The sequence below is a fragment of the Limosilactobacillus ingluviei str. Autruche 4 genome (assembly GCF_000312405.1).
In the GTDB taxonomy this organism is placed as follows: domain Bacteria; phylum Bacillota; class Bacilli; order Lactobacillales; family Lactobacillaceae; genus Limosilactobacillus; species Limosilactobacillus ingluviei.
In genome coordinates, this window is record NZ_HE997173.1 from 1061074 (window position 1) to 1175722 (window position 114649).

General features: G+C 52.0%; 113 protein-coding genes, 4 tRNA genes and 1 pseudogene. 30 read left to right on the plus strand and 88 right to left on the minus strand.

The window, feature by feature from the left end; genetic code table 11:
* Nucleotides 1–25: 25 nt before the first annotated feature.
* The 3 genes from aguA to argF are packed head-to-tail and all read right to left on the minus strand — an operon-like array spanning nt 26 to nt 3591.
* Nucleotides 26–1120 carry an agmatine deiminase gene (aguA, locus tag BN54_RS05200; protein WP_019206107.1) on the minus strand — a complete coding sequence of 365 codons (1095 nt, stop codon included), beginning with the start codon at nt 1118–1120 and terminating at the stop codon, nt 26–28.
* A 2-nt stretch (nt 1121–1122) separates the two neighbouring features.
* Nucleotides 1123–2523: an APC family permease gene (locus BN54_RS05205; protein ID WP_019206108.1), complete on the minus strand. Its 1401-nt coding sequence runs from the start codon at nt 2521–2523 to the stop codon at nt 1123–1125.
* A gap of 30 nt (nt 2524–2553) precedes the next feature.
* Nucleotides 2554–3591: an ornithine carbamoyltransferase gene (gene argF / locus BN54_RS05210; protein WP_019206109.1), complete on the minus strand. Its 1038-nt coding sequence runs from the start codon at nt 3589–3591 to the stop codon at nt 2554–2556.
* Between the two features lie 348 nt (nt 3592–3939).
* On the opposite strand from argF, the gene BN54_RS05215 reads away from it, so the two are divergent.
* Nucleotides 3940–4299: a hypothetical protein gene (locus BN54_RS05215; RefSeq protein ID WP_019206110.1), complete on the plus strand. Its 360-nt coding sequence runs from the start codon at nt 3940–3942 to the stop codon at nt 4297–4299.
* On the plus strand, nt 4296–4973 hold the full coding sequence (locus BN54_RS05220; protein ID WP_019206111.1) for a hypothetical protein: 678 nt from the start codon (nt 4296–4298) through the stop codon (nt 4971–4973). Before BN54_RS05215 ends, BN54_RS05220 begins: the two co-directional genes overlap by 4 nt.
* 52 nt (nt 4974–5025) lie before the next feature.
* On the opposite strand, the gene BN54_RS05225 is transcribed toward BN54_RS05220, so the two are convergent.
* From BN54_RS05225 to BN54_RS05270, 11 genes and pseudogenes are all read right to left on the minus strand, one after another.
* Nucleotides 5026–5439, minus strand: coding sequence for a hypothetical protein (locus BN54_RS05225; protein ID WP_019206112.1), 414 nt, complete (start codon nt 5437–5439; stop codon nt 5026–5028).
* 237 nt (nt 5440–5676) lie between these two features.
* The gene (locus BN54_RS05230; protein WP_019206113.1) at nt 5677–5952 is read right to left on the minus strand and encodes a FliH/SctL family protein; all 276 of its coding nucleotides are present in this window, start codon (nt 5950–5952) and stop codon (nt 5677–5679) included.
* The gene (locus tag BN54_RS10225) at nt 5952–6104 is read right to left on the minus strand and encodes a hypothetical protein (protein ID WP_019206114.1); all 153 of its coding nucleotides are present in this window, start codon (nt 6102–6104) and stop codon (nt 5952–5954) included. Before BN54_RS10225 ends, BN54_RS05230 begins: the two co-directional genes overlap by 1 nt.
* Nucleotides 6105–6238: 134 nt before the next feature.
* A complete protein-coding gene (locus BN54_RS05235; RefSeq protein ID WP_367587265.1) occupies nt 6239–7111 on the minus strand; it encodes an Rpn family recombination-promoting nuclease/putative transposase in 873 nt (290 codons plus the stop codon).
* Between the two features lie 249 nt (nt 7112–7360).
* A complete protein-coding gene (locus BN54_RS05240; RefSeq protein WP_019206117.1) occupies nt 7361–8515 on the minus strand; it encodes an ArgE/DapE family deacylase in 1155 nt (384 codons plus the stop codon).
* Nucleotides 8516–8599: 84 nt separating this feature from the next.
* Nucleotides 8600–9439, minus strand: coding sequence for a transporter substrate-binding domain-containing protein (locus BN54_RS05245; protein ID WP_019206118.1), 840 nt, complete (start codon nt 9437–9439; stop codon nt 8600–8602).
* Between the two features lie 17 nt (nt 9440–9456).
* Nucleotides 9457–10197 carry an amino acid ABC transporter ATP-binding protein gene (locus tag BN54_RS05250; RefSeq protein ID WP_019206119.1) on the minus strand — a complete coding sequence of 247 codons (741 nt, stop codon included), beginning with the start codon at nt 10195–10197 and terminating at the stop codon, nt 9457–9459.
* A 20-nt stretch (nt 10198–10217) separates the two neighbouring features.
* A complete protein-coding gene (locus BN54_RS05255; RefSeq protein WP_019206120.1) occupies nt 10218–10898 on the minus strand; it encodes an amino acid ABC transporter permease in 681 nt (226 codons plus the stop codon).
* Nucleotides 10879–11538: an amino acid ABC transporter permease gene (locus tag BN54_RS05260; RefSeq protein ID WP_019206121.1), complete on the minus strand. Its 660-nt coding sequence runs from the start codon at nt 11536–11538 to the stop codon at nt 10879–10881. Before BN54_RS05260 ends, BN54_RS05255 begins: the two co-directional genes overlap by 20 nt.
* Nucleotides 11539–11884: 346 nt before the next feature.
* On the minus strand, nt 11885–12424 hold the full coding sequence (locus tag BN54_RS05265; RefSeq protein ID WP_019206122.1) for a hypothetical protein: 540 nt from the start codon (nt 12422–12424) through the stop codon (nt 11885–11887).
* A gap of 10 nt (nt 12425–12434) precedes the next feature.
* A pseudogene (locus BN54_RS05270) lies at nt 12435–13055 on the minus strand (trans-sulfuration enzyme family protein); the annotation flags it as partial.
* 819 nt (nt 13056–13874) lie between these two features.
* On the opposite strand from BN54_RS05270, the gene BN54_RS05275 reads away from it, so the two are divergent.
* From BN54_RS05275 to BN54_RS05320, 10 genes are all read left to right on the plus strand, one after another.
* A complete protein-coding gene (locus BN54_RS05275; RefSeq protein WP_019206124.1) occupies nt 13875–15086 on the plus strand; it encodes an MFS transporter in 1212 nt (403 codons plus the stop codon).
* A complete protein-coding gene (locus BN54_RS05280) occupies nt 15086–15964 on the plus strand; it encodes a shikimate dehydrogenase (protein ID WP_019206125.1) in 879 nt (292 codons plus the stop codon). Before BN54_RS05275 ends, BN54_RS05280 begins: the two co-directional genes overlap by 1 nt.
* Nucleotides 15965–15968: 4 nt before the next feature.
* Nucleotides 15969–16715, plus strand: a complete 747-nt coding sequence (gene aroD, locus BN54_RS05285) for a type I 3-dehydroquinate dehydratase (RefSeq protein ID WP_019206126.1) — start codon at nt 15969–15971, stop codon at nt 16713–16715.
* Nucleotides 16716–16717: 2 nt separating this feature from the next.
* Entirely contained in the window at nt 16718–16993 is a 276-nt protein-coding gene (locus BN54_RS05290) for a chorismate mutase (RefSeq protein WP_040469745.1), read from the plus strand.
* A complete protein-coding gene (gene aroC / locus BN54_RS05295) occupies nt 16994–18163 on the plus strand; it encodes a chorismate synthase (protein ID WP_019206128.1) in 1170 nt (389 codons plus the stop codon).
* Complete coding sequence (locus BN54_RS05300; protein ID WP_019206129.1) at nt 18160–18675, plus strand: hypothetical protein; 516 nt, start codon at nt 18160–18162, stop codon at nt 18673–18675. The genes aroC and BN54_RS05300 overlap by 4 nt, the downstream gene beginning before the upstream one ends.
* Nucleotides 18676–18690: 15 nt before the next feature.
* On the plus strand, nt 18691–19989 hold the full coding sequence (gene aroA / locus BN54_RS05305) for a 3-phosphoshikimate 1-carboxyvinyltransferase (protein ID WP_019206130.1): 1299 nt from the start codon (nt 18691–18693) through the stop codon (nt 19987–19989).
* Nucleotides 19989–21071 carry a prephenate dehydrogenase gene (locus tag BN54_RS05310; RefSeq protein WP_019206131.1) on the plus strand — a complete coding sequence of 361 codons (1083 nt, stop codon included), beginning with the start codon at nt 19989–19991 and terminating at the stop codon, nt 21069–21071. The genes aroA and BN54_RS05310 overlap by 1 nt, the downstream gene beginning before the upstream one ends.
* A 4-nt stretch (nt 21072–21075) precedes the next feature.
* Nucleotides 21076–21588: a shikimate kinase gene (locus BN54_RS05315; protein WP_019206132.1), complete on the plus strand. Its 513-nt coding sequence runs from the start codon at nt 21076–21078 to the stop codon at nt 21586–21588.
* A 229-nt stretch (nt 21589–21817) separates the two neighbouring features.
* Nucleotides 21818–23188, plus strand: coding sequence for an NAD-dependent succinate-semialdehyde dehydrogenase (locus BN54_RS05320; RefSeq protein WP_019206133.1), 1371 nt, complete (start codon nt 21818–21820; stop codon nt 23186–23188).
* Nucleotides 23189–23297: 109 nt separating this feature from the next.
* Here the strand turns inward: BN54_RS05320 and BN54_RS05325 are convergent, their stop codons facing one another.
* From BN54_RS05325 to BN54_RS10475, 11 genes are all read right to left on the minus strand, one after another.
* Nucleotides 23298–25193: an alpha/beta hydrolase family protein gene (locus BN54_RS05325; protein WP_019206134.1), complete on the minus strand. Its 1896-nt coding sequence runs from the start codon at nt 25191–25193 to the stop codon at nt 23298–23300.
* Nucleotides 25174–26379 carry a metal-dependent hydrolase family protein gene (locus tag BN54_RS05330; RefSeq protein WP_019206135.1) on the minus strand — a complete coding sequence of 402 codons (1206 nt, stop codon included), beginning with the start codon at nt 26377–26379 and terminating at the stop codon, nt 25174–25176. The genes BN54_RS05325 and BN54_RS05330 overlap by 20 nt, the downstream gene beginning before the upstream one ends.
* Nucleotides 26380–26418: 39 nt before the next feature.
* Nucleotides 26419–27297, minus strand: a complete 879-nt coding sequence (locus tag BN54_RS05335) for an ABC transporter ATP-binding protein (RefSeq protein WP_019206136.1) — start codon at nt 27295–27297, stop codon at nt 26419–26421.
* On the minus strand, nt 27297–28343 hold the full coding sequence (locus BN54_RS05340; RefSeq protein ID WP_019206137.1) for an ABC transporter ATP-binding protein: 1047 nt from the start codon (nt 28341–28343) through the stop codon (nt 27297–27299). The genes BN54_RS05335 and BN54_RS05340 overlap by 1 nt, the downstream gene beginning before the upstream one ends.
* Nucleotides 28344–28347: 4 nt before the next feature.
* Nucleotides 28348–29283, minus strand: coding sequence for an ABC transporter permease (locus BN54_RS05345; protein ID WP_019206138.1), 936 nt, complete (start codon nt 29281–29283; stop codon nt 28348–28350).
* Nucleotides 29284–29285: 2 nt separating this feature from the next.
* The gene (locus tag BN54_RS05350; RefSeq protein ID WP_019206139.1) at nt 29286–30218 is read right to left on the minus strand and encodes an ABC transporter permease; all 933 of its coding nucleotides are present in this window, start codon (nt 30216–30218) and stop codon (nt 29286–29288) included.
* Between the two features lie 35 nt (nt 30219–30253).
* A complete protein-coding gene (locus BN54_RS05355) occupies nt 30254–31879 on the minus strand; it encodes a peptide ABC transporter substrate-binding protein (protein WP_019206140.1) in 1626 nt (541 codons plus the stop codon).
* A gap of 495 nt (nt 31880–32374) precedes the next feature.
* Nucleotides 32375–32458 (minus strand) — tRNA-Leu (locus tag BN54_RS05360).
* Nucleotides 32459–32478: 20 nt separating this feature from the next.
* Nucleotides 32479–32550, minus strand: a tRNA-Arg gene (locus BN54_RS10230).
* Between the two features lie 111 nt (nt 32551–32661).
* Nucleotides 32662–32745: transfer RNA gene (locus BN54_RS05365), tRNA-Leu, on the minus strand.
* Between the two features lie 192 nt (nt 32746–32937).
* On the minus strand, nt 32938–33069 hold the full coding sequence (locus BN54_RS10475; protein ID WP_006916985.1) for a hypothetical protein: 132 nt from the start codon (nt 33067–33069) through the stop codon (nt 32938–32940).
* A 267-nt stretch (nt 33070–33336) separates the two neighbouring features.
* On the opposite strand from BN54_RS10475, the gene BN54_RS10480 reads away from it, so the two are divergent.
* A complete protein-coding gene (locus tag BN54_RS10480; RefSeq protein ID WP_019206141.1) occupies nt 33337–33471 on the plus strand; it encodes a hypothetical protein in 135 nt (44 codons plus the stop codon).
* Between the two features lie 81 nt (nt 33472–33552).
* Here BN54_RS10480 and BN54_RS05370 read toward each other — a convergent pair whose 3' ends face one another.
* From BN54_RS05370 to BN54_RS05430, 13 genes are all read right to left on the minus strand, one after another.
* Nucleotides 33553–34308: an acyl-[acyl-carrier-protein] thioesterase gene (locus BN54_RS05370; RefSeq protein ID WP_019206142.1), complete on the minus strand. Its 756-nt coding sequence runs from the start codon at nt 34306–34308 to the stop codon at nt 33553–33555.
* 20 nt (nt 34309–34328) lie between these two features.
* Nucleotides 34329–35195, minus strand: a complete 867-nt coding sequence (rsmI, locus tag BN54_RS05375) for a 16S rRNA (cytidine(1402)-2'-O)-methyltransferase (protein ID WP_019206143.1) — start codon at nt 35193–35195, stop codon at nt 34329–34331.
* Nucleotides 35196–35285: 90 nt separating this feature from the next.
* Nucleotides 35286–35630 carry a DNA replication initiation control protein YabA gene (locus tag BN54_RS05380; protein WP_019206144.1) on the minus strand — a complete coding sequence of 115 codons (345 nt, stop codon included), beginning with the start codon at nt 35628–35630 and terminating at the stop codon, nt 35286–35288.
* Between the two features lies 1 nt (nt 35631).
* Nucleotides 35632–36639, minus strand: a complete 1008-nt coding sequence (gene holB / locus BN54_RS05385) for a DNA polymerase III subunit delta' (RefSeq protein ID WP_019206145.1) — start codon at nt 36637–36639, stop codon at nt 35632–35634.
* A 21-nt stretch (nt 36640–36660) separates the two neighbouring features.
* Nucleotides 36661–36981: a cyclic-di-AMP receptor gene (locus BN54_RS05390; RefSeq protein WP_019206146.1), complete on the minus strand. Its 321-nt coding sequence runs from the start codon at nt 36979–36981 to the stop codon at nt 36661–36663.
* 27 nt (nt 36982–37008) lie between these two features.
* The gene (gene tmk, locus BN54_RS05395) at nt 37009–37650 is read right to left on the minus strand and encodes a dTMP kinase (RefSeq protein ID WP_019206147.1); all 642 of its coding nucleotides are present in this window, start codon (nt 37648–37650) and stop codon (nt 37009–37011) included.
* Between the two features lie 9 nt (nt 37651–37659).
* The gene (locus BN54_RS05400; RefSeq protein ID WP_019206148.1) at nt 37660–37908 is read right to left on the minus strand and encodes a YaaL family protein; all 249 of its coding nucleotides are present in this window, start codon (nt 37906–37908) and stop codon (nt 37660–37662) included.
* Between the two features lie 5 nt (nt 37909–37913).
* Nucleotides 37914–38513, minus strand: a complete 600-nt coding sequence (recR, locus tag BN54_RS05405) for a recombination mediator RecR (protein WP_019206149.1) — start codon at nt 38511–38513, stop codon at nt 37914–37916.
* Nucleotides 38513–38821, minus strand: a complete 309-nt coding sequence (locus tag BN54_RS05410; protein WP_040469982.1) for a YbaB/EbfC family nucleoid-associated protein — start codon at nt 38819–38821, stop codon at nt 38513–38515. Before BN54_RS05410 ends, recR begins: the two co-directional genes overlap by 1 nt.
* Before the next feature lie 27 nt (nt 38822–38848).
* Nucleotides 38849–40561: a DNA polymerase III subunit gamma/tau gene (gene dnaX, locus BN54_RS05415; RefSeq protein ID WP_019206151.1), complete on the minus strand. Its 1713-nt coding sequence runs from the start codon at nt 40559–40561 to the stop codon at nt 38849–38851.
* Between the two features lie 205 nt (nt 40562–40766).
* Nucleotides 40767–41309: a ribosome hibernation-promoting factor, HPF/YfiA family gene (gene hpf / locus BN54_RS05420; RefSeq protein ID WP_019206152.1), complete on the minus strand. Its 543-nt coding sequence runs from the start codon at nt 41307–41309 to the stop codon at nt 40767–40769.
* A 213-nt stretch (nt 41310–41522) separates the two neighbouring features.
* Nucleotides 41523–42197: a ComF family protein gene (locus tag BN54_RS05425; protein WP_019206153.1), complete on the minus strand. Its 675-nt coding sequence runs from the start codon at nt 42195–42197 to the stop codon at nt 41523–41525.
* Nucleotides 42194–43510, minus strand: coding sequence for an ATP-dependent helicase ComFA (locus BN54_RS05430; protein ID WP_019206154.1), 1317 nt, complete (start codon nt 43508–43510; stop codon nt 42194–42196). The genes BN54_RS05425 and BN54_RS05430 overlap by 4 nt, the downstream gene beginning before the upstream one ends.
* 88 nt (nt 43511–43598) lie before the next feature.
* Between BN54_RS05430 and BN54_RS05435 the strand changes: the two genes are divergently transcribed.
* Complete coding sequence (locus tag BN54_RS05435; RefSeq protein WP_019206155.1) at nt 43599–44252, plus strand: YigZ family protein; 654 nt, start codon at nt 43599–43601, stop codon at nt 44250–44252.
* A gap of 74 nt (nt 44253–44326) precedes the next feature.
* On the opposite strand, the gene BN54_RS05440 is transcribed toward BN54_RS05435, so the two are convergent.
* From BN54_RS05440 to BN54_RS05460, 5 genes are all read right to left on the minus strand, one after another.
* Entirely contained in the window at nt 44327–44584 is a 258-nt protein-coding gene (locus BN54_RS05440) for a hypothetical protein (protein WP_019206156.1), read from the minus strand.
* Nucleotides 44585–44655: 71 nt separating this feature from the next.
* Complete coding sequence (locus BN54_RS05445; RefSeq protein ID WP_019206157.1) at nt 44656–46494, minus strand: APC family permease; 1839 nt, start codon at nt 46492–46494, stop codon at nt 44656–44658.
* Nucleotides 46495–46678: 184 nt separating this feature from the next.
* Nucleotides 46679–48313, minus strand: a complete 1635-nt coding sequence (gene groL / locus BN54_RS05450; RefSeq protein WP_019206158.1) for a chaperonin GroEL — start codon at nt 48311–48313, stop codon at nt 46679–46681.
* A gap of 59 nt (nt 48314–48372) precedes the next feature.
* Nucleotides 48373–48654 (minus strand): co-chaperone GroES, encoded by a 282-nt coding sequence (groES, locus tag BN54_RS05455; RefSeq protein ID WP_019206159.1) that lies wholly within the window; start codon nt 48652–48654, stop codon nt 48373–48375.
* A gap of 267 nt (nt 48655–48921) precedes the next feature.
* Entirely contained in the window at nt 48922–49560 is a 639-nt protein-coding gene (locus BN54_RS05460; protein WP_019206160.1) for a redox-sensing transcriptional repressor Rex, read from the minus strand.
* A 185-nt stretch (nt 49561–49745) separates the two neighbouring features.
* Between BN54_RS05460 and BN54_RS05465 the strand changes: the two genes are divergently transcribed.
* The 3 genes from BN54_RS05465 to BN54_RS05475 all read left to right on the plus strand — a co-directional run bounded on the left by BN54_RS05465 (nt 49746) and on the right by BN54_RS05475 (nt 54759).
* On the plus strand, nt 49746–51686 hold the full coding sequence (locus BN54_RS05465; RefSeq protein ID WP_019206161.1) for an ABC-F family ATP-binding cassette domain-containing protein: 1941 nt from the start codon (nt 49746–49748) through the stop codon (nt 51684–51686).
* Nucleotides 51687–51819: 133 nt separating this feature from the next.
* Nucleotides 51820–53589: a glycerophosphoryl diester phosphodiesterase membrane domain-containing protein gene (locus tag BN54_RS05470; RefSeq protein ID WP_019206162.1), complete on the plus strand. Its 1770-nt coding sequence runs from the start codon at nt 51820–51822 to the stop codon at nt 53587–53589.
* A 228-nt stretch (nt 53590–53817) separates the two neighbouring features.
* The gene (locus tag BN54_RS05475) at nt 53818–54759 is read left to right on the plus strand and encodes a sugar-binding transcriptional regulator (protein WP_040469984.1); all 942 of its coding nucleotides are present in this window, start codon (nt 53818–53820) and stop codon (nt 54757–54759) included.
* A gap of 51 nt (nt 54760–54810) precedes the next feature.
* Here the strand turns inward: BN54_RS05475 and BN54_RS05480 are convergent, their stop codons facing one another.
* The 5 genes from BN54_RS05480 to rpsL form a co-directional block, all read right to left on the minus strand.
* On the minus strand, nt 54811–55452 hold the full coding sequence (locus BN54_RS05480; protein WP_019206164.1) for a DUF421 domain-containing protein: 642 nt from the start codon (nt 55450–55452) through the stop codon (nt 54811–54813).
* Complete coding sequence (locus BN54_RS05485; RefSeq protein ID WP_019206165.1) at nt 55449–55907, minus strand: DUF3290 domain-containing protein; 459 nt, start codon at nt 55905–55907, stop codon at nt 55449–55451. The genes BN54_RS05480 and BN54_RS05485 overlap by 4 nt, the downstream gene beginning before the upstream one ends.
* A gap of 69 nt (nt 55908–55976) precedes the next feature.
* The gene (gene fusA, locus BN54_RS05490) at nt 55977–58061 is read right to left on the minus strand and encodes an elongation factor G (RefSeq protein ID WP_019206166.1); all 2085 of its coding nucleotides are present in this window, start codon (nt 58059–58061) and stop codon (nt 55977–55979) included.
* Between the two features lie 113 nt (nt 58062–58174).
* Nucleotides 58175–58645, minus strand: a complete 471-nt coding sequence (gene rpsG, locus BN54_RS05495) for a 30S ribosomal protein S7 (RefSeq protein ID WP_019206167.1) — start codon at nt 58643–58645, stop codon at nt 58175–58177.
* Nucleotides 58646–58674: 29 nt separating this feature from the next.
* The gene (gene rpsL, locus BN54_RS05500) at nt 58675–59088 is read right to left on the minus strand and encodes a 30S ribosomal protein S12 (protein ID WP_019206168.1); all 414 of its coding nucleotides are present in this window, start codon (nt 59086–59088) and stop codon (nt 58675–58677) included.
* 322 nt (nt 59089–59410) lie between these two features.
* On the opposite strand from rpsL, the gene BN54_RS05505 reads away from it, so the two are divergent.
* Nucleotides 59411–60091 (plus strand): prepilin peptidase, encoded by a 681-nt coding sequence (locus BN54_RS05505; protein WP_019206169.1) that lies wholly within the window; start codon nt 59411–59413, stop codon nt 60089–60091.
* A gap of 68 nt (nt 60092–60159) precedes the next feature.
* On the opposite strand, the gene BN54_RS05510 is transcribed toward BN54_RS05505, so the two are convergent.
* The 8 genes from BN54_RS05510 to adhP all read right to left on the minus strand — a co-directional run bounded on the left by BN54_RS05510 (nt 60160) and on the right by adhP (nt 75138).
* On the minus strand, nt 60160–61182 hold the full coding sequence (locus BN54_RS05510) for a C40 family peptidase (RefSeq protein ID WP_019206170.1): 1023 nt from the start codon (nt 61180–61182) through the stop codon (nt 60160–60162).
* Between the two features lie 233 nt (nt 61183–61415).
* A complete protein-coding gene (locus BN54_RS05515; protein WP_019206171.1) occupies nt 61416–62579 on the minus strand; it encodes a DUF998 domain-containing protein in 1164 nt (387 codons plus the stop codon).
* Between the two features lie 95 nt (nt 62580–62674).
* Entirely contained in the window at nt 62675–66334 is a 3660-nt protein-coding gene (gene rpoC / locus BN54_RS05520; RefSeq protein ID WP_019206172.1) for a DNA-directed RNA polymerase subunit beta', read from the minus strand.
* Between the two features lie 20 nt (nt 66335–66354).
* A complete protein-coding gene (gene rpoB / locus BN54_RS05525) occupies nt 66355–69936 on the minus strand; it encodes a DNA-directed RNA polymerase subunit beta (protein ID WP_040469748.1) in 3582 nt (1193 codons plus the stop codon).
* 278 nt (nt 69937–70214) lie between these two features.
* Entirely contained in the window at nt 70215–70808 is a 594-nt protein-coding gene (locus BN54_RS05530; RefSeq protein ID WP_040469750.1) for a TetR/AcrR family transcriptional regulator, read from the minus strand.
* A 210-nt stretch (nt 70809–71018) separates the two neighbouring features.
* Nucleotides 71019–73454 (minus strand): ATP-dependent Clp protease ATP-binding subunit, encoded by a 2436-nt coding sequence (locus BN54_RS05535; protein ID WP_019206175.1) that lies wholly within the window; start codon nt 73452–73454, stop codon nt 71019–71021.
* A 37-nt stretch (nt 73455–73491) separates the two neighbouring features.
* A complete protein-coding gene (locus BN54_RS05540) occupies nt 73492–73956 on the minus strand; it encodes a CtsR family transcriptional regulator (RefSeq protein WP_019206176.1) in 465 nt (154 codons plus the stop codon).
* Nucleotides 73957–74112: 156 nt separating this feature from the next.
* Complete coding sequence (gene adhP / locus BN54_RS05545; RefSeq protein ID WP_019206177.1) at nt 74113–75138, minus strand: alcohol dehydrogenase AdhP; 1026 nt, start codon at nt 75136–75138, stop codon at nt 74113–74115.
* A 322-nt stretch (nt 75139–75460) separates the two neighbouring features.
* Between adhP and BN54_RS05550 the strand changes: the two genes are divergently transcribed.
* Nucleotides 75461–76918, plus strand: coding sequence for an APC family permease (locus BN54_RS05550; RefSeq protein WP_019206178.1), 1458 nt, complete (start codon nt 75461–75463; stop codon nt 76916–76918).
* A gap of 106 nt (nt 76919–77024) precedes the next feature.
* Here BN54_RS05550 and BN54_RS05555 read toward each other — a convergent pair whose 3' ends face one another.
* The 8 genes from BN54_RS05555 to BN54_RS05590 all read right to left on the minus strand — a co-directional run bounded on the left by BN54_RS05555 (nt 77025) and on the right by BN54_RS05590 (nt 82723).
* The gene (locus tag BN54_RS05555; protein ID WP_019206179.1) at nt 77025–78545 is read right to left on the minus strand and encodes a gluconokinase; all 1521 of its coding nucleotides are present in this window, start codon (nt 78543–78545) and stop codon (nt 77025–77027) included.
* A 140-nt stretch (nt 78546–78685) separates the two neighbouring features.
* Entirely contained in the window at nt 78686–79390 is a 705-nt protein-coding gene (gene rplA / locus BN54_RS05560) for a 50S ribosomal protein L1 (protein WP_019206180.1), read from the minus strand.
* A gap of 90 nt (nt 79391–79480) precedes the next feature.
* Nucleotides 79481–79906, minus strand: coding sequence for a 50S ribosomal protein L11 (gene rplK / locus BN54_RS05565; protein WP_019206181.1), 426 nt, complete (start codon nt 79904–79906; stop codon nt 79481–79483).
* A gap of 123 nt (nt 79907–80029) precedes the next feature.
* Complete coding sequence (gene nusG / locus BN54_RS05570; protein ID WP_019206182.1) at nt 80030–80578, minus strand: transcription termination/antitermination protein NusG; 549 nt, start codon at nt 80576–80578, stop codon at nt 80030–80032.
* Between the two features lie 139 nt (nt 80579–80717).
* Nucleotides 80718–80891 carry a preprotein translocase subunit SecE gene (gene secE, locus BN54_RS05575; protein ID WP_019206183.1) on the minus strand — a complete coding sequence of 58 codons (174 nt, stop codon included), beginning with the start codon at nt 80889–80891 and terminating at the stop codon, nt 80718–80720.
* 22 nt (nt 80892–80913) lie between these two features.
* Nucleotides 80914–81066, minus strand: a complete 153-nt coding sequence (gene rpmG, locus BN54_RS05580) for a 50S ribosomal protein L33 (RefSeq protein ID WP_019206184.1) — start codon at nt 81064–81066, stop codon at nt 80914–80916.
* A gap of 62 nt (nt 81067–81128) precedes the next feature.
* Nucleotides 81129–81707 carry an RNA polymerase sigma factor gene (locus tag BN54_RS05585; RefSeq protein WP_161808271.1) on the minus strand — a complete coding sequence of 193 codons (579 nt, stop codon included), beginning with the start codon at nt 81705–81707 and terminating at the stop codon, nt 81129–81131.
* A gap of 383 nt (nt 81708–82090) precedes the next feature.
* Nucleotides 82091–82723, minus strand: a complete 633-nt coding sequence (locus tag BN54_RS05590) for an NAD(P)H-binding protein (protein ID WP_019206186.1) — start codon at nt 82721–82723, stop codon at nt 82091–82093.
* 166 nt (nt 82724–82889) lie between these two features.
* Between BN54_RS05590 and BN54_RS05595 the strand changes: the two genes are divergently transcribed.
* Both BN54_RS05595 and rihA read left to right on the plus strand, forming a co-directional pair.
* On the plus strand, nt 82890–83744 hold the full coding sequence (locus BN54_RS05595) for a hypothetical protein (RefSeq protein WP_019206187.1): 855 nt from the start codon (nt 82890–82892) through the stop codon (nt 83742–83744).
* A 76-nt stretch (nt 83745–83820) separates the two neighbouring features.
* Complete coding sequence (gene rihA / locus BN54_RS05600; protein ID WP_019206188.1) at nt 83821–84759, plus strand: pyrimidine-specific ribonucleoside hydrolase RihA; 939 nt, start codon at nt 83821–83823, stop codon at nt 84757–84759.
* Nucleotides 84760–84817: 58 nt separating this feature from the next.
* On the opposite strand, the gene BN54_RS05605 is transcribed toward rihA, so the two are convergent.
* The gene (locus tag BN54_RS05605) at nt 84818–85492 is read right to left on the minus strand and encodes an MmcQ/YjbR family DNA-binding protein (protein WP_019206189.1); all 675 of its coding nucleotides are present in this window, start codon (nt 85490–85492) and stop codon (nt 84818–84820) included.
* Nucleotides 85493–85607: 115 nt separating this feature from the next.
* A complete protein-coding gene (gene rlmD / locus BN54_RS05610; RefSeq protein ID WP_019206191.1) occupies nt 85608–87014 on the minus strand; it encodes a 23S rRNA (uracil(1939)-C(5))-methyltransferase RlmD in 1407 nt (468 codons plus the stop codon).
* A gap of 149 nt (nt 87015–87163) precedes the next feature.
* Between rlmD and BN54_RS05615 the strand changes: the two genes are divergently transcribed.
* On the plus strand, nt 87164–87511 hold the full coding sequence (locus BN54_RS05615) for a hypothetical protein (protein ID WP_019206192.1): 348 nt from the start codon (nt 87164–87166) through the stop codon (nt 87509–87511).
* Here BN54_RS05615 and BN54_RS05620 read toward each other — a convergent pair.
* From BN54_RS05620 to sufC, 10 genes are all read right to left on the minus strand, one after another.
* Nucleotides 87508–87825 carry a hypothetical protein gene (locus tag BN54_RS05620; protein WP_019206193.1) on the minus strand — a complete coding sequence of 106 codons (318 nt, stop codon included), beginning with the start codon at nt 87823–87825 and terminating at the stop codon, nt 87508–87510. The genes BN54_RS05615 and BN54_RS05620 overlap by 4 nt on opposite strands.
* Entirely contained in the window at nt 87818–89116 is a 1299-nt protein-coding gene (locus BN54_RS05625) for a Y-family DNA polymerase (protein ID WP_019206194.1), read from the minus strand. The genes BN54_RS05620 and BN54_RS05625 overlap by 8 nt, the downstream gene beginning before the upstream one ends.
* A 127-nt stretch (nt 89117–89243) precedes the next feature.
* Nucleotides 89244–89963, minus strand: coding sequence for a bifunctional demethylmenaquinone methyltransferase/2-methoxy-6-polyprenyl-1,4-benzoquinol methylase UbiE (gene ubiE / locus BN54_RS05630; RefSeq protein ID WP_019206195.1), 720 nt, complete (start codon nt 89961–89963; stop codon nt 89244–89246).
* The gene (locus tag BN54_RS05635; RefSeq protein WP_019206196.1) at nt 89926–90864 is read right to left on the minus strand and encodes a helix-turn-helix domain-containing protein; all 939 of its coding nucleotides are present in this window, start codon (nt 90862–90864) and stop codon (nt 89926–89928) included. The genes ubiE and BN54_RS05635 overlap by 38 nt, the downstream gene beginning before the upstream one ends.
* A gap of 11 nt (nt 90865–90875) precedes the next feature.
* Nucleotides 90876–91214, minus strand: a complete 339-nt coding sequence (locus BN54_RS05640; RefSeq protein WP_019206197.1) for a metal-sulfur cluster assembly factor — start codon at nt 91212–91214, stop codon at nt 90876–90878.
* A gap of 22 nt (nt 91215–91236) precedes the next feature.
* A complete protein-coding gene (sufB, locus tag BN54_RS05645; RefSeq protein WP_019206198.1) occupies nt 91237–92643 on the minus strand; it encodes a Fe-S cluster assembly protein SufB in 1407 nt (468 codons plus the stop codon).
* Between the two features lie 3 nt (nt 92644–92646).
* On the minus strand, nt 92647–93099 hold the full coding sequence (sufU, locus tag BN54_RS05650) for a Fe-S cluster assembly sulfur transfer protein SufU (protein WP_019206199.1): 453 nt from the start codon (nt 93097–93099) through the stop codon (nt 92647–92649).
* Entirely contained in the window at nt 93077–94321 is a 1245-nt protein-coding gene (locus tag BN54_RS05655; RefSeq protein ID WP_019206200.1) for a cysteine desulfurase, read from the minus strand. Before BN54_RS05655 ends, sufU begins: the two co-directional genes overlap by 23 nt.
* On the minus strand, nt 94308–95588 hold the full coding sequence (sufD, locus tag BN54_RS05660) for a Fe-S cluster assembly protein SufD (protein WP_019206201.1): 1281 nt from the start codon (nt 95586–95588) through the stop codon (nt 94308–94310). Before sufD ends, BN54_RS05655 begins: the two co-directional genes overlap by 14 nt.
* 11 nt (nt 95589–95599) lie before the next feature.
* Nucleotides 95600–96397, minus strand: a complete 798-nt coding sequence (gene sufC, locus BN54_RS05665; RefSeq protein WP_019206202.1) for a Fe-S cluster assembly ATPase SufC — start codon at nt 96395–96397, stop codon at nt 95600–95602.
* A 243-nt stretch (nt 96398–96640) separates the two neighbouring features.
* On the opposite strand from sufC, the gene BN54_RS05670 reads away from it, so the two are divergent.
* The 4 genes from BN54_RS05670 (at nt 96641) to BN54_RS05680 (ending at nt 100065) form a co-directional block, all read left to right on the plus strand.
* Nucleotides 96641–96859: a FeoA family protein gene (locus tag BN54_RS05670; protein WP_019206203.1), complete on the plus strand. Its 219-nt coding sequence runs from the start codon at nt 96641–96643 to the stop codon at nt 96857–96859.
* The gene (gene feoB, locus BN54_RS05675; protein ID WP_155818289.1) at nt 96856–98838 is read left to right on the plus strand and encodes a ferrous iron transport protein B; all 1983 of its coding nucleotides are present in this window, start codon (nt 96856–96858) and stop codon (nt 98836–98838) included. The genes BN54_RS05670 and feoB overlap by 4 nt, the downstream gene beginning before the upstream one ends.
* Before the next feature lie 19 nt (nt 98839–98857).
* Nucleotides 98858–99025 carry a FeoB-associated Cys-rich membrane protein gene (locus tag BN54_RS10045; RefSeq protein ID WP_019206205.1) on the plus strand — a complete coding sequence of 56 codons (168 nt, stop codon included), beginning with the start codon at nt 98858–98860 and terminating at the stop codon, nt 99023–99025.
* 68 nt (nt 99026–99093) lie between these two features.
* On the plus strand, nt 99094–100065 hold the full coding sequence (locus tag BN54_RS05680; protein ID WP_019206206.1) for a polyprenyl synthetase family protein: 972 nt from the start codon (nt 99094–99096) through the stop codon (nt 100063–100065).
* A gap of 242 nt (nt 100066–100307) precedes the next feature.
* On the opposite strand, the gene BN54_RS05685 is transcribed toward BN54_RS05680, so the two are convergent.
* The 3 genes from BN54_RS05685 to BN54_RS05695 form a co-directional block, all read right to left on the minus strand.
* A complete protein-coding gene (locus BN54_RS05685; RefSeq protein WP_019206207.1) occupies nt 100308–101270 on the minus strand; it encodes a ketopantoate reductase family protein in 963 nt (320 codons plus the stop codon).
* Between the two features lie 76 nt (nt 101271–101346).
* Complete coding sequence (locus BN54_RS05690; RefSeq protein WP_019206208.1) at nt 101347–102525, minus strand: pyridoxal phosphate-dependent aminotransferase; 1179 nt, start codon at nt 102523–102525, stop codon at nt 101347–101349.
* A gap of 26 nt (nt 102526–102551) precedes the next feature.
* The gene (locus BN54_RS05695; RefSeq protein ID WP_019206209.1) at nt 102552–103334 is read right to left on the minus strand and encodes a carbon-nitrogen family hydrolase; all 783 of its coding nucleotides are present in this window, start codon (nt 103332–103334) and stop codon (nt 102552–102554) included.
* A gap of 851 nt (nt 103335–104185) precedes the next feature.
* Here BN54_RS05695 and BN54_RS05700 point away from each other — a divergent pair.
* The 4 genes from BN54_RS05700 to BN54_RS05715 all read left to right on the plus strand — a co-directional run bounded on the left by BN54_RS05700 (nt 104186) and on the right by BN54_RS05715 (nt 107876).
* The gene (locus BN54_RS05700; protein WP_019206210.1) at nt 104186–105148 is read left to right on the plus strand and encodes a ketopantoate reductase family protein; all 963 of its coding nucleotides are present in this window, start codon (nt 104186–104188) and stop codon (nt 105146–105148) included.
* 395 nt (nt 105149–105543) lie between these two features.
* Nucleotides 105544–106371: a transporter substrate-binding domain-containing protein gene (locus BN54_RS05705; RefSeq protein WP_019206211.1), complete on the plus strand. Its 828-nt coding sequence runs from the start codon at nt 105544–105546 to the stop codon at nt 106369–106371.
* A gap of 65 nt (nt 106372–106436) precedes the next feature.
* Nucleotides 106437–107120 (plus strand): amino acid ABC transporter permease, encoded by a 684-nt coding sequence (locus BN54_RS05710; RefSeq protein WP_019206212.1) that lies wholly within the window; start codon nt 106437–106439, stop codon nt 107118–107120.
* Between the two features lie 18 nt (nt 107121–107138).
* The gene (locus BN54_RS05715) at nt 107139–107876 is read left to right on the plus strand and encodes an amino acid ABC transporter ATP-binding protein (RefSeq protein ID WP_019206213.1); all 738 of its coding nucleotides are present in this window, start codon (nt 107139–107141) and stop codon (nt 107874–107876) included.
* Nucleotides 107877–107914: 38 nt separating this feature from the next.
* Here the strand turns inward: BN54_RS05715 and menC are convergent, their stop codons facing one another.
* The 9 genes from menC to BN54_RS05760 all read right to left on the minus strand — a co-directional run bounded on the left by menC (nt 107915) and on the right by BN54_RS05760 (nt 114640).
* Nucleotides 107915–109033 (minus strand): o-succinylbenzoate synthase, encoded by a 1119-nt coding sequence (gene menC / locus BN54_RS05720; protein ID WP_019206214.1) that lies wholly within the window; start codon nt 109031–109033, stop codon nt 107915–107917.
* A gap of 59 nt (nt 109034–109092) precedes the next feature.
* A tRNA-Asn gene (locus BN54_RS05725) sits at nt 109093–109165 on the minus strand.
* Nucleotides 109166–109230: 65 nt separating this feature from the next.
* A complete protein-coding gene (locus tag BN54_RS05730) occupies nt 109231–109866 on the minus strand; it encodes a sugar O-acetyltransferase (RefSeq protein WP_019206215.1) in 636 nt (211 codons plus the stop codon).
* A gap of 207 nt (nt 109867–110073) precedes the next feature.
* Nucleotides 110074–111273, minus strand: a complete 1200-nt coding sequence (locus BN54_RS05735) for a tyrosine-type recombinase/integrase (protein WP_019206216.1) — start codon at nt 111271–111273, stop codon at nt 110074–110076.
* Nucleotides 111274–111342: 69 nt separating this feature from the next.
* On the minus strand, nt 111343–111543 hold the full coding sequence (locus tag BN54_RS05740) for a periplasmic substrate-binding domain-containing protein (protein ID WP_019206217.1): 201 nt from the start codon (nt 111541–111543) through the stop codon (nt 111343–111345).
* Between the two features lie 11 nt (nt 111544–111554).
* On the minus strand, nt 111555–112871 hold the full coding sequence (locus tag BN54_RS09835; RefSeq protein ID WP_235720481.1) for a replication initiation factor domain-containing protein: 1317 nt from the start codon (nt 112869–112871) through the stop codon (nt 111555–111557).
* Nucleotides 112865–113680 (minus strand): type IV secretory system conjugative DNA transfer family protein, encoded by an 816-nt coding sequence (locus BN54_RS05750; RefSeq protein ID WP_040469753.1) that lies wholly within the window; start codon nt 113678–113680, stop codon nt 112865–112867. The genes BN54_RS09835 and BN54_RS05750 overlap by 7 nt, the downstream gene beginning before the upstream one ends.
* Nucleotides 113661–114200 carry a hypothetical protein gene (locus BN54_RS05755; RefSeq protein WP_019206220.1) on the minus strand — a complete coding sequence of 180 codons (540 nt, stop codon included), beginning with the start codon at nt 114198–114200 and terminating at the stop codon, nt 113661–113663. Before BN54_RS05755 ends, BN54_RS05750 begins: the two co-directional genes overlap by 20 nt.
* Nucleotides 114197–114640: a hypothetical protein gene (locus BN54_RS05760; RefSeq protein ID WP_019206221.1), complete on the minus strand. Its 444-nt coding sequence runs from the start codon at nt 114638–114640 to the stop codon at nt 114197–114199. Before BN54_RS05760 ends, BN54_RS05755 begins: the two co-directional genes overlap by 4 nt.
* Nucleotides 114641–114649 lie beyond the last annotated feature (9 nt).

Consider the following 114649-nt stretch of genomic DNA (forward strand, 5'->3'; position numbering starts at 1 on the left):
CTTTTGCCATATGCACCCCTCTTTGTTATGCTTCTGGAACTTGTTGGGTAATGCAGTGAATGTTCCCACCACCCAATAAAATTTCACGGGCTGGAACCCCAACGATCTTCCGGTCCGGGTATAAGCTTTGCAGGGTTTCCCGGGCCTTTTCATCATTTGGATCATTAAAGAGTGGGAAAACAATCCCTCCATTTGCCGTGTAGTAGTTTACGTAACTTGCTGCCAACCGTTCACCTTCAGTCCGTGGTTGAACGCCTTCGATCGCATCAACCCCCTCGCTTTCCTCTTTCGTGATGGTAATTGGCTTTGGCAAGTACAGCTTCGTAATCTTCAATTTCCGACCTTTGGCATCTGTTGCTTGTTCCAGAATTTCAAGGTTTTCCCGCGAAATTTCATATTGTGGATCAGTTTGGTCATCCGTCCAAGCTAACACTACATGGCCCGGAGCAACAAAGTTCGCAATGTTGTCAACGTGACCGTTCGTTTCATCCAGGTAAATCCCCTTGTGCAGCCAGATGATCTTTTCTAAGTTTAAGTGTTCCTTCAGTACTTCTTCGATTTGCTCTTTGGAAAGTTGTGGGTTCCGCCCTTCAGATAACAAGCATTCTTCGGTCGTAATCAACGTCCCTTCACCGTCGACGTGAATGGAGCCCCCTTCTAAAACGAAATCATTCAAGCGGTAACGGTCAACATGTTCCATTTCGGCCATCTTTTGGGCAATCCGATCATCCTTATCCCATGGGAAGTACAAACCATCAAATAACCCGCCCCAGGCATTGAAAGTCCAGTCAACTGCCCGCAAGCCGCCTTGGTCGTTCTTAACAAAGGTTGCCCCACAGTCACGAATCCAGGAATCATTATTCGAAATTTCAACTACTTCCACTTGGTCAGGTAATAAGTTCCGCGCGTTTTCATATTGATCATCGTTTACTCCAACCGTTACATGTTCAAATTCTGAAATAGCGGTTGCCACATCAACAAATTGCTTTTGAGCTGGCTTCCCACCATTACGCCAGTTATCTGGGCGTTGTGGCCAAAGAATGTAGACCCCGCGGTGAGCTTCAAATTCACCTGGCATCCGGTAACCGTCTTGCTTAGGAGTACTTGTTAACGTCTTCATAATTAATGTACCTCACTATTCTTAATGTGTTCGATATGCGTCGTTGTCTGTTCATGCTTTTTCTCGGAGTAACGAACCAAAATTTCGCCAATGATTAACGTAAGAATTGTTCCCACCAGAACTGGCACTTTAGTTGAAATCTCGGCCGGATCACTGCTTAGTGGGAGAATTGTCAATAGCACAGTAATAATCAATAATACTTCTGGAACCCAAGTGATTAAATTAATCATAACGTTTCCGCCACCAACTTTAAATGGCCGTTCACGATCTGGATCACTCTTCCGCAACTTCCAGAAAGCCGGGAACATCATGACGTACGATAATAGTAATGCCACGACATTTAAGGAGAAGAAGGCCCAGAAAATATCCTGATTCGGGATAAATGGTGAAGCGACACAAAGAATGGTTGCGACAATCCCGTTTAAATAGCCGGTCCCAACTGGCATTCCTTTTGCATCTTCTTTTGCAAAGATGGCTGGTAAATCATGATTTTTAGCAGCGTAGTCAGCAACGTAATTAACCCCGAGGGCCCAAGAAACCATTTCCGAAGCCAAAATGTACAGGAAAAGCACACCAATCAACACAACAAACCAATTCATCTGCCCTACTAACAAGATGAAACTGTCGATTAAGCCACTACTTGGTGACAATTTTGAGGTTGGTACGGCAACGCCCATCCCAAAGGCCATTAACAGATAGAAGAAGGCAATTAAGGCCCCACCATAGATGATTGCTTTTGGAATCTGATGCTTTGGGTCATCCATATCGTCGGCCATCGTTGCTACAACTTCAAACCCAAGGAAGTTAAAAATAATAATCGAAAGGTTACTTAAGGAGGTTAAATTAGCTTTTGGCAATAGGTTTAGACCGGAATAATCATTGGCAACGCCCCGTGTCATCGCTACATAAATCCCTAAAACACCTAAACCAAGAACAATCACAATCTTCCCTAACGCTGCGATGTTCATAATCCACTTACTTTCCGAGACAGGTTTGTTGCCTAGCAACACCACAACCCAAACAAAAATTAATTGAATTAATACATCCCAGAAGGTTCCTAAGTGAAGTTTAAAAATTTGACTCATGGTTTGAGTAAATAGAATTGCCAGACTCGCCATCCAAAGTGGATAGTTAATCCAATAAAGCCAAGCTAATCGGCCACCCCAGCGTGAGCCAAAGGCCTGTTTTACCCAATCGTATAAGCCACCATCGCCAGTGTAGGCCGTCCCTAATTCAGAAGAAACAAGCCCATACGGGACGAAAAAGAAGATTAATAAGAAGATCCACCAAAAGAATTGTGATGGTCCAATTGCAGCAGCTGGGGCAGCCGACTCAGCCACCATAACCACTACTACTGACATCAAGACCGCATCAAAGAGGTGAAACTTTTTGGGCTTATCCATTTTAATCACCCTTTTCTATCGAAAGCCTAATTAATTTTCACGAGAGTCTGGTGCATTCCGTAACATTAAATCTAATTCTGCCTGATACATTGCGGCCACTTCCTTTGAAGCATAGTTCAAAGTTGGGTTCAGTAAGTAAACGAAGATTGCCCGCATGGCCGTCTTCCGGTTTTCCGCTTGGTCCCAAACAATCGAGTGGGGACCATCTAAAACTTCATCGGTAACTTCTTCGCCCCGGCTAGCTGGTAAGCAGTGCAACACTTGCACATCTTCATTGTTGGTCTTCTTCAGTAAGTCATCATTAACTTGATACTTTGGATAGAAGATCTTCATGTATTCATCTTTTTGCAATTCTTTATCGTAAAGACCGTACCAAACATCAGTGTAAATAAAGTCAGCACCATCAAGGATTGCTTCATCATCAGAAATTTCAATCGTAGCACCAGTTTGCTTAGCAATTTCTTGGGCCTTAGCCAAATCCTTAGCTGGCATTTGTTTACCTTCCGGGCCAAATTGAGCAAAGTGCATCCCCATTTGCGCCGTAAAGTACATCGTAGAAATAGCGACTTGCGTTGCATCCCCAACAAAGACTACTTTACATTCTTCAAGTGTTTTACCTGCTGGCAGGTGTTCTTCAATCGTTGTCAAGTCGCCTAAGGCTTGAGTTGGATGACTCTCATCACTCATAAAGTTAACTACAGGAACTTGAGAGTACTTAGCCAGATTTTCAACTTCTGAGTGCCGGTTTACACGGGCACCAACAATGTCAAGTAACCGTCCTAACACGTGTCCCGTATCAGTTAACGATTCATGGCCACCTTCGCCTAATTGAATTTGGCCCGGTGCTAGATACAATGCGTGACCACCTAATTCAGTCATCGCTGCTTCTGCGGCATTCCGAGTCCGAGTAGAAGTTTGCTCAAAGATCATCCCTAAGGACTTATTCTTTAACAGTGGCGGGTAGTAACCATTGTGAATGGCCTCTTTAATTTCTAATCCCAGATCTACCATAAATTGCATTTCTTCTTTAGTGAACGGAACCGTGTCGATGTAATCGCGTTTAGTCATGAGTCATTCCTCCTAAAAAGATTTTTAAATTTGTTTACGGTGTTATTATCTATCTCTGATTATAATTTTGGAACCCCTTTCGTTGTTGATGAATCAACATCAATACCATTAGAAATTCGTTTCATTTCCTGTAACATGTTTCAATCTTCCAATGTCGCTTGACTAGGCCTTTTTTCTCCCTTAAGCGCCCTCACATTAGCTAATTAATTCACAATCAATTCGAAACAAATTCCGCTATAAAAAAGCAGGGCTACCTCAAAAGTTAGTCCTGCTTAATAACTGTTTCTGTGTGATGCAATCCCCATGATAAAATTAACTCAATCAAGCTTAAATAGAGGAACTGTACCAATGACACTTCATTATCTGCCCCCAAGCAAAATTATCCGCGAACCCGCCTTAGAAGAAGAGCTCGGGATCGCCGATCTTGACATTGTAGCCTATACGACCGGGCATAAGCTGACCGTTGTAGGCCAAATTTCCGCGCCCAACCTCACTGCCCGCTTTAAGATGGCGCTGATCGCCTACGATCAAGCCGGCAACATCATCCTAACCGAAGAAAGCAATACCCCCTACGGTAGTGGTTTGGTAACCAGCGAAATTGTAACCCCCGCCTTTTTTAATCACTACCCCTTCGGCTTTTCACGTTCTGATCCCGATGCCGCTAAGATTGACCACGTAAAAATCTACCCAATTGGTGAAACACGATGACCAAACTTCCTGACCTAGCCACTTTAATCGCTACTCATCCCAACTTACTCAGCGATTGGCTTTCCTTAAGTGCCCAACTCCAATCCCTACATCCGACCAGCCTGGAATTTAACCTCACCCGGGTCTGCTGGGAATTTGGCTTGCTATTTGAGGTCCCCACTAACGATGATGCAACCCGTCGACAGCTGCGGGCTGAATTTGGCCTGACTGAAGCCGCCGCTAAGTGGTGTCTGAACCTGGCTCACGCCGTCAAAGACCAGCGTATGGCGACCACGGTACCAGCTCCCTTGTCCGATCTTGATGTGATCGCTCTCAGTCAATGTCCAATTGACCGCCGGCTACCCGCTAACCCCTTTGCCCGTGATCTAATCGCAGAAACTCAATGTGACGTCGAAGTGGTGGGTTGCACAGCCAGACGAAGTTACGATGAAGAGCCTGGTCAAGTTGCCACCCTCCAGATCCAAGGCGAATGCAAAGCAAAACAGCCCCAAACCGATATCTTGATCTTTATCATGGTGTACAACGAACGTCGGCAATTAATCGCCTTTGACAGCAGCACTAAAATCTACGCAAATCAGCGCAGCGCCACGCCAATCAACCGGTACTTGCATCTGCCCATCGATCAAAAGATTTCAAAGATTACCGTCCGTCCTGCCCGCGACCCGCGCTGGTAATCAACTTTGACCGCCAAAAACGGGCAATGATTGTCTCAATGATCTTTCCCTATCAAGCCAATTTTCCCGTCCCACACCGCAAGCGCGGCCCGATCCGATCTAAGCTCACTTCGATAAAGCGGAGCGCATTCCAAGCGATCAGCGGTGCCAAGAAAAAGGTCACCGGTGGTTGTGCGGAACGCGGCTTGGTCACCAAGTTTGTCAAATGATTTAGGGCGACTGGTAGCTGCCGGGCCGGCGCAACCAAGCGCAACTGCACCGGCGTACAGCGCCCCCAGTCGTCTTGGACCATTACGGCCAAGCTATAACACTGCGGCAGGATTGTATCACTCTGCCAGCTGACTTGCTTGATCGTCGCCACTGATGGTTCGCCCAATAGCTGCTGCATTAACGGCCGCAGGCTGGTCGGCTCAGCTAGCCACCGTGCCACTAGGACGCTAGCTTGCGTCATTGTTTTATTTGCCATTTAAATTCCTCCTCACGCGGGGTAAGCCCCTACTTTGTATATACGCGAAAAAGAGGGATTTTTAACTTTATTCACAAAGTTTTTTGGTTCTGGCCACTGAGCACTTGGTTAATCGGGTTTTACCCACCAAAATTTTCATCTTCACAAACTAAAAACGGTGGGCCCGCCTGTCTGCTTCAAGCAGTCCCACCGTTCGTTCCGTTGGCAAAATTCTTGAGTGCGCTTAGTCTCCCCTTCTTATTCCTCGCCGCGGTTGTCAGGTTGCGCTACCTGCTCATAATAACGTTGGGCGGCAGCTAATGAACTTTTTTGCATCAAGGCTAACGTTTCCACGATTTGTTTTGGGGTTTGACCTTGCATTTGTAGAGTATGGATTACGCTGAGCATCGTTTCATCGCGGCCTTCTGCGCGACCTTCTGCTCTTCCTTCTGCGTAGCCCTCTACACGGCCCATTGCATGACCTTCACTCAACCCAAGTCGCCATTCATCCTTCAGTCGCATTTGTAAATTCATTAGTGCTCGCCTCCGTTGGCAGCTCGCGCCATTTGCTCATAGTAATGTTGCGCTTCGGCTAATGAGATCTTCCGGGCTAAGGCCAGGGCTTCTACGATTTGTTTTTGCGGCATCCCTTGGGCCTGCAAAGCATGAATCAAGCCAAACGCCATTTCATCGCGGCCTTCTGTTTTTCCTTCTGCTCTTCCTTGACTAAGACCTTCTGCCTTTCCTTCCGCTCTCCCTTAATCAAGACCTTCGCTTAACCCCAGTTTCCATTCATCCTTCAGCCGCATTTTTAAATTCATCAGTGCTCGCCTCCGCTAGTAGCTTGCACCACCTGATCATAGTAATGTTGCGCTTCGGCTAATGAGATCTTCCGGGCTAAGGCCAGGGCTTCTACGATTTGTTTTTGCGGCATCCCTTGGGCCTGCAAAGCATGAATCAAGCCAAGCGTCATTTCATCGCGGCCTTCTGCCTTTCCTTCTGCGCGGCCCTCTGCACGACCTTCTACTTTTCCTTCCGCTCGCCCTTGGTCAAGACCTTCGCTTAGCCCCAGTCGCCATTCATCCTTCAGCCGCATTTTTAAATTCATCAGTGCTCGCCTCCGTTTCTTATCCCGATTATAGTCATCGATTTCCTTCACCAACCTGACCGCCAACGGGTTGGCGTTATCGTGCCGGCGGTTCATGACGTCCAAGACCGCTGCCAATGCCGGGGTGATTTGACCCTTGGTGCCCAAGGCATTGATCAGAATCACGTGCGAGTTGGTCGGCAGGCGCAACTGCCGGTCGTCATCCTCGTAGTAGTGGAACTGATATAATCGCCGATCCTGCCCGCAGGGGTCAAAGGCGCAAAAGAAGATGACGTAGCTTTCCCGCAGGTCATCGTAATCTTCACCCTTCTTCAGCGTCTCTTGGTCAATCTGCGCCTGGTAGTAGCGGACCCGTTTGCCCAGCCCCGGTTGGTTTGCGACTTGCATTTCCACGTCGTAGAACTGTTCCTGATCGTCCTCAATGATTGCGTCAAAGCGGACGCCGCGCTCATCATCAAAGGCCAGGTAGTTGACCGGGTGCTCGTTCTCCAGCCGCTTGACCGCCGTGATCTTGAGCTCTGGTAAAATTGCCCGCAAAATCGCGAGGCAATTTTCCTCGTGCTCCATTACCCAGCGGAAAATCAGGTCGTTAGTGAAGTCAAAATATTCTTACGCCATTTCATCGCTCCTATTCTTATTGTAGCATCCCCACTGCCTTTCAGCGAGCCGGGCGTGCCACTTTTACTCGGGAGCTTTCTCCCTAATTATATATACGCGAAACGGAGCGATTTTTAACTTTTTTCACAAACTTTTTTATTTCAACAGCCTTCAAGTTGATTGCACCACTGCTGGCGTCCTGCAGCCAGCAATGCTTTTCACAAGTTAGAAAACGCTTTAATTATCCGGTGCAAAGAAAGCAGCGGCCAGTCGCTGATAGAATTCAATCGCCTGGTAGTAGACGGCCAGGTCAACGAATTCGTTGCTGGCGTGGCTAGTGTCACCACCAGGACCGATCAAAGCGATCGTAAAGTCGCCCTTCGCATGCAGAAATTCGGAACCATCACTGGCCCCGGCTTGCCCCACCGGCGTGACCGAAGTACCAAAGACGTCCTGATGGACCTGATCAATCAATTTCAGCAGCGGGGCGTCTGCTACACCCGGCATCGGCTCTTCCGGAAAGCTGTAAGTCAGGCGCAAATCGTAGCCTGGCCGCTGGTTCAATTCCGCCACTAGGCCAGCCAAAATATCGTAGACCTGCTGGTTGGGATGGGCGGGAATCGTGCGAATATTGCCCTGCAAAGTCGCTTGGGCTGGGACACTGTTGATTTGCTCACCACCGTTGATCACACTGATCACGTGGGTCAAAGGCCCCAGCACCGGATCGACTTGATCGAGCTTAGCCAGGCGGGCTTTAGCCTGAGTGGCAAATTCCAGCACATGGTCGAGAGCGTTGATCCCCAGTTGCGGCTGGGAGGCATGCGCGCTCTGGCCCTTGGCAGTCAAGATGTAATCGATCACTCCTTTGGCGGTGTAGCCGACCTCGCGAAGGTCGGCGCTTGGCTCGGCAATCATCAACCCGGCCAGGTCATCAGCATACCCCGCTTTAGTCAACTGGGCAGCACCGTACTCGCCAGTCTCTTCACCGACCGTGGCTAACAACCGGATCCTCCCCGGCAGGGTCTGGTGCTCCAACATTTCCAGCAGGGCCACCACAATCGCTGCCAGGCCACTCTTCATGTCACACGCGCCCCGCCCGTATAGACGACCGGCCTTAACCGTGGCTTTAAAGGGATCAGTCGTCCACTGAGCCAGATCTCCGGGGGCAACCACGTCCATGTGGCCGGCCAAGCCGAGGGTCTTCGTCCCCTGACCAGCGGTAATCACTAAGTTGTCGCGTCCCGGCGCATAAGTCACCCGCTCGATTTGAATTTGATCTTGGTAGGGGGTAAAAAGTTTGGTCAAGTAATCGGCCACTGCCGCTTCTCGACCGTTGACCGAGGGGATGGCAATTAAGTGCTTAAGAATTTCGAGTTGCTGAACTTGTTTCATGTCATTTCCTCCGTACTTGGCATGCGTCATTTTCCTTAATCATACCACCAAAAAACGCGGCTCCCCCGGAACCGCGTTACCTGCTTACTTATCCAAAATAATGTCACTTGGCTTCACTTCACTGCCAAAGTATGGCTTTAATTCTTGGTTGTAGTCCTTGGCAAAGAAGCCTTCCTTATTCAGCTTGGTGATTTCTCGATTCGTCCACTTCAGCAGGGAAGTGTTCCCCTTCTTGATTCCCGGGGCAATGTAGGAGCTGGCCCCTAATTGCTTGATGCCGACCGTGTACTTTGGGTGTTGCTTGACCCAAGCGTACAGGTAGGAGTTATCATCCGCCAAAGCCGTCGCCCGCCCGTTCTTTAAGGCGTTGAACTGTTGGGTCTTGGAGTCAAACTTCAGCAATTGGACCTGCTTTTGCTTTTGGGTAAAGTATTGTTCGGCCGTGGTCCCCTTGGTGACAATCAGCTTTTGGCCCTTTAACTGGCTGACCTTGGTTACTGGCTTTGTCTTCTTAGACACCACCCCGACAGATACTTTCATGTATGGCTTGGCAAAGCTGACAACCTGCTTGCGTTCCGGCGTTACCGTAAAGTTAGCCAAGACCAAGTCGGCCTTATTGGCATTTAAGGTATCGACCCGGTTGTTGGCGTTGACTTGGATAAACTTGACCTTAACCCCTAAGTCCTTGGCTAAGCGCCGCGCCAAGTAAACGTCGTAGCCGACCCGCTTGCCATCTTGATTAACCCACCCGTAAGGCTTTAAATCACCAAAGACGGCGACCCGCAAGGTGCCACGCTTCTTAATCGCGGCCACTGAGCTGGGGTTTGTGGCCGCCTGCGCGGGCCGGGCCAAAGTGGCTAACGGGGCCAAGGCTAAGAGCAGCGCCCCGAGACTCAGGATAATTGCTTTGAAAATTTTCTTCATTTGGTTGACCTTCCTTCTTAAAAGTCCATGCTATCCAAAAATTCTTGCGCCCGCTGCGTTTGCGGCTGGGCAAAAAATTGCTGGCCCGGCGTGTCCTCGACGATTTTGCCATCGGCCAAGAAGAGGACGCGGTCGGCGATTTGGGCGGCAAAGTTCATTTCGTGAGTCACGATGATCATCGTCATCGCTGCTTCTTGTGACAACTGCTTGATAATTTCCAAGACCCCCCGCACCATTTCCGGGTCCAAGGAAGCCGTGACTTCATCAAACAACATTAATTCCGGGTGCAAGGCCAAGGCCCGCACAATCGCGATCCGCTGCTTTTGGCCCCCGGACAGCTCCCGCGGATAGGCCTTCGCGTACGCGCTCAACCCCACCCGTTCGAGCAGGGCAAGGGCTTCTGCTTGCACGGCCGCGGCTGGCCGCCCTTGAATCTTTACCGGAGCTAGCGTGATGTTTTCGAGCACCGTCAAATTCGGGAACAGGTCGTAACTTTGAAAGACCATCCCGATTTTTTGCCGCAATTTTTGCCAGTGGGCTTCATCGGCGACCACGGGCTGACCGTTAAACGTCAAGGTCCCGGCCTGAAAGGCTTCCAAGCCGTTTAAGGTCCGCAGCAGGGTACTCTTCCCCGACCCCGAGGGGCCCAGTAGGGTCAGCACTTCGCCTTGGTGCAGGGTAAAATTCACATCAAAGAGGACCTGGCGCGCCCCGTAGAATTTGTTTAAGTGGGTTACCTTTAAAATTTCCGTTTCCATTACTGCTTCCTTTCTGCCGATCAGACCTTTTGCTGGGCCGCTAAGTGCCGAGCCCAGCGAGAGAGGGGATAGTCGACCACAAAGTAAAAGATAAAAATCACTCCGTAGACCCAAAAGACCCCGGTCCGGTAAGTCGTATTATTGGCTTCAATGATCTGCTGACCGATATTGATCACGTCCATCACACTGATCAACATCAACAGCGAAGTCGTCTTGATCACCCGGGTGGCCAAATTAATCGTCGCGGGCAATTCCAACTTCAAGGCCTGGGGCAACAAGACGTAGCGGAAAAGTTGCCAGCGGTTCATTCCCAAGGCCAGCCCCGATTCGCGCTGGTGCACTGGGACCGACAGGAGCGCGCCGCGGACAATGTCGCTGAATTCCGCCGCCACCCAAAGGCCAAAGGCAATTACCGCCATCCAGCTGCCCGGCAGACTATCGACGTGAAAAAGCTCCGGCACCAGGTAGTAGGCCAAGAAGAGCAGGACTACCGTCGGCACGATCCGGAAAAATTCCAAATATAAGCGCAAACCAAGCCGCAGCACCGGATTTTTCAGTGTCCGTAACGCGCCGAGCAGCGCCCCCAGGCTCAGGCCAATCACCAGGGCCAAAGCGGCAATCCAAACCGTTGTCCATAAACCACCCAGCAGGCGCACCAAATTATGGCCTTCAAACAAGACGTTAATCCCCGAATGTGGCATACCGCACCCTCCTTTCCAACCAAGTCAAGAGCAAGGACAAGGGAATCAAAATAATGGCATAGGCGACCACCAAGACCAGCAAGTACTCATTCGACCGGTAGTACAGACCGATTAAATCCAAGGCCGTATTGGTCAATTCCGGAATCGCGATCACCGAAAAAATCGAAGTTTCCTTGATCAAAAAAATCACATTAGCTGCCAGGGCTGGCACACTGAGGGCCAAGCCCTGCGGTAAGACCACGTAGCGGGCCAATTGCCACTGGTTCATCCCCAGAGCCCGGCCTGATTCCACTTGCGTTTGGCTGACGCCGTTAAAGCCCCCGGTAAAGCCTTCGGCCATGTACGCCCCACCCAAAAAGACCAAGCCAATGATCCCACAGGTCGCGGCACTAAATTTCAGCCCCAGGACAGGAAAAGCGTAGTACAAGAAGAACAACTGAATCAACAACGGAGTGTTGCGGGCCACTTCGACATACGCCCCACTGAGCCGCCCCAAAACGGGAACTTGAAAGTACCGCAGCAAGCTGACCACCACGCCAACCACCAACGCACCCGCAATGCCGGTGGCGGATAGCCACAGCGTTAATTGAAAGCCCTTGGCAAACTCCGGCAAACTTTGCTGGATTACTGCCCAATCCACATTACCTCACCCTTTCTATTCGCTAATCCGCTTTCGGCCTAAAATTAGGTACAAAAAAAGCCTGTTGTCCCCGCTGATTCCCGTCCCACCTCACGATGAGAACCTTAAAGAAGCCGGGTTGCCTTCCCGCAACCCCGGTTGGAAATCAGAATTAACAACAGGCCGTCAGCAGCGCCCGGTCAGTCAGAAAAACAATCATCAACTTAATTAGCGTTAACATCATGTTTTCCTCCTTTCCGGTTGCTTACTGTCAAATTAGCATATTCTTAAATTTTCTAACGGATTTATCATAATCCGACTAATTGACCATTGTCAACCCTTTTTCCGCCTTTAATTAGCGCGGTAGTTAACCGGATATCGCACTGACCGGCATCCAGGCCACTTGGGGCAGGCGCTGGGCCCAAGTGGCCTGTTGGCTTGCCGTTAGGGGGCGGGTTAAGGCACTGCCCGCTTGGCGTTTTTGCCAGGGTCCCCCAAGGGGCAACGAAGCGGCGCTCACCGCCAAATAGGTGCGCGGTGCTTGGGCTAACGGGTACACCCGACCAGGCACCGCTGGGGTAAAGCTGATGCCACGCGCACTGGTCAGACGGTAAAGGTCACTTAAGATACTGTTGGCCGTGGCCAAGCCGCCGGCCCCAGGACCTTGATAAACCGTCTGCCCCAGCCGTTCACTGGTTAAGGCCACCGCATTGTCGACCCCATCGAGGCCATAAAAAACCGATTGGGGCCCGATTGCAACGGGAGCGACTTCCGCCAAGAGCCGCTGGTCCCGGCGTTGGGCCCGCGCCAAGAGGCGAATTTTCAGTCCCCACTGCCGGGCTGCGTTCAGTAATTGCGGGGATAAAGCGGTAATCCCCGTGACTGCTAAAGCGGCGGGATTAACCACCTGGTGAAACGCCAGCCGAAACCTCGGAATGGCCCGCCAGGTACTTAGTCGCGGAGTGAATCACAATGTCGGCCCCCCAGCGCAGGGGTTGGGCCAAATACGGGCTTAAAAAGGTGTTATCCACGATCGTTAACAAGCCATGCTGGTGGGCCAAGCGCGCCAGCGGAGCGACCGGGGTAACCTGTAGCAAGGGGTTGGTGACCGGTTCAAAGTAGATGGCCTTGGTATTAGGCTGGATCGCCGCGGCCACCGCCGCTAAATCCCGGGTATCGACGGCGGTAATCGTTAAATCCCACCGGGCAAAAAATTCCTTGAGCAAGCGAAAGGTCCCCCCGTAGATTTGCTTGCCAACCACCAAATGATCGCCAGCCTGGAAAATCGCCAGTGCCGCATGAATCGCCGCCATTCCCGAGGCAAAGGCAAAGGCCGCTTGGCCCCCTTCCAAGGCTGCCAATTGGGCTTCCACGGCATGGCGCGTCGGGTTGCCCGAGCGGCCGTAATCATATTGCGGGGCCGTGCCAATCGCGGGGTAGGCGTAGGTTGTAGCCGGATAAATTGGCAACACCGCCGCCCCATACGGATCAAGCTTGGTCCCAGGACCATGAACTAATTGGGTTTGAAATTTTGCCATTGTAATTACCTCCTGCTTGCTTGAACCAACAAAAAAACCTCCGCCCCCGGATTTCAGACTTGAAATCCAGGGACGAAGGTTCGTGGTACCACCCTGCACTTCGCCAACCTCACAGTTGGCGACTCATTAAGTACCCACCCACTGGGGGCGGAGACTTTGCAAGGTATCGGTTGCACCCGGGGTGAGTAGCTGCATTAAACAACCCTCACTCTGCCTCAAAGCTCATCTTCAACCCTTGGCAGTTCGCTCTTTCCCATCCCCCGAGCTCGCTTGGTAACCGCCGCCGGCCTACTCTTCTTTTTATCGGCATCTCATCAATTTCTAATTGTCAAACAGCTTACCACCACTTCGGAAAATGTCAACCGTCTTTTTCATTTTTATCAACTAATCGGTATTTTTCTACATAATATGGACACCAGCCAGTTTTTTCGGGCCGGGATCCCTCCACTTTTGCCCGGGGTAAAAAATTAAAATTAGGGTTTGACAAACCAAAATGAGAATGTTTTAATATAGTCAATCAAATCGGAAAGGAGTTTGTGATCATGCTTCACCAACCACAATTAATGGCGTTTTATTTTGGCTTTGCTTATTTTAAGTAGCGTCCGTACTGCTTGGTACGGACGGGGACGTTCGTGCCTAAGCAAAGTCAGCTTTTGTGGATGCTGTCAGCTAGGTACTTCCATCTAGTTAGGCAGCGCGGTGAGCAGCATAGGCTCCCCAATTTTTTCTGCTAACCAGCTAGATGTGGTTCCCTTCACCCATTTAGTTGGTTTTTTTATTTATCTTGATGCATACTGAAAATAATTTAAGGAGGGCAATATGGAAATTCCGTCAACTACGTCCCGAGTCAACCTGCAAAAATGGCGGCTCGCTTTAACCTTATACCTCAACTACTTAGTCCACGGCTTTGGGATCATCATCCTGGCCCAAAATATGACCGCCCTCAGCAGGGCCTGGCACGTCCCGCTGGCGACCGTCTCCTTTGTCATCTCCGGGATCGGGATCGGCCGCTTAGTCGCCTACCTGATCACTGGGAGCTTGGCCGACCTCTTGAGCCGCAAGCTCTTCGTCTTATTGGGGATGGGCTGTTACCTGATTTTTGCCCTGGGGATGGTGGCCAACCCATCGATCCCGGTGGCCTACGGGCTCGCCATCCTGGCGGGGATCGCCAATTCGGCCCTGGATGCCGGGACCTACACCACCTTAGTCGAAATTAACGGTGGTAAGGGGGACGGCACGATTTTGATTAAGGCCTTCGTCTCGCTGGGGGAATTTATCCTGCCACTCTTGGTTGCCACCTTGGCCAGCCACGGCTGGTGGTTCGGCTGGTCCTTTCTCGTCATGGCGGCCTTGATCTTGTTAAACCTGCTCAACGTCTTGACCGTCCGCTTCCCGAACCGGGCGGAATTAAAACAAATGGCCGCCCACGCCCAAGTCGCTCACCCCACCAATACCCACCACCGGTTGGGATCAACCTTGCTGTTGCTTGGCTACGGCTACACTTCAATGGCCTTGATGATCTGGTTCACCCAGTGGGTGACCCTCTTTGCCCAACAAAGCCTAGGAATGGGCGAAACCGCGGCCCACTTCTTATTATCGCTCTACAGTATCGGCTCAATCAGCGGGGTCGTCGTCTTATTTATTCTTTTGAACCGGGCCGTCAGTGAACTTAAATTGCTCGTCAGCTTAAACCTGCTCGCCACCGTAGCTCTGGCCGCCTTACTGTGGGCGGGGCAAACCCCGTGGGTCGCCAACCTTACCAGCTTACTGTTTGGCTTTGCGGCCGCCGGGGGGATCATGCAGACTGGTCTGACCGTCTTCATGAAGCTCTACCCGGCCCGCCACGGGATGGTCACGGGGGCCTTTTACTTCTTTGGCAGCCTGGCTTCCTTTACCGTCCCGCTGATCACCGGGGTCTTATCAAAGACCAGCATTACCGCGGCCTTTGGCGGTGACCTCGTCGTCGGTTTAATCGGCAGCTGCTTAATGATTGGCTTAGCACTTACTCATCACCAACAGGAGGAAAAATAATGGAACGCATCGATGGACACACTATTTTAATCGGTTTATTAGCCACCCCGATTCGCCACTCCATGTCACCGACCATGCACAACAACGCCTTTGCCATGCTCGGTCTCAACTACGCCTACCTGGCCTTTGAAGTTGGCCAACAGGAACTCCCCAGCGCCGTCCAAGCAATTCGCACCCTGGAAATGCGCGGGGCCAACATTTCGATGCCCAACAAGCAGGCCATTCTCCCCCTCTTGGATGACTTAGCGCCCGCCGCCAAGCTGGCCGGCGCGGTCAACACCGTGGTCAACGACCATGGCAAATTGACCGGCTACACCACCGATGGAATTGGCTTCATGCAGGCCCTGGCCGCTGAAAACATCGACCTGCGCGGCGAAAAAATGGTCCTGGCCGGGGCCGGGGGAGCCGGAACCCCGATCGCGATTCAAGCCGCCCTCGACGGGGTCAAAGAAATCGTCATCGTCAACCGGGCAACGGATCCCCAAGGTAGTCAAGCCCAAAAGAACGTGAAAATCATCAATGAACAAACCAACGCCCACGCCCGCTTCGTCCCCCTGGCTGATCAAGCCCAATTTAAAGCGGAATTGGCGGATGCAACCATTTACTGTGATGCGACCGGGGTGGGGATGAAACCGCTGGCCGACCAAAGTTTGATCACTGACCCCAGCTGGCTGCGCGAGGATTTGATCGTTTACGACACGGTCTACGCGCCCCGGACCACCAAGTTAATGACCATTGCCCAAGCGGCCGGCGTCCGCCACGTCTTTAACGGCTTAGGGATGATGCTGTACCAAGGCGCCGAAGCCTTTCAACTCTGGACGGGTCAAGCGATGCCGGTCCAAGCAATTGCCGACTTGCTCTTTAATGGAAAGGACTGAACCCATGCCAGTAACGACTTCTGATGGGCGGTTGACTTTCGGGGCGGGACAACCCAAAATCGCCGTCCCCATTGTCGCCGCCACCCCCGCGGCCGCTTGGCAGGCCTTTACCCAATTACCGCTGGACCAAATCGACCTGGTGGAGTGGCGCCTGGATTGCCTCAGCGACCCGCTGGATACCGCAGCCATCGTGCCAATCGCCCAGCAAATGCGCGCCCAAATCCCCCTCTTAGCCACCATCCGCACCCAAGCTGAAGGGGGACAGTGGGCCCCAACTCCGGCGCAATACCGCACCGTCTACCAAAGTTTGCTGGCTGCCCCAGCTATTGACCTGCTGGACCTTGAAGCCACGCTCCCTGCTCAGCTGGTCCAGCCCTTGCGTCAGCAGGCCCAGCAACAAGGCGTCAAAGTCATCGCCAGCTACCATAATTTTACGGCGACCCCCACTACCTCAGAACTGGCCGCCATTAATATCCGCCTGGCCGCGACCGGCGCCGATCTGATCAAGTGGGCCGTCATGCCCCAAGCAGCCACTGACGTCTTAACCGTCCTGGGAGCCATCAATGCCTACCACGGTCCCCAACCGCTGATCGCGATGGCAATGGGCGCTTGGGGGAAGGTGACCCGGCTGACCGGGGGGATCTTCCCATCCGCCATCACCTTTGCGACGGCCGGGGCCGCGTCGGCGCCGGGGCAACTGACGGTCGGCGCGGTTCGCGCCACCCTCGCACTTTTGGAAAGGAAGGGATGACCATGCCAGACTTAACGACCTTGCGCTCCGACATTGATCAACTCAACCGGGAATTAGAGCGTTTGCTCATCAAACGGTTCGCCCTGGTCAAACAAGTCGCCGCCCACAAGGCACGCACCCAGCAGCCCGTTTGCGACCCCCAGCGGGAGGCCGCCATCCTGGCCCAGCTCGGCCAGAGCACCCCGGAATTGCAACCGGCCCTGCAGGCCATTTTTCAAACCATCATGGCCCAATCGCGCACCCTGGAACAAACCTTGCTCACAAAGGAGGAACTCTAAATGACTTTCACATATCTGACCGCCGGTGAATCCCACGGTCCCCAACTGACCGGTATTATCGAAGGGATCCCGGCCGGCCTCAAACTCGACGTGGCTCAAATCAACGCCGCCTTAGCCGACCGCCAACGGGGCTACGGCCGGGGCAACCGGCAAAAGATCGAACACGACCAGGTCCAAATCCTAGGTGGCGTCCGCCACGGGGTAACGTTAGGTTCGCCGATCACCTTGGTCATTCAAAATCGCGACCATGCCCACTGGAGTGCCATTATGGACCCCACCGCCCCGGCCACCCCGGAAAATACGACCCGCCAGGTAACCCGGCCGCGGCCTGGTCACGCCGATCTGGTCGGTGGCCTTAAATACCGCCACGCCGATATGCGCAACGTCTTAGAGCGTTCCTCAGCCCGGGAAACGGCGATGCGAGTAGCGATCGGCAATATTTGTGAACAGCTTTTGGCCGCCCTGGACATCCACTTAGTCGGCTACGTGCGCCAAATTGGGCCCGTCTTAGCCGAGGATCCAACGGTCACCACGGTTAAAGCCATCAAGGCCCAAACTGCGGCCAACGACTTACGGATCACCGACGCCAGCCAAGTTGCCGCTATCCACACCCTGATCGATGACACCCGCCGGGCTGGCGATACCCTGGGGGGCTTGATCCGGGTGGTCGTTGAAAACATGCCAGCCGGAATTGGTTCTTACATTTCCTGGGATACCAAGCTGGATGGCAAGCTGGCCGCCGCGGTGATGGGGATCAACGCCATGAAGGGGGTCTCGATTGGCGATGGCTTTGAAGCCGCCACCCGCCCCGGCAGTCAGGTGATGGACCCGATCGCCTACGACCCAGCCCAGGGCTACTACCGGACTTCTAACCACCTGGGCGGCTTTGAAGGGGGGATGACCAACGGGATGCCATTAATCATCAACGCGGCCATGAAGCCGATTCCCACCCTCTACAAGGCGCTGCCGACCGTTGACACCACGACCAAGGAAGCCAAAAAGGCCAACGTCGAACGCTCCGACACCACCGCGATCGTGCCCGCCGCCTTAGTCGTGGAAAACGTGGTCGCCATCGAGTTGGTCAAAGCGCTGACGGACACCTTTTCCGCCGACAACCTGGCCCGCTTGCAAGACCAGGTGGCCGCTTGGCGCCAGGAGTTGCGCGGATGAAATTACACACCTTAGGGCCAACAGGAACGGACAGCGCCGCGGCGGCCGCCCAGTATTGTCAAGCCCACCCCGCGTTACAGGTTGTTTATCACCCCAGCTTTGAGGAATTGTATGCAAACCTGACCAAATATCGCGGTGATCAGCTGTTGGTGCCGGCCGCCTACCAAAGCCCGGCTGGGCTGAGCTGGGGCCAGCTTCACTACCGCTACTTAACGGCTTTGACCTTAATCGACGGCTTTCTTTATGAGCTGGCCCCCTTGGTCTTAGCGGAACTGCCCACCCGGGCCAACCAGCGCGCTTACGTCCACCCCGCCAACGCGGATTTGCTGCACCAATTAATTCCTACCGCCGAAATTTGCTTGTGCCCCAGCAAAATCACCGCCGCCGACCGGTTTCTGGCCGACGGGCGCTACGTCATCACCAGCCAAGCTGCCCTGCCCACCCACTTGCCCCTGCGGATTCACCAGCAGTGGACGGTCCCGATGCTGTGGAGCGTCTATTTAATCAACTAACGAAAGGAAGATTCAATGCAAACCCTTACCCCTGCGCCTACCGGCCTGCACGGCACCCTCGCCGTCCCCGGTGACAAAAGCATTTCCCACCGTGCCTTGATGTTGGGTGCGATCAGCGAAGGCGATACCACGATCCACCACTTTTTAACCGGCGAAGACTGCCTCAGTACCCTGGGAGCCCTGCAAGCCCTCGGGGTGAAAATTGAGCGGCAGGGCGAAACCGTCGTCGTTCACGGTCAAGGGTGGGCTGGTTTAACGGCCAGCGCTCACCCACTGGAGATGGGCAATTCCGGCACCACTACCCGCCTGTTAATGGGCCTGCTGGCCGGGCGGCCCTTTCAAACCACGCTTTTAGGCGATCAGTCCTTGCACCGGCGCCCCATGCGGCGGGTCGCCGAGCCGCTGCGCCACTTTGGCGGGGAAGTTCGCTTGAGTCCCCAGGGGACCCTGCCGGCCACCATTTTCGGTCAGCCCCTGCACGCCGCAACCTACCAAATGACGGTCGCCTCGGCCCAAGTCAAAAGTGCTTTGATTTTAGCAGCCCTGCAAGCTCCCGGCCCTTCAACGATCATTGAACAATTGCCGACCCGCAACCACACCGAATTGATGCTGCAACAATTTGGCGCGAACTTAACCACGGCCGCCGACCAACGGACCATCACCGTCCACCCAGCGCCCCACTTGCACGGGCAAACCGTCCAGGTCCCCGGGGACCTGTCTTCGGCCGCCTTCTTCCTGGTGGCGGCCGCGATTGTCCCGGGATCAAATGTGACCCTCACCCAGGTCAATTTAAATCCGACCCGGACCGGCATTTTACGGGTCTTACAGGCCATGGGGGCCTCCGTCACGATTACCCCGCGGGCCAGTCAGGGCGAACCGCTGGGTGATATTACCGTTTCGCACGGTCCCTTGCGCCCGATCAAAATCGGGGCGGCGGAGATCCCGGCCCTAATCGACGAACTGCCCTTAGTCGCCTTGCTGGCTGCCTGTGCCGAGGGAACCAGTGAAATTCGCGGGGCCGCCGAACTGCGGGTCAAAGAAACCGACCGAATCGCGACCGTCGCCAGCGAGTTGCGCAAACTGGGGGTTACCATTGAAGAACTGCCCGATGGGATGATCATCACCGGGCGGCCGAACTGGGCGCTCCAAACTTCAAGCCTCACCAGCCACGGTGATCACCGCATTGGCATGATGCTGGCCGTGGCCGCGCTCAAGGCCCACCAACCCTTGACTTTGGCTGAACCGGAGGCCATTGCCATCTCCTACCCGACCTTCTTTCGGGATCTGGCCCACTTGAAGGGGGATGAACGCTAATGACGACCGTCTTTTTCAAGGGGCTGGGGCTGATCGGCAGTTCCCTGGCCCAAGCCATCAAGTTGGCTCATCCCGAAGTGACCATCCTGGCCAGTGACCCCGCCCCGGCAACCATCCCCTACGCCCGTCAGCAAGGGTGGCTGGACGCGGGCGTCAGCGAATTTGAGCGGGTGGCAGAAGCCGACTTCATCTTTTTAGCCAGCCCGGTCGATCAAATCGGAGCGGACCTTAAAACCCTCGCGACCTGCTCCCTCAAGCCCGGTGTCATCGTTACTGACGTCGGTTCGACTAAGCAGGCGATTTTAACCGCCGCGGCCGCCCTGGCAGAGCAGGGAATCACCTTTATCGGGGGGCACCCGATGGCGGGGTCGCACAAAAGCGGGGTTACCGCCGGCCGGCCCGACCTCTTTGAGAACGCCTTTTACTTCCAGGTCCCGCTGAACGCCACCGCCGCCCAGCAAGCGCGCTTACAAGCCCTCCTGAGTGGCGCCAAAGTGAAGTGGCTGACCGTGACGGCGGCCACCCACGATGCGATTGTCGCCCAGATCTCCCACCTGCCCCACATTATTGCCGCTGCTCTAGTCAACCAAACCAAGGAACGGTTTGCCGACCAGCCCCTGGGGATGCGTTTGGCCGCCGGGGGCTTTAAATCCGTTACCCGGATTGCCGCGGCCGACCCGACGATGTGGACGGCAATCCTCTTAGCCAACGCGCCCGTGATTCGCCGCCAACTGGCCGATTATATCGCTCACTTGCAAACCCTGGATCAGGCGATCGCCACCCAGGAAGCCGCGGCGATTCACCGCTTCTTTGCCCAGGCCAAGCACAGTCGCGACCAGCTCAACGCCCCGGTCAAAGCCCCGTTTTACGACCTGTTCTTAAACCTGCCCGATCAAGTCGGGGCCCTGGCTGCGGTAACGGGGAAACTGGCAACGGCGGGAATCTCAATTACCAACATCCAACTCTTGGAAGTCCGAGAAGACATTAATGGTATTCTGCAACTGACCTTCAGCACCGCAGCGGCGCACCAAGCGGCCCAAGCGCTGCTGGCGGCTGAGTACAAACTCATTGAACGGGGGTAACCTAATGGAACTGATTTTAATTGGCTTTATGGGCAGCGGCAAGACCACCGTCAGCCAGCTACTCGGGCAAAAGTACCACTTGCCCGTCCTGGACTTGGACGCCGAAATCGTCGCCCAAACCGGCCAGTCGATTCCCGAAATTTTTGCGGCCGGCGGGGAAGCCCACTTCCGGGCGATTGAGCACCAGGTCCTGGCCCAAGTGATTGACCAACCCGGCATTCTAGCCACGGGCGGCGGGACGCCCTTGCGCGAGGACAACCGCGCCTTGCTGAAGGCCAGTCACGTTCCGGTCGTCCACTTGCGCGCGACGGCAGCCGAAACCAAGCGCCGGATTGGTCACGACCAAAACCGGCCCCTGGCCGCTCAGCTCGACCAAGCGGGGCTGGCCAAACTGAAAGCCGCCCGTCACGCCGCCTACCAGGCGTGCGCTGATTTCACGATTGAAACCAACCAGCTGACGCCCTTAGAAGTAGCCCAAGCGATTGAAGCCCGCCTGTCCCTTACTGTCCAGCCTTGAGGTCTGCAGTGACCCCAAGGCTTTTTTTCTTGGTCGGGGTTGGGAGGGCTTGTGAAAAAATTTGTGAAAGAAATTTTTTCACCCCCACCACGACCGGTTCATCGCGGCTAGACCAATCTTTGAGGTTTGTGCAAAGGATCTTTTTTGGCAAAAGACTTGTGAAATTTCAGAAAACGATTACAATAGTAACCAATAAAGATTGACTCAACTTGAATGGAGGAATTCACAAATGGCTTACAAGACGGTTAACCCATATACCAATGAAGTTGAACACGAATACGCCAACTCCACTGCCGCCGAAATCGAAGCGGCCCTGGCAGCTGGTCACGAACTCTACCAACAATGGCGGACCGGGGCCGGCCTGGCTGAACGCAAGGCCGTGATTACCCGCTTAGGCGAATTGCTGCGCGAACGCCGCACCGAAATGGCCGAATTAATGACCCGCGACATGGGGAAGCTGATCGGCGAAGCGGAAGGCGAAGTGGACCTGTGTGCTTCTTTCTGTGACTACTATGTCGAAAAGGCCGACGAATTCTTGGCCCCGAAGCCAATTTACACCACGACTGGCAACGCCCACATTTTAAAGCAAGCCCTCGGGGTTCTGTTGGCCGTAGAACCATGGAACTTCCCGTTCTACCAAATTGCCCGGGTCTTCATTCCAAACTTCCTGGTCGGGAACCCAATGGTCTTAAAGGACGCTTCCAACTGTCCGACTTCGGCCCAAGCTTTCTGTGACTTAGTCTTGGAAGCGGGGGCGCCAAAGGGGAGCTTGACCAACCTCTTCGTTTCCTACGACCAAGTTTCTGAAATCATTGCCGACCCGCGGATCGCTGGGGTCTGCCTGACTGGTTCCGAACGGGGCGGGGAAGCCGTTGCGGCTGAAGCCGGTAAGCACTTAAAGAAGAGTACGATGGAGCTCGGTGGGAACGACGCCTTCATCGTCTTAGAAGATGCTGACCTTGACAAATTAGCTGCGACGGTCGGCTTTGCCCGGCTTTACAACGCCGGCCAAGTCTGCACGTCTTCCAAGCGGTTCATTGTGCCAGAAGGCCTGAAGGACCAATTTGTCGAAATGCTCAAGGCCGCCTTCTCCCAGGTTAAGATGGGCGACCCGCTGGATCGTTCCACGACCTTGGCTCCATTATCTTCCAAGCGGGCCAAGGAAAAGCTGCAAAAGCAAGTGGATAAGGCCATCGCCGGGGGGGCAACCGTAGCCTACGGGAACGAACCGGTTGACTTGCCAGGGCAATTCTTCATGCCAACGATTTTGACCGACTTGGACCAAGACAGCCCAATCTTCAACGAAGAACTCTTCGGGCCGGTGGCGGAAGTCTACACGTACAAGACGGAAGCTGAAGCCATCGCAATGGCCAACAACTCCAGCTACGGCTTGGGAAACACGGTCTTTGGCTCCAATATCCAACACGCCCGCGAAGTGGCTGCCCAAATTGAAACCGGGATGAGCTGGATCAACTCCGCTTGGGCTTCCTTAGCTGAAATCCCATTTGGGGGGGTTAAGCGTTCCGGTTACGGGCGGGAATTAAGCGAATTCGGCTTCACTGAATTCGTTAACCACCACCTGGTATACGAACCAGAATAAACCTCTCCCCATCACTCATACCCACTCTTACTCTTTCTAACGCCTGGTGCCACCGCACCGGGCGTTTTTTATGCATTAAAAAAGGAACCGCCTAAACGGTTCCTGGAATTCATTGTAAGTGTTGCTCAAACCACGCCAAACTTTCTTGCAGCCGGTGCAGCCGTTGATTCGGGGCCCCGGTGCGCGAAAGGTCATGGTTGCTACCATGAAAGACGACTAATTTGGTATCAACCCCCCGCAGTTTCAAAGCTTGAAACATTTGCAGTCCCTCAGGCAATGGACAGCGAAAGTCGTGGTCCGAATGCAAGAACAAGGTCGGGGTCGTGATTCGATCGGCATTCCGTAAGGGGGAAAACTGCCAGTATTTTTCAAAATCTGCCGGCAGTTGGGCGACTCCCAACTGATCGGTTACGAAGGCTGGCCCAATGTCAGAAATCAGCATTGACGTCCAAGTGGCAATCCCGCGCATGCTAACCGCTGCCTTAAAGCGGGTCGTTTGTCCCAAGGCCCAATTAGTCATGAAGCCACCATAACTCCCCCCGGTCAAGCCCAACCGCGCCGGATCGGCGGCCGGATAAGCGGCCAAGGCGGCATCCACAAAGGTCATCAGGTCCGCATAATCAACCTGCCCATACTTGCCCCGTAAATCCGCGTATTCGTCCCCTTGGCCTTCTGAACCATGGAGGTTCGTAAAGAAGACAAAGTTGCCTTGCGCCGCCAAAACTTGCATTTCATGGAAAAAGACGGTTCCATGGGCTGCTCGGGGGCCCCCATGCACGACTACAACCGCCGGATAGGTTTGCGTCGGTTGATAATTTACCGGCAGCAAGACCCAGCCATGACTTGCCCGCCCAGTACTGTCCTGGTAATCCAACCGGTTAGCAACTTGCGTTTGGCGTTGATCCGTTACCGCTTGGTTAAAATCGGCCAAGCACGTGGCCTGGTCCGCCACAACTTGGTACAACTTGGGCAACTGATTGGGAGCCGCCCCCAAAAACAGGAGCTGCCCCTGGCGGAAGGCAAAACTCAGGATCGTTCCGGCCCACTTAAAGACCGGCTTAACTTGGTGGCCATCAAAAACCATCAATTCATTATGGTCCACCACGGTGGTCACAAAATAGAGTCCTGCCGCCGTGGCTAAAGTGGCATTGCCCGGGACGACCGCACAATCGGTTACCACCATATTACCAACGTTGTGATCCCACGGCGCCACCAAAGTTAACTGATGGGTCGTGGCGTTTAAGCGGTAAAAGGCCGGATTTTGGTTGATCCCGTACTGATGACCATCACTGGCCACGACGTACAGGGCACCCGCCAACTCAGCGACCGCATCCACGCGCCACTGTCCCGGCGCCAATAATTCCCTCAGGTCATCCGTCGCGACCTCCAGTTGGTACAGGCCTGCTTGCCCCGGACGCACCCCCGCCGTGGGGGTCCCCGCTAAGTACAATTTTCCCGTTGGCCCGGGCCAAACCTGCGTCACATTAAATTCAGCAGGTAAAGGCGTCGTCACCTGACCAGTCGCCAAATCGACCAGCCACAGCTGTTGCCACTGCTCATTCACCCATCCTGCTTCATTGGACCAAAAGGGTACTTCGATCACCGAATGCCACGCCGCTTGCTGCTCAGCTGCTGGCCGGGGGCCCTTTAAGACTGCGTGCTTGGCCCTGACCGCAACCACCTGCAACTTAGCTGCGGGCAAGGTCGCGACCACTTGGGCTTCGCCACCCGTTAGGTTTAACTTGAACAGCTGTGTCGTTTGCGCTGCGCCGGGACGAGTAAAGCAAACACTCTCTTCATCAACGGCTTGAAACTGTCGCTCCACCCCTTGGCTCGTCAAGGGCGTGGGCGCTTGGGTGCCGACTTGTTGCCAGAGCGTCCAACGGTACTTAGTCGCATCATCGGGCGCCACTTGCGCTTGAACAAACACGGCGCGCTCCCCCACGCTTGCCAGTTGACCTGGCCAGGTTAACTGAGTTAAATCATCAATTTGCCACGGTTGCATTGCCATCGCCTCCCGTCAGGCGGTCAACCAGCTTCTTGCCCCGCCGGTAAACTGCTGTTTGACGTTCATAAGCAAAAAAATCCTGCAGGGGATCCTCCGCCAAGACCACAAAGTCGGCATCCAATCCCACCTTGACCTGACCAGTTACGTCCGTTAAGTGTAAGAGCTTGGCCGCTTGGCTGGTCGCCGAATTCAAGACTTGCGCAGGCGTCATCCCCGCTTGTCGGTACATTTCCAATTCCACTAAGACCCAGTGATCAAACGTATTAAACGGCGTTCCGGCATCGGTCCCCATCACCACCGGTACCCCCGCGGCAACGGCTTGCTTCGTGCTGGCCAAGTGTGCCTTCGCGACTAACTTAGCCTTTTCGACCATAAAGGCGGGCAAAGTTGCCGGATTCTCATAAATTGCCCGGGGTGCCACCAGCGTCGGCACCACCGTCGTGTGATGCTGCTTCATTAACGCCACGGCTTCTTCGTCCAAGTAAATGGCATGCTCAACGGAATCGACCCCGGCGCGGACCGCATTTTTAATGCCGGCCGTCCCTTGGGCGTGGGCAGCGGCCGTGTAGCCCTTATGGTGGGCTTCGACAACTGCTGCCCGCATCTCGGCTTCACTTAACTGTTCGTCAAATGGGGTTTCCCCCGGGGTGGATACCCCACCGGTGGCCATTAGCTTGACATTTTTGGCCCCTTTCCGTAATACTTCACGGGCACCGCGCCGGGCCGCGGCTTCCCCGTCGACCTCCAAAGTGCCGCTGTTCTTCGGTTCTTGCCCCTTACCAGAGCCGTGACCACCAGTCATTGATAGGGCCTGCCCGGAGCCCACTAACCCCGGTAAATCATCCCGATCTAATTTCATTAAGTCCAAGTCGACATCGTGGGTTGAGCCAACGTCGCGCACGTAGGTCACCCCGACACTCAAAGCAGCCTTTAAATTATCCAGCGCCAAGACCGTTTCCGTTACGGCCGTCCGGGGCCGGTGTTGCCAATAGGTCGGGTCTGCCGACATCGTGACGTGCGTATGGGCGTTCATCAACCCCGGGGTTACGAATTTACCGGCTAAATCCACTACTTGGTCCGGGGTCGCCGTTGGTTCCACAAACCGGCCATCCTGAACGGCAAAATTGCGCTTAACAAATTTCGTGCCATCAAAGACTTGTCCATTTTGATATTCAACTAACATATGTAAACCATCCTTTCCATTTGTTAATATGTTGCAAATTCAAACCAATGCTGCATAATGTCCGGCGCTCACCTCCTTTAAGGGTCCCGTTGGCTCGGTCGCTTGGTAATCAACGCGTTTTTGCCGGCGCGCAGCTTGGGGATCGGGAACCATTACCGCCGAAAGCAAACTTTGGGTGTACGGGTGCACGGGGTGATTGACGACCTCATCAGCGGTTCCCACTTCGACCAACCGGCCGTGATACATGACCCCAATCCGGTCCGAAATATACTTAACCATCGCCAAATCATGGGCAATAAATAAGTAGGTTAACGCATGTTGGGCCCGTAATTTTTCCATTAATTCCACAATTTGCGCTTGCACGGAGACGTCTAGGGCCGACAACGGTTCATCGGCCACCACGAATTCTGGCTGCACCGCCAAGGCCCGGGCCACCCCAATCCGCTGGCGCTGACCACCAGAAAATTCATAGGGATAGCGGGCCATGACATCTGGCGTCAAGCCGACCTGCCGCAATAAATCAGCCACGCGCGCCGTGAGCTCCCTTGGGTTGGTCACCAGGCCGTGAACTTTTAAGCCTTCCGCCACGATTTCTTTCACGGTCAGCCGGGGGTCCAGTGAGGCGTAGGGATCTTGAAAGATCATTTGCGTGCGCCGGTGAAATTCTTTTTGCGCTTGGCGCGCCGTTAAAGCCATCACATCCTGGCCAGCAAAATGAATCTGCCCCGCCGTTGGGTGGTAGAGGTTTAACAAGCACCGCCCCACCGTGGTTTTTCCCGACCCGGATTCGCCAACTAACCCAAAAACTTCCCCACGATGGATCGTAAACGAAACATCATCAACAGCGCGAACCTCATTGGGACGTCCGGCATGAAAATACTTTTTTAGGTGGGTGACTTCGACTAATTTTTCCGTCATTAGGCTTCCTCCTCTGCTTGATGAGCAAAGTAACGCCGCCGTTCTTCCAGTTTGGCCGTCAAATGCAACTTAGGCGCCGCCTGATGTAAGAGCCAGGTCGCGGCATAATGCGTCGGACTAACCTGAAAGAATGGTGGGCGTTGTTCAAAATCAATGGCTAACGCCTGCGGATTGCGGGGAGCAAATGGATCCCCTGGCAACGGCGTTCGCAAATCAGGTGGGGTCCCTGGAATCGGGGTTAATTCGCCTGTCGCCATCGCCAAGGTTGGGGTCGCTTGCAACAGGCCAATCGTATACGGGTGCTGGGGTTCATAGAAAATCTCCGTTGCCAACCCAAACTCTAAGATCCGGCCAGCGTACATTACCGCCACCCGATCGGCAATCCCTGCCACTACCCCCAAATCGTGCGTAATGAAAATAACGGCCGTGCCCAATTCATCCTTCAACTGCTTAATCAACGTCAAAATTTGAGCTTGAATCGTCACGTCAAGCGCGGTCGTCGGCTCATCGGCAATCAGGATTTGCGGGTGGCAGACCAAGGCAATTGCAATCACGATCCGTTGGCGCATCCCCCCAGAAAATTGGTAGGGATAGTCATTAAAGCGGGCTGCCGGATTGACAATGCCAACCTTTGCCATAATCGCCAGCGCTTTTTGCTTGGCTTCAGCACGCGTAACGTGTTGGTGCAACAATAAGGGCTCCATAATTTGCGCCCCCACGCGCATGGTTGGATCCAAGGCCGTCATTGGGTCTTGAAAGATCTCTGCCAACTCATTACCGCGCAAATGGTTTAAGGCTTGATCATCCAGCTTTAGCAAGTCTTGACCTTGGTACCAGATCTCCCCACTAACAACGTGGGCGTTACGGGGCAACAGGTGCATGATCGCCTTGGTGGTAACTGATTTACCGGAACCAGATTCACCGACTAGCGCCAGAATTTCACCAGGGTGCAACTTTAAGGTCACATCTTGAATGGCGTGAACCGTGCCGGTTAGCGTCGTAAAATCAACCGACAAGTGCTTAATCGTTAAAATATCGTTGGCCATTTTCTCACTCCCTTACGTTTGGATCCAAGGCATCACGCAGACCGTCGCCCAAGAGATTAAAGGCAATCATCATCACGGACAAGACCAAAACCGGCTCCCATAGTTGATACTGGTAAAATTGAAAGCCCTTTTCGCCGGCGTTTAACAGCGTTCCCAGCGAAGCGTTCGGCGCCTTGACCCCAATCCCAATAAAGGACAGTAAGGCTTCCAAAAAGATCGCCGCCGGAATCGTAAACATCGTCCGGGTAATAATCACCCCCAGCGTGTTCGGTAACAAATGCGTCCAGGTAATCCGCCAGGGACTTTCCCCCATTGCTTGCGCCGCCAAGACAAAATCGGCCTGTTTGATTTGCAGCGTCGCCGCCCGCACCAAGCGGGCCATTAAGACCCACGAAGATAAAGCAATGGCAAAGACAATGGAGGTCAAGCCGGGCTTAAACACCAACAATAACAATAAGACCAGCACCAATTCAGGGATGGAAGCAATGATTTCAATAAAGCGCTGCATTAAGTTATCAACCCGGCCCCCACACCAACCGGAAATCACCCCATAGGGGACCCCAATCAAGATGTCCACCAACGTCGCAAACAAAGCGATCAACAGTGAAATCCGCGTCCCGTACAAAAGCCGTGACAACATATCCCGGCCCAGTGAATCAGTTCCTAACGGGTAAGCGGCCTCAGTCAGGGGTTTTAAATTCGTGGCATTGATATTTTGGGCATTGGGATCATGGGGCAACCAAACAAACGACCCGAAAGCACAGATGGCAATGACGCTCAGCACCATCAAAGACACCATCGCCGCGCGGTTGGCTCGCAACTTGCGCCACGCGCGTTGCCAAAACGACAGCGACTGGGGTTGCGACAGCACCGGTCGTTGAAATGCTTGGGCCTGTTCAAAGGCCCCCGTGTTGAATTGATGTGTCATCGGTTCTTCCATTCCTAAGCTTCCCCCTTCTCCGCTGCTAAAATCCGGGGATCAACCAGCCCGTACACTAGGTCGGTCACCAGCAAAATCCCACAAAGCAACAAACAATAAAACATCGTCAATCCCATAATGACTGGATAGTCATTCGCCAAGACGGAGTTAATAAAGAGTTCCCCAATCCCAGGGACGGAAAAAATATTTTCCACCACCATCGAACCGGTAATCAAGCTGACTGCCAAGGGGCCAATCAAGGTCAAGGCCGGAATAATACTGTTTTTTAAGGCATGCCGCCAAACTACTTGCCGCATGGACAGCCCCTTGGCCTGGGCCAGTAAAATATAATCGGACGCCAAGACTTCCACCATTTCCGTCCGTACAAAGCGTGACACTTGCGCCATGGGGACCGCTGCCAGTGCCAAGGTTGGCAAAACTGTTGACATCAGTCCCTGCCAATTGGCGACTGGGAATAACTGCAGTTTAAAGCCCAGGTAGTATTGCAACAGGATGGCCAAGATAAAACTGGGAAAAGAAATCCCGATCACCGCCAAGGTCGCCGTCAATGAATCTTGCCACCGGCCCTTGTGCAAAGCGCCCAAACTGCCTAAGATAATCCCCGCTGCGGTCCCAACCACTAGCGCTTGCAAGCTGATGATAACGGACGGTCCCACCCGGCGCATAATCAAACTGGCCACCGACGTTCCGGTATACTGATAGGACATCCCAAAGTTGCCGTGGACCGCGCCAGCTAAGTACGTCAGGTATTGGCGCCAGACCGGCTGATTCAACCCATATTGCTTTTCCACTGCCACTTGCTGGGCATGGTTTAATTTCATCACATTCCCCAGCGGGGAGCCGGGAATCAGCTTCATTAAGAAAAATGTCAGGGTGACAACAATCAATAGCGTCAAGAGCATCATTGCCAAGCGTTTCAAAAGATACCTTGCCATCAAACCGCTCCTTTACTTTTTTCGTTCATTTCAGGCTACTTTTTCCATTGCGCATATTGGTATTGCGCCACCGTGTTAAATGGCCCGTAGTTTAAGCCGGTTACCTTGCTGGAGACCAAGTGGGCTTGGGCCGCCGTGTACAGTGGTACCCCATCCGCATTCGCGTGGACTTGCTTATTAGCTGCTTGCAAAAGCTTGTAACGTTCTGCCGCTGACTTGGTCCCGTCATCGGCTTCGTTCAGCAATTGATCCAACTTTTCGTCCGTGTTGTTGGTAAAGTTGACCTTGTTGCCGGTCTTCAGCAGGCTCAAGAAGTCCGAAGCATCTGGGTAATCAGAATTCCAGTCGGTCAGATTCAGCTCAAACTTCCCAGCAAAGTCGCGGGCAACGTGTTGCGCGTGCGGTAAGGTCGTAACCGTAACTTTCAGACCCTTGAATTCCTTTTGCAGAGTCGATTGCAAGTATTCGGCAACTTGCTTTTGATCGTCCGTGTTGTCGGCCAGCAGATCCAACGTCAGCTCTTTTTTACCGAGCTCTTGTTGGGCCTTTTGCCAGTATTGCTTAGCTAACTTGACGTTTTGCTTTTGTAAATTACCGGCTTCTTTGGCAAAGTCTTTCCCATTCGTTGGGTTCTTCATGTCTCCTTGGGGTACCCAGCCCGTGGCCCCCACCGAACCATCTTGTAAGACCTTCTTGGCTAATTGATTATTGTCAAAGGCGTAGTTGACCGCTTGCCGGAAGTTTTCATTCTTCGTCAAATCATTTTTCCCGTTAAAGTACAGGTAGTACTGGGTCGCCATCAACGCCGTATGCAATTCCTTATTGCCCTTGTTGCCCTTCACATAGTCTGCCGTCACGGAAGTTTCTTGCACCTTGCCGGACTTAAAGAGGTTTTGGGCGGTATTGTTATCCTTGGTAACTTGAACGTTGACCTTTTTCATATGTACTTGCTTAGCTTGGTCATAATTATCGTTCTTGGTGTAAGACCAAGTATCATCAGAGCCCCCATTCCAAGCGGTTACCTTATATGCGCCGTTGTAGACCGCTTTGTCCGATGAACTCCCGTATGTTTGACCGTACTTGGCTAAGTATTTGTGGTTAGCCGGTTTCAGGTTGGCCGCAAAATTATTCTTCATTTCTGCGACGGGCACCTTTTTACTGAAGTTGAATTGAACCTGCCGGGAACTCAAGGCTTTTACCCCCAGTTCGCTGACCGGCTTTTCACCGTTGGCAACCGCCTGATAATTTACCAAATCAGCAATCTTATCCGCTGATTGCGATTTGGTTTTCGGATCAGCCCAGTGTTGCATCGTCGCTACATAGTCTTGGGCCGTGACGGGATCACCGTTTGACCACTTCAATCCCTTTTTCAAAGTAAAGGTCCAAGTCTTGCCGTCATTGGTCACCGTTGGCGCTTTGGCCGCCTCACCGAGGACCACCTTGTTATTCCGATCAAACTTATACAGCCCTTCAAAGGCTTGCGTTTGCATGGACGAACTAGGGGTTTCAATCGTTTTGGCCGGATCCAAGGTCACCGCATTGGCTTTTAAGGTCACGTTTAAATCACCACTGGCCTTTTGATTATTGCCACACGCCGCTAAACTCATTGCTGCTAAAGCGACCCCGGCCAACGTTGCTGCTTTTTTCTTCATGTTCTTCATTTTTGTCAGTCCTTCCGTTTTAATCGTTGTTGCCAAGTATGCTCAAGTTGTTTAATGTCATCTACCATCCAACCAACTCCTTTAGCTAAAACTGGTTAAACAAAAAATCGTCCTAAGTAACTTGCTAGCTACTTAGGACGATCTAAAACCGCGGTACCACCTAAATTTGGCCTGCCATTGCTGACAGTCCCTTTTCCCCAGTCGGATTCAACCAGGGGCACGTTAGCGGGTGCAACCGTGATGCCTTCAAACGGCATCCCGCTCCGGGGTGATCTTCACAAGGTTTGCCCGCCCCGCTTTCACCACCCCGGGGTCGCTTGCTCGGTCAAACGTTGCTACTGTTCCTTTCAACGCGGTTTACTTGTTCAACTGATGATGTTTAAGATTATAGTGAGAATATTTTAATTTTTCAACCCCTTTTTTAACTTTTCTTTTACTTTAATTTGGCAAAGTAACAAAAAAGCCCGCTACCATTACGATAGCGAGCATCTCAAATGCCCCAAACAGGATTCGAACCTGTACATGGTTACCCATACAACGACCTGAACGTTGCGCGTCTGCCAGTTCCGCCACTGGGGCATAGAAGATTAAATTTTAAATGCGCTCCCCGGGAGTCGAACCCGGATTTCGAGAACCGGAATCTCACGTGCGATCCATTACACTAAGAGCGCGTCAACAAGATATATAATATCAAATTTTCCTCCACTTGCCAAGGGGGATTTTAACTTTTTTTCATCCCGTACCAACAAAAAAACGGCTCTGCAACCGAACCGTTTCACCAATGCCCCAAACAGGATTCGAACCTGTACATGGTTACCCATACAACGACCTGAACGTTGCGCGTCTGCCAGTTCCGCCACTGGGGCATAGAATTATTAAATTCTAAATGCGCTCCCCGGGAGTCGAACCCGGATTTTGAGAACCGGAATCTCACGTGCGATCCATTACACTAAGAGCGCGTCATCAACAGGTATTATAATACCTGATTGATAACTAAATTGCAAGCTGTTTCCCAATCTTTTTTGAAAAACCTTGCTAACAACTTGTTATCGATAAAATTACTTTTCGTCAGCTGGCTTTTCCTTGGCCCACTTACGAATTTCTTCGATCTTCTTTTCCTTTAATGCCCGCTTGTACTTAGGAGCAACTGGGCGACGGCCTTGTACACCATGTGGATGTGCTTTACGCATGCTATCTGCCTCCTTTTTCTATCGTTAATAATCAACATTCCGATTGTAACCAACTTTGGGCAAAAAATCAACCTCTGGCGCCCCATTTTTCCCAACTTCTTCCCCACCAGCTAGACCACGATTGTTAAACCTTTAGCAAATTTGTAATGTTAATCTCCCTTGAAAACTAGACCAATTAGCGATATGATATCATCATACTAATTCAGAAGGAAAAAGGCGCGGCCAACCAATCCGCTCTGCCGCGCATCAAATGAGGAGGAACAAACCATGAAACAATTTGAAATGAAGATCCAAAAGGAATTATCCTTAATGCAAGCCCACGCTGACAACAAGGATCGCCACCAATTAGATGCTGAATGTGCGGACACTGAATTGTCCTTGATCAGCGAAGAACTCAACTAGACCAATTTAGCTTATTTTTACGCAAAGCGCCCCTGCTTGCCACCTAGACCAATTTTGGTCCTGGCAAGCAGGGGCGTTTCATTAAGCCGGCACCCATTCAAATTCCGCTTCGGCCGCTAAGCCGGCAGAATTACAAATTTGGTGGTGGGTCACCACCCGATCGGACGCCGGGGTGGTCACAAAGCGACTGGTGACTTGTTCGCCAGCCCGCACCTCATGATCGTACTTCATCTTTACGTGAACCAAGCGGTGGTGCAGCAAAAATTCACGGCCCAAGGGATCCAAGAGCCAGTCAAAGTACACGGCGTTGTTGACGTGATTATTTAAATCAATATCAAAAAAGCGGACCCGATAAGTTTGTCCCTGCCAAGCCGGATCAGGCTGTTCAAGCGTCAGGGGGCGCGGCACCTTTGGCAGGCGCCGACTTTCCGTTAATTGATACGGAGCAATCAAGGCCGACGGAATCGTCACCATTTTGCGTTTGGTCAGATCCATAAAGGCGAAAAGGCCTTGCAGCCGCACCAATTCTTCCCCGGTCGCCGCGCGCACCCAAAAATCGCGGACCACAAAGAACCGATTGTAGGCCGCAATTTTGGTCCCAATCGTGATCGTGTCCCCTTCGCGGGGCAGCTCCGTCAACTCACCTGCGTAATTGATAATTACCCAGCCACCCCCGTAGGCTTTAACTGCCGCCGGTCCGACCTTTAACGTGTCACTGTGCTGCTCCGATGCTAAAATCAGCAGACGAAACAACATTGCCACCGTCAAGTGCCCACTGGCGTCACATTCGTAATATGGAATGGCGTGTTGCATTTCAAATTGATTTAAAATAGTCATCGTTTCTCGTGGTCCCTTCATTAGTCCAAACCATGGTAGGCCTTATATAAGGCTTGGCGATTCAGTCCCCGTTGCTTGGCCACTTGCTTGATCGCCGCATTAGGTGACAAGCCCGTCGCAATCGCGGCGTCAATTGCTTCGGTTGGACTGCTGGTATCAGCGGCTGCAATTGGCGTTGGGTGGTCATTGCCCGCCACCAGGACGACAAATTCGCCCCGCACCGGTTCGCTTTCCGCCCACGCTAAGGCTTCTCCCAAATCCCCCCGCAAGTACTCTTCGTAGCGCTTGGTTAATTCACGGGCCAACACCACGCGCCGTTGGGGCCCAAAGACTTCAGCCATCGTCTGTAAAGTCTTTTTCAAGCGGTGGGGCGCTTCATAAAAAATCAAGGTCTCCGGCCGGCCTTTTAGCGCCGTCAAAGCCGTTACCTGTTGCTGGTGTTTGCGCTCCAAAAAGCCATAGAAGGTAAAGGGCTGCGGGACCAACCCCGAAGCGATTAAGGCCGTCAAGGCGGCGTTGGGCCCCGGCAAAGCTACGACCGGAATCCCAGCATTCGTGGCCGCGGCGACCAACTCCTTGCCGGGATCAGAGATCGACGGCATCCCCGCATCACTGCACTGGGCAATTTGCTTGCCCGCTTGCAAATCGGCCAACAATTGGGGCACCCGTTGCTCGTGGTTGTGCTCATGCAAACTGACCAACTTTTGCTTAATTGCAAAGTGGTTTAACAACTGTTGGGTGTGCCGGGTATCTTCAGCGGCAATCAAATCCACGGTTTTGAGCACTTCCAGCGCCCTCATTGTCATATCACCCAGGTTGCCAATTGGCGTTGGCACCAGGTATAACGTCCCCATCTCAGTCGGGGCAAAACTGCTTACTTGCTGCATAGTTTCCTCTCTTTTCTGCGTGTCGTAGTTAGTTTAAGGGTACCAAAAAACAGCGGGTGCAAACAAGGCTCCCCGCTGTTTTTTAGTGCTTTAGGCTTGCTGGTGGCGACCATAGATCGCATCCAGACAAAAGGTGCACGATTCGTGATCTTCCAAGCGTTTCCCGTACATATCGTTGCAAACGTGGAAGCCTTCTTGGTACAGCTTTTGCAACATTTTGCGCGAATCCGATAAGCCCTCTTCTTGCTTTTTTCGGTGCTGCTTATTGATCACCTCATGCAAATGATCGTTTTCAATCGCTAACTTGGCGTTTTCCGCCAGGACCAGACTTAATTTTTCGGACAGGACTTCCATGCTGTCGACCAGGTCCTTGGTTTGGCGCGTTACCGCCGCAAATTGCTCATAAATATCACTCATGTCAAAATGGTCTGCCACCTTACCTGCCCCCTTCTGGCTTGATAACTGCAAGTTGGCGCAGGGTTAATTGCTCTGCGACCGTTTGAAAGTTTAAATTCTGATCCAATAGTTTCCGGCACTCCAGGGTTAACTCACTGGCTGCTAAGACCCGCGCAGCCGGGAGGGTTTGGCTTTGGGTTGTCAGTTCCGCAGCCCACTGCTGAAAGTGCAGCCCGGCTTGAACCCCATTTTTAACCAGCAAGGCATCCCGCCACAGCAAGGTCATTAAATCCAAGAGGACTTGCGCTTGTTGCCGTTCGTTTGCCAAGGGCACCAAATCGGTCGCCACCTGGACAAAGGCCAGCGCTTGCCCCTGACTGACCGCCTTAAACCACTGCCAAACCGCCGCCACCGCCTTTTGGAACCAGTCATCAGCCAACCAGGCCTGGGCCAGCTGCGCATCCGTCGTCAGCCCCAGCATCACCGGTTGGAGATAAGGCGGCACCCCCGCGGCTTGTAAATTGGCTTGCACCGCCTCGGTACTCAGGGGCAATAATTCCAGCACCTGGGTCCGGGATTGAATCGTGGGCAAGACGGCATTTTTGTTGGTAGTTAACAGTAAAATATAGCTCCCTGGGCCTGGTTCCTCAATGAATTTCAGCAGTGAATTGGCCGCACTGACCGTCAGCTTTTCGGCCGCTTCAATGATAAACATTTTGGTTTGGCCTTCCATCCCAGTCTTAGTGAATTCGGCCTTAAGGTGCCGAACCTGATCGACTTTGATCTGCCGCCCCTCGGCCTGAGCAATCACGACATCAGGGTGATTGCCCGACAAAATCCGCTGGCATTCCGGGCACGTCCCGTCGGGTTGGCCAGCCACCACGTGTTCACAAAATAAGCGCATCGTCAACCACTGGGCCAGGGCCAGTTTGCCGGACCCACTGGGGCCGACCAACAAATAAGCGTGGGCCAATTCACCTTGCGCAATTACCCGTTGCATCCGGGCCAACAATTGCGGCTGTAAAAGTTCTGCTTGAAAAGCCACCATTTCCTCCCGTCTGCTTGCTCACTAGAAATGAATGAATTGATCGACCGGCAGCACAAAGACCGTGGCACCACCGACTTGAACGTTCATTGGCACCGCATTGGCGGCATTGTCAATGTACGCCGATGGGGCCACGAATTGTTCGCGGGTCTTGGCGTTTTCCTTGATAATCGCCAGGGTTTGGTCCACGCGGTCGTCATCAACCACGATCATAAAGGTGGTATTGCCTTCCCGCAAGAAGCCCCCCGTGGATTGCAGCTTGGTCGCCCCGATTTTGGCCTTCGCCAGGGCCGCTTGCACCTTGCTGGCATCCTTTGGTTGTACAATTGCCATCAACATTTTCATGGTAATTCCTCCATTCTGCTTTCCGTGTTACAGTCCCAAGCGCGCCTTGATCACGGCCAAGACCGCGGCAACCACTGCCGCTTGGGGTTGGTTGGCATCAACTTTGACAATCCGCGCCGGATGTTGGGCAGCCAATTGATCAAAGGCCGCATGGACGGTTTCGTGAAAGCTCAGAGCTTCTTCATCCAAGCGGTTGACTTGATCGGCCCGGTGTTGGGCAATCCGGGCCAAGCCCACGCGCACCGGCAGATCTAAATAAATCGTCAGCTGGGGCATGCAGTTTTCCACGGCATACTGGTTTAATTCCCAAATTTGGGCCATCCCCAGGCCCCGGCCGGCCCCCTGGTAAGCAACGGAACTATCCACGTAGCGATCTGATAAAACAATCTGTCCCGCTGCCAAGGCCGGCTTGAGATCTTCCACAACGTGTTGCCGACGGGCGGCCGCAAAGAGCAGGGCCTCGGTCCGGGCATCCATTTGCCGGTTGGCATCATCAAACAAGACGGCCCGGATTTGTTCGGCAATGTGGTTGCCACCGGGTTCTCTGGTTTGCATGATCCGCTGGTCGCCCCAACGTTCGGCCAACGTCGCAGCCACCGCCGTCATAACGCTGGTCTTCCCGGCCCCATCCGGTCCTTCAAATGAGATAAAAAAGCCTTGTGCTGTCATGTGCACCCCCTAATTTTGGATAACCCCGTCGTTTAGCGTCCCGTGCACGTGCCGTTGCCGCGCCAAGTTATACAAGTACAGGTACTTTTGTTCTTGTAATTTGGTCCGTTCCACCAATTCGGTGTCAACCTGACTTTCGTACACCGCCTGGGCCGTTTCCTTCGCGTGATCCCAACTGGCCTTAGTCGCATAGATCAACGCTAATAAATCTGCATTCGCTGCCTGCTTCACATCAGGCGTGCGCTTAAAAAGGCTCATCCTGTCTACATCTCCGTTCGTCCTTGCACCGCCTTAAAGAGGGTTACTTCATCGGTATAATCAATATCGGCCCCCGCTGAGAGTCCGTGGGCCAAGCGGGTTACTTTGATCTGAGCGGGTTTGATTAATTTCGCCAGGTATTGGGCCGTCGTTTCCCCGTCCAAGGACGCATTGGTCGCAATAATCACTTCGTTGATCTCGGGATGGCTCTTCAAGCGCTCAATCAAGCTGGGAATATTAATATCCATCGGTCCCGTCCCGGCACTGGGGGAAATCGTCCCGTGCAAAACATGGTACAGGCCGTGATATTCATTCATGCGTTCCATAGCCATGATATCCCGCGAGCGTTCCACCACCAGCAGCGTCTTTTGGTCACGCGAAGCATCCTTACACAAGGGGCAGGGGTCATCTTCCGTAATGTTACCGCAAATCGTGCAATAGTGCAGATCCCGTTTCACCGCAGCCAGGGCACTGGCAAAGTCCTTGACGTCTTCATCCGCCATTCCCAAGGTGTAAAAAGCCAGCCGGGTCGCCGTCTTTTCGCCAATCCCGGGTAGCTTCATATACGAAGCAATCAGCTTGGCAATTGGTTCCGGGTACTGCATTAGAGCCCCAGCCCCTTCGTGTACTTGCCCAACTTGGCTTGGGTAGCTTGATCCACTTGGGCCAAGCCATCATTAACGGCGGCAATTACTAAGTCACTCAGCATTTCTGGATCATCTGGATCCACCGCTGCCGGCTTGATTTGCAGGTCGACTAACTTCTTGTCACCGGTAAAGGTCGCCTTCACCATGTCATCTGGGGCTACCCCAGTAAAAGATTGGGCAGCCAAAGCGGCTTGTTCTTCCATCATCTGCTTTTGCATCTTTTGGGCTTGCTTCATCATTTGTTGCATGTTCATTCCGCGCATCATAATCTTCATCCATCCTTTATCGTTAATTTAGTTGTCTTCAATTTTAATGCCGTCCGCGCCAAATAATTGTTGGGCCTGGGCAATCAAGGGGTCAGCCGGCGGCGTCGGTGCCTTGGGCGCCGCCGCTTTCCCGGCCTGATCGTAATACCCCCGCGAGGTCAAAAATTCCTGGCGAATCGTCGGCCACTTGCCACTCGGAACAAAGGCCACCTGCCGGGCCGTCCCACTGACTTGTTGCAAGGCTTGGCCCAAAGTCGTAGCTAAATCACCACCAGCCGCCTTGGCCAACAAAAAGTCGTTATCGTAAGCAACCACCACCCCAGCGGGACTGGCCGCCACCGGCTTGGCTAAGTTTAACAGGGAATGTTGGGCCGGTGAAAGCAAGCTCAGCGCATCGCCCCACAGCTCCCGCAAGTTGGCCAGATCCGCCTTAGTGGCGTGATCAAGCACTTGGTAAACCTGCTCAACATTCAAGCGAAACTCCCCGGACCGGCCCCCCGGTTTCTTGGCCGCGGAGCGCACCGTTGGTTGACTCGCCGGAGTAGCGGGTTGAGCCGGCCGGTTCAGTAAGCTCTGAACCTGCTTTTGCAGCTCGGCGATTTGCGCTTGCAGCTGCGCAATTTCCGCCGGTGCCGCCCCCGCTGCCGAACTGGCAGGCCGTTGCTGACTGAGCCGAACCGTGAGCACTTCCAGGTAAACGTCCGGGTGGGTGGTAAACCGCATTTCCTCTTGAATCTCGTTGAGCGTATCGATCATTGTGTATAAGACCGGCGCAGCGGCCGCCTGGCTCAACTCCTCAAAGTCAGCCGCCGCTAAGCCCGTCGCAGCCAGGGTTAATAAGTCCGGCGATTCTTGGTAGAGCAAGATGTCGCGAATAAAGGAGATCAAGTCTTCAATAAACCGCTGACCGTCCTTGCCTTGCCCCAAGACTTCCGTCATCGTCGCCAACGCTTGGGCACTGTCGCCTCGGGCCACTTGCAAGAAGTACTGCTTGAGCAATTGCTTGGTCACACTACCGGTCACCAACAGGGCATCTTTGAGGGCCAATTGGTTGTCACTAAAGGACAGGGCCTGATCAAGAATGCTCAGGGCATCCCGCATGCCCCCTTCCGCCGCATTAGCAATCACCCACAGCGCCTGTTCATCATAGGCCAAATCCTTTTGGTCCAAGATAAACTTCATCCGCTCAAACGCATCCTGGGCACTGATGCGGTGAAAATCAAACCGCTGCACCCGGGACAGGATCGTCAACGGAATCTTGTGGGGTTCGGTCGTCGCCAGAATAAAGATCACGTTGGCCGGCGGTTCTTCCAATGTCTTCAACAAGGCATTGAAGGCCCCCGTCGACAACATATGCACTTCGTCAATAATGTAGACCTTGTAATCCGCCTGGGTGGGCGCGTACTTAGCCTTATCACGAATGTCGCGGATTTCTTCGACCCCGTTGTTGGAAGCCGCGTCAATTTCGATTACGTCGCCAAGCTGGCCGGCTGTAATGGCCTGACAAGTCGGGCATTCGTTGCATGGCTCACCATCCGTTTGGTGGTGGCAATTAATCGCCTTGGCAAAAATCTTGGCGGCCGAGGTTTTCCCGGTCCCCCGGGGCCCCGCAAAGAGGTAGGCGTGGCTGATCTGGTTGGTAATAATGGCATTTTTTAAGGTGGTGACCACTAATCCTTGCCCCACCACATCACTAAAGCGTTGGGGCCGCCATACCCGGTATAAAGCCTGATAGCTCATCGCAAATTCCTCCCATAATCAATCCTAGCCAGTCTTTGAACGCCCCTTGACGTTCAAAGTTACTCTACCCATTATACTAGCTTTTTGGCTCGTGCGGGAAAATTTACGATCACCGTAAGAAAAGAAAAAAGGAATGGTGATCGCCACCATTCCCCTGATTTGCATTTCAAGCGCTAACGAAATGCTTCATCACACAATTGGTATTTTAGTTCACTTCAATCAAACCGTACCGGCCATCCTTCCGACGGTAAACAATACTGGTTCCGTTGGTTTCGGAGTCTTCAAAGACAAAGAAATCGTGGCCAAGCATATCCATCTGAAGAACGGCTTCTTCTGAATCCATTGGCTTCAAAGAAATTTGCTTCGTCCGCACAATCTTTAATGGATCCGTAGCCGGTTCATCATCTTGGGTGTTGACGAATTCAAGTCCCTTAAAGCCCTTTTCCCGGGCCTTACGATTTACCTTCGTCTTGTACTTCCGGATTTGCCGCTCAAGCTTGTCGGTTACCAAGTCAATGCTGGCATACATATCGTTGGAAGTTTCTTCTGCCCGTAAGGTTAAGTATGGCAGTGGAATCGTCACTTCAACCTTAAACGTCTTGTCGGTGTACACCTTCAAGTTAACGTGAGCAGTGGCTTCAACGTTGTCCTCAAAGTACTTTTCGAGCTTGCTGATCCGCTTCGTTACATAATCACGGATTGCATCAGTCAAGTCAACGTTTTCTCCGCGAATATTGAATTGTAGCATTGTACCTCTCTCCTTTCAGTACAAGCGATAAGGCTTGCGAAATATCAAGAAAGCCCTTTCCTTGATATCTTACTTATATTATAGAGGAATAATAAAAAATATACAATCATTTCCGGAAATCGTTTTCTTTTTCTTGGAAATTCTCACAAAATTACCGGATTTGCGATCATTTTTGGCAATTTTGGTTGACTTTTACTCAATTTAATGCACTGTTTAACTGGCCAACACCAAGCCCCGAATTTCCGTGCACCCTACTTGCCACAACAAACTGGCCGCATGGTAAAACGTCCGGCCGGTGGTGTAGACATCATCTACCAAGACCACTGACTGGCCCGCTAAACTTTGGGCCGCCTTCGTCAAGGCAAACGGTTGGGGCGTTGCCAGCCGCGCCGCCCGGTCTTTTTCCGCTTGGCGCCCCTTGCGCTGGCCTTTGACTTTAAGGGCCGCTACCCGGTTTAAAGCCAATAAGCCATTCACCTGGTTAAACCCGCGGGTGGCCATGGTCTCCGTACTGACGGGTACGGTCACAACCAAGGACCCGAGTTGGCCAGCCCGGGCTGTCAATTCCGCTTGAAAAACGCGCCGCAACTGGTAATCGCCCTGAAATTTATAACGGTGCATGAAGTCTTTCATCGCCTGATTATATTGATAGCAAGGCGTCACCGGTACCAAGCGGCCAAATTGATCTTGCCACGCTCGACATTCTGCACACAGCTGGCCCTGCGGACTGGTCCGCCCACACCCCGGACAATGCGGCGCCGGCCAGGGGGCGAAGCTGGCTTGACAGGCCGCGCAAATTACCGGCGGCCGAACATCCCCCCACCGTAGCAACTCGAGCAAAGTGGGCCGCCAGGCCAAATTGCCCCCACACAAACAACATCCCGTCATTGCAACCGCCGTCCTTTCTGGTTGACCAGCCGAATTTGTTTCATCGCTAACACCACATTCCGGGCATACGCGCTCAAAAAGAAGGTCACCTCCCCATCCGGGCGGCTACTGGCCCGCCCCACCCGGCCCGCAATTTGGACCAGGGCCGCCGCCGAAAAGACCGGGTCGTCCGCCCCGAGCACCAGCAAATCAATGGCCGGGAAAGTGACCCCGCGTTCCAAAATGGTGGTGGTCACCAAAAACGCCAGCTGGTGGTGCCGCATTTGCAACACCTTGGCTTCCCGTTCGGGATCGGCGGCATGCACGGTCGTAAAGGCCACCGCCGGAAAGTGGTGCCGTAAAACAGCGGCCACTCCCGGTAAATCGGCAACGTGGGGAACGAAAAACAAAAATTCTCGTTTCGCTGCCAAGCGTTGACTAATCCAATTCAAGACCGCCGCTGGTAAACGCCCCCGTTGGACCTGCTTGCGCCAGTTCCAGACCAAAACCGGGTGAATCGGCGGCAGTAAATGGCCGTGGTAGCGCAAGGGCAGGTAGCTGATTGATAATTTCCCCTGGCGAACCTGACGCAACAGGCGCGCGTCCGGCGTGGCCGTCATTAACAATAACCCCCCGGTCGGTTTCAGCGCTTGTTGGGTTGCATAATGCAAGCCCGGCTCCATGGCGTACGGGAACGCATCCACTTCATCCACAATCAGCAGGTCAAAGGCGTGATAAAACCGCAGCAACTGGTGAGTAGTACAAATGGTCAGTTGGCGATAAGCATATGGCTCGCACGCCCCACCATACAATAAGGCCGGGGTCAGGGCAAAGTCCCGCTTAAAGCGCGGGTATAATTCCCGACAAACATCAATCCGGGGCGAAGCAATCCCCACGCGTTCCCGGCGCTTTAAAGCCTGTTCAATTGCCGGGTAGGTCATTTCCGTTTTGCCGGCCCCGGTCACCGCCCATAGTAAGTGGTGGGCGTGCTTGCCCATTTGTTGTTTGACCACGGCGGCCGCTTGCGCCTGCAAGGGCGACAATTTTCCTTGCCACCGCAGCACCGTCGCCGGCGGCGAAAATTGATTTGGCTCCTTAACATGGTAAAATTTATTTAACGTCGCGACCCGGCCTAAATTCAGGCAGGCCGGACAATAATACTGGGCGTTGGGCAAGGCGACCGCGGCCCGATCAAAGCGTTGGTTGCACCGCAAACAGCGCACCTGCTGGCCTTCAATTGCCATGGTGGGTAAGACTTCCACCCCCGCTGGCGCGGGCAGGGCCGTTGCCGCTGGGACCAATTCCCGGCGCCCATATAACAATTCAATTTCCATTTTTTCACCCCCTACTTTATATATACGTCAAAAAAGCGAATTTTTACTTTTTTAAGGGGGCAAATTTTAATTCCGGAGGAAAAGCACGATGAGCCAAGCCCAACCCTACATCACCATTGCAGCTGATACGACCTATGAGGTCACCATTAAGAAATCGCGCTTCATTTGTTCGTTGGCGCGGGTAACCAATGAAGCCGCCGCCCAGGCCTTCATCAGTCAAATCACCAAAGAGCACCGCAAGGCAACCCATAATTGCTTTGCCTACCTGCTGGGCGAGCACGATCAAATCCAACGCGAAAGCGACAACGGTGAGCCCAGTGGGACCGCGGGCGTCCCGATTCTCGAAGCCTTGAAATTAGAGCACCTCCACGACGTTTGTGCCGTCGTCACCCGTTACTTTGGCGGGATCAAGCTCGGGGCCGGGGGATTGATTCGGGCTTACAGCAACACGACGACCGGCGCGATTCACCAAGCCGGCCTAATTAAACGGATCAAGCAGACAACTTTGGATATTACCGTCCCCTACCCCCTGTACGACCAAGTTAACTACTACCTTAATCAAGCCGCCCTGACCCAAACGGCACCGGATTATGCCACCGCCGTCACGGTCCACGTCTTTGTCGATGAAGATCAGGTTGAGGCCCAAATTGCTGCCTTAACCACCCGCTTTAACAACCAGTTGACCATCCAAAAAGGCACCCCGCGCTTCCACGAGGTGCCCCTGACCAATGATGAAAATTAGATGCTTTCCCCGCTGCGGCCCAGTTGCCGCAGTTTTTTTACGCACTGAAGTTGACCCGGCGAAGGAGGAGCGGGCTAAACCAACGTCTCTAGCCCCCGTAAAACCACCAAGACCAAGCAGAGGCCCAGCAGCCACCAGGTCACCTTGCGTACCCGGGGATTGTGGGCCTGCCACTGCGACCAGTTTAAGCTCAAGTAGGCGCCCACAATCAGTCCACTGCCAAAAATCCCCAACCAGCCAGAATGAAACCAGTTGTCCTGCACGGAAAATGACGCCATTAATAAAATTCCGCCGAGCCCTGCCACGGTCGCCCCGAGTTGTCGTTTCTGCATTTGCTGATCCTTTCTTATTTGCCAAGCAAAAGGGCTGGTAAGAAAAGCGTCTTTTCTCCCAGCCCCAGCCGTTATTCGTGTAAGTGATAATTGTAAGTGGAAACAATGATGTTCTGCCGGCTGTTTAACAAGGTCCGCAACCGCAGGGCGGTTTGGTTATGCAAAGCCAGCTGCCACGGGTGCTTCGGCACAAATTGCGGTACCAGCACCGTCGTCGAATAGTTCTTGGCCTCCGCGCGTTTGGCAATCACATCGACAAACCGCAGGGTCGGCGTTGCAATCGACCGGTAAGACGAGTGAATGTCAACGAACCGGACATCCGGGTATTCGGCCTTAAATTCATTAGCCGTTTTGTGTTCTTTGCCCGGATTTTCATCAAAGGAAACGTGCATCGCAATCACGTAGTCCCCAATCGAGCGCGCGTAATTGATCGCCCCACGGGTCACCTGCGTAACGTTACCAACTAAGACAATCACCGTCGCCCCATCGTAATCATGCAACTGCACCTTGGTCTTTTCGGCCACCCGCAGCTGCTTGCCTACCTTTTGGTAGTGGCTGTGAATGTTGTGGAACAACAAGAGCAGCATTGGCATGATGATCAAGTACGGCCAGACGTTGCTAAAGTGTTGCCAGAACAAGAAGACCACCAGGGCCAAGGAAATCAAGGCCCCAACCAGGTTAATGGCGGCCTTGCCCAGCCAAATACCATCGCGTTCCCGGAACCAGTGGATAATCATCCCAGATTGGGAAAGGGTGAAGGGCACAAACACCCCCACGGCGTACAGCGGAATCAATAAGTTGGTCTGCCCATGGAAAATCACGATCAAAATCATCGCCCCCACGGCCAGACTGATAATCCCGTTGGAATACCCCAACCGGTCCCCCCGGTCCATAAAGGCGTGCGGCAAGAACTTATCCTTAGCCATATTGTAAGCCAGGATCGGAAAGGCCGAGAAGCCGGTGTTGGCCGCCACAGCCAAAATCATCGCCGTCGCCAATTGCAACAGGTAAAAACCGACCCCGTGGCCGCCAAAAACGGTCGCCGCAATTTGGGACAGAACCGTCGCCCGGGGGTTAGGAATGATCCCAAAGTAAAAGCTCAGGAAGGTAATGCCCGCGAAGAAGGCCGCCAAAATCAGACTCATAATCGTCAGGGTGCTGGCCGCATTCTTCTCCTTGGGAGCGTTAAAGTTTGGCACCGCATTACTGATCGCTTCCACCCCGGTCAAGGAAGCTGACCCGGCGGAAAACGCCCGGATCAACAAGACCAAGGACATCCCCGCTACGGGGTGCCCATAGTCAGCTGGGGCGTGGTAAGCAACGTGCCCAGTTACGATGTTGATCAACCCCCAAATGATCATGACGGAAATCATCACCACGAAGAAGTAGACTGGGATCGTCAAGAAATTGGCACTCTCGCTCATCCCCCGCAGGTTTAAGAGCATGATCGCCAAGACAATGAGCAACGAAATCGGTACCGAGTACTTATACAGGGCCGGAATGGCTGAAGTAATCGCTTCAGTCCCCGAGGTCGTTGACACCGCCACCGTCAGCATGTAATCGACCAACAGCGACCCCCCGGCAATCAAGCCCCCGTTGTCGCCCCAGTTCTTCGTTGCCACCACGTAGGCCCCACCCCCACTGGGGTAGGCGTGAATGATCTGGCGGTAGGACAAGGTAATTGCCAACAGCAAAATCAAGACCACGGCCGCAATTGGTAACGAATACCACAAAGCCGCCGCGGACAAGGTTACCAAGACGGTCGTAATTTGTTCCGTCCCGTAGGCAACCGACGATAAAGCGTCCGATGACAAGAGGGCCAAGGCCTTGAACTTCGTCAAGTGGGCCTGCCCTTCATCAAGGGTTTTCAGTGGTTTCCCAATCAAAACCCGTTTCAGATATCGCCACATTTTTCTCTCCTATATAAAAAACAATTGTAAGATTTCACCCCACGCAATCCAAATGGCGGATTTACGTGGGGCCATTTGTAGATTGTAACGCAAGCGCTAGTGAAATGACAAGCATTCCTCTAAATTTCTTTGGCATGCAAAAAAGCCGCGGTCGCCCGCGACTTTTGGTTAAATTGGCAAGGGATTACATCATCCCACCCATGCCGGCACCAGCGGCTGGGTTCATTGGAGCAGCGTCCTTTGGTTCTGGCTTGTCGGCGACCACAGCTTCAGTGGTCAACAACAAGGCTGACACAGAGGCCGCATTTTGCAATGCTGAACGGGTAACCTTGGTTGGGTCCACAATCCCGGCTGCAACCATGTCTTCAAACTTGTCTTCCGCCGCGTTGTAACCAATCCCTGGTTGTTCGTTCTTCAGTTGGTTGATAATCACTGAGCCTTCAACCCCAGCGTTTTCGGCAATTTGACGAACTGGTGCTTCTAAGGCTGCCTTTACGATCTTAACCCCAGTTTGCTCGTCACCCGTCGTTTCGGCTTCAACCTTTTCCAAGGCTGGGATAACGTTTACCAAGGCCGTCCCACCACCAGGAACGAACCCTTCTTGCACAGCGGCCCGCGTAGCGTTCAGGGCATCTTCGATCCGGTACTTGCGTTCCTTCAATTCCGTTTCCGTAGCGGCACCGACCTTAACAACGGCAACCCCACCGGCTAACTTCGCTAACCGTTCTTGGAGCTTTTCTTTGTCAAAGTCAGAGGAAGTTTCGGCAATGGCCTTCTTGATTTGTTCAACCCGGTCAGCAATTGCGGCCTTGTCCCCGGCCCCGTCAACGATCGTCGTGTTGTCCTTAGTAACCGTTACCTTGTTGGCTGAACCAAGTTGGTCAATCGTCGCGTCCTTTAATTGCATCCCTAAGTCATCAGAGATCACCGTCCCACCGGTCAAGACTGCGATGTCTTCCAGTTGGGCCTTGCGCCGGTCACCAAAGCCTGGCGCCTTTACCGCTACCACGTTAAAGGTTCCCCGAATCTTGTTGAGAACCAAGGTTGGCAAGGCTTCACCCGTAATGTCATCGGCGATGATCAACAGGGCCCGACCTTCTTGCACAACGGATTGGAGCAGTGGCAAGATGTCTTGGATGTTGGCAATCTTCTTGTCCGTGATCAGGACGTATGGGTTGTCCAGGTTAGCTTCCATCTTGTCGTTGTCAGTAACCATGTATTGGGACATGTACCCGCGGTCAAAGCTCATCCCTTCAACCACGTCCACGCTGGTGTCCACCCCACGGGAGTCTTCAATCGTGATAACCCCGTCGTTACCAACCTTTTCCATTGCGTCCGCAATCAATTGGCCTACTTCTGGGTTTGCAGCAGAGATCGAAGCGATTTGTGCAATGTCATCCTTGGTCTTGACATCGTGACTCATCGTCTTCAATTCAGCCACGGCTGCGGCCGTAGCCTTTTCGATCCCGCGCCGGATGCCAACTGGGTTCGCCCCGGCCGTCACGTTCTTCATCCCTTCGTTGACGATCGCTTGGGTCAGGACCGTCGCCGTGGTCGTCCCGTCCCCGGCAATGTCGTTAGTCTTGGAAGCAACTTCAGAAACCAGCTTGGCCCCCATGTTTTCAAAGTGATCTTCCAATTCGATGTTCTTGGCAATCGTCACCCCGTCGTTAGTAATCGTTGGGGAGCCGTAGCTTTGTTCTAAGACCACGTTGCGGCCCTTTGGTCCAATCGTCGTCTTAACCGTGTCAGCTAACTTGTCAACCCCGCGCAACATTGCCCGACGTGCATCTTCAGCAAACTTCAATTCCTTTGCCATTCTTATTTCACCTCAAATTAATTTCAAACTTAATCAATTGGCCAACTTAATCGTGGCGGTTAATCAATCACGGCCACCAGGTCTTTTTCGTGAACGACCAGGTACTTTCCCCCGTCGTATTCAACTTCCCGGCCGGCGTACTTATCAAAGAGGACCTTATCGCCTTCCTTAACGCTTACGGCAACGTGTTGACCATTGTCCAAGGTCCGCCCTTCACCGACAGCAACAACCTTCCCCGTCGTAGGCTTGTCCTTGGCGTTGGAAGCTAACACAATGCCCCCAACCGTCTTTTCTTCTTCTTCAGCTTTCAGAACTACGCGATCTCCTAATGGCTTTAACACGTTAATCCCTCCATATAATAATTCTAGTTTCCGTAATTTTAGCACTCCTGGTTGAGGAGTGTTAGCACTCAACCTCGTTCAGTGCTAATTACATTTTCTACTATAACACGGTTCAGTCAGATTGCAACCAAAAAGTTTGACCTTTTTTGACGTATTGGCCGAGCGATTGGTAGAGCGCCGTTGGCATCGGTATCAAAAAAGCTGCCCCAGCTCAGCTGGAACAGCGCTAACGAACCCAAGCCACACCCGCTTGGGAAAAGCGGCGAACTAATCTTGCCCCTTGTTGCTTTCAATAAAGTAAATCAAGGTTTGCAATTCATTCGTCAAATCAATATTTTGGACTTGGACATCCTTGGGAACTGACAACCGGACTGGAGTAAAGTTTAAGATCCCGTGAACCCCCGCTTCAACGAGTTCATCCGTCACGGCCTGGGATTTTTCCCCGGGCACGGTTAAAATGACCGCGTCAATTTGTTGTTCTTTAATCTGCTTCTTTAATTCAGACGCCGGATAAACCGGAATCCCACTCTTGATCGTATTCGCCAATTCCGGCTTCGGATCAAAGGCCGCGCTGATCCGTAAGTTGGTGCTTTGGTGGAAATTGTAATTCATCAAGGCACTCCCCAGGCTCCCGACCCCGACTAAGGCGACACTGGTCAGCTTGTCTTGGTTCAAGATCCCCCGGAAAAACTTTAACAGGCTCTCGACATCATAGCCGTAGCCCCGCTTCCCTAATTCACCAAAGTAAGAGAAGTCCCGGCGAATCGTGGCAGAGTCAACTTGGACTGCCTCTGATAATTCAGTCGATGACACCCGCTTCTTATTGGCATTCAAGAGCACGTTCAAGTAACGGTAATAGACCGGCAGTCGCTTGGCTGTCGCCCGCGGAATTTTCCGAGATGGCATGTTCACATTCCCTCCTCAACTAAAAATTTATGGTTCTTGTGAATTTAGCATACAACTTATTCTAGCAATTCCCGGCTCCTTTGTGAACCTAATTGCAAGAAAAGTTATGGTTGGTTGGCAAAAAAGCATGGTAAAATTTGGATTGACTGAAGATAAGAACGGATAGAAAGATAGGTTTTGACAAAATGCTTGTATTGCAAACCCACGACGTCTTGCGCCGGTTTGGGGCGGACGTTTTATTTCACAATATCAACTTACAAATCAATGATCAGGCCCGGGTCGCCTTGGTCGGCCGCAACGGGGCAGGGAAGACGACCTTGCTCAAGATCCTGGCCCAAATTACCGAACCCGATGAAGGGACCCTGGCCGTCGGCAAAAACGTCACGATCGGTTACTTAGCCCAGGATCAAGGCCTCGACAGTCAAAATACGATTTGGGCCGAATTAGACGGCGTCTTTGCGCCGCTTCACGCGATGGAAAAGCGGCTGCACGCTTTAGAAGAACAGCTGGCCAGCGTGGATGCCACCAGTCCGGCCTACCAAGAAATTCTCAGCGAATATGATCGCTTGCAAACCAGCTTTAAAAAGCAGGACGGCTTTGCCATTGATTCCAAAATTCGCGGGGTCTTAACCGGCTTTGGCTTTAGCGAAGCCATGTATGAGATGCCGGTCAATTCGCTCTCCGGAGGGCAAAAGACCAAGTTGGCCCTGGCCAAAATCCTGCTCCAAGCCCCCAACTTGTTGATCCTCGACGAACCAACCAACCACCTTGACATGGGGGTTTTGAGCTGGTTGGAAGACTACTTAAAGGGGTATGCCGGGGCCTTATTAATCGTGTCGCACGACCGCTACTTCTTAGACAAGGTCGTTAATGAAGTCTATGACCTGGATAACAAAACGTTGACCCACTACACCGGGAACTACACTGCTTTTATGCACCATAAGGCCGACAAGCTCAAAGCTGAACTAAAGCACTACGAACAACAGCAAAAAAAGATTGCCGCCTTAGAAGACTTTGTCAACCGCAACATTGTCCGCGCTTCGACAACCAAGCGCGCCCAAGCCCGGCGCAAGCAGCTGGAAAAAATGGACCGCTTAACCCGCCCGGTCAGCGATGACCGCTCCATTCACTTCTCCTTTACCTACGGTGAACCAAGCGGCAACGACGTGTTAACGGTGCAAGATTTAAAAATCGGCTACCACGACCAGCCCTTAGCCGGCCCCTTCTCCTTTACTGAAACCAAGGGCCAGCGAATCGGCATCATCGGCCCCAACGGGATCGGCAAATCCACGCTGCTCAAGACCCTCTTGCATAAACTACCGGCCATCAGCGGGGAGATTAAGTTTGGGGTCGGCCTGCAAATCGGCTACTACGACCAGGAGCAACAACAACTGCACCCGGAAAAGACCGTCCTCGATGAAGTGTGGGATGACCATCCAGAAGTCCCCGAAACCGAAATTCGCTCCTTGCTGGGGAGTTTCTTATTCGTGGGCGATGACGTTTTTAAGCTGGTCAAGGACTTATCGGGGGGACAAAAGGCCCGCTTGGAATTAACCAAGCTCTCCTTTGAACCGATCAACTACTTGATTCTCGATGAACCGACCAACCACTTGGACATCGACAGTCGGGAAGTCTTGGAAACGGCGATTAATGAGTTCCCGGGGACCGTGCTGTTTATCTCCCATGACCGGTACTTTATCAACCAAGTGGCCACCGACGTCTTGGCGGTAACCAAGGATCAGATGACGGCGTACGAAGGCAACTACGACGACTACCTTGCGGCCTTAGCCAAGCAAGCGGCCAGCCAGCCGGCCACCGCAAACCCGACGACCACCAGCGCGCCATCGGCAAAGCAACAATCCTACCAACAAAGCAAGGAAACCCAACGGGCCCGCCGCAAGCTCCAACGCCAAGCCGATCAATTGGAACAAACGATGACGGACTTGAGCGAACAACAAGCTGCGATTGAAGCAGAGATGAGCAAGCCCGACATTGCCACCGACATTGCCAAGCTCAGTGACCTACAAAAAGAGTTGGATCAAGTCAGTGCCAAGCTGGCCAAGACTGAAGAAGCTTGGGCCGATGCGGCCGAAGCCTTGGAAGTCTTTGATCAAGAACAAGCATAATCAGCCGCATTAAAATTGAACGCTCGCCTAAGTTTACACAAACCGCTGCCCTTGGGAGCGGTTTTCTTTTGGGCAGCAGGCAGATGTGGCATAATTATCACATGAAAAATATGTACAGAAAAAGGAGGAAATTATGCCAGTATTTTGGGACGCCTTTAAGCGCCACCGGCAAATTTTCCGGGCCCACTGGCTGACCTTTGTCGCTATAAGTTACGGCTTAGATTTGCTGATTCAATTTCTCGTGATTCCCAGTTTTAAATTCGCCACCACCTGGATTTTACAAGCGGGCGAAATCCCCTTTGTCTCCTACCAAAACGTGGTCACGATCCTCACCCACCATCCCCTGGTGGTCATCGCCTTATTTCTTGAACTTTTGGCGTTGCTATGGGTCATTTATGCGCAGTTTACCCTCCTGTTGATTGCGGTCCGCCAGCTGGCCCGCGACCGCTTTGACTGGCGCAATTGGCTGGGCGAGAGTTGGGCTTCCCTGGCCCACATGCGCTTGGGTTCGTTAGCCTTGTTACAGGGCTATTTGAGCTTGATCCTGCCGGTCAGTAATTTGATTTTCAAAACCCCGCTCTTAACCAAGGTCAAAGTCCCCGCCTTCATCTTGGACTACCTGACCCGCAACGGCTGGCTGATCAGCGGGACCGTGCTTGGTTACGTCGTGATCCTCGCCTTCGGGGTCCGCTTGTTGTATACCCTGCCAACCATGGTTTACCATCACGTCCCTACCAAAGCAGCCTTCATCAGCAGTTGGCAACGCACCGCGCATAGCCAGTGGTGGCCCCTGGTCAAACAACTCCTCACTTTGGCGGTGCTGACGACGTTAGTCATTTTGCTTTTTTACCTGACCAGTTTGGTGGCTCAAGCGGGCTTTGATCTGCTGCCCGCCCCGTGGCCGCACCACTTAGCAACCGCAAATTTAACTCTGGTCCAACTCGGTAGCGAGTTCTTGATCGTTTGGCAGACCATCCTCAGCCTCTTGGTCTTAATTGCGGATGAACTGCCCTCGTCCCCCCTGGCCTTTGGTCACCGCCGCGCGACTTGGCGCCAGTGGGGGCTGCCGGTAGCCTTAATCGCCCTGTTTACCTTAGCTGCGGCGGCCAACGCCAGCACCTACTTCAGCGAGCACAGTCTGACCCGCCCCCTTACGATTGCCCACCGTGGCGTCGTCAATGGCAACGGGGTGCAAAATACAATTCCGGCCCTGAAAAAGACCGCCCATTTCCACCCGGATTTCGTGGAAATGGACATCCATGAGACCAAGGACCACCAATTTGTGGCCATGCACGATGAAAATTTGCGGGCCTTGACGGGGGTCAATCAGGCTCCCTATCAATTAACCCTGCGCCAGCTGACGGCCCTAACGGCGAAAGAAAATGGTCACCAAGCGCCCGTTGCGTCATTTGATCAGTACCTAAAAGCCGCTCAGCAACTCCACCAACCACTGCTGGTCGAAATCAAGACCACGCCCCACGACTCGGCCGACATGATCCAACGCTTTAACCAGCGCTACGGGGCAACCCTGTTAGCCCAGCACGATCGGGTCCATTCGCTAGATTACACGGCCGTCCGGCAACTCCAACGTGCCAATCCCGCGTTAACGGTCTATTACATTCAACCTTACAACTTTACCTTCCCTAACAGCGCGGCGGATGGGTACTCGATGGAATATTCGACCTTAAATCAGGATTTCATCACCCAAGCCCACCGCCAACACAAGCCGGTCTTGGCTTGGGACGCTAATGAGCCCGCGGTGATCAAACAATTGATCTTTGACCACGCCGATGGGTTGATTACGGACAATTTAACCACGGTGCAAGCTCAAATCAAAGCTTTGACTGGGCACCAATCCTACCTAAACCAGCTGGCCAACTTCTTGGACCTGTTGCCGAATTAATCATCCCAAAGCCCGGGGCTTAGCTTAGTGCCCCGGGCTTTTTAGCTCCACCAAAAATTCCGGCAGCGTTGTCAGTTTTAAAAATTCATTAAAAAGATAATCAGCTCGTTTTGGCTTGTCGTTCGTCAAAAAACTGGTTACAATTATAAATAGATAGTGGGATATGAAAACCGTTTGACCGAAAAATGGGTAAATACGCCAATTAACTTATAAAAGGTGGGATGAATGATGGACGCACAACACGTACATTTGTTGGGTCAACTTGCCCAAGATTACTACTTCAGCAAGATGCCTATTAACAAAATGGTGGAAAAATATTCGCTAAGCCGTTACTTAATTTTGAAATACCTGGATGAGGCATTGGCCAGCGGGATCGTCGAAATCACCGTGCATTCGAATTACGAACGCAGCGTGGAGTTGGAGCAACAATTAAAGCAGCACTTTAAGATCCAGCAACTCTACGTCATCAAGGACCCCGAAAACATCGGAACCCGCGATGACCGCGTGGCCGCCTTTGCGGCGATCCAAGCCCAAGCTTTGATTAAGCAATGTCAAATCGTGGGCCTATCGTGGGGTGAGACCATTTATGATGTCATCAGTCACTTCGCAAAATCGGAACGGGACGATCTGACCTTTGTTCAGTTCATCGGTGAAAACATGCGCTACCACTCTTCAACGGGTTCGATGCGGATGACGCAACGGGCCGCCACGAAATATGACGCGCACTACTACACGATTCCCGGGCCGTTATACATCATTAACGATGATGTCCGCCAAGGCTTTATTGAAGAACCTTCCATCAAGCAAACCTTGGAAGTCGCTAAGCAAGCCCAACTGTTGATCTGCGGGTTAGGGACCGAAGAATCGATCGACTCGATGCCCCTGTGGCGGGCCCACAAGGCTTCAATCTTCCCGAACGTCGATCCGGCGCAAGTGGCCGGAATGATTTACGGGCGGCCGTATGATATCAACGGTCACTTCCTTAACAAAGCTGATGACAAAACCGTCGGCATGGCCATCAGTGATATTCAAAAAATTCCGCGGCGCTTTGGGGTCGTCCAAGGTAAGGCCAAATTTAAAGCCGCCTTGGGGGCGCTCCGGGGCGAACTCTTTACCGACTTAGTAATGAGTGAAGCCATTGCCCTGCGGGTCTTAAACGAATTAAACTAAAACAACCTAAAAGCGGAGTTGACGAACGCACTCGTTAACTCCGCTTTTCCTTTACGCTGATTGTGGGTAGGGCACCACCCGTAATTCCCCATTTACATATTCCCCGACAAAAACCTGTTCCACCCGTTGGAGCCCCGCTGCTTGCAGCTGGGTCTGCACCCACGTCGGGGACTTTCCAATTAAACTTAAGACTTCCGCATTTAACTGGCCATCGCTAATCAAGAGCAGTTTAAGGTTGGCGGCGTCTTTTTCGATGACCGTCAGCTGGCCGTTGGTTTCCATCACGGCACTCTTGACCTGACTAAGCGTGGTAATGCCACTGTTGCGCAGCTGCTCCATCAATTGGTTGGCCGACAAGCCGACTTGCAAACACGCCGTCGGCCGCAACTGGCCGTCAGCAATCAACATGACCGGCCGGCCATCAATTAGGAGACGTAACCACCGGCTGTGTTCCCGGCCAAATTTCACGATTGCAACAATTAAGGACCACAACAAGAGGATGATCAGAAATTGCCAAATGGTAATCGCGGGGTTATAAATCACCCCACCAATAATTCCCCCCAGGACATAATTTTGGATTTGATTCAAAGGGGTGTTGCGTGCAAATTCAACTTTGCCTAATAAGTTAATCTGCAAGATCATCATGATCATCCCCACCACAAATTTGAGGGCGATCAAACCATAACTGCTCATTTTTTCACCTCCGCATCTTTAACAAGCACCTGATGATTGATCACGTGGGCGCGGGTCAGAGTATAACTGTTGTTATCCGCATTCAGGTGCACCTGATAGTCCCGTTTTTGGAACCGAATAATCATCCCGTCAGCCAAAGTCGTTGAATTAACCAAGACTTGGTCGGGCTTAAGGTGATGATCAACGGCCACGGCCTGGATAAAGGGCAGCAATTGACTGCTCTGAGCGGCGGTCGTACGACTGGTGAGGTAATGCTCCCACTGAATGCCCAACAAAATCGCCATTAGCAACACCATAATAATGCTCAAATCACGGGATCGGGTCCGGTACCGTTGCCGGAAATAACGCCACGTCCCAACTAAGGTTCCTAACAATAAAAGGACCAACCCGAGGGCCACGACCCACTGGGTAACATGCTGTTGGGCTTGCAAATAATCATAAGTGTAAAAAGTCATCGTTTTTGCCTCGCTATGTACAAAAAAGGCCGGGACGTCTCCCGACCTTTTTTAAGTTCAGGGCAAGAATTACTTGCCACCGTTCTTTTCGATAATTTCTTCTTGGATGGACTTTGGCACAGCAGAGTAGTGGTCAAAGGTCATCGTGAAGGTCCCACGACCTTGGGTAGCAGACCGCAGGGTCGTAGCGTAACCAAACATTTCAGACAGCGGAACAAAGGCGTGCACGAGTTGTGCGTTCCCCCGTTCTTCCATCCCGTCGATCGAACCACGCCGGGCAGTAACGTGACCCATGACATCCCCCAGGTTGTCTTCTGGAGCAACGATGTCAACCCGCATGATTGGTTCGAGGATGACAGCTTCACCCTTCGGTGCGGCGTTCTTCAGTGCCAAGGAAGCGGCCACCTTGAAGGCTGCTTCAGAGGAGTCGACTTCGTGGTAGGAACCATCGTAAAGCTTAGCCTTCAAGTCAACCAGTGGGTAACCAGCTAAGACCCCATTTTCCATGGCTTCCTTCAGCCCTTGTTCAACAGCTGGGATGTATTCACGTGGCACAACCCCACCGACAATGGCGTCTTCGAATTGGAAACCTTCCCCTTCTTCCAGTGGCGTAAATTCAATCCAGACATCCCCGTATTGACCCTTACCACCAGATTGACGAACAAACTTCCCTTGGGCGGAAACTTGCTTCGTGAAGGCTTCACGGTAGGAAACTTGTGGCTTACCAACCGTAACTTCGGCGTGGAATTCCCGGCGCAACCGTTCCACGATGATGTCCAAGTGCAATTCACCCATCCCGGCGATCAACGTTTCACCAGTTTCAGGGTTCGTTTCTGCCTTGAAAGTTGGGTCTTCTTCAGCCAACTTTTGCAGCCCCTTGTCCATCTTGTCTTGGTCGTTCTTGGACTTTGGTTCAACCGAAACTTGGATAACTGGTTCTGGGAAGTCCATGGATTCCAGTTGCAATGGGTGATCTGGGTCCGTCAGGGAGTCCCCAGTCGTCGTGTTCTTCAGACCAATTGCCGCCGCAATGTCCCCAGAGAACACTTCTGGAATTTCTTGTTGTTGGTTCGAGTGCATTTGCAGCAGACGACCAATCCGTTCCCGCTTCCCCTTCGTAGCGTTCAGCACGTAGGAACCGGATTGCAAAGACCCAGTGTAAACCCGCAGGAAAGTCAACCGCCCAACGAATGGGTCAGTAGCGATCTTGAAGGCCAAGGCCGCGAATGGCTTGTCATCGCCGGCCGTCAATTGTACTTCGTTGCCGTCTTCGTCAGTGGCCACAAATGGCTTAACGTCAACTGGAGATGGCAGGTAGTCAACAACGGCATCCAACATCATTTGGATCCCCTTATCCTTGTAGGCAGAACCAGCTAAAACAGGGAAGAGGTCGATGTTCAGCGTGGCTTGCCGAATGGCTGCCTTAAGTTCAGGAACGGAAATTTCTTCCCCTTCCAGGTACTTTTCCATGATGTCGTCGTTGACGTCAGCCAACGTTTCGATCATGGCATCGTGACGAGCTTGGGCTTCATCCTTGAGGTCATCCGGAATTTCAACCGTATCCCAGTTTTCCCCCAGCTTGTCTTCGTCGTAGATGTAAGCCTTCATTTCAACCAAGTCAACCAGCCCGATAAAGTCATCTTCGGCCCCGATTGGCAGTTGCAATGGCAATGGCGTAACGTTCAGACGGTCCTTGATCGTTTGAACAGAGTAGTCAAAGTTGGCCCCCAACTTGTCCATCTTGTTGGCAAAGACGATCCGTGGCACGTTGAAGTCGTCGGCTTGCCGCCAAACCGTTTCGGTTTGTGGTTCAACCCCGGCTTGGGCGTCCAGCACCGTTACGGCACCGTCCAGCACCCGCAAAGCCCGTTCAACTTCGACCGTGAAGTCCACGTGCCCTGGGGTGTCGATGATGTTGATCCGGTTTTCCTTCCAAACGGCCGTCGTAGCGGCGGAAGTGATCGTAATCCCACGTTCCTTTTCTTCTTCCATCCAGTCCATTTGGGAAGCCCCATCGTGGGTTTCACCGATCTTGTGAATCTTCCCAGTGTAGTAGAGGATCCGTTCCGTTGCCGTGGTCTTCCCAGCATCGATGTGGGCCATGATCCCAATGTTCCGGGTCTTGGCAAGTGGGTATTCACGCTTGTTAGCCATCTTGAAATTTATCTCCCTTCGAATTTGGTCTTAATTTGAGAAAAAAGGGGTGACGAAAAGTATTCAGCGTCGCCCCTTTGCATGAATCCAGTCAGGCGACTGTCTTCAAAAAATTACCAGCGGTAGTGTGCAAATGCACGGTTGGCTTCTGCCATCCGCAGGGTGTCTTCCTTTTTCTTGATGGAAGCCCCCGTGTTGTTAGAAGCATCGATGATTTCGTTTGCGAGGCGTTGCACCATCGTGTGTTCCCCACGCAGACGAGCGTATTGAGTCAACCAACGAAGTGCCAGCGTCCGTTGCCGGTCGGGGCGAACTTCAATCGGCACTTGGTAGTTAGAACCACCGATCCGACGAGCCTTAACTTCCAAGGCTGGTTGAACGTTGTCCATTGCTTGTTCGAAAACTTCAACTGGATCGTTCCCAGTTTGTTCCTTGATCATTTCAAAGGCTTGGTACAAGATCTTAGAAGCAGTCCCCCGCTTCCCATCCAGCATCAAGTGGTTGATCATGCTAGTAACCAGCTTTGAGTTGTAAATTGGATCTGGTAAAACTTCTGGCTTGGCAATGTGTCCTTTACGCGGCATTGCTTAATCCCTCCTTATTTTTTATGATCTTACTTCTTAGGCTTCTTGGCACCGTACTTGGAACGGCTTTGCATCCGGCCTTCAACCCCGGCAGTATCAAGCGTCCCACGGATGATGTGGTAACGAACCCCAGGCAAGTCCTTAACACGGCCCCCACGGATCAAAACAACCGAGTGTTCTTGCAGGTTGTGGCCAATCCCTGGAATGTAAGCCGTAACTTCGATCAGGTTGGACAGACGCACACGGGCGTACTTCCGCAATGCAGAGTTAGGCTTCTTTGGCGTCATCGTCCCGACACGGGTAGCAACCCCACGCTTTTGCGGTGATGGATCCTTGATTTCTTCCTTCTTGAAGCTGTTGTATACGTAACCAAGGGCTGGTGACTTTGACTTACCCTTGTGGCTCTTACGGCCCTTGCGAACCAATTGGTTAATAGTAGGCATTATTTTTCCCCTTCCTAAATTTTAAGTCCACATACCCAGGCGGTTCTTTTTTGCGAATAAAAAAAGCGCTTGAGTACTATTTCTTTCTGTGCTATCGCTGGGACATTCGTCTGCCCACCGACAGACCTTCCGTTGCTAAAAAAGCACCTTTGTTAAATTAACACGAACGCCAAGGAAAGTCAACGGCTTGGCCAGAATTTTTGACCACTGAGCGTGGTTTTTGCTCACCGCGAAAAAAAGCTGATTTGCCACGCAACAATTTGGCTAAAAAAACGTATATATAAAGTAGGACCTGATTGCAAATTGTAAGGAGGAACTTTAAATGTTATTACTCAGTTGCTACTTTGGCTTTGGAGCGTGTTGGGCGTCCTTTGTCACTACCATGACCAGCCGCCACCTTTTGGCCCCCCAGCGCTCCTATCCACCTTATTCCATCTGTGAACACTGCCACCACCGCTTGCATGCTTGGCAATTGTGCCCAATCAGTGGTTGGCTGAGCCAGGGCGGGCGTTGTTACTGGTGTCACTGCCGGTTAAGTGCCCTGGCCCCGGTAACCGAAGCTTTAACTGGGGGCAGCTGGGCCGTCTTGGCTCCTAGCAATTTCACCAATTGGCTGGCCCTGTTGCTGGTCAGCAGCGGCTGTTTAATGATGGTCACCACTGATTGGCAGGCCCAATGGATCACCCCACCGTGTCTCGTGAGCTTCGCTGGCTTGTTGGTCTTGACCCCCGTTTTGCATCACTGGCTGCTCGACAGTTTCCTGGCCTTGCTATGGCTCAGTTTAACCTTCGCTCCAGGTTTTGGCCGCGGTGATGGGGAGTGGCTGGCTATTTTGACCCTCGTAATTGGCGCGCGCCCAACTTGTGCGGTGATCCTTTTAGGCTGCTTATTGGCCCTGAGCGACCGCCGGCTGTGGTACCACCAGCCCGTCCCATTGATTCCTTACCTGACCGGGGGCTTATGGTTAACCTTGCTGACCTATCCCGCCGGTTGGCCCTGGTAATTAAAAAAACGGTCAGCTAAAAAGTGCTGACCGCATCGAAAGGATGAATGGTTAAATTTCCGAAGTCATTATTGACCCACCACCACGTAGTAGCTTGGCGTGTAGTAGTTGATGGACGACGTTGACACCGTTTGGCCGACATCCGGGGCCGCAATGTAATTACCATTCCCCGTCGCAATCGCGTCGTGGTATGGGGCACTGTCTGAACCCCAGAAGTAAATTGCCCCCGCCGGCGCGTTAGCAATATCGTATTGGTGGGTCCCCAGGGCCTGTTGTTGGTAAGTCGTCCGGTAGTCACTGGACAGCCCGTATGCCCATTGAACCAACCCGGAACAGTCAAACCCACTGGTGGTGTTGCCACCCCAGACGTATGGCGTGCCCTCAACGGATTGGGCCCGGGCCACTGCTTCGCTTGGCGTATAAGTCGTCACCCCATTTGTGGCCGTCCCTGCCGCAGCTGAGGTGGTTGGGGCCGTTGACGCAACTGGTGTTCCTGCCGTAGCTGTATTCGTGCTGTTATTGGCCGTAGGAGTGCTGGTCACCGGGGTCGTGGAAGCGACATTAACGGCCGTCGTTGCGATATTGGCCGTCGAAGTGGCTGGCGCCGCCGCTGATGAACTGACGCTGGTGCTCCCGTTATTTTCAACCCGGGGAGTTGTTGCCAACTGATTGGCACTTGTGGTTGCTAATTGGGCCGCTGAACTGCTTGTTGCGGCACTAGGGGTCGCACTAAGCGGCAGCGTCACCGTAATGGCCGTGGCACTGGCGCTAGTGGCTTGACTGGCCGGAGCAGCGGCCGCTGTTTGCTGAGCAGTCGCACTTGATGCTTTTTGGCTGGACTTGGCCCCCGACGTTGGGATCACCAATTGATCGCCAACGTAAATTAAATCCGGATTGGCCAGTTGGTTCGCTTGCACAATTGAAGCCATTGAGACTTGGTATTCTTGGGAGAGGCCCCAAACGGTATCGCCGCTTTGCACTGTCACCGTGGTGTCAGCATTGGCTTTCGCGGAAGTCATCAGAACTGTCCCTGCCAAGGCGGCCGTCGTGGCTAAGACTAGTTGTTTCGTTTTAATATTAATCAGCTCCATTTTTGATTTGTGAGTCTTTAGACAAGACCCACCGTTTAATATACCGATTGGAATTTACTCCCCAGTTACCGCTAATTGACAGATCATTACACTTTGTCCGTTAAATTTACAAATGCCCTGGGCTCGTAACGGCCCTGCAACAGGTCAAAGATTGCTTAAAAATCATTAAATTAATCTTCGTTTTACCATCAAAAAAGGCTGAGTGATCTTCACCCCGCCTTCATAAAATTTGATTATTCATTTTTAACCGGTTGGAGTTTAACCGGCAGCACCTGTTGGCCAGCTGGCAGTAAATGCTCAATATATTGGAAGAGCAACAGCAGCCAGGCAAAGGCTAAGGCAAACGCCAAGAGTTCAAAGGCTGTCAGGGATAAATAGCCCACGACCTTAAACATGAAGTAGTCCAGCACCATGATTGCCCCGATCAAATACGACACCTTTAAAAACTGCTTAGTGACCCTGGGCAAACACCACCGGACCACGATAATCAACAGCCACAGCAAGTAAACCAACCACATCGCAATCCGGTCATGCAACAGATGGTACTTCGGGTCGTTCGGAAAGAGGCCAATTCCCGCAATGTTAGCCGCCAGCGCTAACAATAACAGCCGTAACCAAAGCGTTTTTTTAGTGTGATATTGCGGGGCCAAATTAACAAAGAGGTAATCGACCAGCGTCGCCATCAATAAGCCTGAAAAAATCAGGGTGAAATTGAATTGCCAAGCCGTCCCACTATTGGCGGTCCCCAAAAAGCTAAAATTATGCTGCCACCAATTCTTAGTCGGGTTCGCCAACATTGACACTCCCACCCCGCCAACAATCATTACGGTCATCAGGTTGATTACCACCCCTGGTGACAACGTGTAGGCTAAGTTAATCAACAGGTAGTTCACGATGCTGACGCCCACCATCACCAAGACCGTTGCCATATAAAGGTCTAAGCGCAAACCCGGGAAAAGCCGATCAATCAACCAGCCAGTGCCCTCGGCCGTAATTGCAATAATCATGGCACAGGCAATCAACAGGGGGAACAGACTCCGCCAAGTAAAGGTTGCTGCCGGGCCGTGTTGGCTCAATTTCTGCCGAACAAACGCCACCATAAACGCCAGTACCCCGCTAATCATACCGAGGGTCGCAATTGCGCTGCTGATCGAATAATCACCCGACCACGGCAACGTGTGCACCTGGGGCAACCACCACTTGATCCCAGCTAAAAAGACGCCTGCTAGCACCACCGCCGGTAAGCCATAACTGGCAAATTTTAATTGGGGAATCAAGGCCGTCCCATCATCGGGCCGAATTACCAGCCACTGGTTTTCGATGTGCATCGAAACGGTCCCTGCCTTCGCCAAGCGTTCTGCGACTTCCTCTGGTACCTCCACCAAATACTTCTTCATTGCTAATTCCCCCACCTCAATCTCAATTATGTACGGCGAAAAGGGGCCGGAATTTCCGACCCCTTTTCATCGCGCGTTGCTAACCAGCTAGCCGATTAGTTTTCGTCGCGCTTCATTTGTGCTTCCATTTCGCGAATCGAAGCGTTAGGCATGGCATATGCCGCTTGATCGGGTTTGGTTACCGTAACTTCCTTGGGCTTGATGTTGCGGTAAGTACCCATCCCAGTCCCGGCTGGGATGATCTTCCCGATAATTACGTTTTCCTTCAAACCGACCAGTGGGTCTTCCTTGCCGCGAATTGCCGCATCGGTCAGGACCCGGGTGGTTTCTTGGAAGGAAGCCGCCGACAAGAAACTGTTGGTTTCCAGGGCCGCCTTGGTAATCCCGAGGATTACCGGACGCGCCGTTGCTGGGACCTTACCTTCAACCAAGGTTTGGTAGTTGGCATCCCGGAATTGGTTGATGTCCATCAATTCACCCGGTAAGACGTCCGTATCACCTGGATCCATGACCCGGACCTTGCGCATCATTTGCCGGATCATGATTTCAACGTGCTTGTCCAGCAAGTCGATCCCTTGCATCCGGTAAACCTTTTGCACTTCAGCCAACAGGTACGTTTCCGTGGATAAGACGTCGCGAACCCGAATCAATTCTTTTGGATCAATCGACCCTTCGTTCAGCGCAGAGCCCCGGTGAATGAAGTCACCTTCTGCCACCTTCAAACGCGAAGTAATTGGTAAGGTGTACGTCCGCGTGTCGTTTTCACCCTTAACGGTGATGTCCTTGGTTTGTTCGGCTGGGTTTTCTTCGATTGATTCGATTTCACCCGTCACTTCAGAAATCGTGGCTTTCCCCTTCGGATTCCGCGATTCCACGATTTCTTGCACCCGTGGCAACCCTTGGGTGATGTCGTCGTTGCCGGCCACCCCACCGGTGTGGAAGTTCCGCAGGGTCAGTTGCGTCCCGGGTTCCCCGATTGATTGCGCGGCAATCGTCCCGATGGCTTCCCCGGCTTCAACTTGGTCTCCGGTCGCGGCGTTACGCCCGTAGCACCGTTCACAAACCCCGTGTTCAGTGTTGCAAGTAAAGGCCGAGCGAATCGTCACTTTCTTGACACCGGCATCAACGATCTTTTGGGCCATTTCTTCGTCCAAGAGAACGTTCTTGGCCACAATCCGTTCACCGGTTTCTGGGTCAAAGACAGACTTCATCGTGTAGCGCCCTAAGATCCGGTCGTAGAGTGGTTCGATCATTTCGTTCCCGTTGGTAATCGCCGTTACTTCCAGCCCGCGGTCCGTACCACAGTCTTCTTCGCGAACGATCACGTCTTGGGCCACGTCAACCAGCCGCCGGGTCAGGTAACCAGAGTTGGCCGTCTTCAGGGCCGTGTCGGTCATCCCTTTCCGGGCCCCGTGAGAGGAAATAAACATTTCCAAGACAGACAGCCCTTCCCGGAAGTTGGACAGGATTGGCAGTTCCATGATCTTCCCGGATGGAGAAGCCATCAAACCACGCATCCCGGCCAGTTGGGTAAAGTTAGAGATGTTTCCCCGCGCCCCGGAGTCAGACATCATGTTGATTGGGTTGTGGATATCCATGTGCTCAATCAGCTTTTCTTGGACTTCATCCTTGGCGTCATTCCAAATGGCAATGACCCGTTCGTAGCGTTCGTTGTCGGTAATCAAACCACGCCGGAATTGCTTGGTAACGAGGGCCACTTGCTTGTGGGCTTCTTCGATGATCCCTGGCTTTTCCTTCAAGTCGGTGATGTCGGCCACCCCAACCGTCAAACCAGAAATCGTGGATTCAAAGTACCCGAGGTCCTTCATCTTGTCCAAGAGTTCCGAGGTAATCGTCACCTTGTAGCGCTTGTAGACTTCAGCGATGATGTCAGACAAGAAGCCCTTCTTGAACGGTGGAACCAGTGGCGCATTGGCCAAGTATTCGTGAATGTCTTGCCCCTTGGCCAAGAAGTACTTGTCCGGCACCCCGTTTTGCAGGTTGTCGTCAGTTGGTTCGTTAATGTAGGTGTAATCCTTTGGCATGATGTTGTTAAACAGGATCTTCCCGACACTCGTTACCATAATCTTGTCGCGTTGGTCGTCCGTAAACGGCTTGTTCTTGTAAGAAGCCGTCTTGATCCCAACCCGGGTTTGCAGGGCTACGTAACCATCCTTGTAGGCCATTTCGGCTTCGGCCGCGTTGGCAAAGATCATCCCTTCCCCTTCGCGGGCCTTGTCTTCCGTGGTCATGTAGTAGTTCCCGATAACCATATCTTGGGATGGGGCCACGATTGGTTCCCCGTCCCGCGGGCTCAAAATGTGGTGAGCTGCCAGCATCAGCAAGCGGGCTTCGGCTTGTGCTTCATCGGACAGTGGGACGTGGATGGCCATTTGGTCCCCGTCGAAGTCGGCGTTGTAGGCTGCACAAACCAGTGGGTGTAACCGCATCGACTTCCCGGATACCAGGATTGGTTCAAAGGCCTGAATCCCTAACCGGTGCAAGGTAGGGGCCCGGTTCAACAGGACCGGGTGTTCCTTGATGACATCTTCTAAGACGTCAAAGACCTTGTCATCTTGCTTGTCAATCAAACGCTTAGCCGCCTTAACGTTCGTGACGAGCTTCCGCTTGGTTAATTCGTGCATGATAAATGGCTTGAACAATTCCAAAGCCATTTGAATTGGCAACCCCATTTGGCTCATCTTCAAGGATGGACCAACGTCGATAACGGAACGACCGGAGTAGTCAACCCGCTTCCCCAGCAAGTTTTGCCGGAACCGCCCTTGCTTCCCTTTCAGCAAGTGAGATAAGGACTTAAGTGGCCGATTCCCTGGCCCAGCCACTGGACGACCCCGCCGACCGTTATCAATCAAGGCGTCCACAGCTTCTTGCAGCATCCGCTTTTCGTTTTGCACGATGATCCCTGGCGCGTTCAATTCCAACAGGCGCTTCAACCGGTTGTTCCGGTTGATAACCCGCCGGTAGAGATCGTTTAAGTCTGAGGTGGCAAACCGTCCCCCTTCAAGTTGCACCATTGGCCGCAGATCCGGTGGCATCACCGGTACGACGTCCATAACCATCCATTCTGGCTTATTGCCAGACTTCAAGAAGGCTTCCAAGATGTCCAAGCGCCGAACGGCCCGCGTCCGCTTTTGGCCCGTGGCTTCCTTTAAAGTGGCCTTTAATTCGGCCGCTTCCTTTTCCATGTCCACGTCTTGGAGCAACTTTTGGATCGCTTCGGCCCCCATTTGAGCCACAAACCGGTCCCCATATTCCGCCTTCTTTTCCCGGTATTCCGGTTCGGATAAGAGTTGCTTCTTTTCCAGTGGCGTATCACCGGCGTCGAGCACCACGTAAGAAGCAAAGTAAATTACTTCTTCCAAGGCCCGGGGGCTCATGTCAAGGATCAACCCCATCCGGGATGGGATCCCCTTGAAGTACCAGATGTGCGAAACAGGAGCTGCTAATTCAATGTGACCCATCCGTTCGCGGCGGACCTTGGCTGTGGTAACTTCAACCCCACAGCGATCACAGACCAAGCCCTTGAACCGAACCCGCTTGTACTTCCCACAAGCACATTCGTAGTCCTTGGTTGGCCCGAAGATCCGCTCGTCAAACAGCCCTTCCTTTTCCGGCTTTAGCGTCCGGTAGTTGATCGTTTCTGGCTTCTTTACTTCCCCGTAGGACCAAGAGCGAATCTTGTTTGGTGAAGCCAACGCGATCTGCATACTTTCAAATTTATTGACGTCAATCAAAGGGCAATCCTCCTTCTTTACTAATCAGTGGTTGCTTCGCTTGGCGTTGCCGGAGCCTTTGCTTGCGCTTCGTCATTTTCCTGACGGTTGGCTTGGGCCCGCTTGCGCACGTCGATTACTTCTTCATCTTCGTTCTTTAATTGCACTTCTTCGTGGTTGCCGTCTAACACTTTCATGTCCAACCCCAGGGATTGTAATTCCTTGACCAGCACCCGGAAGGATTCTGGCACCCCTGGCTTTGGAATCCGGTCCCCGTTGATGATGGCATCGTAGGTGTTGACCCGGCCGACCACGTCATCAGACTTGTAAGTCAAGATTTCTTGCAGGGTGTAAGCGGCCCCGTAAGCTTCGAGGGCCCAAACTTCCATTTCCCCGAACCGCTGACCACCGAATTGGGCTTTCCCACCCAATGGTTGTTGCGTAACCAAGGAGTATGGCCCAATCGAACGGGCGTGGATCTTGTCATCGGCCATGTGAGCTAACTTCAAGTAGTTCATGACCCCAACGGCAATTCGGTTTTCAAATGGTTCCCCGGTCCGACCGTCGTACAAGATCGTCTTCCCGTCGGATGGTAAACCAGCTTCTTTGACGGCTTCCCAAACATCCTTGTCAGTTGCCCCATCAAAGACTGGCGTAGCAATGTGAATCCCTAATTGCCGGGCAGCCATCCCCAAGTGCAATTCGATAACTTGACCGATGTTCATCCGGGATGGCACCCCCATTGGGCTCAGCATGATATCAATAGGTGTCCCATCAGGCATAAATGGCATGTCTTCTTCTGGGATGACGATCGAAACCGTCCCCTTGTTCCCGTGCCGACCGGCCATCTTGTCCCCTACTTGCAGCTTCCGCTTTTGGGCGATGTAGACCCGAACCATCTTGTTGACTCCAGGGGCCAATTCGTCCCCGTTTTCCCGGGTAAAGACCTTCACGTCTTGGATGATCCCGCCACCACCGTGCGGTACCCGCAAGGAAGTATCCCGGACTTCACGCGACTTTTCACCAAAGATGGCGTGCAAGAGCCGTTCTTCCGCGGATAATTCGGTAACCCCCTTTGGCGTTACCTTCCCAACCAAAATGTCACCGTCGTGAACTTCGGACCCAACCCGGATGATCCCAGTTTCGTCCAAGTTCTTTAAGGCATCCGCCCCGACGTTTGGTAATTCACGGGTCATTTCTTCTGGCCCAAGCTTGGTTTCCCGCGCTTCGGATTCGTAAGATTCAATGTGAATGGACGTGTAAACGTCGTCTTTAACCAGCCGTTCGGAAATGGCGATGGCATCTTCGAAGTTGTACCCTTGCCAAGTCATAAAGGCAATCAGTGGGTTTTGCCCTAAGGCCAATTCCCCTTGATCCATGGCTGGACCATCGGCAATGACTTCGTCCGCATCGACGTGGTCACCGACCTTGACGATTGGCCGTTGGTTGTAGTTCTTCCCCCCGTTGGAACGGCGGAACTTCATCAGCTTGTAAGAATCCAGGGTCCCGTCTTCTTGGCGGATCCGGATTTGGCGGGCATCAACGTATTCCACCGTCCCGGCGTTCTTGGCAATCAAAGCTACCCCGGAGTCATGGGCCGCCTTGTATTCAATCCCCGTCCCGATCAAAGCGGCGTGCGGATCAATCAGCGGTACGGCTTGCCGTTGCATGTTGGCCCCCATCAGCGCCCGGTTGGAGTCGTCGTTTTCCAAGAATGGGATACATGCTGAGGCTACGGAAACAACTTGCTTTGGCGAAACGTCCATGTAGTCGACGTTTTCAGCGGAAGTCGTAATGTAATCTTCCTTATCACGACACATGATTTCTTCTTCAGCAAAGGAACCGTCTTCGTTCAACTTGGTGTTGGCTTGGGCGATGATGTAGTTATCTTCTTCGTCGGCCGTCAAGTAGTCGATCTTGTCGGTAACCTTGTGCGTTTCCCAGGAAACCCGCCGGTATGGCGTTTCAATGAACCCATATTGGTTCACCCGGGCGTAAGTTGACAGGTTGTTGATCAACCCGATGTTCGGCCCTTCGGGCGTTTCGATTGGACACATCCGCCCGTAGTGGGTATAGTGCACGTCCCGGACTTCATAACCGGCCCGGTCCCGCGTCAAACCACCTGGCCCAAGGGCAGACAGTCGCCGCTTGTGGTTTAATTCCCCTAAGGGGTTGGTTTGGTCCATGAACTGGGACAGTTGCGAAGACCCAAAGAATTCTTTGATGGCCGCAACTACTGGCCGAATGTTAATCAATTGTTGTGGCGTTACGGTGTTGATGTCTTGAATTGACATCCGTTCCCGAACCACCCGTTCCATCCGGGCTAACCCAATCCGGAATTGGTTTTGCAACAATTCACCAACCGACCGAATCCGCCGGTTCCCTAAGTGGTCGATATCATCAGTCGTGCCGATGCCTTCTTGCAAGTTGAAGAAGTAGTTAACTGAGGCAATAATATCGGCTGGTTGGATGTGCTTGAGTTCCAACGGAATGTGGCCGTTGGCAACCACTGGCACGACCCGGTCGGGATCCTTCTTGGAGTAAACCAAGATCTTTTGCAGCTTAACAGGTTCCGTTACCACGGCTTCATCCGATGGCGTGTAGGTAATCATCTTGAAGTCGTCTTGTTCCAACGCTGGTTCCAGCTTCTTCAAGACTTCCTTGGTTACCACGTCACCCTTGTTCGCCAGGATTTCACCCGTTTCAGGATCGGCCAAAGTTTCTGCCAACGTCAGCCCGAGCAACCGGTACTTCATAGCCAACTTCTTGTTGGTCTTGTAACGCCCAACCGGCGCCATGTCGTAACGCTTTGGATCAAAGAAGCGGGCGTTCAGCAAACTCCGGGCGGAGTCAGCCGTCTTTGGTTCACCCGGCCGCAAGCGTTCATAAATGTCCTTCAGGGCTTCTTCAACCCGGGAGTCTTCCGGATTCTTATGCACGTCCTTGTCAATCGTAGCTGATAAGGAGTCACTGTTGCCGCCTAACATATCAATGATTTCATCATCAGAGCCAAACCCAAGGGCACGGACCAATTCGGTCATTGGCAACTTCCGCGTCCGGTCAATCCGGACGTAAGAAATCCCCTTGGCATCAGTTTCGTATTCCAACCAGGCCCCCCGGTTCGGAATAAAGTTGGCCCCGTAGTTTGGCCGGCCGTTCTTATCCGTTTCGGAGTTGTAGTAAACCCCTGGGGAACGGACTAATTGGGAAACGATAACCCGTTCGGCCCCGTTAATAATGAAGGTCCCTTGCGAAGTCATCAGTGGGAAATCACCAAAGAAGACGTCTTGAGACTTGATTTCACCAGTTTCGTGGTTGGTTAAGCGCAACGTTACGTGTAATGGTGCCGAGTAATTGGCATCATGTTCCCGTGCTTCATCGACCGTGTACTTTGGTTCCAAGAGTTGGTAATCAACGAATTCGAGGGACAGCTTCCCTTGGAAGTCATCGATCGGCATGATGTCATCAAACATTTCACGCAGACCCTTGTCCATGAACCAGTTGTAAGAATCAGTTTGAATTTCAATCAAGTTCGGGAGGTCAAGGACTTCCTTGATCCGGGAATAACTACGACGAGTACGGTGCTTACCGTATTTTACTAAGTGTCCGGCCAAACTATTCACCTCTCTAAGTTTGTTGGGTGGGTTCAATGTTACATTTTGGTTACAATTTTACTCAAACCATGATTTTGGGCAAAAAAAATCCAAAAGCAACCAGCGATTGCCTTTGGGCTTTTATAAAGTGGCTGACGGACAAGAGATCGTCAACCCCATTGAACTCACAATTACATACGATAAATAAGATACACTATTTCCAGCGGCCTGTCAATTAAAAAAATCCGGGTACGAAAAAACCGGCCAGCCAAGCTCTCCCCTTCTTGGTCAACCGGTTTAATCACTGCTTAACCTTGGCGCAACAGTCCTGTCATGACTGAATCAATGATTAAGCGTTGCCGTTGCTCCGCGTTTAACGACCGTCCCCCAATTTGTTGGAAGGTCCCAAACAACGGGGCGATGCTGGCAATCAACAATTCCGCTGCTTCTTTAGGCATCAAATCTGGCCGCAAGTCCACATCCGCCATCTTGAAGAATTCCGACAGTGGTTCCAAGTAGTCCATGGTAAAGATCATGTTCAGCTTGTGTTGGGAACTTGACGTCAACTGCCGTAACGCCGCTTGGTACTGAGCATAGATACTCAGCGGGTGATACTTAAGGTAGACTTTGCAGATTTGAAAAAGCCGTTCTTCCGGATCCAGATCGGTTTTCCGCAAAACCTTGTTAGTCTCCTGGCGAACTTTACCACACAGCTCCGTCAACACGTCCAGGTACAATTCTTCTTTGTCCGAAAAGTGGTGATACAGCGCGGGTTGGGTAATGCCGATCTGCTTGGCGATGTCCCGGGTCGAAGTTCCCCCAAACCCGTGCTCCAAGAACAATTTAGTTGCCGTCGTCAAAATTGCATTCCGTGTTTTCGCTAGTTGTTCAGCTCGTCTCAATTTCTAACGCTCCTATCTTGTGTAAAATCGATTATCCTAATTTATTATAATCACACAGTAGTAATTATTATTTATCACAGCATAATAATTGTCAATAGGTAAATCTAGCGATAATTAGTTTCCTTATAAAAAAACGGTCATCAAAATTAATTTAGGTAAGTTAATGAGGCCGTTTTCCTTCTAATGATTAATTCAATTAAGTAAAACAATTTAGTGGAGGGTGAAAGTTATTTTGCCTTGCCGCGCCCCGACCGTCACCTGATCACCAGCCGTTAAGCTGCCGTCCAGCAATTTCAGGCTCAGCGGATCTTCCACTAACGTTTGCAACGCCCGCCGCAAGGGCCGCGCCCCGTACGTTGGTTGGTAGCCCGCCGCAACGATTTGATCAATCGCGGCCGGGGTGAATTTAACGGTAATTTGTTGCGCGGCCAAGCGAGCAACCAAGCCCCGGGTCAACAGTTTTACGATTTGGCGCAGGTCGGCTTTCTCAAGTGGGTGGAAGACGATCGTTTCATCGATCCGATTTAAAAACTCCGGCCGGTAGTGCAACTTCAATTGGGCATTGATTGCTTGCTTCATCGCCGCATAATCATTTTGCAGGCTGCTTTGCCCAAAGCCGACCGTCTTTTCATCCTGGAGCTGGGTCGCCCCAAGATTTGAGGTCATGATCAAGATCGTATTCTTAAAGTCAACCTTGCGCCCCTTGGCATCGGTCAGGTAACCGTCATCCAAGACCTGCAACAAGAGGTTAAAAACGTCCGGGTTCGCCTTTTCCGCTTCATCGAGTAGGACCACGGAATACGGGTGTTGGCGCACTTTTTCGGTTAATTGACCGCCTTCTTCGTACCCGACATAACCCGGGGCCGCCCCAACCAAACGACTGGTACTGTACCGTTCTTGGTATTCCGACATGTCAATGCGAATCAAGTTGTCTTCGGAGCCAAAGACGGTCGCGGCTAAGGCCTTGGCTAATTCCGTCTTGCCGACCCCAGTTGGTCCAAGGAACATAAAGGATCCTAACGGTCGCTTAGGATCCTGCAAACCGCTGCGGGCCCGCCGAATTGCCCGGGCAATCGCACTGACGGCTTCGTCTTGGCCAATCACGCGTTGGTGAAGGGCCTTTTCTAAGTGTACCAAGCGATCTTGTTCGTGCTTTTGCAATTGCGTAACCGGAATCCCGGTCCAATCCGCCACGACCTTGGCAATATCTTCTGGCATCACCCGTAAGGTGGTTTGCGCAGCTTGGGCTTGGCGACGAGCCGTTTGCTGTTCAACCTGGGCTTTTAACGCCAACTCTTGGTGGCGCAATTGCGCAGCTTGATCAAAGTCTTGCGTCAAAATGGCCGCTTCTTTTTGTTCTCGCAACTGCGTTAATTTTTGCATCGCGGCAACCGTCTGGGTATCCGCTTGGTCAGCATTGATCCGCACCATCGCTGCTGCTTCATCCATTAGATCAATCGCCTTATCCGGCAAAAAGCGATCAGTGATGTAGCGTTTGGCTAGCTTAACCGCAGCGGTGAGCGCCGCATCACTAATCGTTAACTGGTGGTGCTTTTCATAGCCCGGCCGGATCCCCTTTAAAATCTGGACAGTGGCTTTTTCACTGGGTTCTTCAACTTGAATCTTGGCAAAGCGCCGCTCGAGGGCTGCATCTTTTTCAATGTACTTCTGGTACTCATCCAACGTCGTGGCCCCAATCAGTTGCAGTTCCCCCCGGGCCAACGCCGGCTTTAAAATATTGGAAGCATCTACGGACCCTTCAGCCCCACCGGCACCGACCACCGTATGCAGTTCGTCAATAAACAAAATGACGTCGCCACTGCGGTAAATCTCATCCAAAATTTTTTTCAGTCGGTCTTCAAATTCCCCCCGGTACTTGGTACCGGCCACCAGCGACCCCATGTCCAGCGCCATCACCCGCTTTTGGGCCAAGCTGGCTGGCACGCCTTGAGTGACAATCCGCTGGGCTAAGCCTTCGACAATCGCCGTCTTGCCGACCCCCGGTTCCCCCACCAGGACCGGATTATTTTTCGTTTTCCGGCTCAACAGTTGTACCATGCGTTTAATTTCTTTTTCCCGGCCCACGACCTGCTCACCAGCGCCTTGCTTTGCTTGGGCCGTTAAATCCCGTGCCAAACGATCTAACGTCGGCGTTGCCGTATTACGTTTGGCACTTTGGCGGTTCAGGGCCTGTCCGGCGGCCTTGCCCAATTTCCGCACCAACGTCCGCCGGGCTTGTTGCAAGTTTACATCCAAGTTGAATAAAATCCGGGAAGACAAAATCGTCTCATCACTTAACAGCGCCAGCAGCAAGTGTTCTGTCCCCACCCGTTCAGCATTCAGCTGCCGGGCCGTTTGGGCTGCCAACGACAAGATGGTGCGCAGTTTCGGTGAGGCTGGCAAATACTCATGACTGTCAGCTACTGCCAAGGTGCCGTAACCGGTAAAGCGTTCAATTTCGGCCCGCAAATCGTCACTGGTGACGTGGAATTGATCCAGCAATTCCGCCGCCACCCCACTGTGTTCCAAGCTCAACGCTAGCAACAGGTGCTCTGTGCCGACAGCTTGGTGTTTAAAATACAGGGCCTGTTCGTGCGCAATTTCTAAAACCGCCTTGGCATTTGGCGTATATCGGTAATCGTCCATGTAAATCCCCTTCAATTATCTTCTCTATTCGCTGCCGTTATTCATACCGCAACCGGGTCAGCAAGGCAACCAAGAGCCTTGCCCGCAAGCGCTCTTCAGCTTGCTTGTTTGCTTGGTTCAGGGTTTGTTTGGCCACCCCGACCAACATTAAATCACCCTCCCGGCGTGAAATCAATTTTTCTTCATATAAAGTCTTAATGATTTTAGCGGCGTCTTTTTCACTGATGGCTTCACCAATATTGGCAATCAACATCTGTAAGACATCATCATCATCCAGTAGGTTGACCCGTTCAATCCGGATGTAGCCACCACCACCCCGCTTGCTTTGCACCAAGTAACCATTTTGCAGGTTAAAGCGCGTCTTGATGACATAATTAATTTGTGATGGCACCACATCAAAATGATCGGCAATTTCCGCCCGCCGAATTTCAATCCGGGGATCATCCCCTAAAATTGATTTCAGGTAAGCTTCAATTACGTCTGAAATGCTACGTTCTTCCACCGGTCTGCGCCCCTTTCTTGACTAATTTTGACCTTAATCATACCACACTTTTCCGGATTTGCCTTCGATTTACCCTTCAACACAACACGAAAAAAGGGCTGGGTACCAGCTCCCAGCCCTCAATTTCATGGTATTGCTTCATTCAACTAACGCTGCTTAGGCTTCGTGAACAAAGTCAACTACGTTCCGCCCAACGACCTTGTTGTCCTTTAATTCTTGGATCATGTCGTTGATTTCAGCTAACTTGCGCGTCTTAACAATTGGCTTAACCTTGCCTTCAGCCCCGAATTGGAAACATTCAGCCAAGTCTTGGCGCGTCCCAACCAAGGAACCAGCCACAATGATCCCATCCAGCACCGTCTTAGCGATGTTGAGCTTCATATCCCCTTGTGGCAAGGCAACCGCAACCAACTTCCCATCTGGGCGCAAGGAATCAACTGCTTGGTCAAAGGCCGAAGCTGCAACGGCCGTTACCACGGCAGCGTGAACGCCGCCCACTTTTTCTTGGATGGCTTGAGCAACGCTGTCAACTTCGTGGCGGTTAATCACTACTTCCGCCCCGTTTTCCTTCGCCGCTTCCAGCTTAGGATCGTTCCCGTCAACAACAACGACGTGGGCCCCAAAGACATTGTGCGCAAATTGGACGGCCAGGTTCCCCAGACCACCGGCCCCGACGATGGAGACCCATTGACCAGGCTTGATGTCGGCAACCTTCAGGGCCTTGTAGACCGTTACCCCTGCACAAGTCAGGGAGGTCGCTTCAACTAGGTCTAAGCCTTCCGGTACCTTCACCGCGTAGTCGGCAGCGACGATACATTGTTGAGCCATCGCCCCGTCAACCGTGTAACCGGCATTTTGCACTTCGCGACAGAAGGTTTCGCGTCCCGTCAGGCAGTATTCACAGTGACCGCAGCCCTTGAAGAACCAAGCAATCGATACCCGATCACCGACCTTCAAGCTGGTTACGCCAGGGGCAACCTTGGCAACGCGCCCAACCCCTTCGTGACCGATAATCCGGCCTGGCTTTTCACCAAAGTCACCAGCCGCCACGTGTAAGTCAGTGTGGCATAACCCACAATATTCCATATCAACCAAGGCTTCACCTGGCTTTAAATCGCGTAAGGTAACATCCTTAACCGTAACGTAACCATCTACTGGATCATTAATAACTGCAGCCTTCATGGATCATATCTCCTTTGTATCTGTAAATCTTTCCTACGCTTAATATCATAGCGAGCTTCCTGCCGTTTGGCAAGTGAAAAAATGAACATTCTCAAAGTTTTTTTGTTTTATATTTTTCTATCGCCCGCTCTAAAAGTTGTTACAACGGCGTTTTGATTGATTGGTATAGTTAAGCGACGTTCGAAAGATTTTTCACTTATGCCACGATCAAGCGGTTGATCGGCCCCTTTTAAAAATTATATTTTTAACCCCTTTTATTACTTCTCAAAATTGGTATAATAGCCGAGTTGTTTATTTTTCAATTTAAGCAGAGGAGTTTTTTATGACTACAACTGAAGAAACCGCCACTGCCAACCAGAATTACAATCAGTTGACGGGGCTCAAATTGTTTGCCATGACCAGTTCAATGGTGATTTCCATCGATGAATTCGCGCCGTTTGGCAAAGCGGGCGCAACCTCCCTTTTTTACCTCCTGCTGGCCGGCTTGGTCTGGTTCTTGCCAGTCACGCAAGCCGCCGGTGAAATGGCCTCCATTCAAGGTTGGCAACACGGGGGCTTGTTCACTTGGGTCAAAGCCACTTTGGGAGAAAAAACCGGGTTTGTCGCCATGTTTTACCAGTGGATCCACATTACGGCCGGCATGGACCTCATGATGTACGTAATTATCGGGGCCCTTTCCATCACCTTGCAGACCCCTTGGTTTAATACTACCCCGCTCGTGCGCTTTAGCTTAATGATGCTCTTATTATGGGGAGCCACTTGCGCCCAACTGTTGGGGGCCAAACGCATCGGCAAAGTTGCCGAATGGCTCTTTGCCTTAGGGATTGTTACCCCCGTCTTATTATTAGTCATCGTCGTTGCCGTCTACTTGGGCCAGGGCCATCCGGTTTATGTCCACTTTAATTTCCACACCATTTTCCCCCACCAGTTGAACGGCACCACGCTGGTCGCCTTTGTTCCCTTTATCCTGGCCTTTTGTGGCGGGGAAGCTTCGGCCCCCCACGTTAAGAACTTGGCGCGGCCCCAGCAATACCCTAAGGTCATGATTGCTTTGGTAGCCACGGCCATCAGCCTCGACTTACTCGGCAGCAGCGCCATTGCCATGAGTGTCCCGGCCGCCCATATCCAAAACAGCACCGGTTTTGTGCATACGTATGGCCAACTGCTGACTTCGATCGGCTTGCCGGGCCAAAGCTTGGAGAAATTGATCGGCTTGCTGCTGGCTTGCGGGATCATTGGTGAATTAGGCAATTGGATTGCCGGCCCTAACCAAGGGCTGTTCGAAGCAGCCCGCGAAGGCTTTTTGCCCCCCTTTTTCGCCCACGCAACCAAGCACGGGATTCCCTTTCGGATTATGGTCTTGCAATCCGCGATTGTGACGCTTACCGCGGCGCTGATTACCTTTAGCAGCGGGCAAAATGTTGATTTCGCCTTTAACGTGGCTCTCGCCGCCACCACCGCCCAATACCTGATGGTGTACATGATCATGCTCGTCGCTTACATGGTCTTAAAATGGCGCCACGAAACGTTGCCCCGGACCTACCGCATGACCAACCAGCCGAAAGTCAGCATTGCCTTAACGGCGGTCGCCTTGGTCATTACCGCGGGCGCTTTCTTCATCACTTTTATCCCCGCGCAAGGGACGCCGCAGCCATTGCGCCTTGCGTATGTTCTGATTTTGGCTGGCATGTGTCTCGTGGTTTCCTGGTTGCCATTTTGGCTTTACCGCAGTCACTCGAAGTGGCAAGCTCAATTAACCAGCGCCGAAAAAAAGAGTTAAAACTTAAAAGTGCTAGCAACCCCCGTTACTGAAACGTGGATTGCTAGCACTTTTTGTTGTGATTTTCTAACTTTTAGTCGAAAAGCTCGTTTCTGCTCAGCCGCTGTTATTTTTCTTGGAGTTGAGCAATCGCAGCATAGGCCGGGGTCAGCAATTCTTCGACCTGGTTAAACAACGGCTGATACTTTTGGTAGGTATAGGCCGCCAGATCATCCGGAATATAAGTTTCTGGTTGGGCCAACAGCGGCGTAACTTCACTGTAATCGCTAATTCGCCCTAAACTCTTCAAGGCAATTGCGGCCGCACCTAGACAACACCCCCCGTGGGCCATTGCCACCCCAACCGGGAAGCCAATTACATCGGCTAACATCTGGCGCCAAACCAAGGAATCCGTAAAGCCCCCGGACGCCATAATTTGCTTAGGATCCCCGACTAAATCCCGGACAATTTCAAAGACACTGCCGACGTTCATCGTGATTCCTTCCATGACGGCGCGTAACATATCCGCCCGGGTATGCAGCTGATTCAGGCCAAAAAACGACCCCCGGGCATTGGCATCCCAAATCGGGGCCCGCTCACCACCCAAGAAGGGATGGAAAATCAGACCGTGGGAACCAGCTGGGACCCCCTCAATTACCTGGTTGGCCAATTGGAAGGCATCCACCTGCTCACTGGCGACCGCATTGGCATCAACCAAATGCTTCACCGCCCATTGGTAGACGTCGCCCCCATTATTGAGCGGGCCCCCAATGACCCAGTGTTCTTCATCCAGGGCATAGCAGAACAGCCGCTGCTGCGGATCAATGACGGGATGATCCGTCATCACCCGCACCGCGGCAGAAGTCCCAATGGCAATCGCCGCCGTACTTTCGTCAACGGCGCCCATCCCAATGTTGGAAGCGGCGCCCCCAAAGGCCCCATACACAAATGGTGTCCCGGCCGGAATCTGCAAGGCCGCCTGGCCTGCAGCCGTCAGCCCGTGCGCTTGCTGGGTACTATCAACAATTTCTGGTAATTGAACAGCTGCAATGCCCGTCATTGCCAACGCCTGCTCATCCCACGTCCGGGTATTGATGTTCCACATTCCCGAACAGGAAGCAACCGAAATATCGACCTTAAATTCATCAAAGAAATGCTTAAAGAGATAGGACTTGATATCCGCCACGTAAGCCGTCTTCTTTAACAATTCCGGCTGGTCTTCTTTTAACCATAGTAATTTGGTGAAGGGTGACATCGGGTGAATCGGCGTCCCCGTGTCCATATATAGTTCTTTTGCGACCAAGTTCCGCTTGATCCGACTGGCCACTTGGCGGGCCCGGGTGTCCGCCCAGGTCAAGACGCGGGTCAGCGGCTGGAAGTTTTCATCCAACAAGATCAAACTCTGGTTCTCGCTGGAAAAGGCGACCGCTAACAGATCACAGTGGTTGCGTTGCACTTCGGCGTAAGCGTCATTGATTACTTTTTCAACGGCGGCCAGCACTTCGGTGGGTTCTTGCTCCGCCATGCCCGTTGCATCCCGGTACAAGGTATAAGTTTGCCGAAAGGTCTGCTTGGCTTGGAGCTGGTGATCATATAAGATCGCCTTTGTCCGTACTGTTCCAACATCAATCCCCAGCAAATATTCCATCTGCTTAATCCTCACTTCCTGCTAATCGGGTTATTTCACTTCTTCAGATTACTGGTTTCCCCTTGAACTGTCAAATCTTGCCACTTGCGTAAATAAAAAAGCCGCGGCCACCGCCACGACTTTCTTACCTTTGAAACTGATTAACGAGCTGACGAGAAGTCAGTCAAGTCCAAAGTAACACTTGGGCCAAACGTCGAAGCGATGGAAGCGTGCTTGATGTAAGTCCCCCGCACAGCAGCTGGACGAGCCTTCGTCACAACATCTTCGATCGTCTTCAAGTTTTCAACCAACTTGTCAGTGTCAAAGGAAACCTTCCCGAATGGCACAGCAACGTTCCCATCCCGGTCAGTCCGGTAAGTTACCTTCCCGGCCTTTGATTCAGCAACGGCCTTGGCCACATCCATCGTCACCGTCCCCGTCTTAGGGTTTGGCATCAGGCCCTTAGGCCCCAATACCCGACCCAGACGACCAACTTGTGGCATCATGTCTGGCGTTGCAATGGCAACGTCAAAGTCCAGCCAACCGTCTTGAATCTTTTCAACTAAGTCAATGTCCCCAACAAAGTCAGCGCCAGCTTCTTGGGCTGCCTTAGCGTTTTCACCCTTAGCAAAAACGATTACGGTTTGGTCCTTACCAGTCCCGTTTGGCAGCACAACAGCCCCACGCAATTGTTGGTCCGCTTGCTTAGTGTCAACGTTTAAGTTAAATGCTACTTCGATCGTTGCGTCGAAGTTAGCAAAGTCAATGTCCTTAACTAATTCAACCGCGTCAGTCAAAGCGTATTGCTTCTTTGCTTCAACCTTCTTCAACGCGTCTTGGTACTTCTTACCACGAGTTTTAGCCATTTGATGTATCCTCCTTGCAAATGTGGTCTAGCGGAAGTCTCCTCCCACGGGGACAACTTTTCTTTCAAAAAGCGCCCGGTCTGCTAGAAATTAGTCTTCAACGTTGAAGCCCATGCTCCGAGCAGTACCTTCGATCATGCGCATCGCTGCTTCTACGTCAGCGGCGTTTAGATCTTGCATCTTAGTTTCGGCGATTTCCTTTACTTGAGCCTTGGTTACAGTTGCAACCTTCTTCGTGTTAGGTTCGCCGGAACCGTGTTCAACACCAGCGGCTTTCTTCAGCAGAACTGCAGCCGGCGGCGTCTTGGTGATGAATTCAAATGACCGGTCTTCGTAAACGGTAATTACAACTGGAATCAGCATCCCTTTTTGGTCTGCCGTCCGTGCGTTGAATTCCTTAGTGAAGCCCATGATGTTAATCCCTGCTTGACCCAATGCAGGACCAACCGGCGGAGCCGGGGTTGCTGCACCAGCAGGAATTTGCAACTTGACAATGTTTGCTACTTTCTTTGCCACGAGACAAAACCTCCTTAGTCCGTGTTGTGGTAATGATGGGGGTTCATTTTTTGCCCCTCCCACAGTATGTCGATAGCATACTTTGTTAGGTTACCACACTTAATCTTTAATTACAATCACAAATTATTCGACTGCCGCAATTTGGTCGAACCCTAATTCCACCGTCGTTTGGCGCCCTAACATTTCGATTTCGGCCTTCAGCTTCAAATTATCGTGATCAACTTCCGTTACGACCCCATTCAAGTTGGCAAAGGAGCCCGCGATGACCTTCACGTGGTCCCCAACGGCAACGTCAATATCCGTCCGTTGTGGGCCTTCATCATCCATCCAACTCAAAATTCGGTTAACTTCTTCTGGTTGCAGCGGCGTTGGCTTGGATCCCCCACCGTGGGAACCCAAGAAACCCGTCACCCCTGGGGTGTTACGGGCAATGTACCAAGCCCGGTCTGTCATAACCATTTCAACCAATACGTAACCCGGGAAGACTTTTTCTTCAATATCCTTGGCCTTCCCATCCTTAACTTGGTGGACCGTTTCTTCCGGTACGATTACCCGGAAAATGTAGTCTTCCATCCCCATTGATTGGGCCCGAGATTCCAAATTACTCTTGACCCGGTTTTCGTAACCGGAGTACGTGTGTAACACGTACCAACGTTTTTCTTGTGATTCCACCGTTATCCTCCTTTATTTTAATGGTGTTATATTACTTCGCCTTGTCGCTTAACTACGGACAAAATAAAAAAGCCCGTACTAAGACGCAGCTTTCTGACAAAATATTATAGCAGACTTCTTGAGCCTTGGGCAACTAAAACTACCCAACAAAAGCAAGCATGCCCATTTGAATCAACCAATCAAACAGAGCAAAGAATAAAATAAAGAAGACCGTAATCGATAATACTACCGACGTGTCCCGCCGATTTTCCTTTGCCGTTGGCCACACGATTTTGTGCATTTCTTGCCCGACGCTCTTAAAAAAGCGAAACATGTACCTTTCCTCCAGCTTGATGCTACCGGGTTTGCCGGTGCAGGGTAACTTTTTGACAGTGCTTGCAGAATTTTTTGAGCGCCAAGCGCTGATTCTGCTGGGCGGCACTGACGTTAACCGAATAATTGCGGGAGCCACAAACTGAGCATTCCAACCCTACTTTTCGGTGCGCCATCGTGACCACCTCCATTCGGGATAACTTTAGCACATTTGCCCTGACCACGCAAACCAAAGCCGCTAGTCCGGCATGGTTTCTAAAAAGCGACGGTACTTGGTCCGGGCCCGGTAGTAAGCGGCGCGGACACTCCCCACGGAAATCCCCAATTCCGCGGCCACTTCCTCCATTTGATAGCCCAAACTAAGCTTTAAAAAGCACGCCCACTCTAATGATGAACATTGCCGCACCATTTGATTCAAAGCTTGGCGGCATTCCGCCACCCGCTCAGCGCCGATTTTATCATCTTCCACCAGTTGGACGCGTTCGTCTTCATCCAGCGAAACCACCCGGTTGCCCGGCTGGCGTTTGGAACGTTTCTTATGCCGACCAAAATCCCGCAACCGATTTTGCAACATTGTCTTATAGTAATGAGCGAAATGGGCATGCTGGGCATCATAACGCTTCAGACATTGATAGAGTTTCACGGCCGCTTCTTGCTCCCAATCTTCCAAACTAATGTAGTGACGGGAATATTGATGCCACAGCTTGCGAATCATTGGTTGATAGCGCCGGTAAAGCAGTTCAAAACTGGCTTCATCTTGGTGACGTTGCACCTGGTAAATTAATTTATTTTCGGAAATTACAATTTCATCACTCATCATGAGAAATCAAAAAATCCTCCTGTGTACTCACCACTGGATTCACCCGCTTGAAAACCCTTTGGTCATCTCACCACTCCATGCATTTGAGCAGGGGTAGAAAAGCAACTGGTCTCACCCAGCCCTCCGGTCGGCTATTCCCCTGCCTTGACAAGGTTCGGCCGCTCTAATATCCACTGGCCTATTCAATCTAGCAGTTTCTGCAAGCGTTTTCAAGAGCTGGCTTTTTCCATTAATTAACCAATAAATCTAAAAAGAACGTCATCAAACCCGTTATTTTGCTAAATTAACGTAGCAAAGGACTAATTTTTAAAAACCAAAAAGCAGCCCGGGAAAAATTTTACGGGGTCGCCATTTAAACAATTATAAAATCAAACGATAAATTAAAGTTGGGCGAGCGCTTCCGCAATCGGAGTGGTCCCGGCTTTCATCATAATGACCTGGCGAATCGTCTTAGGCTCTGCCAAACTGGCCACCAAAACGGCGGCCACGTCTTCAATTGAGTTCTCCCCACTCGTAGCCGGATTCAAACTTACTTTCCCGGTCGCAGGCGTCGGCGTTAAAATCCCGGCTTGGATAATGGTGTAGGCCAGCGTCGTCTCATCCATTAACCACCGATCCGAAAAGAACTTGGCAATATTGTAATCCATTAACTGCGCTAGGGCCGGGACCTTGGCCCACATAGTCTGGTCCAAGGCATAGGCCGAACTGAGGTGAATAAACCGTTTAATCCCCGCGGCTTGGGCGGCCATCATTAATTTAACGGCCCCATTCAAATCAGTTTGCAGCAAATCCCGGCCCCGGGAACCCCCCGTAAAAATCACCGCTTGGCTATCGGCCAACTTTACTTGTAATTCCGCCACGGACGCGTGCAGATCCAAGGCCACCGGGGTGACTTCGGCGGGAAGCTGTGCTAAATTGCGCCCGCCCGCGAGGACTTGGTCGCCTTGCGCCAATAACAACTTGACCACAGCTTGCCCCACCCGGCCGGTGGCCCCTGCAACAAAGACTTTCATCTTGATCCATCCTTTCATTTAATTCTGTAGAAGTTCCGTTATTTTTAAGTGTACTCAATTTCATCACCATTTACGAAAAAAATGATCGCCGCCGCTTATTTTTCTGCTGGTGGCTCCCAGAAGCAGTGGTAAAATAATGCCAATTAATTGATTAAGGAGTGGTTTTTTGATCTCACCAACCTTGCAACGTTGGCTGACCCACTGGGGGTTGGCCGGGGCCGCTTTGCTCACGATGGTCTCGCTGCTCGTCGTAAATCAAAGCGGGCCAATCATCCCAATCAGCTTACTCGCCGTGATCAATGGCGCTTTTTGGCTCGGGGCCTTACATCGTTTCAAACTCTATCAACACTGGCTGTGGTACCGCGCCGATAAACGGCTCCTCGTTGCCAGTATGACGGGGGTCCGGTGGCTAATCGTTATTGGGGCTTTGGGCTGGCTGTTAAAGATGCAAAATGACCTCGTCGGCATTCTGGTCTTGCTGATCGTGGCGGGCTACGCTGCGGTCCCGGATCGCCACTTGGTTGGAACGGTCATGACCTTAGCCCAACGATGGGGCTGGCGACCAGACTCCCCGAACGCCCCCGTAACCTTTACCGTGGCAAACTTAGATTTGTCAGCCATCCAGGCCGCGCTGAAAGCCGCCCACCAAGCCCGGCCCCTGCCTTATGACTTTGCGACCCTGAGTCCCACTGACTTACAACAAGCGCAAGCTACCGCCGAAAAGCCCTTAGCCGCCCTGCCGTTTTCGCCCCGCCTGAAAACCGGCTTCATTTTTGATGCGCAACAGATCAAGGTGACTTGGACGTTAGGGGATGTAACCTGGACGATTGGTGAAGTGCCCCGCGCCTTGACCGCGCAAGTCGTTGATTTAATTTACCAACAAATGGGTCAATCCCATCCCCCGGTTAGCTGCACGCTGAGCGGGGGTGCCGTCAAATGGCTGGCTGACGACCAAACGGTGCACCAAGCAACCCAGCCGTGGACCGTCCAGCTGACCATTACCCCGGCTGCGAAAGATTAATTGTTAATGGCAGCGCTTTCAGTTACAATTAGAGCAATAATTGCCACTTTAGAATGATTGCTCTGGAGGTAAGCTAATGACCACGAAAATTATTTTAGACTGTGATCCCGGCCACGATGATGCCTTAGCGCTTTTATTGGCCGTTGCCAACCCGACGATTGACTTGTTAGCCGTCACCACTTCCGCGGGGAACCAAACCCCCGCCAAAACTTTGAATAATGCCTTGCGGACCTTAACTTTGCTGCAAGCCACCACGATTCCCGTCGCCGGTGGAAACCAAACGCCATTGGTGGCTCCCCTGGAAACTGCTCCGGAAGTTCACGGGGAAAGTGGGCTGGATGGCGCCGAGCTCCCGGCCCCGGGCTTTGCCTCCCAGCCACTCACGGCCATTGAATTAATCGCCCAAACCCTCCGGCAAAGTACCGAAAAAGTCACCCTGGTCGTCACTGGTCCCATGACCAATGCCGCGTTGTTCCTCCGGGTTTATCCAGAATTGGCCCGGGAAAAATTGGCCCAAATTGTCTACATGGGTGGGGCAATGGGCCTGGGCAATTGGCGGCCGAGCGTGGAATTCAACATTTTTGTGGACCCCGAAGCCGCCAAAATTGTCATGAATTTTGGCTTACCACTGGTAATGGCCCCGCTCAACGTTACCCACCGCGCACAGATCCACAAAGATGAAATTGCTGCGGTCGGCGAAATCGACAACCCCGTTGCCCACGCCTACTTTGGTCTCTTAAACTTCTTTGAACGCTACCATGAAGATCCAAAATGGGGCTTTGTTGGCGCGCCATTGCATGATCCATGTACCATTGCGTGGCTGATTGACCCGACGATGTTTACGACCACCAAAATGCACGTCGACGTCGAAACACAAGGTGAATTGACCCGGGGCGAGACCGTCTGTGATTACTACCAGCTGACTGGTCAGCCAGCCATTACCGAAGTCTTGCTCGACCTCGATCGCCCCCGCTTTATCAAACTGATTCTGGATAGTTTAAAGCACTTCAATTAGACGCAAAAATCGCTAACGACCCTGGCGCAAGCATGGTTCGTTAGCGATTTTTAGTTTATTACTGATTGGCCAATTGGTAGCTGGCGGCCAATAACTCAAATAGGGTCGCATCGGCCACCTGGTCATTTAAGATGACCGTCAGCCAATGTTGCTTATTCATATGCCAAGCGGGAAAGTATTGTTGGTGATTTACTAACGCCGTAACCTGCGCCGGCGTTGCGTGCAAATTTAAAATTTCCACTTCTTTGGTTGGCAATGTCGGCGCCAGTTTCGCTTGATCCAGCCGAGCAACTAAGCCATACCATTTTTGACTGGCGGCGTGACGCCAGACCCCCGTAAACGGTGCCTTGGGCCACAAAAATTCCAATTCGTCCCCATAGGTCTGCTGAACATGCATGATTAACCGTTGGGTTTGCGGCGCTTGAAACCGTTGGTCCGCATAAGCTTGCGCAACAATTTGTTGTAAGACCGCGGTCACTTCGGCCTTGACCGTCCCCGCAAATTCGCCCCGGACTTGGGGTTGCAAATGCAAAGTGTACGGGGATTGAGTCGCCAAATCAATGACCTGGGTCAAAACTTGCCCTACTTCATCAATCGTGACCGTCAATAAAAAACCACTGGTTGGCAAAAGCGTCTGGTATCGCCAGTGCCGGCCCTTCTTGGTAAACCCGGCCGCTGGCAACTTAGCTGGTTGCAACTTCTGGTTGGCAAAAATTTCGCTGAAGGCTTCCATTACCATCGCTTCCTTTCGTCTTGAATCGAGAGCAGGCTGCCAACAATCACTTGCAGGGCCGTTAAAACACTAATTAAGGCTAAGGTCCGGGTCGTTTGTACCATAAGCGCCCTCCTTAATCCGTTTGCGCGAGGCTGAGTTTAACAACCGCTTCACACCGTGGGGTTTGTGGCAACATATCCACCGGTTGGATGTAATCGACCCGGTAAGTTGGCGTCAAGCGGGCCAAATTGCGGGCCAGCGAAGCCATGTTACACGAGACGTACACAAATTTGGCCGGCTTTTCTGCTAAGATCGTGTCAATCAGGGCTTGATCCAAGCCGGTCCGCGGCGGATCAACCACCAGGGCATCGAAGGTTTGGCCCGCAGCCCGCCATTGGGGCAGCAACACTTCAGCTGGACCGCATTCATAATGGGCATTGGTAATCCCGTTTAACTCCGCATTAGCATTGGCATCCGCAACCGCCGCCGGAATCGTTTCCATCCCCAGCACCTGCTTAACCCGGGCCGCTAAGGATAAGCCAATGGTCCCAATCCCAGCGTACGCATCCACCAAGGTATCCGTCGGGGCCAGCTCTAACGCTTGGGCCGCTTGTTCATACAAGACTTCGGTCTGCAACGGATTGAGCTGCAAAAACGACCGGGCGGAAAGCCGAAAATCCAGGCCCATCAAACTCTCGGTTACATAAGACTCCCCCGCCAGCAAGCGCGTCTCTTCGCCCCACACCAACGGCGTATCCCCCGGATTAATGTTTTGCATGACGGATTTGACGGCCGGCAATTCCGCCTTAATCCGGGTTAATAACTGGTGCTTTTTCAGTAATTTCGGCGTGTTGGTGATCAGCGTCACCTGGACTTCCCCCGTCGTCGTTTCGCGAACGGCCAGGGTCTTGATAATGCCGCTGTGGTTGCTTTCTTCATACGGCGGAATCCGTAACTCTTCAATCATCGCAACCAAGGCCCGAACCACTTGCATCGTCAACGGCATTTGAACGGCACACTCCGCCAAGTCAACCACCGTATGACTATTCGCCTGATACAAGCCGGCAACCACGTGTCCATCAACCTGCCGTACCTGAAACTGCGCCTTGTTACGGTACCCATACTCTTGCGGGCTGGGTAAGGTCGGTCGTACTTGATAATGGCGGTAGCCATGGGGCTTGAATTTAGCCAAACTGTCCAACACCATTTGCCGCTTGAATTTCAACTGCGCTGGATAGGCCAGGTGTTCCAATTCAAAGCCCCCGGCGATTCCGGCGACCGCGTCTTTAGGCGTCACCCGGGCAGAGCTAGCCTGCTTTAAGCGGTGAATTTTGGCCGTCAGGTAGCGTTCGTGGACCGCCGTTACCTCAGCCACAATCACTTCTCCCGGCAGCGCCCCGGGCACAAAGCAAACTTTATGTTTAAAATAACCAATCCCTTGGCCTTCCACCCCTAATTTCTTAATCGTTAAAGGGAACCGTTCCCCAACTGTTACCACCACCGGAGATTGGGAAGCACGGGGCACCCGTTGTTTTGCCATCTTTTTCCTCCTTACTGATCCGTTCAAAATCGTACCGTTCATTCTACCATTCTTTTAACCAAGATTAAATCTTTCCGCCCTCCATTTCAGTGAACTAATTTTCGTTTTATAGTATAATATACCCAACAAAAAGAAAGGAAGTTCTTAAAATGTGGCAAACAACTGATTTAATCGCCGCCGAACAGTACTGGTTCGACCGGTTTTGTGATCGCTTTGGTTGGCAAGGAAGCTTACGCCGCCAATACCCTGGGGTATCTTCCCTGTGTTTCACCGGACCCCACGGTGGCATCAAGCAAGTTGACCTCGACGATGAATTACTGTTCGATCAATTGAATGCCGTCCCGCACCAACGGGGGCAAGAAATTTTAGAAAGTTGGTTGATTTTTTCAATCAGCAATCCCGACCCCCTGACCCAACGAAATTTTGACCCCACGGATCGACAATACTTCCACCAACTTGAACAAAGTGCGGTTCATTGTCACGTCTATTCCAACTAAGCGGGCACTTCGTGTTGTAAGCGTTGCCGGGCATCAGGCGAAAATTGCCGATATTCAATCGTAAAGTGGTACTGGGCCCGGACGGCCGTTAACACCACGATCAGCTCTTCCAAACTGGTTGAAGGCAAACTTCCTAAGGGCCACGAGCGCTGCCAAGCCCGGGGCCGCCGCGTATTAAAGAAAAAGTGATAGGCTTGGTCAGGGGCGGCCCAGACCACCACTAACCAATAACGCGTCTGGACCCGCCGTTTAAAGTACGGCGTCAACCGCTGGCATAATTGCCGACCTAATTTTTGACAGGTCTGATCATTCAAAGCTCTGCCCCCCGTTATGGCCGCCCACCTGCTGGGCGCGGGCCAAAAAGGTCGCCCCAGTAGTTAAACTGCTGGCCTTCATAATTGCCGTCTTGCCAAAGCGCTGCCGGATCTGATCAACCGTTTGGGCCACATCAAGGGCCAAGGTCTCCGCCTTCGTTGCAAATAAATCCAGCTGCTCGCCTTGGGCCGGGCTTAAATGCGTCACGGCAATTGCCACGTGCCGAACCGGCTGACCGGTCCAATACTGATCAAACAGGGCTTGCAAAACCCGGGTTAATTTTCGTTCATCTGCCGTTAATGCGCTAAGGTGCTGCGCGTGGGCAAAGCCGGCGCGACCAGCTTGATCGACCGTCCCAAACGCATAACCAATCTGAAGGCGCACGCCCCCGGCTTGTTTGTTGCGGGCGCGGAGTCGCGTGGCTACTTGAGCAGTAATTTCAGCAATGACTACTTTGATCGCTTGGGGCTTAACGTAATCCCGGGGCAGCACTTGGGAATTACCGATGGATTGAGCCCGCCGCAAAGGCCGCCGACTCAACGTGGTCCGGTCAACTCCCCAGGCTGTTGCGTATAGCCGTGCCCCGGTTTGGCCCAGTGCCGCCTTCAATTGGTAAGGGTCCGCGTGGGCCACTTGTTTCAGATTATGCAACCCCAACCGTTGCAGCCGTCGGGCCAGATGAGTATTAATCCCCCACACCATCGTCAGTTCTGGAATCGCCCATAAGCGGACGGGCGCCGTATGATTGGTAATGATCCCAATCCCAACCGGACTGTGCTTGGCATAAATGTCCAGGGCTACCTTGGCTTGCAAGGGATTGTTGCCCACCCCAATCGTTACCACCAACTGTAAGCGCTGCTTGATTTCCGTCTGCAACTGTCGGACGACTGTTAATAAGTTATCACTTTTCAAGCGCCAGGAATGGGTTAAATTTAACAGCGATTCATCAATCGAGTAGGGCAACAGATCTTCATCAGCCACAAACTCGCGAAAAATTTCATTAATAGCTAAATTCTTGGCGAGGTAAAGATTCATCCGCGGGGGCACCACAAGCAACCGTTCATCCACCGGCAAATCGCGCGCCCGATTGACATTGTGTAGCCCAAACAATTGTTTTGCCGCGGGTGAGGATGACAAAATCAAGCCTTGCCCCACATTGGCCGCTTCCGACATCACGACCAAGGGCGTCGTTAAGGGATCTAGTCCCCGGACCACGCATTCCACCGTTGCGTAAAACGACTTATTATCAACCATCAAATAAATGCCCCGCGGTTCCGTTGAGTAATCCATCGTCTCCACTCCTCAAACTTTTGTTCTTGATTCAAATTTTAAAAGAGAGTGAACGAAAAAACAAGGGCTTGAGTAAAACTAACGTTTGTACTCAACCCTTGTTTCAATTGCCAATCTTTGGTAAAACTTATGACCGTGGTTTTTGACCACAATGAATTGCACCCGCCCCCAAGTTTAGTGGCGTAACCGTCACCTTTTGCATCCCAGCCGTTTCCATCATCGCTTTTAAGCGCGCGGCCGAAACAAATTGCATGGAAGTTTCTTTCAAGTATGAATAATCTTGATAGCTGGCCCCCAAAGTCCGCGCTAACACTGGGAATACTTGAAAGTAAGCCCGCCAAAACGGCCGGACCAACCGACTCTGGGGTTGAGACATTTCTAGGCACCCAAACCAACCGCCGGGTTTAAGGACCCGCATCACCTCAGCTAAAACCTGGGCCGCATCCGGGACATTGCGCAGGCCAAAACCAATCGTGACAAAGTCAAACTGGTTAGCCGCAAACGGCAGCTGCATCGCATCACCTTGGACTAATTCAATATCTTTGTTCAAATCCGCCGCTTTGACCTTCTCCGCTCCCGCGGCTAACATTGCTTCATTGAAGTCCAAGCCAATCGTGCGGCCCTTTGGCCCCGCCAATTGCGCTAACTTAATCGTCAAATCCGCCGTTCCGCAACACAGATCTAAGCTATCGGCCCCAGGAAAGACCGCCAGTTGGTCAAAAAACTTTTGGCGCCACCGCCGCTGGGTCCCTAGACTGACCACATCGTTCATCAAGTCGTAGCGTTTGGCTAAGCGCGTAAACATTTGGTTAACTTCTTGTTCTGAATGGTGATTGGTAAGTGCCATCTTTTCCCCCTTCGGTTTGCTTAAACGGCTGCAGCATCGCTTGATAGTGATTGATTAAGGCCGTCGTTTGCAAGATCAACGCCTGATTGTCGTTTAAGCGTGCAAACGCCCGTGCATCAACTAGTTCAGCCACCACTTGCTGGGGCGCCGCGCCCAGCGCAAGTAGATTTTGGGCCCGTAAAAACTTTAACCGGGGCAAAAAATAGGTTACGTGTTCCCGCCGGCACCAAGCCAACCCTAGTGAAACATAGTGTTGACTTTGGGTAAAATCATCCCGTAAATAATAATCCTCGGCTAAATAATACATCATCGTCAGCAACCGGGCTTGGGCTAAGCCAGGCGCCACCACTGTCGTTAGGGCCGTGCTTAGGGCCTGCTTTACTTTCGTTAAGAAGAATTCTGCTTGGGCCAGCTCGTTTTGCCGGGCGTACAAAATTCCCTCGCCCAGATAGGCCAACGTGGTAAACTGCGTCGTGTGCGCTTCGTCTAACTGATCTAAAATTTGGGTAAACGAAAACAAGGCTGCCGTCGGATTGCCATTGGTCAAGGTCAACCACAGGCCGTTTAAATAGTGATACTGCATTTGCAAGGCCACCGTTGGCAATTGTTCCACCGTCAAGTGGGCCAAGCTTTTTTGGACCGTCGGATAATCCTCAACCATTAATGCTTCTTCGGCTTGGGTGAGTTGTTGCGTGGCGGCCTTGCTTTGCCGCTGTTGGTCGTCTAAATCATCCAAGGTCAAATCTAACCGCGTACAAAGCTGACGTAAAATTGACAACGAGGGAATCTGATAATTGGTCTCAAACTTGCTTAAGGTGGACTGGGTACAGATTCCCGCCGCTAAAGCCGCCTGTGAATACCCCTTGGCTTTGCGCCGCGCCACAAAGTAAGCTACATCCATGTGCAACGCCCCTAACCATGCAAGCCAAGGGCCACTTTGGCATAGCGACTCATCATTTCAATGGTCCACGGCGGTTCAAATGTCAGGTTAATCTTGCAATCGTTGATCCCGGCTACTCCCTTGACCGTCTTGGTAATGTCGTCATGCAAATAATCGGTCAGCGGGCACCCCATCGTCGTCAAAGTCATCGTCACCGTACACAAACCCGCTGCATCAACTGCCACGTCATAAATCAAGCCCAAATTAACCAAGTCTAACCCCAATTCGGGATCGACCACCCCACTTAAGGCCGTCATCACTTGGTTCTCCAAGGGCGAATACGGCCGCGATTGTTCAGCTGCTTCAGCCATTTTGCCGCACCTCTTTTCTGTGTTAGCCAATTGAGCCTTCCATTTCAAAACTGATCAACCGGTTTAATTCCACAGCATATTCCATCGGTAATTGCTTGGTAAAAGGCTCCACAAAGCCCATGATGATCATTTCCGTCGCCTTGGCTTCCGGAATCCCCCGACTCATCAAGTAGTAAAGCTGACTCTCAGAAATCTTAGAAACCTTCGCTTCGTGTTCCATGGCGACATTGTCATTATCAATTTCGTTGAACGGAATCGTATTGGATGACGATTGATCATCCATAATAATCGTATCACATTCGACGTGGGCCTTGGAACCATCGGCCGCCTTGGTAAAGCGAACGGTCCCCCGGTAGTCCGTCGCCCCACCCGTCTTCGAGATTGACTTAGAGACAATCGAACTGGAGGTGTTCTTAGCGTTGTGGATCATCCGCGCCCCTGAGTCCTGGTGAATGCCATTCGAAGCGACGGCAATCGAAAGCATCGTTCCCCGGGCGCCTTCCCCATTTAAATAAACGGAAGGATACTTCATTGTCACTTTCGAGCCCAGATTGCCATCGACCCACTCCATCGTCGCGTGGGCCGCCGCCGCGGCCCGTTTGGTTTCCAAACTGTACACGTTATCCGACCAATTTTGAATTGTCGTATACCGGCAGTAAGCATCCTTTAAGACGTTGACTTCGACTACCGCGGCATGCAATGAATCCGAGGAATAATTCGGGGCCGTGCAGCCTTCGACGTAATCAACGCTCGCGCCTTCATCAACAATAATCAAGGTCCGTTCAAACTGACCCGAATTTTCGGCATTTAAGCGGAAGTAAGATTGGATTGGGGTTTGTGCTTTAACCCCCTTGGGAACGTAAATAAACGAACCGCCGGACCACACCGCCGCATTTAAGGCCGCAAATTTATTATCAGCTGGTTGCACCAACTTGCCAAACCACTTTTTAAACAGGTCCGGGTATTCGCGCAGGGCGGTGTCAGTATCGGTAAAAATAATCCCCAGCTTGGCAAACTCTTCGCGCATATTATGGTAAACCACTTCGGATTCGTATTGGGCCGATGAACCAGCTAAATACTTGCGTTCCGCCTCTGGGACCCCCAAGCGATCAAAAGTCCGCTTTAAATCGGCGGGTACGTCAGCCCAGTCCCGGTATTTTTTATCGGTCATCTTTTGGTAATACAACATGTGATCCAAATCCAGCCCTGATAAATCCGGCCCAAATTTCGGCATTGGCAGTTTTTGATAAATCTGGTAAGCCTTGAGCCGGTAATCCAGCATCCATTGCGGCTCGTGTTTTTCAGCTGAGATCGCCCGCACAATTTCTTCCGTTAACCCCCGCCCCGTGGAAAAGGCCGGTTGGATATCATCGTGAAAGCCGTATTCATACTCATCTTTATTTTTTAAAAGGTCATTTGCATTGGTCATTGGTCAATCCTCATCACTTTCTTGCAATAACGCCCGTTGCAGTGCCCACCACGCCAAGGTCGCGCATTTGATCCGGGCCGGAAATTCCATAATATTGGTTAACACCTGAGCATCTCCGAGGGCGGCGATGTCAGCGGCGGCATGTTTTTTCCCAATTGCCAGGTCCGAAAAGGTCTTGGCCAGCTCCAAAGCCTCTTCTTTGGTCTTGCCCGTCACGGCGGTGGTCATCATTGACGCCGAGGCTTGACTGATCGTGCAACCATCACCAGTGAAGCCAATCGCTTGAATCCGGTCGGCAGCGTCCAATTGAATCTGCAGGTTGATCACATCCCCACAAGTCGGATTGTTTAAGCTGATTTGTTGCGTTGCCTGAGCCAATGGCCCCTTATGATGGGGGTGTTGGGCATGGTCGAGAATTACTTCCCGGTAAAGGTTATTTAATTTCTCCAGTCCCAAGGTGAAAGAACTCCTTTGCTTTTTGAACCGCAGCGACCAACGCCGCTGCTTCAGCTGCCGTATTGTACAAATAGAAGCTGGCCCGGGCCGTGGCGCTCACCCCTAAGTATTCCATCAACGGTTGGGCGCAATGGTGGCCGGCCCGCACGGCGATGCCTTCCATATCCAGGGCCGTGGCTAAATCATGGGGGTGCAGTCCTGCCAAGTTAAAGGCAATGACTCCGGTATGCTGAGCAGGATCATGGGGCCCGTAAACGGTCAGTCCCTCAATTTGCAACAACGCTGGTAAGGCTTGGGCCACCAATTGCTGTTCGTGAGCAGCAATTTGCGCCATCCCGATGGTTTGTAAGTAGTCAATTGCCGCTCCCAAGCCAATCGCTCCCGCAATATTCGGCGTCCCCGCCTCAAATTTATACGGCGCGGCCGCCCAAGTACTGGTCTGCTGGTGAACGGCACTGATCATTTCCCCGCCATATTGATAAGGCGGCATGTCAGCCAGGAGGGCGGCCTTCCCATAAAGGACGCCGATCCCCGTGGGCGCCATCAGCTTATGCCCCGAAAAGGCATAAAAATCAGCGTCTAAGGCTTGGACGTCAACCGGCATGTGGGGAACGGCCTGTGCCCCATCAACCACAATCACCGCCCCGTGGGCGTGGGCCAACGCCGCTAATTGTTGAACGGGGTTGATTGTGCCCAAAACATTGGTCGCATGGGCAATAGCAACCAACTTGGTGTGATCATTAATCAGCTGCTGGGCGGCAACCAAGTCTAGTTCCCCGGCGGCGGTAAGCCCGATGTAGCGCAAGCGAGCCCCCGTCTGGTGCGCCAGTTGCTGCCAAGGGATCAAGTTGCTGTGGTGCTCGGCCACTGAAATGACAATCTCATCGCCCGCTTGTAAATGCGTGCGGCCATACGTTGCCGCCACCAAATTCAATGCTTCGGTGCACCCCCGGGTAAAGACAATTTCTTCGGGGGCTGCCGCGTGTAAAAAGTGCTGGACCTTTTGGCGGGCCGTTTCGTAGGCAACCGTCGCTCGTTGGGCCAAGGTATGCACGCCCCGGTGCACATTCGCGTTGTCAGTTTGATAAAATTGGCGCACCCGCTCGAGCACCGGCGTGGGCCGTTGCGCCGTCGCGGCATTGTCCAGGTACACCAAGGGTTCCTCATTCACGGTCTGCTGCAAAATGGGAAAATCAGCCCGGATTTGTTCAAGCTTGTCCATCGGTCAACTTCCTTTCCAAAATTGCAATTAATTCTTCGCGCACCCGCTGGGTGGGAATCGCCGTCAAAACGGCCGCTAAAAAGCCCCGGATTACCAAACGTTGGGCCACTGGTTTCGGAATCCCCCGGCTCAGCAAATAATTCAATTGTACGGGATTGACCGGACCCACACTGGCTGCATGACCGGCTTCCACATCGTTTTCATCAATCAATAAGATCGGGTTGGCATCCCCCCGGGTGGCTGGCGACATCATCAAGACCCGGTTTTGCTGCTCGGCTTTCGCCCCGTGAGCGCCGTGGATAATCTCACCAATCCCATTAAAGACTAAGCGCGATTGACCGAGAAGGACCCCGCGTTGGTTAATCAAGCCCGTGGTGTGTTGACCATGGTGCGTCACCCGGTTGTTGATGCCCACTTGTTGGTCGGCCGTTGTAATCGCGATCAGCTTAGAGTCGCCTTCACCGCCTTCGCCAACCAATTCAGAGTCCATCTCCCCAACGGTATTGCCAGCATTCATCATTCCTACGGCCCATTCAACCTTCGCATCCCGGCCGATTTGGGCCCGCCGCTTAAAGTAGGTCACCGTTTGCGCCCCTAATTCATCAAGTGAAGAAAAGGTCACCCGACTGTTGGCTTGGGCCACAATTTCGACCATTAAGCTCGCCGGGTTGGCCGCGGTCCCTTGCGTGGTCAGGTGTTGAATCACGTCGACTTGGCTATTGGCTTCCGCCACAATTAGAAGGTGGTGGATCAAAGGTTGGTGGGGCTGGGTGCTGTCTTGGGTCACGTTGATTTCGACCGGGGCCGTCACCTTAACGCCCCGGGGGACATACAAGAAGGCGCCCGCGTTTAGATACGCTAAGTGGTGGGCAGTCAATTTATTTTCGTCGGCCTTCACGACCGTCATTAAGAACTTCAAGACCAGGTCGGGGACGGTTTGCAAGGCGGTAAACAGGTCCATTAAAAGCACCCCTTGGTCCTTTAATGCCGCGGGGACGTGCGCATCCAGCGTCACTTGGCCCACTTGGGTTAGCCGCACCTGCTCTTCTAACGCCGGGGCCAGATCGAACGCTGCCGCTCCAGTCCAGGTCAAATTTGGCTGGCGCTCAAAGAAGGGCCAGGTCTGAAACTTTAATTTCGGCATCTTCGGCAGTGCTAAGGTCTTAAAAGCGGCCAGGGCGGCCAAACGCCGTTTTGTCAACGCTGATGGTTCATGATGGGTAGCACTGGCGGTTGCCAATTGTTGTTTTGCGGTTGTTAGATCCATTGTTTTGCCCCCTAGTGTTGCTCATCGACCAGTTGAATATCCAAACCTAATTCATCGCGCAAACCAGCATAGCCCTCCTTTTCCAGCTGCTTAGCCAGCTCAGGCCCGCCCGTTTTGACGATTTTGCCCCCCATCATCACGTGCACGGTGTCGGGCACAATGTAGTTTAAGAGGCGCTGGTAGTGAGTAATGATCAAGGAGCCAAAGTTGGCGCCCCGCATCGAATTAACCCCCTTGGCGACTACCTTTAGGGCATCAATATCCAGCCCCGAATCAATTTCATCTAAAATTGCAAAGGTGGGTTCAATCATCAATAACTGTAAAATTTCGTTGCGCTTCTTTTCGCCCCCCGAAAAGCCTTCATTCAAGTACCGTTCGGTCATTGACTCACTCATGTCCAACAAGGCCAAGTTCGCATCCAATTTCTTTAAGAACGCCATCACCGAAATTTGATCGTCCGCGGGCCGGCGGGCGTTAATCGCCGCCCGCAAAAATTCTGCGTTAGTAACCCCTTGAATTTCTGCCGGATACTGCATTGCTAAAAACAAACCACGCCGCGCTCGTTCATCAACCGGCATGGCAAGAATACTCTGCCCATCCAACAAAATATCCCCCTGGGTCACTTGGTAGCCCGGTTGGCCCATGATCGTTTGCGACAAGGTCGATTTCCCCGTCCCATTGGGGCCCATGATGGCATGGATCTCACCGGTCTTCATCACCAGGTTGACCCCCGTTAAAATCTCTTTTTGCCCCTTCGTTTCTTCATCAGTTACCGCGACGTGCAAATCCTTAACTTCTAGTGTTGCCATCATCAATTCCTCCAAGTCATTACCAATGATTCCAAAAATTCTATCCGGCGCCTTCGTCATTGAAAACACTATGGCTATATTATAGTCACTTTACCACTAAATAAACTTAGTGAATTACCTGATTTTTTAAAATTCAAAATTATGTCATTATTTTAGGAGTATGATATTGATAATTAAGGTTTATCTTCATTACGGCCAGGAATAATTTGTCAATCCGTTCACCCAGAAAGGGGGCCATCCTTGATGATCAATGCGCTAATTACCCTGCACCACTTCGATCAACTTGAACAGCCGGTCGCGGCCCGCTTACATAGTCTGGGGCTTACGGAAGGCAGCACGATTCTCCTCTTGCAGCGCTACCCGTTTCACGGTCCGGTGATCATTGAAAGTAATCATCAACGGATTGCGTTACGCTACCGCATCTTTGCCACTTTGACCCAACCACCAAGGGGGAAGGTTTGATGGAAATCGCACTGATTGGTAATCCCAATACCGGTAAAACCACCCTATTTAATAATTTAACTGACAGTTATGCAACCGTTGGCAACTGGCCCGGCGTGACTGTGAACCCCAAAGCGGGTCGCCTTAAAGGTACTGCCACCCACTTAATCGACCTCCCCGGGGTCTATGCCTTAACGCCATTAACCAAAGATGAAGAGGTCGTCACCCTTTATTTGCTCGATCACTGCCCGGATTTAATTTTAAATGTTACAAACGCCGGTCAGCTCAAACGCAACCTCTTGTTGACGTTAGAAGTCCGCGAATTTGGGCAGCCAATGCTCCTCGATTTAAATATGATGGATGAAGCGGCCCAGCAAGGCCAACATTTTGACCTGGCCGCCCTCAGCCAGGCCCTGGGCTGTCCAGTCGTGACGACCAATGCCCGGACCCGCCGGGGCCTGGCGCAATTGCAAGCTCAACTGCAAGCTCACCCCCAACCGCTGACCCCGCTGAAATTAACTTACCCCCCGCAAGTCGAGCAAGCGCTGCAGCACGCCACCCGAGCCCTGACTAATGATTATCATGTCCCAGCGCCTTTGGCCCGGTGGTTAAGCCTCCAATATATGAACCAAAATCAAGTTGTCCGGCGGGCGGCAGCATTTCGGAATTTACAGCCCTTACTGGAGCAACGCGCCACTTATGATACCCAGCACTTTGAAGAGCAAATTTTCAATACCCGCCTGGCCTTTATTGAAAAAATCCTGGCGCGCGGCCAGCAAGCCCCGGCCACCCGAGCCACCACTACCGTTTTGCACCGATTCGATCAACTATTAACGGGGCCGTGGTTGGGCTTGCCTTGTTTTATTTTGATTTTTTGGCTGATCTTTAAACTCGCCTTTGATTGGGTGGGGACGCCCCTTTCTGACGGGCTGGATGCCTTACTCTCGGGACCCGTGGCTGCCAACGTCAATCATTGGCTGACCCTGCTGGGGGCCTTGCCTCCCTTACGCTCCTTAGTCGTCAACGGTTTGCTAGCGGGGGTCGGGGGCGTCTTAGTCTTTTTGCCCCAAATCATTACCCTCTTTGCCTGCATCGCAATCCTCGAAGATTCTGGTTACATGGCCCGCGCGGCATTAGTAATGGATCGCTTAATGCAAATGATCGGCCTGAACGGCAAGGCTTTCATCCCCCTGTTGATTGGGTTTGGGTGTAACGTTACCGGCATCATGGCCGCGCGCACCGTCGAACAGCCCCAAGCCCGGTTGGTCACCACCCTTCTGGCGCCCTTCATGTCTTGCTCCGCCCGGCTGCCCGTGTACAGTCTGATCGTGGCGGCCTTTTTTCCCCACCACCAGGCCGCCGTGGTCCTGTCGATTTATTTCCTGGGGATCGGCATCGCCCTCCTGACCGCAAAAGGGTATCAGTGGTACTTCCACACAACGGAAAGTGCGGCTTTAATTATCGAATTGCCAAACTATCACCGCCCGCGGTGGGACATCATCTGGCACAGCACGTGGGATAAGAGCAAAGGCTTCTTGCACAAGGCCGGCACCGTTATTTTCGCCGGTACCGTTTTGATTTGGGCGTTAACGTCCTTTGGGCCCACCGGCTTTGTTACCGACCCCACTCATAGCTTTGCCGCTGGCTTGGGGAAACTCAGCGCCCCGTGCTTTGCACCGCTGGGGTTTGATCACTGGCAAATCATTACCGCCCTGTTCACGGGCATTTTAGCTAAAGAAGTCATCACCGCCAGTATGATGGTGATGTTTCACGCCACCAACCAAACCGTCTTGATTGGCGCCTTGAGTAATTATCTAACGCCGGGGGCCGCCTATGCTTTATTGGCCTTTATCTTACTGTATGCGCCATGCTTTGCCACCTTAGGCACCATTAAACAAGAAACCGGCTCGACCAAATGGATGCTCTGGTCTTTGGTCAGCAGTTTTGTAATTGCTTATCTCGTCGCTGGACTGATCAATCTCGGCAGTCACTGGCTTTAGCTTCAGAAAGGATATGCTTATGATCGTGTTTACCAACCTGTTAATAATTGCTTTGATTGTTGGCTATGCCGGCTGGCAACTCACCAAAACGTTTAAGCGGGCCAAAAAAGGAAAATGTGCCGCTTGCGCTTATGACTGTGTCTTGAAAAAAGCCGCCGCTTCCCGGTCAGATTCTGCTAAAATATAAGTATGATTGCGCGTTACTAAATCAATGCGGGCCTGGGGCAGGTTCGCAATTACATAGGGGATTTTTTCATGCAACAAGCCTATTTTCGTTATTACCCACAACTCAAACCAAATTTGACTGCCGTTAGCGACCTGATCGGCGACCGTTTAACCGTCCGTTACGCCCAACTGGAACCGGCCTTGCAGCAAATGGCCCAGCAGGGCGGTAAATTTCTGCGGCCAGCCTTTCTTTTGCTGTTTGCCGGCTTGCATGAGCACCCAGTGACGGAACAACAGCTGAAAGCCGCGGCTTCGATCGAAATTTTACACATGGCGACCTTAATTCACGATGACATTATCGATGATGCCCCCAAACGGCGGGGCCACGCCAGTTTACAAGCAGCGTTTGGCAAGGATGTGGCCGTTTACGCAGGCGACTATCTTTTTACCGTCTTCTTTGACTTAATCACCGAAACCGTGGCCAATACCCGCTTTTTAACGGTTAACGCGCGGATCATGAAACGGATTTTAAACGGCGAATTGGGACAAATGGGCGATCGGTTCAAACTTGACCAATCCCTGCTGGGGTATTTGCGCAATGTTAATGGTAAAACCGCCGCCCTGTTTAGTTTAGCGGCGGAAGAAGGCGCCTTTTTGGGCGGGGCCACCCAAAAAGAAATTCAACTGGCCAAGCGGATTGGCCAAAACATCGGGATTGCCTTTCAAATCTTGGATGATATTCTTGATTATACGGGCCACCACCTCAACAAACCGATCCTGAAGGACTTGGCGACCGGGGTCTATTCTCTGCCCCTTTTGCTGGTCTTGCCGACCCACCAGGCTGAACTAACCCCCTACTTAACTCAGCAAGCCCAAATGACGCCCGCCGACATCAAAGCCGTCCAACAAATCGTCAAGCAAGCCGGGGGCGTCCAGGCCGCCCAAACCCTGGCCGCCAAATTTACCGCCAAAGCCGAAGCCGAACTGGCGCAATTGCCCCCTTCGGCCAGCCGCGCAGCGTTGCAAAAAATTATTGAACAATTACTGAAACGAACCCGCTAAATTACAAAGGGAGTGGGAAATAACCTGCTCGGCAAGCCGGATGGATAAGCTAGGACGAAGGTTGACGCGGTACGCGTCGTTCGTCGTTCGTACTTATCCACTAGGCTTGCGGTTATTTCCCACGTGATCTGGGTAATATTCGAAAACCAAAACAGAGGCTGGAAGAAAACATCGTTTTCTCCCAGCCTCTTGCCTTTCTTCACTAAAGCAACCAACGGGCGTGCCCTACCCGTGGGGCCGAATCATTTGCGGAATTGCCGCGTATTTTCGGCCAAGTGAACCAGCCCCCGTAAAAAGTCGTGGGTGCTGGCTTCGTAATCGTACTTCTTCCCCAACTCATAAATGTAACCATTAATGTAATCAACTTCCGTTGGACGATCCTTGCTCATGTCCTGATACATTGATGGGTAATGCAAGGGGTTGGAGACTTCACTAACGTATTTGACCGTCTGCCATTCTTCTTCCCGGGTGGAAAGCAATTGTACCCCCGCCCGTTCTGCCACGTCAAAGGCTTCGTTGATCAATTGACGACTGAGCCGTTCGGCCCCCTGGTAATCAATAAACTGCCCCATCTGGATTTCAAATAAGGTACACAAGGTGTTAATCACCGAATTAAAGACCAGCTTGGTAAAGAGGGTCCCTTCACAATTGTGGTTCAGATGCGGGTTAATGTTGGCCACCGTAAAGTCCGCCACCAGTTGATCCAGCCACGGGGCATCCTGGTTGTTTTGGGCCGCTAAATTGATCGACCCGGCCCCGGCCTTCCCGATAAAATCAACATCCCCCGCCTTATTCAGGACCGTCCCGATCAGACAAGTCCCGGCGGCGACCCGGTCGGCTGGGAAGTATTGGTTGATCTTTTCCAAGTGCCCCATCCCATTCATCCCGGTAAAGACGTATTGACTTGCCGGATCAAAAGCATGTGCCGTCTTATCCAAGAGGTCTTGGAGGGTCATTTGCTTGGCAAAGACAATCCAGACATCCGGGGAACCATGGTATTCTTCGGGACTAAAAATCTTGATGGGTACGAGATGACGATTTTCGTGATCGCGGGAAACGTAGACCCCGCCTTGGGCCTTAATCGTCTCAACTTGGGGCGCCCAATTATCAACAAATTCCACTTCCGCGCCCGCTAATTCTTGCAATAAAACCCCAAAGCGCAGCCCCATGGCGCCGGCGCCCAAAACGGTATACTTTAACGTCATAATGTTTTCCTCCTTACTTGGCTAGCAAGCGACCCTGGTAACTAACCGGAGCTCCTCGCCAGTCCACCACAAACCGTTACTCAAACAAATGCAACTTGCCAATCCGTTCGACGGCTTCGACCAAGCGGGCCGGTTCAATTAACACCCCAATCCGCACGTAGCCTTCACCGTAATCACCAAAGCCTTTCCCCGGCGCTACCGCCACCGCTGCTTGATCCAACAAAACATCCGCAAATTCCTCACTGGTCATCTTAGGTGGGGTCGGCATCCAAGCATAAAAGGTTCCCTGGGGAGCAAAGCCGTGCCAGCCAATCTTTGCGGCAGCCGTCAAAAAGGCATCCCGGCGCGTCTGGTACCTATCGACCAAGGCTTGAATCGCTCCGTCCCGCGCTGGATCTTGTAAGGCATCGATTGCAGCATACTGGAGGGCCGGGAAAAGGGAAACAAAGAGGTGATCTTGAATCAGGTTCAAGCCCTCGATAATATCAGCATTGCCCACTGCAAAAGCAATCCGCCATCCGGCCATGTTAAAGGTCTTCGAATAGGTATAAAATTCAATCCCGACCTCCTTGGCCCCCGGAATTTCCATAAAGCTGATGGGCCGGTTGCCATCATAGCCCAAGGCCCCGTACGCAAAGTCGGAAATAATCCCGACTTCATACTGCTTGGCCCAGGCCACCAATTCTTCGTAAAATTCCCGGGTCGCCACCGCCCCGGTCGGGTTATTGGGGTAATTGACGTAGAAGAATTTTGCCCGGCGGGCGGTCGCAGCCGGAATGGCCGCCAAATCCGGTAAAAAGTTGTTTTCGGCCTTTAGCGGCACGGTCGCATATTCAACTTGCCCTAACGCGGCCCCGGAAAGATAGTCGGGATAGCCGGGGTCGGGCAACAAGAAGAGGTCACCGGGATTCATCAAGGCCCACGGTAATTCAACCAGGCCAATCTTCGAACCACCGAGAATCGCGACTTCTTTTTCAGGGTCAAACGTCGCTCCGTAAACCTCCTGGTAAAAATCGGCCGCCGCTTGTTTAAAGGCGGGCTGGCCCCGGAACTGAGAATACTTATGGGTCGCCGGGTCAGCGACCCACTTTTGGGTGCTTTGCACAATGTAAGCGGGGGTCGGTTGATCTGGGTTACCCTGCCCTAAATTAATCACATCCGCTCCGGTCGCCACTTTAGCATTTACTTTCGCGACCAAACTGGCAAAGAATTGCTTCGGTAAGGTCGCCATTAATTTTGATTGCGGGAATTCCACGTTCATTCCTCCCTCGGATTAAAAAGTTATTGGTACAAGTCTGGTCGCCGATCAGCTTGAATATCAAACAAGGCTTTGGCCGCCACGATCGCAGTGGGATCGATCTCGACGATGGTAATGCCCGCTTGCTCGCCGCCCGTCGCCAAAATGGTCCCGCTCGGCGCCACCGCCAGCGAATGACCATTGAAGTGATTGTCCGGATCATCACCTACCCGGTTGACGGCCACCACAAAGGCTTGATTTTCAATCGCCCGGGCTTTGACCAGGGCTTCCCACTGGTCAATCCGTGACGCTGGCCACTGAGCTGGTAAGTAATACAGGTCGACCCCGGCCCGGCCGGCGGTGCGCCACCATTCCGGGAAGCGCAAGTCGTAGCAGATAAAGCTGGCGCTCCGAATGCCAGCCAGGTCGTAGGTGGCGACTTGGTGTCCGGCTGCTAAATACTGGTCCTCCGCCATCGGTCCAAAGCGATGGGCTTTATCATAAGTCTGCACTAGTTCACCTTGATCGTTAAAAATGTAGGTCGTATTGTAGTAACGCCCATCCTTTTTTATCGCGACTGAGCCCGCCACCACGTTTAAGGCCAACTGCTTGGCCAACTGGCTGACCACCCGTTGGGTCTGCTGACCAGCCGGATCAGCCAACGTCGCCAGGTGCGTTAAATCATACGCCGTATTCCACATTTCCGGCAGGACCGCTACTTGCGCTCCCAAGGCCTTGGCTTCTTGCAAGCGAGCAGTGACTTGGGCAAAGTTTTGCGCCGGCTTGCCATACTCAACATCGATTTGAATCATCGCTACTTTTACCATTCGTGTGCTCCCTTCAACCACCTTAATTAAACCCGTAACCAGCCAGAAACAAAAAACGCCCATCCAATTAAGGACGAGCGGGCCGTGGTACCACCTTATTTCGTCAGCCAAGCTGACCTTAACCGTGCGGTAATGGGCACGAACCAAGCGGCAACAAAGGGTTGCCAACTGCTAATTGATCGAACCATCTTCGCTTGCGCCTTTGACCCGTTTCCATCCCCCCGGGCTCGCTGTGCAAAGACCGCCAAGTTACTCATTCGATCAGCTTTTTTTCATCTTAACTATGGTTGCATTCTAATTTAATTTTCATTTAAAGTCAACGGTTCACACCCAATTTTTAAAAAGTTTTTCCGGGTTTCCCCTGACTTGCCCGCTCCTACCATTTATCATTTGTTAGGAGCTGCCACTTTCCCAAACTTCAAATTAAAAAAAGATGAGGAAAAATGTTGACATTGGCCGGGCGGATCGCTACACTAAACACCATAATTTAATTCACGCAAGCAATTATTCTCGGTGGAGTAATTAAGCAGCCTTGTTCAGCGAGGTCCGGGGGTGGAAAGGACTCAAGACTGTTTAAATTGAAAGACTCTGAATTTGCGCCAACTTTGCGAGGTTGGCGGGCATGGTCCTCCGTAGCGGACCACGATCTCCAATTTAGTTTGGGTATCGTTAGAGGATCTCGTCTTAAGCGAGATTAAAGTAAGGTGGTACCACGCGGCAGCGTCCTTAGCATACAGCTAGGGCGCTGCTTTTTTTCTGCCTTAAGATTGGTTCAGCCAACACATAATAAACCGAGACTCGCTTCGTGATACATATTTTCAGCTCATCAGGTAAAGGAAGGAAGCTAACATATGAAATACGGAATTATTGGGGCTGGCGCAATGGGCTACCGTTATGGGATCATGTTGCAAGAAAACGCGGGTTGTAAAGTAGACTTTATTGAGACCTGGGAACCCGCCCTAACCCAAGTTCGCCACCAAGGGGGCGTCTTGGTCGCCCGGGATCACCAAAATCAACACTTGGTCCCGATTAACATCTATTCCCCCGAAGAATACCAGGGCCATCCCGACGTCTGGATTATTTTCAAAAAGCAAATGCAACTGGAAGAAGAATTAGCCCGCGATGCGGCAGCTGGCTTATTTACCCCCGATCAAATTGCCTTTTCCGCAATGAACGGAATGGGCCACTTTGAAAAAATCAACCAATATTTTTCAGCGGACCGGATCTTGTGCGGCACCGCGATGATCGCCACCCGGCTGAATGGCCCGGCTAACGTTGATTTTATGGGGGCCGCCGGCACCGAGGTCATGCACATGGCGCGTTACAATCGCGTCGCACCGGATAAACGCAGTCAGGCCGTTGCGCATGACTTTGCGGCAGCACAGCTAGGGCCGGTCTGGGCTGAAGATTGGCAAGGCATGTGTTTGTCAAAAGTCGTCTTCAACGCGGTTTGCAACACCCTCTGCACAATGTTTGAGCTGCAAATGGGCCAATTTATTGCTTACGAAGGGGTCCGGGAGATGGCCCGGCAGCTCTTTGATGAAGCGTATGACGCTTGTGAACGGGCCGGCATCTATCTGCTGGAATCCCGCCAGGCCATGACCGAATCAGTCATTACGGTTTCCAAAGCCTACCAGTATCATTATCCGTCAATGTACCAAGACTTTGCCGCGAATCGCCCGACCGAAGTCGACTACATTAACGGCTACATTGCCCGATTAGCCCGGGACCACGGCTTTGTTTGTCCAACCCATGAATTCGTCACGCACCAGGTCCACCTGGCGGAGACTGCCCGACAATTTAAATCTGCTTAACCCCTCGGACTGCCCGGAAGTAACTTTCCGCCAGTCCTTTTTCTTTTGCCGCCATTCCTTCCCCATCCCGCTAAAACATGAATGCCCGAAAACTTAATTTCTATAACAAAAATATCACCTAGGCTTTCGATAGTTAATTAAAAGCGCTTAAAAAACGCCGGGACGCTTAATTTAAAATCAGATTGACCGTTTCCGCTTTACAAGCTTTTAATTTTAATGCATAATAATTACCAATCTTTGATATTTTATTCATAAATAGCAGGAATTATTCAACCTTTATGAAAGTAGGTGGCGAACATGTTAATTCCACCCTCCACTCCTTGGCTTCCCATCAGCCGACGACGATTCCTCAAATAGCGCGTTGAACTGAAAGAAAGAAAAAGGAGTTTATCATCATGAAAAAAACAACCATTAAAAAATTACTTGCGGTGGCTTCAGTGGCCTTCTTAGGGAGTTTAATCTTAACCGGTTGCGGTAAGTCCAGCAGCGACCAAAGTCTCAAGCAAATCCAAGATAAAAAAGAGTTGGTCTTGGGGACATCGGCCGACTACCCACCGTTTGAATTTACAACCATGAAAGACGGTAAGAAACAAATTGTCGGCTACGATATTCTGATTGCCCAACAAATCGCTAAAGACATGGGCGTTAAATTAAAAGTCGTGAACACCGCCTTCCCATCCTTAATCTCCGAACTGCAAGATAAAAAGGTGGATATTGTAATGGCCGGGATGGTCTCCACTGACCAACGGAAGAAGGCCGTTGACTTTACCAAGTCCTACTACAAGAATTCCAACGTCTTGCTCGTTAAGAAGGGCGAAGCAGCCAAATACAACACTGTGGCCAGCTTAAAGGGCAAAGCCGTTGGGGCGCAACAATCTACGACCCAAGAAAAGATTGGTAAAAAGCAATTAGCTGCGGCCAACTTGGTCACCGAAGCCAACTTTACGAACTTAACCAATGAAGTCAAGACGGGCACCTTGAGCGGGGTCATTGCGGAAAAGGTCGTTGCCGACAACGTCATCAAGAGCAACCCCGGGCAATACGAAATTGCCCAAGTTAAGCTAAAGACGCCAGCTTCCGATGCCCCGGTCAGCATCGCGGTACGGAAGAACAGTCCCGCTTTAAAGAAGCAGCTGAACAAGTCCATCACCAAGCTCCAAAAGAACGGCGACTTGGATAAGTTCATGCAAAAGGCCCAAGACTTACAACTGGAACAAAAATAATCCGCAAGCTTTTCTCTCCCGCGGCGGCAGAGAAAAGCTTTTTCACACCAAGAAAGGAACTTGCGATGAGTGATTTAGTCCAATACTATCCAATGTTTTTAGAGGGGACGGCCCTGACCATTTTAATTACCGTAATCGGCAGCGTCATTGGGATTCTGCTCGGCCTGTTATTTGTCATGATGCGGCTTTCAAAGGTAAAAGTGATTTCTGCCATTGGCCGGATCTACATTTCCGTGGTCCGGGGGACCCCCTCAATGATTCAAGTGATGCTGATTTACTACACCCTGGCCAAGAGCTTAGACCTGCCAACGATTCAATTTTTAGGCTCGTCGTTAGACCGGATCATCCCCGGTTCGATTGCCCTCGGGATTAATTCGGGGGCTTACGTGGCCGAAATCTTCCGGGCTGGGATTACCTCGATTCCCGTCGGCCAAACCGAAGCTGGGATCTCCTTGGGGTTATCGGAACGTGAAACAATGCAATCAATTGTCCTGCCCCAAGCCCTCCGCAACGTCTTACCGGCGTTAGGGAATGAATTTATTACTTTGGTCAAGGAATCTTCCGTCCTCTTTTATATTGGGGTCCAAGAAGTCACCGCCCAGGCCCTGGCCGTGGGGGGCACCTTGTATAACTTTATCCCACCGCTGCTGGTATCGGCCGTAATCTACTTTATCTTAACCTTTGTGCTTTCCCAGGTCTTTGCTTTAATGGAAAAGAAAATGGGCGCCAAGTACACCCGGCTGAACTAAAAGGAGGCATCAGCGTATATGACTAACGTAATCGAAGTCAAACACCTGCATAAGGCCTTTGGCACCAATACCGTCTTAGATGACATCAATTTTACCGTTCAAAAGGGCGAAAAGGTCGCTTTAATTGGGCCCTCAGGAGGGGGGAAAAGTACCCTATTGCGGTGCTTGATCCACTTAGAAGGCGGCTATTCAGGCGAAGTTAATTTTGAAGGCCAACCAGTCAACCACGCCAGTAAGGAAACGCTGCAAAAGCTGCGGCAAAAAATGGGCTTTGTCTTCCAACAGTTCAACTTATTCCCGCACATGACGGTGCTGGAAAACATCACCTTCGCGCCCAAAAAATTAAAGATTGACGACCCTAAGGCCATCGAAGCTCATGCCCACCAATTGTTGGAAGAAGTCGGGCTGGCTAACAAAGCTAATGCCTATCCGCAATCCCTTTCGGGGGGCCAGCAACAACGGGTGGCGATTGCTCGGGCTTTGGCGATGAAGCCCGAAGTCATGCTCTTTGACGAACCGACCTCGGCCCTTGACCCTGAAATGGTGGGGGAAGTCTTAGGGGTCATGAAAAAGTTGGCCGCCGATGGAATGACAATGATTATCGTCACGCACGAAATGGCCTTTGCCCGCGATGTCGCCGACCAGGTCCTCTTTATGGATCAAGGCAAGATCGCCGACAGCGGAACGGCCACCCACATCTTCAAGGAAACAACCAACCCCCGGACCCAAGAATTTTTAGCCAAAATGATGGATTAGGACAAACACCGCCCCGGCCCTGGCCGAGACGGTGTTTTTCAGTTCATGGTAAAGTCGCCCAAGAGCGTCGCCACTTGAGCGAAGTAGGGCCAGTTAATCTCCACCCCTAGTCCGGCCGCCGCAGGGACCAACATCTGGCTGCCTTGCAAGGTCAATGGTGGGTCAATAATGTCGGTCGCATAAAAGCGGGTCGAGGCTGATAAGTCATTGGGCAGGGTAATCCCCGGCAGCGTTGCCAGCGCCAAGCTGGCCGCCCGGGCCACCCCAGAATCAAGCATCCCGCCGACCCAGCAATCAAGCTGGGCTTGCTGGGCAAAGGCGAGAATCTGCTTGGCAGCGCTCAGGCCGCCGACCCGGGCGACCTTTAAATTAATCACCTTTCCCGCTTGTAATTGCACCATTGCTTTGACATCGGCCAAGGTGGTGATGCTTTCGTCCAGGCACACGGGGGTCTGCAACTGGGCCTGGAGGGCCGCGTGTTCAATTAGATCCCCGGGGGCCAGCGGTTGCTCCAACATCGTCAGCTTCAGCTCATCCAACTGCCGCAAATGGGCCGCATCCGTGAGCTGGTAGGCTGAATTGGCGTCGGCCATTAACATTAAAGTTGGAAAGGCCGCGCGGACGGCCCGCAAATCGGCTAAATCATGCCCCGGCTTGATTTTGACCTTCACCCGGCGGTACCCAGCAGCCACGGCCTGGGCCACTTTTTCCACCAGGGCGGCTGGACTGGCTTGAATCCCCAGCGAGATCCCGGCTTCCGCAGCCGCCCGCTCCCCACCCAGGGCTTTCGCCAAGGGTTGGTTTTGGCGCTGGGCGTATAAATCCCAGAGCGCGCAGTTAACCGCGGCCTTGGCCATCTGGTTGCCCTGCCAGTTGGCAACTTGCTGATCAAAGTCGTCCGGGTGATGATAACCGTGACCGACTACGCGGGGGAGGACCAAGTGTTGGAGAAAGGCAGCCGCCCCGGCTTGAAATTCAGCCGTGTAAAAAGGCGTCGCAAAGGCCGAGCACTCGCCAAAGCCCCGCCACCCCGACTGGTCCGTTAATTCCAACAGCAAAGCATCTTTGGTCGCAACCGTTCCTTCACTACTGGCAAAGGGGTGTAGAAGCGGCATCTTAAGGGCCCAGAGGCGGGCCTGGACAATTTGTAATTCCATCCCAAATCCCTTTCTGAAAACAAAAAAGGATACCACCGACAGGTGATATCCCCCAACTACTCCGGTAGTCAGACTCGAACTGACGACGCCCTGATTAACAGTCAGGTGCTCTACCAACTGAGCTATACCGGAATCATAAACCAACATTAATATTATGCCATAGATTACCGGTTTTGCCAATCAGTTCTTTTTAAAATTTAGTAATTTGGTTGCTCCAGGGTTGCCAACAATTCAGGCGGAATGACCCGACCAGGACGATAAACACGCCGATCGTTGGGGCCGATGGCACGCAACACCCGGCAGGGACTGCCCACAGCCACGACATTCGCCGGTAAATCTTTGGTAACGACACTCCCCGCTCCCACCACGGTATTATCGCCAATCGTCACGCCAGGCAGGACGGTTACGTTAGCTCCCAACCAGCAGTTTTGGCCAATGTGGATCGGCAGATTGTATTGATAACCCTTGGCACGTAATTCGGGGAGAACCGGGTGCCCCGCCGTCGCCAAGGTTACGTTGGGCCCGATCATTGTTTGGCTACCCACAAAAATCTCCCCGTCGTCCACCATCGTCAGGTTAAAGTTGGCGTAGATTTGATCGCCAAAATGGACGTGCCGGCCGCCCCAATTGGCATGAAAGGGCGCTTCAATGTAGCAGTCCTTCCCACAAGCCGCTAACATCTGCTTTAACAAGGTAGCCCGGTGCTCATCACCCGCGCGCGTTTGATTATATTCGTACATAGTTTGGATCGCTGGAGTCTGGAGGGCCAAGATGGCCGGATCGTTTGGGTCGTAAAGTTCACCGCTTAAAACCCGTTGTTCAATGTCTGTCATCTCAAAATCCCCTTTCGTCAGTTGTTAGTCCAATTTTAGCATATCTAGGTAAACGCTTTCTTGGATCGCTAAAAAAAGAAGCCCTAGCATAAACTAAGGCTTCTAAAACAAGATGCCAACTAGAGGGCCAGAGATACGGTCCACCAAGTCAGCAAATTCGCGTTTTTACTGCTTCAATCTTTTTCTCTGTGCATTTTGTGTGCATGGCTACTGGCCTAACCAAGCTGCCATCATCTGCTGATTTTTATCTCGATCGACCCCAACATAGGTCGCCATAAAGGTTTCTAGGGTATGCCCCATTCGCTCAGCAGCCCACGGATATGAAATCCCTGGCTGGTTAGCCAACTTGGTACAAATGGTATGCCGAAATGAGTACATCGATAACTGGGCATCCCCACTCTCAATGCCTAACTCTTGGCATAATTTTTGCAACATTTGGTTTAAACTGCGTTGGTTAACCGGGATGCCAGTCATGGCCTTTTTGTAGTTGTGCAAGTTGATAAACATCAGTCCCGTTGGATTGCTCAGTTGCCGCTCAGCTGCAAATTCCGCTTGCTTCTTTGAGTACTCCCCGATTACTTGCACCAGATCAGCACTCAGTGGCAAACAAATCCGGTATTCCCCACGTTGCCGGGATTTCAGTGATCCATTTAAGCCATTTACATAGTCCGACCAAGAATCATCAATCTTAAAGGTGGTGTAGCCATCTTCTTCAACCAAATTTTGAAAGCGTAAGGCTTGAATTTCTCCAGTTCGCATCCCCGTTTCCATCGCAACCAAAATTGCGACCCGGGTAACCCATGAATGAACTGGCAACCTGGCTAGGTCAGCCAAAATTTTAGCTTTTAACTCCGCCATTTCTTGATCAGTAAAGAGATACCTCTTGACTGGCTTGGTAAACTCACTTTGCCGAAAGAAATTTTTCAGAGCGTTCCTTGGGACCGGTGACTTACCAATCGTATCCTTAAAATAAAGATTTAGGTGCGTCAACCGCCGGGCAATCATGCTGTGCTTGCTAACAGTAACTTCCCGCTTAGCCACAAACTTACGGGCAAAACCTTGGACTACCCGTTGATCAATCTCTTTAACCTTGAGGATGCCAAAGTACTCTGCAAAAACCTTCCCGGAATACTGCCAATCCCGGTACGTAACTTTTGACCAAACGCCGCTTTGATAACGATTTTCAACGTAACGCCTAAAGCTATCCGCAAAAATTTCGTTTGCATCCGAGAAATCAACCCCGTTTTCAAACTCTAACCACAGCTTCTGCTCTAAGCCCTGCGCTTCCCGCTTGGTTTTGGCATACTGAACCGGCCAGCTAATCCTTTTACCCGTGATTTTGTCCACCGGTTGAATCCGAACCAGCCACATTCCCTTGTGCTTTCCTGTTAATTGCTTCTTAATCATTACAATCTCTCCTATCTAATAGGAAGAAATCGTAAAACCTAAGTGTGCTTCCATGATAACCTCCGGCGTTCATTTTGTCCACTTGGTGTGCGGCGCATAACCCGCTTCTTTCAACCACGCTTTTACTTCTGCCAAATCATAGTACTTACGTGAATTAGCAGTTAGCTGGTGGTAAGGCAGACCATTTTTAACCAGTCCGGAAAGAATGGTCGTGCTGATCCCCAGGGCTTCGCATAGTTGCTTGCCATTTAAGATTTCTTCGCCAAACATTAAATCTCTCCTTACTCATAAACTCGATAAGCTACACGTCTGCGATCCTGATCACGATCAACCAGCAACTGGTGCCATCGCTCAAGCAACTCATCAAGATCTGGAAATTTTTTCATCTTCTTTAGCCCGGCAATTTCTTTTGCCAGCTTCGGCGATGGTTTATACCCGCCATCTTTTTTGCTGTACTTTATATAGTCACGCATAAAATTAAGCAACTTCTCCAGCCCTTGGTCGCCATAGCCACACCAGAAAAGGTAAAAGACTCCTGCTGGTCCCCCTAGTAGTAACCACTCCAACTTTTTTTCAACAATCTCGCTGATTTGGGATGGGGACGGTCTTAAAGAAAAAATCGTCAAATTTTTTGCCAACGCTACTAGCGTTTCCCATTCTGGCGTTAACTTACCACTATCTTTTTCTATCAACAACCAGCGCGTTACCAACAAGGACACTAAATGACGGTAGGTCACGCCAACGCTATCCGCGATGGCCAGCCCAATTTCACGTGCTAACTTATGCTTAAACTCACCTTCAATCCGCAGCCAATTTTTAGTTTTGCGCGCAAGGGTTAGGTACGGTCCGCGTTTGGCTTGCTGCTCTTTTTTCTTGTCGTACAGTCTTAGATAAGCATTACTACTTCGGGAACCAACGCCAATCGTTTGAGTTTCAACAAAATCACCAATTCCGCGCATACTTTCTTTTTTGACCACATGCTTCCGGCTATCAGTAAAAACAATCTGATCAGCTTGCAGTCGTTGGGCGATGCTGTGGGGGGAATAACCAAAATCCAATAAATCCACGTTGACGTCCAGTCGAGCAATGTGCCCATGAAAATCCCGGTAAACGGTCCGAATTATTTGAAACCAGTCAACCTCCAAATTTAACAAGTCACTTACTACTTCATAACTTTTTTTGGCTTTGGCCGGGAAATTAACCAAGATTCCCATATCTTTCCGTTTCAGATTAACCATGACCGAAATCAATCCGGTCGTTTCCCGGAAGCCATAACCATATGCCAGAGAATACCCATTTTGAGGGGTAATTTCTACCGGGGTCCCCATTATTTTTTCGAGTTGAAAAATTTTTTCAACCAAATCAATCCATTCATTTCGGTATGGTAACACGAAACGAATTTGATCAATGTTGACAAATGTTTTTTTAATTAAGTCTGATTTTTGGATTAAATCCATTTCTTTTTCGATCAGGTCCATTTCGTCCTCCTTTTTCAATTTCATAGCCCCCGTGTTACTATCCGGGGGTGCCAGTCGCTCACGCTCCGGCCGCTCCGCTTGGCCGGTTCCCCCGGCCACCGGCTGGCAAACCGTTACCACTGCCAATACCCGGCTTCATCAGCATAAGCAAAACCAGCTGCTTTTTTGTCTAACCGCGCAACCAGTTTATCAACTTCAAGCGCACTTAAATCTGGTGCTTGAAACGGTCGCGGAAAATTTGAATTTAACTCATCGCTATACACTAACCCGTTCCCTGGTTGATTTGGAATCGTTGGTAAAGCATCAAGATCCGCAGTAGGAAAAGCCATGCGGTAAGTATCCCGATCTGCCTGGCCCATCACAATCCGAGTGCTCAGTTGTAAGGTTTGATCCCGATCCATCACTTCGGCTGACAGACGTTGCGACGATAGCAGCATGAACATGCCTGCTTGTCGCCCCTTTAAAATCAATGACCGCGTATAATTTTGAATTTCATTTTTTAGTTTGGGACCACCACTTGACGCTTCCGCCATGGTCGCGGCTACTTCATCCATCACAATCAAGCATGGTCGCAAGCCATAATCCACCCAATCCCACCCGAACTTGCTATTAAAATTTTTGTATCGATTGTTAAGGTTTTCGTTTAAAACTCGTAGCAAGCGCGCAGTTTGCGCTGCAGAGGACACTACCCTTTTGTCACCATGACGCAAGTACCGATCAAAGTGACTTAGATCCGAGCGCTTAGTGTCAATGATATAGACGCGCGCGCCCAATTTGGCCATCGCTTGCATCATCAAGAAAGTAGTCAGAACCGTCTTCCCTGTCCCGGGACGACCCACAATGAGTAGCCCGGCACTCCCGCGCAAACCGATCCGTAAATCTTCCCCAAGCTCCAAACTTAGTTGCTCTTTAGTCAAAAAATTTGTCATCAATTTTTAACCTACCCGACCGCTTCGGCATTACATACGTCACTTTATCCGGTGCTACCTTTTCAATATAAGCAGGATAGCCAAAGACTTCGCCTATCTTTTTGGTCAGTTTATAAACTTCGCGACTATTTTTAATACCGTTTGGATAGATTACCAGCTGAATTTTGTTTTCATCTTCTAGGTAATCAATCATCACACTGTGCAAGATGATGGGACGATTAAAGGTATCTCTTCGCCGTGGGTCGTAATCGACTAATGAAGCCGAGTTGATCAACTTCGTCAAATCAAGATACACACCACGATACATAAAGTGCACTTTCAGGTAGTAGCGATAAAACCACGCTCCAAAAAGTGGCACCACAAAAAACGGTTTCACCGACATGACGATGAAGCTGCATACTAAGGCGAAAATGAAGGCTAACGTTAACGCTACTTCAGCTCGAAATTGGGAAGTACTAAGCTCTGACTGCCCCCTTTTCCCTTCTAGTGGTCGAGCTGGATTAAACCAAAGGCGTTTCATAGCTGAATCGCCTTTTCCACCGGAATGTCAAGAATCCGAATGTTTGACGCGTTTAAACCTTCTTGATTGTTCATAAACCAATGATTCAAGCGGTCAAAAGCCACAATCGGTGGTTTCACAGCCCCAATCAACAATTTTTCATTATCCTCCTTAGTAATAATTGATTCCGCGTCCTTGATCCGAACTTTGATGATCGTCCCCAAGGGTAAAGCTACCTTTTGTGACAATACCCGAACAGTGTAAACCGCCCTCTTTGTCTTCTTTGTGCGGTCACTGTAATCAGTGACAATTTCCGTTTCCCCGGCTTCCAATTTAAAAACCGTCCCAATCGCTTGAACTAAAGGTAGCTGCAGCGCTGCTTGAATCGGTGCCAAGCGACTGACTGGTGCATCCGCGAAAGTGCTAGCACTTACTGGAACTTGATTTTTTTCTTCTGCCATGACTTCCTC

Bases quoted from the DNA above. Each gene is read 5' to 3' on its own strand.
- aguA (WP_019206107.1), bottom strand. From the start codon at position 1,120: ATGAAGACGTTAACAAGTACTCCTAAGCAAGACGGTTACCGGATGCCA.
- BN54_RS05205 (WP_019206108.1), bottom strand. From the start codon at position 2,523: ATGGATAAGCCCAAAAAGTTTCACCTCTTTGATGCGGTCTTGATGTCA.
- argF (WP_019206109.1), bottom strand. From the start codon at position 3,591: ATGACTAAACGCGATTACATCGACACGGTTCCGTTCACTAAAGAAGAA.
- BN54_RS05215 (WP_019206110.1), top strand. From the start codon at position 3,940: ATGACACTTCATTATCTGCCCCCAAGCAAAATTATCCGCGAACCCGCC.
- BN54_RS05220 (WP_019206111.1), top strand. From the start codon at position 4,296: ATGACCAAACTTCCTGACCTAGCCACTTTAATCGCTACTCATCCCAAC.
- BN54_RS05225 (WP_019206112.1), bottom strand. From the start codon at position 5,439: ATGGCAAATAAAACAATGACGCAAGCTAGCGTCCTAGTGGCACGGTGG.
- BN54_RS05230 (WP_019206113.1), bottom strand. From the start codon at position 5,952: ATGAATTTACAAATGCGACTGAAGGATGAATGGCGACTTGGGTTGAGT.
- BN54_RS10225 (WP_019206114.1), bottom strand. From the start codon at position 6,104: ATGGCGTTTGGCTTGATTCATGCTTTGCAGGCCCAAGGGATGCCGCAA.
- BN54_RS05240 (WP_019206117.1), bottom strand. From the start codon at position 8,515: ATGAAACAAGTTCAGCAACTCGAAATTCTTAAGCACTTAATTGCCATC.
- BN54_RS05245 (WP_019206118.1), bottom strand. From the start codon at position 9,439: ATGAAGAAAATTTTCAAAGCAATTATCCTGAGTCTCGGGGCGCTGCTC.
- BN54_RS05250 (WP_019206119.1), bottom strand. From the start codon at position 10,197: ATGGAAACGGAAATTTTAAAGGTAACCCACTTAAACAAATTCTACGGG.
- BN54_RS05255 (WP_019206120.1), bottom strand. From the start codon at position 10,898: ATGCCACATTCGGGGATTAACGTCTTGTTTGAAGGCCATAATTTGGTG.
- BN54_RS05275 (WP_019206124.1), top strand. From the start codon at position 13,875: ATGGAAATTCCGTCAACTACGTCCCGAGTCAACCTGCAAAAATGGCGG.
- BN54_RS05280 (WP_019206125.1), top strand. From the start codon at position 15,086: ATGGAACGCATCGATGGACACACTATTTTAATCGGTTTATTAGCCACC.
- aroD (WP_019206126.1), top strand. From the start codon at position 15,969: ATGCCAGTAACGACTTCTGATGGGCGGTTGACTTTCGGGGCGGGACAA.
- BN54_RS05290 (WP_040469745.1), top strand. From the start codon at position 16,718: ATGCCAGACTTAACGACCTTGCGCTCCGACATTGATCAACTCAACCGG.
- aroC (WP_019206128.1), top strand. From the start codon at position 16,994: ATGACTTTCACATATCTGACCGCCGGTGAATCCCACGGTCCCCAACTG.
- BN54_RS05300 (WP_019206129.1), top strand. From the start codon at position 18,160: ATGAAATTACACACCTTAGGGCCAACAGGAACGGACAGCGCCGCGGCG.
- aroA (WP_019206130.1), top strand. From the start codon at position 18,691: ATGCAAACCCTTACCCCTGCGCCTACCGGCCTGCACGGCACCCTCGCC.
- BN54_RS05310 (WP_019206131.1), top strand. From the start codon at position 19,989: ATGACGACCGTCTTTTTCAAGGGGCTGGGGCTGATCGGCAGTTCCCTG.
- BN54_RS05315 (WP_019206132.1), top strand. From the start codon at position 21,076: ATGGAACTGATTTTAATTGGCTTTATGGGCAGCGGCAAGACCACCGTC.
- BN54_RS05320 (WP_019206133.1), top strand. From the start codon at position 21,818: ATGGCTTACAAGACGGTTAACCCATATACCAATGAAGTTGAACACGAA.
- BN54_RS05325 (WP_019206134.1), bottom strand. From the start codon at position 25,193: ATGCAACCGTGGCAAATTGATGATTTAACTCAGTTAACCTGGCCAGGT.
- BN54_RS05330 (WP_019206135.1), bottom strand. From the start codon at position 26,379: ATGTTAGTTGAATATCAAAATGGACAAGTCTTTGATGGCACGAAATTT.
- BN54_RS05335 (WP_019206136.1), bottom strand. From the start codon at position 27,297: ATGACGGAAAAATTAGTCGAAGTCACCCACCTAAAAAAGTATTTTCAT.
- BN54_RS05340 (WP_019206137.1), bottom strand. From the start codon at position 28,343: ATGGCCAACGATATTTTAACGATTAAGCACTTGTCGGTTGATTTTACG.
- BN54_RS05345 (WP_019206138.1), bottom strand. From the start codon at position 29,283: ATGGAAGAACCGATGACACATCAATTCAACACGGGGGCCTTTGAACAG.
- BN54_RS05350 (WP_019206139.1), bottom strand. From the start codon at position 30,218: ATGGCAAGGTATCTTTTGAAACGCTTGGCAATGATGCTCTTGACGCTA.
- BN54_RS05355 (WP_019206140.1), bottom strand. From the start codon at position 31,879: ATGAAGAACATGAAGAAAAAAGCAGCAACGTTGGCCGGGGTCGCTTTA.
- BN54_RS10475 (WP_006916985.1), bottom strand. From the start codon at position 33,069: ATGCGTAAAGCACATCCACATGGTGTACAAGGCCGTCGCCCAGTTGCT.
- BN54_RS10480 (WP_019206141.1), top strand. From the start codon at position 33,337: ATGAAACAATTTGAAATGAAGATCCAAAAGGAATTATCCTTAATGCAA.
- BN54_RS05370 (WP_019206142.1), bottom strand. From the start codon at position 34,308: ATGACTATTTTAAATCAATTTGAAATGCAACACGCCATTCCATATTAC.
- rsmI (WP_019206143.1), bottom strand. From the start codon at position 35,195: ATGCAGCAAGTAAGCAGTTTTGCCCCGACTGAGATGGGGACGTTATAC.
- holB (WP_019206145.1), bottom strand. From the start codon at position 36,639: ATGGTGGCTTTTCAAGCAGAACTTTTACAGCCGCAATTGTTGGCCCGG.
- BN54_RS05390 (WP_019206146.1), bottom strand. From the start codon at position 36,981: ATGAAAATGTTGATGGCAATTGTACAACCAAAGGATGCCAGCAAGGTG.
- tmk (WP_019206147.1), bottom strand. From the start codon at position 37,650: ATGACAGCACAAGGCTTTTTTATCTCATTTGAAGGACCGGATGGGGCC.
- BN54_RS05400 (WP_019206148.1), bottom strand. From the start codon at position 37,908: ATGAGCCTTTTTAAGCGCACGCCTGATGTGAAGCAGGCAGCGAATGCA.
- recR (WP_019206149.1), bottom strand. From the start codon at position 38,513: ATGCAGTACCCGGAACCAATTGCCAAGCTGATTGCTTCGTATATGAAG.
- BN54_RS05410 (WP_040469982.1), bottom strand. From the start codon at position 38,821: ATGATGCGCGGAATGAACATGCAACAAATGATGAAGCAAGCCCAAAAG.
- dnaX (WP_019206151.1), bottom strand. From the start codon at position 40,561: ATGAGCTATCAGGCTTTATACCGGGTATGGCGGCCCCAACGCTTTAGT.
- hpf (WP_019206152.1), bottom strand. From the start codon at position 41,309: ATGCTACAATTCAATATTCGCGGAGAAAACGTTGACTTGACTGATGCA.
- BN54_RS05425 (WP_019206153.1), bottom strand. From the start codon at position 42,197: ATGACGGGATGTTGTTTGTGTGGGGGCAATTTGGCCTGGCGGCCCACT.
- BN54_RS05430 (WP_019206154.1), bottom strand. From the start codon at position 43,510: ATGGAAATTGAATTGTTATATGGGCGCCGGGAATTGGTCCCAGCGGCA.
- BN54_RS05435 (WP_019206155.1), top strand. From the start codon at position 43,599: ATGAGCCAAGCCCAACCCTACATCACCATTGCAGCTGATACGACCTAT.
- BN54_RS05440 (WP_019206156.1), bottom strand. From the start codon at position 44,584: ATGCAGAAACGACAACTCGGGGCGACCGTGGCAGGGCTCGGCGGAATT.
- BN54_RS05445 (WP_019206157.1), bottom strand. From the start codon at position 46,494: ATGTGGCGATATCTGAAACGGGTTTTGATTGGGAAACCACTGAAAACC.
- groL (WP_019206158.1), bottom strand. From the start codon at position 48,313: ATGGCAAAGGAATTGAAGTTTGCTGAAGATGCACGTCGGGCAATGTTG.
- BN54_RS05460 (WP_019206160.1), bottom strand. From the start codon at position 49,560: ATGCCATCTCGGAAAATTCCGCGGGCGACAGCCAAGCGACTGCCGGTC.
- BN54_RS05465 (WP_019206161.1), top strand. From the start codon at position 49,746: ATGCTTGTATTGCAAACCCACGACGTCTTGCGCCGGTTTGGGGCGGAC.
- BN54_RS05470 (WP_019206162.1), top strand. From the start codon at position 51,820: ATGCCAGTATTTTGGGACGCCTTTAAGCGCCACCGGCAAATTTTCCGG.
- BN54_RS05475 (WP_040469984.1), top strand. From the start codon at position 53,818: ATGGACGCACAACACGTACATTTGTTGGGTCAACTTGCCCAAGATTAC.
- BN54_RS05480 (WP_019206164.1), bottom strand. From the start codon at position 55,452: ATGAGCAGTTATGGTTTGATCGCCCTCAAATTTGTGGTGGGGATGATC.
- BN54_RS05485 (WP_019206165.1), bottom strand. From the start codon at position 55,907: ATGACTTTTTACACTTATGATTATTTGCAAGCCCAACAGCATGTTACC.
- fusA (WP_019206166.1), bottom strand. From the start codon at position 58,061: ATGGCTAACAAGCGTGAATACCCACTTGCCAAGACCCGGAACATTGGG.
- rpsG (WP_019206167.1), bottom strand. From the start codon at position 58,645: ATGCCGCGTAAAGGACACATTGCCAAGCCAGAAGTTTTACCAGATCCA.
- rpsL (WP_019206168.1), bottom strand. From the start codon at position 59,088: ATGCCTACTATTAACCAATTGGTTCGCAAGGGCCGTAAGAGCCACAAG.
- BN54_RS05505 (WP_019206169.1), top strand. From the start codon at position 59,411: ATGTTATTACTCAGTTGCTACTTTGGCTTTGGAGCGTGTTGGGCGTCC.
- BN54_RS05510 (WP_019206170.1), bottom strand. From the start codon at position 61,182: ATGGAGCTGATTAATATTAAAACGAAACAACTAGTCTTAGCCACGACG.
- BN54_RS05515 (WP_019206171.1), bottom strand. From the start codon at position 62,579: ATGAAGAAGTATTTGGTGGAGGTACCAGAGGAAGTCGCAGAACGCTTG.
- BN54_RS05535 (WP_019206175.1), bottom strand. From the start codon at position 73,454: ATGGACGATTACCGATATACGCCAAATGCCAAGGCGGTTTTAGAAATT.
- adhP (WP_019206177.1), bottom strand. From the start codon at position 75,138: ATGAAGGCTGCAGTTATTAATGATCCAGTAGATGGTTACGTTACGGTT.
- BN54_RS05550 (WP_019206178.1), top strand. From the start codon at position 75,461: ATGACTACAACTGAAGAAACCGCCACTGCCAACCAGAATTACAATCAG.
- BN54_RS05555 (WP_019206179.1), bottom strand. From the start codon at position 78,545: ATGGAATATTTGCTGGGGATTGATGTTGGAACAGTACGGACAAAGGCG.
- rplA (WP_019206180.1), bottom strand. From the start codon at position 79,390: ATGGCTAAAACTCGTGGTAAGAAGTACCAAGACGCGTTGAAGAAGGTT.
- secE (WP_019206183.1), bottom strand. From the start codon at position 80,891: ATGTTTCGCTTTTTTAAGAGCGTCGGGCAAGAAATGCACAAAATCGTG.
- rpmG (WP_019206184.1), bottom strand. From the start codon at position 81,066: ATGGCGCACCGAAAAGTAGGGTTGGAATGCTCAGTTTGTGGCTCCCGC.
- BN54_RS05585 (WP_161808271.1), bottom strand. From the start codon at position 81,707: ATGAGTGATGAAATTGTAATTTCCGAAAATAAATTAATTTACCAGGTG.
- BN54_RS05590 (WP_019206186.1), bottom strand. From the start codon at position 82,723: ATGAAAGTCTTTGTTGCAGGGGCCACCGGCCGGGTGGGGCAAGCTGTG.
- rihA (WP_019206188.1), top strand. From the start codon at position 83,821: ATGACCACGAAAATTATTTTAGACTGTGATCCCGGCCACGATGATGCC.
- BN54_RS05605 (WP_019206189.1), bottom strand. From the start codon at position 85,492: ATGGAAGCCTTCAGCGAAATTTTTGCCAACCAGAAGTTGCAACCAGCT.
- rlmD (WP_019206191.1), bottom strand. From the start codon at position 87,014: ATGGCAAAACAACGGGTGCCCCGTGCTTCCCAATCTCCGGTGGTGGTA.
- BN54_RS05615 (WP_019206192.1), top strand. From the start codon at position 87,164: ATGTGGCAAACAACTGATTTAATCGCCGCCGAACAGTACTGGTTCGAC.
- BN54_RS05625 (WP_019206194.1), bottom strand. From the start codon at position 89,116: ATGGATTACTCAACGGAACCGCGGGGCATTTATTTGATGGTTGATAAT.
- ubiE (WP_019206195.1), bottom strand. From the start codon at position 89,963: ATGGCACTTACCAATCACCATTCAGAACAAGAAGTTAACCAAATGTTT.
- BN54_RS05635 (WP_019206196.1), bottom strand. From the start codon at position 90,864: ATGGATGTAGCTTACTTTGTGGCGCGGCGCAAAGCCAAGGGGTATTCA.
- BN54_RS05640 (WP_019206197.1), bottom strand. From the start codon at position 91,214: ATGGCTGAAGCAGCTGAACAATCGCGGCCGTATTCGCCCTTGGAGAAC.
- sufB (WP_019206198.1), bottom strand. From the start codon at position 92,643: ATGACCAATGCAAATGACCTTTTAAAAAATAAAGATGAGTATGAATAC.
- BN54_RS05655 (WP_019206200.1), bottom strand. From the start codon at position 94,321: ATGGACAAGCTTGAACAAATCCGGGCTGATTTTCCCATTTTGCAGCAG.
- sufD (WP_019206201.1), bottom strand. From the start codon at position 95,588: ATGGATCTAACAACCGCAAAACAACAATTGGCAACCGCCAGTGCTACC.
- sufC (WP_019206202.1), bottom strand. From the start codon at position 96,397: ATGGCAACACTAGAAGTTAAGGATTTGCACGTCGCGGTAACTGATGAA.
- BN54_RS05670 (WP_019206203.1), top strand. From the start codon at position 96,641: ATGATCAATGCGCTAATTACCCTGCACCACTTCGATCAACTTGAACAG.
- BN54_RS10045 (WP_019206205.1), top strand. From the start codon at position 98,858: ATGATCGTGTTTACCAACCTGTTAATAATTGCTTTGATTGTTGGCTAT.
- BN54_RS05680 (WP_019206206.1), top strand. From the start codon at position 99,094: ATGCAACAAGCCTATTTTCGTTATTACCCACAACTCAAACCAAATTTG.
- BN54_RS05685 (WP_019206207.1), bottom strand. From the start codon at position 101,270: ATGACGTTAAAGTATACCGTTTTGGGCGCCGGCGCCATGGGGCTGCGC.
- BN54_RS05695 (WP_019206209.1), bottom strand. From the start codon at position 103,334: ATGGTAAAAGTAGCGATGATTCAAATCGATGTTGAGTATGGCAAGCCG.
- BN54_RS05700 (WP_019206210.1), top strand. From the start codon at position 104,186: ATGAAATACGGAATTATTGGGGCTGGCGCAATGGGCTACCGTTATGGG.
- BN54_RS05705 (WP_019206211.1), top strand. From the start codon at position 105,544: ATGAAAAAAACAACCATTAAAAAATTACTTGCGGTGGCTTCAGTGGCC.
- BN54_RS05710 (WP_019206212.1), top strand. From the start codon at position 106,437: ATGAGTGATTTAGTCCAATACTATCCAATGTTTTTAGAGGGGACGGCC.
- BN54_RS05715 (WP_019206213.1), top strand. From the start codon at position 107,139: ATGACTAACGTAATCGAAGTCAAACACCTGCATAAGGCCTTTGGCACC.
- menC (WP_019206214.1), bottom strand. From the start codon at position 109,033: ATGGAATTACAAATTGTCCAGGCCCGCCTCTGGGCCCTTAAGATGCCG.
- BN54_RS05730 (WP_019206215.1), bottom strand. From the start codon at position 109,866: ATGACAGACATTGAACAACGGGTTTTAAGCGGTGAACTTTACGACCCA.
- BN54_RS05735 (WP_019206216.1), bottom strand. From the start codon at position 111,273: ATGATTAAGAAGCAATTAACAGGAAAGCACAAGGGAATGTGGCTGGTT.
- BN54_RS05740 (WP_019206217.1), bottom strand. From the start codon at position 111,543: ATGTTTGGCGAAGAAATCTTAAATGGCAAGCAACTATGCGAAGCCCTG.
- BN54_RS05750 (WP_040469753.1), bottom strand. From the start codon at position 113,680: ATGACAAATTTTTTGACTAAAGAGCAACTAAGTTTGGAGCTTGGGGAA.
- BN54_RS05755 (WP_019206220.1), bottom strand. From the start codon at position 114,200: ATGAAACGCCTTTGGTTTAATCCAGCTCGACCACTAGAAGGGAAAAGG.
- BN54_RS05760 (WP_019206221.1), bottom strand. From the start codon at position 114,640: ATGGCAGAAGAAAAAAATCAAGTTCCAGTAAGTGCTAGCACTTTCGCG.